The 115,343-nt window shown below is 44.7% G+C and carries 96 protein-coding genes; 43 read left to right on the top strand and 53 right to left on the bottom strand.

Features of this window, described 5'->3' with window-relative positions:
* Nucleotides 1-618: 618 nt before the first annotated feature.
* From hisG to L2744_RS06975, 12 genes are all read left to right on the top strand, one after another.
* Complete coding sequence (hisG, locus tag L2744_RS07030; RefSeq protein WP_248991246.1) at nt 619-1,518, top strand: ATP phosphoribosyltransferase; 900 nt, start codon at nt 619-621, stop codon at nt 1,516-1,518.
* A 3-nt stretch (nt 1,519-1,521) separates the two neighbouring features.
* Nucleotides 1,522-2,823, top strand: a complete 1,302-nt coding sequence (hisD, locus tag L2744_RS07025) for a histidinol dehydrogenase (RefSeq protein ID WP_248991245.1) — start codon at nt 1,522-1,524, stop codon at nt 2,821-2,823.
* Nucleotides 2,824-2,883: 60 nt separating this feature from the next.
* Nucleotides 2,884-4,029, top strand: a complete 1,146-nt coding sequence (gene hisC, locus L2744_RS07020) for a histidinol-phosphate transaminase (protein ID WP_248991244.1) — start codon at nt 2,884-2,886, stop codon at nt 4,027-4,029.
* Between the two features lie 100 nt (nt 4,030-4,129).
* The gene (gene hisB, locus L2744_RS07015) at nt 4,130-5,221 is read left to right on the top strand and encodes a bifunctional histidinol-phosphatase/imidazoleglycerol-phosphate dehydratase HisB (protein WP_248991243.1); all 1,092 of its coding nucleotides are present in this window, start codon (nt 4,130-4,132) and stop codon (nt 5,219-5,221) included.
* Between the two features lie 31 nt (nt 5,222-5,252).
* Entirely contained in the window at nt 5,253-6,065 is an 813-nt protein-coding gene (gene hisH, locus L2744_RS07010; RefSeq protein ID WP_248991242.1) for an imidazole glycerol phosphate synthase subunit HisH, read from the top strand.
* Nucleotides 6,066-6,135: 70 nt separating this feature from the next.
* On the top strand, nt 6,136-6,873 hold the full coding sequence (hisA, locus tag L2744_RS07005; protein ID WP_248991241.1) for a 1-(5-phosphoribosyl)-5-[(5-phosphoribosylamino)methylideneamino]imidazole-4-carboxamide isomerase: 738 nt from the start codon (nt 6,136-6,138) through the stop codon (nt 6,871-6,873).
* Nucleotides 6,855-7,628, top strand: coding sequence for an imidazole glycerol phosphate synthase subunit HisF (hisF, locus tag L2744_RS07000; RefSeq protein WP_006081894.1), 774 nt, complete (start codon nt 6,855-6,857; stop codon nt 7,626-7,628). Before hisA ends, hisF begins: the two co-directional genes overlap by 19 nt.
* A gap of 96 nt (nt 7,629-7,724) precedes the next feature.
* Entirely contained in the window at nt 7,725-8,366 is a 642-nt protein-coding gene (hisIE, locus tag L2744_RS06995) for a bifunctional phosphoribosyl-AMP cyclohydrolase/phosphoribosyl-ATP diphosphatase HisIE (protein ID WP_248991240.1), read from the top strand.
* Between the two features lie 539 nt (nt 8,367-8,905).
* The gene (locus L2744_RS06990) at nt 8,906-10,093 is read left to right on the top strand and encodes an aromatic amino acid transport family protein (protein ID WP_248991239.1); all 1,188 of its coding nucleotides are present in this window, start codon (nt 8,906-8,908) and stop codon (nt 10,091-10,093) included.
* 114 nt (nt 10,094-10,207) lie between these two features.
* Nucleotides 10,208-13,417 (top strand): intermembrane phospholipid transport YdbH family protein, encoded by a 3,210-nt coding sequence (locus L2744_RS06985; RefSeq protein ID WP_248991238.1) that lies wholly within the window; start codon nt 10,208-10,210, stop codon nt 13,415-13,417.
* Between the two features lie 13 nt (nt 13,418-13,430).
* Complete coding sequence (locus L2744_RS06980; protein ID WP_248991237.1) at nt 13,431-13,649, top strand: YnbE family lipoprotein; 219 nt, start codon at nt 13,431-13,433, stop codon at nt 13,647-13,649.
* A gap of 25 nt (nt 13,650-13,674) precedes the next feature.
* Nucleotides 13,675-13,995: a YdbL family probable chaperone protein gene (locus L2744_RS06975; protein ID WP_248991236.1), complete on the top strand. Its 321-nt coding sequence runs from the start codon at nt 13,675-13,677 to the stop codon at nt 13,993-13,995.
* A gap of 407 nt (nt 13,996-14,402) precedes the next feature.
* Here the strand turns inward: L2744_RS06975 and L2744_RS06970 are convergent, their stop codons facing one another.
* The 15 genes from L2744_RS06970 to L2744_RS06900 all read right to left on the bottom strand — a co-directional run bounded on the left by L2744_RS06970 (nt 14,403) and on the right by L2744_RS06900 (nt 37,222).
* Nucleotides 14,403-14,864 carry a hypothetical protein gene (locus L2744_RS06970; RefSeq protein WP_248991235.1) on the bottom strand — a complete coding sequence of 154 codons (462 nt, stop codon included), beginning with the start codon at nt 14,862-14,864 and terminating at the stop codon, nt 14,403-14,405.
* 140 nt (nt 14,865-15,004) lie between these two features.
* Nucleotides 15,005-15,667 (bottom strand): hypothetical protein, encoded by a 663-nt coding sequence (locus tag L2744_RS06965; RefSeq protein ID WP_248991234.1) that lies wholly within the window; start codon nt 15,665-15,667, stop codon nt 15,005-15,007.
* A gap of 788 nt (nt 15,668-16,455) precedes the next feature.
* Nucleotides 16,456-16,989, bottom strand: coding sequence for a cell division protein ZapC (locus tag L2744_RS06960; RefSeq protein WP_248991233.1), 534 nt, complete (start codon nt 16,987-16,989; stop codon nt 16,456-16,458).
* A gap of 200 nt (nt 16,990-17,189) precedes the next feature.
* On the bottom strand, nt 17,190-18,209 hold the full coding sequence (pyrD, locus tag L2744_RS06955; protein ID WP_248991232.1) for a quinone-dependent dihydroorotate dehydrogenase: 1,020 nt from the start codon (nt 18,207-18,209) through the stop codon (nt 17,190-17,192).
* A gap of 62 nt (nt 18,210-18,271) precedes the next feature.
* Nucleotides 18,272-23,116 (bottom strand): NAD-glutamate dehydrogenase, encoded by a 4,845-nt coding sequence (locus tag L2744_RS06950; RefSeq protein WP_248991231.1) that lies wholly within the window; start codon nt 23,114-23,116, stop codon nt 18,272-18,274.
* A gap of 265 nt (nt 23,117-23,381) precedes the next feature.
* Nucleotides 23,382-25,697 (bottom strand): efflux RND transporter permease subunit, encoded by a 2,316-nt coding sequence (locus L2744_RS06945; RefSeq protein WP_248991230.1) that lies wholly within the window; start codon nt 25,695-25,697, stop codon nt 23,382-23,384.
* Between the two features lie 32 nt (nt 25,698-25,729).
* Nucleotides 25,730-26,743 carry a WD40/YVTN/BNR-like repeat-containing protein gene (locus tag L2744_RS06940; RefSeq protein WP_248991229.1) on the bottom strand — a complete coding sequence of 338 codons (1,014 nt, stop codon included), beginning with the start codon at nt 26,741-26,743 and terminating at the stop codon, nt 25,730-25,732.
* Between the two features lie 54 nt (nt 26,744-26,797).
* Entirely contained in the window at nt 26,798-28,162 is a 1,365-nt protein-coding gene (locus L2744_RS06935; RefSeq protein WP_248991228.1) for a DUF1329 domain-containing protein, read from the bottom strand.
* 13 nt (nt 28,163-28,175) lie between these two features.
* Complete coding sequence (locus L2744_RS06930) at nt 28,176-30,218, bottom strand: DUF1302 domain-containing protein (protein ID WP_248991227.1); 2,043 nt, start codon at nt 30,216-30,218, stop codon at nt 28,176-28,178.
* 338 nt (nt 30,219-30,556) lie between these two features.
* On the bottom strand, nt 30,557-30,772 hold the full coding sequence (locus L2744_RS06925) for a DUF2835 domain-containing protein (RefSeq protein WP_248991226.1): 216 nt from the start codon (nt 30,770-30,772) through the stop codon (nt 30,557-30,559).
* A 44-nt stretch (nt 30,773-30,816) separates the two neighbouring features.
* Entirely contained in the window at nt 30,817-33,366 is a 2,550-nt protein-coding gene (gene pepN, locus L2744_RS06920) for an aminopeptidase N (RefSeq protein ID WP_248991225.1), read from the bottom strand.
* Between the two features lie 84 nt (nt 33,367-33,450).
* Nucleotides 33,451-35,496 (bottom strand): carboxy terminal-processing peptidase, encoded by a 2,046-nt coding sequence (gene prc / locus L2744_RS06915; RefSeq protein WP_181811378.1) that lies wholly within the window; start codon nt 35,494-35,496, stop codon nt 33,451-33,453.
* A 28-nt stretch (nt 35,497-35,524) separates the two neighbouring features.
* On the bottom strand, nt 35,525-36,163 hold the full coding sequence (proQ, locus tag L2744_RS06910; RefSeq protein WP_115014501.1) for an RNA chaperone ProQ: 639 nt from the start codon (nt 36,161-36,163) through the stop codon (nt 35,525-35,527).
* 282 nt (nt 36,164-36,445) lie between these two features.
* Nucleotides 36,446-36,904: a free L-methionine (R)-S-oxide reductase MsrC gene (gene msrC, locus L2744_RS06905; RefSeq protein ID WP_248991224.1), complete on the bottom strand. Its 459-nt coding sequence runs from the start codon at nt 36,902-36,904 to the stop codon at nt 36,446-36,448.
* An 18-nt stretch (nt 36,905-36,922) separates the two neighbouring features.
* Nucleotides 36,923-37,222, bottom strand: a complete 300-nt coding sequence (locus L2744_RS06900) for a YebG family protein (protein ID WP_115014497.1) — start codon at nt 37,220-37,222, stop codon at nt 36,923-36,925.
* Nucleotides 37,223-37,427: 205 nt separating this feature from the next.
* Between L2744_RS06900 and L2744_RS06895 the strand changes: the two genes are divergently transcribed.
* From L2744_RS06895 to L2744_RS06885, 3 genes are read left to right on the top strand one after another with little or no spacing between them, the layout of a single operon-like run.
* Nucleotides 37,428-38,060: a paraquat-inducible protein A gene (locus L2744_RS06895; protein ID WP_248991223.1), complete on the top strand. Its 633-nt coding sequence runs from the start codon at nt 37,428-37,430 to the stop codon at nt 38,058-38,060.
* A 1-nt stretch (nt 38,061) separates the two neighbouring features.
* A complete protein-coding gene (locus L2744_RS06890; RefSeq protein WP_248991222.1) occupies nt 38,062-38,679 on the top strand; it encodes a paraquat-inducible protein A in 618 nt (205 codons plus the stop codon).
* On the top strand, nt 38,666-41,311 hold the full coding sequence (locus L2744_RS06885; RefSeq protein ID WP_248991221.1) for an MlaD family protein: 2,646 nt from the start codon (nt 38,666-38,668) through the stop codon (nt 41,309-41,311). Before L2744_RS06890 ends, L2744_RS06885 begins: the two co-directional genes overlap by 14 nt.
* 90 nt (nt 41,312-41,401) lie before the next feature.
* Here L2744_RS06885 and L2744_RS06880 read toward each other — a convergent pair whose 3' ends face one another.
* Nucleotides 41,402-42,628, bottom strand: a complete 1,227-nt coding sequence (locus tag L2744_RS06880; protein WP_248991220.1) for a spore maturation protein — start codon at nt 42,626-42,628, stop codon at nt 41,402-41,404.
* Between the two features lie 220 nt (nt 42,629-42,848).
* Here L2744_RS06880 and rsmF point away from each other — a divergent pair, with 220 nt between their 5' ends.
* Complete coding sequence (gene rsmF, locus L2744_RS06875; protein ID WP_248991249.1) at nt 42,849-44,294, top strand: 16S rRNA (cytosine(1407)-C(5))-methyltransferase RsmF; 1,446 nt, start codon at nt 42,849-42,851, stop codon at nt 44,292-44,294.
* Nucleotides 44,295-44,622: 328 nt separating this feature from the next.
* Here rsmF and L2744_RS06870 read toward each other — a convergent pair whose 3' ends face one another.
* The 9 genes from L2744_RS06870 to apbC all read right to left on the bottom strand — a co-directional run bounded on the left by L2744_RS06870 (nt 44,623) and on the right by apbC (nt 51,763).
* A complete protein-coding gene (locus L2744_RS06870; RefSeq protein WP_248991248.1) occupies nt 44,623-45,411 on the bottom strand; it encodes a TatD family hydrolase in 789 nt (262 codons plus the stop codon).
* Between the two features lie 192 nt (nt 45,412-45,603).
* Complete coding sequence (locus L2744_RS06865; protein ID WP_248991219.1) at nt 45,604-45,930, bottom strand: PilZ domain-containing protein; 327 nt, start codon at nt 45,928-45,930, stop codon at nt 45,604-45,606.
* A 6-nt stretch (nt 45,931-45,936) separates the two neighbouring features.
* A complete protein-coding gene (gene holB, locus L2744_RS06860; protein ID WP_248991218.1) occupies nt 45,937-46,893 on the bottom strand; it encodes a DNA polymerase III subunit delta' in 957 nt (318 codons plus the stop codon).
* The gene (gene tmk / locus L2744_RS06855; protein ID WP_248991217.1) at nt 46,887-47,513 is read right to left on the bottom strand and encodes a dTMP kinase; all 627 of its coding nucleotides are present in this window, start codon (nt 47,511-47,513) and stop codon (nt 46,887-46,889) included. Before tmk ends, holB begins: the two co-directional genes overlap by 7 nt.
* Before the next feature lie 22 nt (nt 47,514-47,535).
* Nucleotides 47,536-48,573: an endolytic transglycosylase MltG gene (gene mltG / locus L2744_RS06850; protein ID WP_248991216.1), complete on the bottom strand. Its 1,038-nt coding sequence runs from the start codon at nt 48,571-48,573 to the stop codon at nt 47,536-47,538.
* Nucleotides 48,570-49,379, bottom strand: coding sequence for an aminodeoxychorismate lyase (pabC, locus tag L2744_RS06845; protein WP_248991215.1), 810 nt, complete (start codon nt 49,377-49,379; stop codon nt 48,570-48,572). The genes mltG and pabC overlap by 4 nt, the downstream gene beginning before the upstream one ends.
* Nucleotides 49,380-49,384: 5 nt before the next feature.
* Entirely contained in the window at nt 49,385-49,966 is a 582-nt protein-coding gene (gene dcd, locus L2744_RS06840) for a dCTP deaminase (RefSeq protein ID WP_248991214.1), read from the bottom strand.
* Between the two features lie 31 nt (nt 49,967-49,997).
* On the bottom strand, nt 49,998-50,636 hold the full coding sequence (gene udk / locus L2744_RS06835) for a uridine kinase (RefSeq protein ID WP_248991213.1): 639 nt from the start codon (nt 50,634-50,636) through the stop codon (nt 49,998-50,000).
* Nucleotides 50,637-50,647: 11 nt separating this feature from the next.
* On the bottom strand, nt 50,648-51,763 hold the full coding sequence (gene apbC / locus L2744_RS06830; RefSeq protein ID WP_248991212.1) for an iron-sulfur cluster carrier protein ApbC: 1,116 nt from the start codon (nt 51,761-51,763) through the stop codon (nt 50,648-50,650).
* Nucleotides 51,764-51,923: 160 nt separating this feature from the next.
* Between apbC and metG the strand changes: the two genes are divergently transcribed.
* Complete coding sequence (metG, locus tag L2744_RS06825; protein WP_248991211.1) at nt 51,924-53,993, top strand: methionine--tRNA ligase; 2,070 nt, start codon at nt 51,924-51,926, stop codon at nt 53,991-53,993.
* A 230-nt stretch (nt 53,994-54,223) separates the two neighbouring features.
* Nucleotides 54,224-55,180, top strand: a complete 957-nt coding sequence (locus tag L2744_RS06820; protein ID WP_248991210.1) for an AEC family transporter — start codon at nt 54,224-54,226, stop codon at nt 55,178-55,180.
* A gap of 129 nt (nt 55,181-55,309) precedes the next feature.
* Here the strand turns inward: L2744_RS06820 and L2744_RS06815 are convergent, their stop codons facing one another.
* Together L2744_RS06815 and L2744_RS06810 are read right to left on the bottom strand one after the other, a co-directional pair.
* The gene (locus tag L2744_RS06815; RefSeq protein ID WP_248991209.1) at nt 55,310-56,062 is read right to left on the bottom strand and encodes a Nif3-like dinuclear metal center hexameric protein; all 753 of its coding nucleotides are present in this window, start codon (nt 56,060-56,062) and stop codon (nt 55,310-55,312) included.
* Between the two features lie 43 nt (nt 56,063-56,105).
* On the bottom strand, nt 56,106-56,576 hold the full coding sequence (locus tag L2744_RS06810) for an outer membrane lipoprotein (RefSeq protein WP_248991208.1): 471 nt from the start codon (nt 56,574-56,576) through the stop codon (nt 56,106-56,108).
* Nucleotides 56,577-56,630: 54 nt separating this feature from the next.
* Between L2744_RS06810 and aat the strand changes: the two genes are divergently transcribed.
* From aat to infA, 3 genes are all read left to right on the top strand, one after another.
* Nucleotides 56,631-57,341, top strand: a complete 711-nt coding sequence (aat, locus tag L2744_RS06805) for a leucyl/phenylalanyl-tRNA--protein transferase (protein WP_248991207.1) — start codon at nt 56,631-56,633, stop codon at nt 57,339-57,341.
* Complete coding sequence (locus L2744_RS06800) at nt 57,331-58,047, top strand: arginyltransferase (RefSeq protein ID WP_248991206.1); 717 nt, start codon at nt 57,331-57,333, stop codon at nt 58,045-58,047. The genes aat and L2744_RS06800 overlap by 11 nt, the downstream gene beginning before the upstream one ends.
* Nucleotides 58,048-58,129: 82 nt before the next feature.
* A complete protein-coding gene (infA, locus tag L2744_RS06795) occupies nt 58,130-58,348 on the top strand; it encodes a translation initiation factor IF-1 (protein WP_006081934.1) in 219 nt (72 codons plus the stop codon).
* A 115-nt stretch (nt 58,349-58,463) separates the two neighbouring features.
* On the opposite strand, the gene clpA is transcribed toward infA, so the two are convergent.
* Complete coding sequence (clpA, locus tag L2744_RS06790; RefSeq protein ID WP_248991205.1) at nt 58,464-60,731, bottom strand: ATP-dependent Clp protease ATP-binding subunit ClpA; 2,268 nt, start codon at nt 60,729-60,731, stop codon at nt 58,464-58,466.
* Between the two features lie 43 nt (nt 60,732-60,774).
* Nucleotides 60,775-61,083, bottom strand: a complete 309-nt coding sequence (gene clpS, locus L2744_RS06785; RefSeq protein ID WP_006081936.1) for an ATP-dependent Clp protease adapter ClpS — start codon at nt 61,081-61,083, stop codon at nt 60,775-60,777.
* A gap of 194 nt (nt 61,084-61,277) precedes the next feature.
* Between clpS and cspD the strand changes: the two genes are divergently transcribed.
* Nucleotides 61,278-61,484: a cold shock domain-containing protein CspD gene (gene cspD, locus L2744_RS06780; protein ID WP_006081937.1), complete on the top strand. Its 207-nt coding sequence runs from the start codon at nt 61,278-61,280 to the stop codon at nt 61,482-61,484.
* 322 nt (nt 61,485-61,806) lie between these two features.
* On the opposite strand, the gene L2744_RS06775 is transcribed toward cspD, so the two are convergent.
* On the bottom strand, nt 61,807-64,032 hold the full coding sequence (locus L2744_RS06775; protein ID WP_248991204.1) for an NADP-dependent isocitrate dehydrogenase: 2,226 nt from the start codon (nt 64,030-64,032) through the stop codon (nt 61,807-61,809).
* A 332-nt stretch (nt 64,033-64,364) separates the two neighbouring features.
* Here L2744_RS06775 and rluE point away from each other — a divergent pair, with 332 nt between their 5' ends.
* From rluE to L2744_RS06745, 6 genes are all read left to right on the top strand, one after another.
* Nucleotides 64,365-65,150: a 23S rRNA pseudouridine(2457) synthase RluE gene (gene rluE / locus L2744_RS06770; RefSeq protein ID WP_248991203.1), complete on the top strand. Its 786-nt coding sequence runs from the start codon at nt 64,365-64,367 to the stop codon at nt 65,148-65,150.
* 46 nt (nt 65,151-65,196) lie between these two features.
* Nucleotides 65,197-65,691 (top strand): NUDIX hydrolase, encoded by a 495-nt coding sequence (locus L2744_RS06765; protein WP_248991202.1) that lies wholly within the window; start codon nt 65,197-65,199, stop codon nt 65,689-65,691.
* A gap of 350 nt (nt 65,692-66,041) precedes the next feature.
* The gene (gene mnmA, locus L2744_RS06760) at nt 66,042-67,160 is read left to right on the top strand and encodes a tRNA 2-thiouridine(34) synthase MnmA (protein ID WP_248991201.1); all 1,119 of its coding nucleotides are present in this window, start codon (nt 66,042-66,044) and stop codon (nt 67,158-67,160) included.
* Nucleotides 67,161-67,163: 3 nt separating this feature from the next.
* Nucleotides 67,164-67,781, top strand: a complete 618-nt coding sequence (gene hflD / locus L2744_RS06755; RefSeq protein WP_248991200.1) for a high frequency lysogenization protein HflD — start codon at nt 67,164-67,166, stop codon at nt 67,779-67,781.
* Nucleotides 67,782-67,810: 29 nt separating this feature from the next.
* Nucleotides 67,811-69,181, top strand: coding sequence for an adenylosuccinate lyase (purB, locus tag L2744_RS06750; protein WP_248991199.1), 1,371 nt, complete (start codon nt 67,811-67,813; stop codon nt 69,179-69,181).
* Between the two features lie 134 nt (nt 69,182-69,315).
* Nucleotides 69,316-70,455, top strand: a complete 1,140-nt coding sequence (locus L2744_RS06745) for a ribosomal protein uL16 3-hydroxylase (protein ID WP_248991198.1) — start codon at nt 69,316-69,318, stop codon at nt 70,453-70,455.
* A 152-nt stretch (nt 70,456-70,607) separates the two neighbouring features.
* Here L2744_RS06745 and L2744_RS06740 read toward each other — a convergent pair whose 3' ends face one another.
* Nucleotides 70,608-71,057: a DUF4826 family protein gene (locus L2744_RS06740; RefSeq protein ID WP_011789106.1), complete on the bottom strand. Its 450-nt coding sequence runs from the start codon at nt 71,055-71,057 to the stop codon at nt 70,608-70,610.
* A gap of 279 nt (nt 71,058-71,336) precedes the next feature.
* Here L2744_RS06740 and L2744_RS06735 point away from each other — a divergent pair, with 279 nt between their 5' ends.
* Both L2744_RS06735 and L2744_RS06730 read left to right on the top strand, forming a co-directional pair.
* On the top strand, nt 71,337-72,371 hold the full coding sequence (locus L2744_RS06735) for a Glu/Leu/Phe/Val dehydrogenase dimerization domain-containing protein (protein WP_248991197.1): 1,035 nt from the start codon (nt 71,337-71,339) through the stop codon (nt 72,369-72,371).
* Between the two features lie 205 nt (nt 72,372-72,576).
* Nucleotides 72,577-72,921 (top strand): hypothetical protein, encoded by a 345-nt coding sequence (locus L2744_RS06730; RefSeq protein ID WP_248991196.1) that lies wholly within the window; start codon nt 72,577-72,579, stop codon nt 72,919-72,921.
* A gap of 133 nt (nt 72,922-73,054) precedes the next feature.
* Here the strand turns inward: L2744_RS06730 and L2744_RS06725 are convergent, their stop codons facing one another.
* The 4 genes from L2744_RS06725 to ppsA form a co-directional block, all read right to left on the bottom strand.
* A complete protein-coding gene (locus L2744_RS06725; protein WP_248991195.1) occupies nt 73,055-73,471 on the bottom strand; it encodes a MarR family winged helix-turn-helix transcriptional regulator in 417 nt (138 codons plus the stop codon).
* Nucleotides 73,472-73,616: 145 nt separating this feature from the next.
* Nucleotides 73,617-74,090: a DUF1285 domain-containing protein gene (locus L2744_RS06720; protein ID WP_248991194.1), complete on the bottom strand. Its 474-nt coding sequence runs from the start codon at nt 74,088-74,090 to the stop codon at nt 73,617-73,619.
* Nucleotides 74,091-74,201: 111 nt separating this feature from the next.
* Nucleotides 74,202-77,243: a D-2-hydroxyglutarate dehydrogenase YdiJ gene (ydiJ, locus tag L2744_RS06715; RefSeq protein ID WP_248991193.1), complete on the bottom strand. Its 3,042-nt coding sequence runs from the start codon at nt 77,241-77,243 to the stop codon at nt 74,202-74,204.
* 97 nt (nt 77,244-77,340) lie between these two features.
* A complete protein-coding gene (ppsA, locus tag L2744_RS06710; protein ID WP_248991192.1) occupies nt 77,341-79,710 on the bottom strand; it encodes a phosphoenolpyruvate synthase in 2,370 nt (789 codons plus the stop codon).
* Nucleotides 79,711-79,834: 124 nt separating this feature from the next.
* On the opposite strand from ppsA, the gene ppsR reads away from it, so the two are divergent.
* The 4 genes from ppsR to L2744_RS06690 all read left to right on the top strand — a co-directional run bounded on the left by ppsR (nt 79,835) and on the right by L2744_RS06690 (nt 83,363).
* Complete coding sequence (gene ppsR, locus L2744_RS06705) at nt 79,835-80,647, top strand: posphoenolpyruvate synthetase regulatory kinase/phosphorylase PpsR (RefSeq protein WP_248991191.1); 813 nt, start codon at nt 79,835-79,837, stop codon at nt 80,645-80,647.
* A 172-nt stretch (nt 80,648-80,819) separates the two neighbouring features.
* Nucleotides 80,820-81,893: a 3-deoxy-7-phosphoheptulonate synthase gene (locus L2744_RS06700; protein WP_248991190.1), complete on the top strand. Its 1,074-nt coding sequence runs from the start codon at nt 80,820-80,822 to the stop codon at nt 81,891-81,893.
* Nucleotides 81,894-82,048: 155 nt separating this feature from the next.
* A complete protein-coding gene (locus L2744_RS06695; RefSeq protein ID WP_248991189.1) occupies nt 82,049-82,480 on the top strand; it encodes an acyl-CoA thioesterase in 432 nt (143 codons plus the stop codon).
* A gap of 220 nt (nt 82,481-82,700) precedes the next feature.
* Nucleotides 82,701-83,363: a response regulator transcription factor gene (locus tag L2744_RS06690; protein WP_248991188.1), complete on the top strand. Its 663-nt coding sequence runs from the start codon at nt 82,701-82,703 to the stop codon at nt 83,361-83,363.
* Nucleotides 83,364-83,447: 84 nt separating this feature from the next.
* Here L2744_RS06690 and cysB read toward each other — a convergent pair whose 3' ends face one another.
* Nucleotides 83,448-84,425 carry an HTH-type transcriptional regulator CysB gene (cysB, locus tag L2744_RS06685; RefSeq protein ID WP_248991187.1) on the bottom strand — a complete coding sequence of 326 codons (978 nt, stop codon included), beginning with the start codon at nt 84,423-84,425 and terminating at the stop codon, nt 83,448-83,450.
* A 228-nt stretch (nt 84,426-84,653) separates the two neighbouring features.
* On the opposite strand from cysB, the gene zomB reads away from it, so the two are divergent.
* On the top strand, nt 84,654-85,433 hold the full coding sequence (gene zomB / locus L2744_RS06680) for a flagellar motor control protein ZomB (RefSeq protein ID WP_248991186.1): 780 nt from the start codon (nt 84,654-84,656) through the stop codon (nt 85,431-85,433).
* A 283-nt stretch (nt 85,434-85,716) separates the two neighbouring features.
* Here zomB and topA read toward each other — a convergent pair whose 3' ends face one another.
* Entirely contained in the window at nt 85,717-88,359 is a 2,643-nt protein-coding gene (gene topA / locus L2744_RS06675; RefSeq protein ID WP_248991185.1) for a type I DNA topoisomerase, read from the bottom strand.
* Nucleotides 88,360-88,689: 330 nt separating this feature from the next.
* On the opposite strand from topA, the gene astB reads away from it, so the two are divergent.
* A complete protein-coding gene (gene astB / locus L2744_RS06670) occupies nt 88,690-90,024 on the top strand; it encodes an N-succinylarginine dihydrolase (protein WP_248991184.1) in 1,335 nt (444 codons plus the stop codon).
* 104 nt (nt 90,025-90,128) lie between these two features.
* On the opposite strand, the gene L2744_RS06665 is transcribed toward astB, so the two are convergent.
* Nucleotides 90,129-92,570, bottom strand: a complete 2,442-nt coding sequence (locus tag L2744_RS06665; protein WP_248991183.1) for an Ig-like domain-containing protein — start codon at nt 92,568-92,570, stop codon at nt 90,129-90,131.
* A gap of 219 nt (nt 92,571-92,789) precedes the next feature.
* Here L2744_RS06665 and L2744_RS06660 point away from each other — a divergent pair, with 219 nt between their 5' ends.
* The 4 genes from L2744_RS06660 (at nt 92,790) to L2744_RS06645 (ending at nt 96,830) form a co-directional block, all read left to right on the top strand.
* Nucleotides 92,790-94,115 carry a dicarboxylate/amino acid:cation symporter gene (locus L2744_RS06660; RefSeq protein WP_248991182.1) on the top strand — a complete coding sequence of 442 codons (1,326 nt, stop codon included), beginning with the start codon at nt 92,790-92,792 and terminating at the stop codon, nt 94,113-94,115.
* Between the two features lie 172 nt (nt 94,116-94,287).
* Nucleotides 94,288-94,647: a hypothetical protein gene (locus L2744_RS06655; RefSeq protein WP_248991181.1), complete on the top strand. Its 360-nt coding sequence runs from the start codon at nt 94,288-94,290 to the stop codon at nt 94,645-94,647.
* Nucleotides 94,648-94,815: 168 nt separating this feature from the next.
* Nucleotides 94,816-95,490, top strand: a complete 675-nt coding sequence (locus L2744_RS06650; RefSeq protein ID WP_248991247.1) for a response regulator — start codon at nt 94,816-94,818, stop codon at nt 95,488-95,490.
* Nucleotides 95,481-96,830: an ATP-binding protein gene (locus tag L2744_RS06645; RefSeq protein WP_248991180.1), complete on the top strand. Its 1,350-nt coding sequence runs from the start codon at nt 95,481-95,483 to the stop codon at nt 96,828-96,830. Before L2744_RS06650 ends, L2744_RS06645 begins: the two co-directional genes overlap by 10 nt.
* A gap of 17 nt (nt 96,831-96,847) precedes the next feature.
* On the opposite strand, the gene L2744_RS06640 is transcribed toward L2744_RS06645, so the two are convergent.
* Complete coding sequence (locus L2744_RS06640) at nt 96,848-97,543, bottom strand: 2OG-Fe(II) oxygenase (RefSeq protein WP_248991179.1); 696 nt, start codon at nt 97,541-97,543, stop codon at nt 96,848-96,850.
* A gap of 116 nt (nt 97,544-97,659) precedes the next feature.
* Between L2744_RS06640 and L2744_RS06635 the strand changes: the two genes are divergently transcribed.
* Entirely contained in the window at nt 97,660-98,922 is a 1,263-nt protein-coding gene (locus L2744_RS06635) for an HD-GYP domain-containing protein (protein ID WP_248991178.1), read from the top strand.
* Between the two features lie 58 nt (nt 98,923-98,980).
* Here L2744_RS06635 and corA read toward each other — a convergent pair whose 3' ends face one another.
* From corA to cobB, 4 genes are all read right to left on the bottom strand, one after another.
* A complete protein-coding gene (corA, locus tag L2744_RS06630) occupies nt 98,981-99,928 on the bottom strand; it encodes a magnesium/cobalt transporter CorA (RefSeq protein ID WP_248991177.1) in 948 nt (315 codons plus the stop codon).
* Between the two features lie 126 nt (nt 99,929-100,054).
* Nucleotides 100,055-100,438 (bottom strand): hypothetical protein, encoded by a 384-nt coding sequence (locus tag L2744_RS06625; protein WP_248991176.1) that lies wholly within the window; start codon nt 100,436-100,438, stop codon nt 100,055-100,057.
* Between the two features lie 133 nt (nt 100,439-100,571).
* Entirely contained in the window at nt 100,572-101,021 is a 450-nt protein-coding gene (locus L2744_RS06620) for an ATP-binding protein (protein WP_248991175.1), read from the bottom strand.
* Nucleotides 101,018-101,752, bottom strand: coding sequence for a Sir2 family NAD+-dependent deacetylase (gene cobB, locus L2744_RS06615; RefSeq protein ID WP_248991174.1), 735 nt, complete (start codon nt 101,750-101,752; stop codon nt 101,018-101,020). Before cobB ends, L2744_RS06620 begins: the two co-directional genes overlap by 4 nt.
* Before the next feature lie 256 nt (nt 101,753-102,008).
* On the opposite strand from cobB, the gene fur reads away from it, so the two are divergent.
* Nucleotides 102,009-102,440, top strand: a complete 432-nt coding sequence (gene fur, locus L2744_RS06610) for a ferric iron uptake transcriptional regulator (protein ID WP_248991173.1) — start codon at nt 102,009-102,011, stop codon at nt 102,438-102,440.
* A 70-nt stretch (nt 102,441-102,510) separates the two neighbouring features.
* Here the strand turns inward: fur and L2744_RS06605 are convergent, their stop codons facing one another.
* From L2744_RS06605 to sdhC, 10 genes are all read right to left on the bottom strand, one after another.
* Nucleotides 102,511-103,008, bottom strand: coding sequence for a GNAT family N-acetyltransferase (locus L2744_RS06605; RefSeq protein ID WP_248991172.1), 498 nt, complete (start codon nt 103,006-103,008; stop codon nt 102,511-102,513).
* Nucleotides 103,009-103,100: 92 nt separating this feature from the next.
* The gene (gene rnk / locus L2744_RS06600; RefSeq protein WP_248991171.1) at nt 103,101-103,508 is read right to left on the bottom strand and encodes a nucleoside diphosphate kinase regulator; all 408 of its coding nucleotides are present in this window, start codon (nt 103,506-103,508) and stop codon (nt 103,101-103,103) included.
* 402 nt (nt 103,509-103,910) lie between these two features.
* Nucleotides 103,911-104,783 carry a succinate--CoA ligase subunit alpha gene (sucD, locus tag L2744_RS06595; protein ID WP_248991170.1) on the bottom strand — a complete coding sequence of 291 codons (873 nt, stop codon included), beginning with the start codon at nt 104,781-104,783 and terminating at the stop codon, nt 103,911-103,913.
* Nucleotides 104,783-105,949: an ADP-forming succinate--CoA ligase subunit beta gene (gene sucC / locus L2744_RS06590; protein WP_248991169.1), complete on the bottom strand. Its 1,167-nt coding sequence runs from the start codon at nt 105,947-105,949 to the stop codon at nt 104,783-104,785. The genes sucD and sucC overlap by 1 nt, the downstream gene beginning before the upstream one ends.
* Nucleotides 105,950-106,026: 77 nt before the next feature.
* Nucleotides 106,027-107,229, bottom strand: coding sequence for a 2-oxoglutarate dehydrogenase complex dihydrolipoyllysine-residue succinyltransferase (odhB, locus tag L2744_RS06585; RefSeq protein WP_248991168.1), 1,203 nt, complete (start codon nt 107,227-107,229; stop codon nt 106,027-106,029).
* Nucleotides 107,230-107,260: 31 nt separating this feature from the next.
* Nucleotides 107,261-110,080 (bottom strand): 2-oxoglutarate dehydrogenase E1 component, encoded by a 2,820-nt coding sequence (gene sucA / locus L2744_RS06580; protein ID WP_248991167.1) that lies wholly within the window; start codon nt 110,078-110,080, stop codon nt 107,261-107,263.
* A 215-nt stretch (nt 110,081-110,295) separates the two neighbouring features.
* The gene (locus L2744_RS06575) at nt 110,296-111,003 is read right to left on the bottom strand and encodes a succinate dehydrogenase iron-sulfur subunit (protein WP_248991166.1); all 708 of its coding nucleotides are present in this window, start codon (nt 111,001-111,003) and stop codon (nt 110,296-110,298) included.
* Between the two features lie 11 nt (nt 111,004-111,014).
* Nucleotides 111,015-112,781, bottom strand: coding sequence for a succinate dehydrogenase flavoprotein subunit (gene sdhA / locus L2744_RS06570; protein WP_248991165.1), 1,767 nt, complete (start codon nt 112,779-112,781; stop codon nt 111,015-111,017).
* On the bottom strand, nt 112,782-113,129 hold the full coding sequence (gene sdhD / locus L2744_RS06565) for a succinate dehydrogenase, hydrophobic membrane anchor protein (RefSeq protein WP_198780214.1): 348 nt from the start codon (nt 113,127-113,129) through the stop codon (nt 112,782-112,784).
* Nucleotides 113,123-113,518 (bottom strand): succinate dehydrogenase, cytochrome b556 subunit, encoded by a 396-nt coding sequence (sdhC, locus tag L2744_RS06560; RefSeq protein WP_248991164.1) that lies wholly within the window; start codon nt 113,516-113,518, stop codon nt 113,123-113,125. The genes sdhD and sdhC overlap by 7 nt, the downstream gene beginning before the upstream one ends.
* A 416-nt stretch (nt 113,519-113,934) precedes the next feature.
* Between sdhC and L2744_RS06555 the strand changes: the two genes are divergently transcribed.
* The gene (locus L2744_RS06555) at nt 113,935-115,221 is read left to right on the top strand and encodes a citrate synthase (protein WP_248991163.1); all 1,287 of its coding nucleotides are present in this window, start codon (nt 113,935-113,937) and stop codon (nt 115,219-115,221) included.
* Nucleotides 115,222-115,343 lie beyond the last annotated feature (122 nt).

Here is a 115,343-nt window from a genome sequence, read left to right as displayed (position 1 = left end):
ACAACTGAAATAACAGGTTACCCAGTACCGTTTGCCAACTTATTCTTGTCCACTTTCAACATCCACACAACAAATATGCCCAATGGCTTTGTTTAGTGATAACCACCGGCCTTTTCACAAAAACGCATAAATATTCTCATTTAATTCAAATTGGCTGTTGCAAAGGCTCATAAAAGCGGTTAGTTTAAATCCACTTATACGGATAGACGTCCGTAACAACGAATTCAACGCTTCACTGTATTTCGAGCAGTTAAGCCAATAAAGTTAAATACCGAGAGAGTAAAATGAGCCCACTACTGAATGCTATCCACCACCATCACCACCATATGCGGTAGCCTTCGGACGCTCACTGCCGGAGGACTATATCCTTCTGGCGGACTGATTCAAGATGATCATAAACCCCTGGAAGGAATTCCGGGGGTTTTTGCTTTTAGGCGTTAATTTTGGTTTTAATTTAAATAAAAAATTTTTAGATATTTAATAAATTATCAATACGTTAGCTAGAGCACTTAACTAGAGTTCTTAGCTAGAGCCCATTGAATGGCAAGGCGTATTAAACCGATTAAACAACACACTTTTGAATCTTTTAATTTTGATACTTTTGAGCGAGATAACACTATGACTGAATCGAACCGTTTACGCATCGCCATCCAAAAATCTGGCCGTCTATCGACCGAATCACAACAATTGCTAAAAAGCTGCGGTGTTAAATTTTCCATTAATGAACAACGCCTTATTGCTCACGCTGACAATATGCCCATCGATTTATTGCGCGTTCGTGATGACGATATCCCAGGATTGGTGATGGACGGCGTGGTCGATATGGGGATCATCGGTGAAAACGTGCTCGAAGAGGAACAAATCGAGCGTCAAACTCTGAACAAACCTGCAGATTGCCTCAAACTGCGTCAGTTAGATTTCGGCTCATGTCGCCTCTCGTTAGCCGTACCAACAGAGTTCAGTTACGCCGATGCCTCCTCTTTAGAGGGGTTGCGCATCGCTACCTCTTACCCGAATCTGCTGCGCCGTTTTATGCAACAAAAAGGCATAACTTATCGCGACTGTATGTTAAAAGGCTCGGTTGAAGTCGCCCCGCGTGCCGGCCTTGCCGATGGGATTTGTGATCTCGTATCGACGGGTGCCACCTTAGAGGCCAACGGTTTATACGAAACCGAAGTGATTTACCGCTCTACGGCCTGCATCATTCAATCGACCCAAACCCAATCGCCGACTAAGCAAGCACTCATCGACAAAATTCTGTCCCGCGTCAATGGCGTTATCCGAGCGCGCGAGAGCAAATACATTCTGCTGCACGCGCCAACTGAAACCTTAGATCAAATCGTGGCCCTGCTGCCCGGCGCTGAAAACCCAACCGTATTGCCATTAAATGATGATACTAATCGCGTTGCTATCCACGCCGTCAGTACCGAAGATTTGTTCTGGGATACCATGGAACAGTTGACCGCACTCGGTGCCAGCTCGATTCTGGTGATGCCAATCGAAAAAATGATGGGGTAATGTATGGAAATCCTAACTTGGTCAACCTTATCAACCGCCGAGCAGAAAACGGCGCTGAAACGCTCGCCCTTAATTGGTGATAGCGGCTTAGAGCAAAGCGTTCGCGCCATTCTCGATGCAGTGGCGACGCATGGTGATGCCGCCATTGCCGAATTTAATCAAAAGTTTGATGGCTTTGATAGCGCTAAGATTGGTGAACTGCGCATGGGCGAAACCGAAATTGCCGCGGCAAGCGCACGGGTATCGCCTGAGCTAAAAGCGGCGATAGCCAAAGCCATGGCGAACATAGACGTGTTTCACAGCGCCCAGCAATTTCGCCCGATTGATATGGAGACCGAGGCGGGAGTGCGCTGCGAACTACGTAGCGAACCAATTGAAAAAGTAGGTTTATATATTCCAGGTGGCAGCGCGCCATTAATTTCAACCGTTATGATGCTCGCCCTGCCCGCCAAGATCGCAGGCTGTGAGCAAAGAGTATTGGTTAGCCCACCGCCCATCAACGATGCCATTATCTATGCAGCTAATGCCTGCGGGATCACTGAAATCTATCAAGTGGGCGGTGCGCAGGCCATTGCGGCGTTGGCATTTGGCACGGAAACGATCCCCGCGGTCGATAAGATTTTTGGCCCAGGTAATCGTTATGTCACTGAGGCTAAACGCCTTGTATCGCAGGATGGTCGCTGCACTGTGTGTATCGATATGCCCGCTGGACCTTCTGAGGTATTAGTGATTGCCGATAGCGACGCCAATTGTGAATTTATTGCCGCCGATTTGCTTTCGCAAGCGGAGCATGGCCCTGATTCACAAGTGATTTTAGTGACAGATTCGCAAGATATCGCCGATGGCGTGAATGACGCGCTAACAAGACAGCTCGCTGCCCTGCCGCGTTGTGATATCGCGGCAACGGCGCTACTGAGCAGTCGCACTTTTGTTGTGGACGATATGATGCAAGCCGCGCAGGTTTCCAATCAATACGGGCCTGAACACTTGATCATTCAAACGCGCTTTCCCCGTGAGGTGCTAAAAAACATTCGCGCCGCGGGCTCAGTATTTTTAGGCGCTTATACACCTGAATCAGTTGGCGATTATGCCAGTGGCACCAATCACGTACTACCAACTTACGGTTACAGCCGCGCCGTGTCGAGCTTATCATTAGCCGATTTTAGCCGCCGCTTTACCGTGCAGGAACTCAGCGCTAAGGGCTTAATCGGATTGGGGCAAGCGGTCATGACGTTAGCCAGTAACGAATTGCTCGATGCGCACAAAAATGCCGTCGCCATTCGTCTAGCTAGCCTAGAGAAATGATCCGCTAAAACCTTAAGTGAGTGAACCTTAAGTGAATGAAAATAGAGCTGAGTGAATAAAATGAGCCAAGTGAGCAGCATGGAAAAAACAGCAGAACCCATAGCATCGACATTAGCCGAGCGCCTAGCGCGCCCTGAGTTACTGGATTTAACGCCCTACCAAAGTGCCCGCAGATTGGGCGGTCGTGGTGATATTTGGATCAATGCCAACGAATCACCCTTCAATAATGTCGATACCGCAGCGCTCGATTTATCGAAATTAAATCGTTACCCAGAATGCCAACCGCCGCAGCTTATCAGTGCCTACAGCAACTACAGCGGCGTGAGCGAGCGTAAGATAGTCGCCAGCCGCGGCGCCGATGAAGCGATTGAGCTATTAATTCGCGCCTTTTGCGTACCGGGCATCGACAGCATTGCTTGCTTTGGCCCAACTTACGGCATGTATGCCATCAGCGCGAACACCTTTAATGTGGGCGTTAAAGCGTTAAATCTCAGCGCGGAATATGGCTTGCCGTCAAGCTATGCCGAGGACGTTCGCGGCGCAAAACTGGTGTTTATCTGCAATCCCAATAACCCGACGGGGACTGTGATCGACAAAGCCATTATCGAGCAAGCGATCAAAGTCCTGCCCGACGCGCTTGTAGTCATCGACGAGGCCTATATTGAGTTTTGCCCTGAATACAGCGTGGCGGATTTGCTGGAAAGCTATCCGAATCTGGTGGTACTGCGCACCCTGTCAAAAGCCTTTGCACTCGCCGGCGCACGCTGTGGTTTTATGCTGGCAAACGAGGCCGTAGTCGAAATCATTATGCGCGTGATTGCGCCCTATCCTGTGCCGCTACCCGTGAGTGAAGTCGCCACACAGGCGCTATCAAGCGCTGGCGTTGCGCGGATGAAAGTACAAGTCGCACAATTGAATGAACAAGGCGCCAGACTCACAGCGGCGATCAGCGCTTATTGTTCAAAGTCGAATAGCTCATCCAGCGCCCGCGTGCTTAAGCCTAACGGCAATTATGTGCTGGCTGAATTTGATGATGTCGCCAAGGTCGCGGCTTTACTGCAAGGCAGCGGTGTTGTCGCCCGCGCCTACAAAGACCCAAGACTTGCCAAGGCCATCCGCTTTAGCTTTAGTTCAAAGGCGGATACCGATGTGTTAGTGAATTTATTTGAATCGCAACGCGCTGAGCTGTCATCAGAAAACGAATAATAAGTCACTGATAATAAGACACTAATAAAAAGATAATGCAGTGCTGAAAGTTAAATCAGGTTAAGCATTAGCTAAACGAATTGAATTTGAAGGTAGAGCCATGAACCCACAATTTATCCCGAACGTTGCACAAAAAATTCTGTTTATCGACCGCGATGGCACCTTGATTGAAGAGCCAGTCACCGACAAACAGGTCGATAGCCTAGCGAAATTAGTGTTCGAGCCACAGGTGATCCCCGCTTTGCTACGTCTGCAAAAGGCAGGGTTTCGCTTAGTCATGGTCAGCAATCAAGACGGCCTTGGCACACCGTCTTTCCCGCAGGAAGATTTCGACGCGCCCCACAATATGATGATGCAAATCCTCAAAAGCCAAGGGGTTAACTTTGAAGATGTGGTGATTTGCCCACACTTTTTTGATGAAAATTGCAGCTGCCGTAAACCTAAGCTGGGGCTAGTGAAAGACTATCTCACCCAAGGCTGCATCGATTTTACCCAATCGGCGGTGATTGGCGATCGCGAGACCGATGTGGAGCTGGGCAATGCCATGGGCATTAAAAGCCTGAAATATCAACGCGACACTTTGGGCTGGAACGCCATCGCCGATGCACTGCTCAATAAAGGCCGCACCGCCACGGTCGTGCGTACCACCAAAGAAACGGACATTCGCGTAACCGTGGATCTCGACAGTTCAGTTAAAGGTAACATCAACACTGGCATTGGCTTTTTCGACCACATGCTCGATCAAATTGCCACCCACGGTAATTTTAGAATGGATGTGAAAGTCGATGGCGATCTGGAAATCGACGATCACCACAGCATCGAAGACACGGCGCTGGCAATAGGGGATGCCCTGCGCCAAGCGCTCGGTGACAAACGCGGCATTGCCCGTTTCGGCTTTAGTCTGCCGATGGACGAAGCCAAGGGCGAATGCCTGCTGGATATCTCTGGCCGCCCTTTTATCAAATTCTCGGCCGATTTTGAGCGCGAGCATGTGGGCGAAATGGCCACTGAAATGGTGCCGCACTTCTTCCGCTCCTTTGCCGATGGCCTGCGCTGTACGCTGCATGTGTCGACCGAAGGCGATAACGATCACCACAAGGTTGAAGCCCTGTTTAAAGTGCTCGGCCGCGCGCTACGCCAAGCGGTTAAAGTCGAAGGCGATATTCTGCCATCGAGCAAAGGCGTGCTTTAAGGCATCAGCATAAATCGTTTAAGAGGTTAGGATGCAACAAGACTCTCAATTAACAGCTGGCCAGCAATTAATAGCTAGTCGGCAATTAACAGCAAATGCATCACCAGATGCTGAAACCGTTATCATAGATACGGGCTGTGCCAATTTAAGTTCAGTACGTTTTGCCTTCGAGCGTTTAGGCGCTAAGGTATTGGTCACAGACGATAAAGCCAAAATCAAAGCGGCAAAACGCGTGGTACTGCCGGGTGTAGGTACGGCGGGAGCCGCAATGGCATCCTTGCATGAAAAAGGCTTGGTCGAACTCATTCAAGGCCTGACTCAACCTGTGCTGGGCGTGTGCCTTGGCATGCAAATGTTGGCGGCGATTTCTAAGGAGCGCGGCGGCAAAGGTCAAGACTGCGAATGCTTAGGCATAATCCCAACCGACATTAGCGAATTAGATACTGAGTTACTCAAAGCTGAAGGCTTACCTTTACCGCATATGGGCTGGAATCAACTTAAGCTAACGACAAACTCACAAGGAGCCAAAATCCCTAGCGTTCACCCGCTATTTGCGGGCATTGAAGATGGCAGTTATGTGTATTTCGTCCACAGTTACCGCGCACCTTTAAGCGAATTTACCTTAGCCGAATGTTCCTATGGTGAGGGCTTTAGCGCCGCCATTGGCAAGGGTAACTTTATGGGCGTACAGTTCCACCCAGAAAAAAGTGCCGCAGTGGGCGCGCAAATTCTGCGTAACTTTTTACAGATGGACGAGTTACAGATGAACGAAGCGCTGATGAACGAAGCGCTGCGAAGCAACTCTGCTGATGGCCAAGCTGGTGTAAATAAGGCTGACCAATGAATAAATTACTCATAAAAAAAATAGCTATTAATGAATTGCTTACAAAAAAATCAATCGAGGATATGAACTTATGATCATTCCTGCAATTGATTTAATTGATGGCAATGTCGTCCGACTTTATCAAGGCGATTACGGCCAGCAGACCACCTTTGATTTAAGTCCTTTGGCGCAGCTGCAATCATACGAGGCACAAGGCGCTAAGTGGTTGCATATCGTTGATTTAACGGGCGCGAAAGATCCCGCGAAACGCCAAACTCGCCTTATCAGTGAATTAGTGGCGGGACTAAACGCCAATATTCAAGTGGGCGGCGGTATTCGTACTGAAGAACAAGTCACTGAATTATTAGCTATCGGTGTAAAACGCGTGGTAATTGGCTCACTGGCGGTGAAAGAACCTGAGTTAGTCAAACAATGGTTTATCAAATACGGCAGCGAAGCAATTTGCCTCGCGCTCGATGTCAATATCAACCAGAGCGGCGAGAAAATTGTCGCCGTTTCCGGTTGGCAAAGTGGCGGCGGTAAGAGTTTAGAATCCCTTGTAGAAACCTTTAGCGCGGTCGGCTTAACGCATGCGCTAGTGACTGACATTAGCCGTGATGGCACCTTAACTGGCGCCAATACCGCGCTTTATCAAGAAATTGCAACAAGCTTCCCCGACATCGCTTGGCAAGCCTCTGGCGGTATTGCGACCCTTGATGATGTGAGCGCCGTGCGAGACAGCGGCGCTGCGGGCATCATTATCGGTAAAGCCTTGCTTATCAATCAGTTTAACGTGGCGGAGGCAATCCAATGCTGGCCAAACGACTAGTCCCCTGTTTAGATGTGAAAGACGGTAAAGTAGTGAAAGGCGTGCAGTTCCGTAACCACGAAATTGTCGGCGATATCGTCCCCTTAGCCGCGCGTTATGCCGAAGAAGGCGCCGATGAACTAGTGTTTTATGACATTACCGCCAGCGCCCACGAACGTGTGGTCGATAAGTCGTGGGTGAGCCGCGTGGCGGAGCAGATTGATATTCCCTTCTGTGTGGCAGGTGGTATTAAAACCATTAGCCAAGCCCGTGAGTTATTAGCCTTTGGTGCGGATAAGATTTCGATTAACTCGCCCGCGTTAACCGATCCAAGTTTGATCTCACGCCTGCAGGACGAGTTCGGCCGCCAATGTATCGTGATTGGTATCGACTCCTTTTTCGATGCCACCAGCAACAGCTATAAAGTAAAGCAATTTACTGGCGATGAGGCTGCGACTAAGGATACGCAGTGGTTTACCCAAGACTGGGTTGAAGAAGTGCAAAAACGAGGTTGTGGTGAAATCGTGCTCAATGTGATGAACCAAGACGGCGTGCGCGGTGGCTACGATATCAAGCAGTTAAGTCTTGTTCGCGCCATCTGCGACGTGCCGTTAATTGCCTCGGGCGGTGCTGGAACTATGGCGCATTTTCGCGATGTATTTATTGAGGCTAAAGTCGATGCGGCGCTGGCAGCGAGCGTATTCCACAAGGCGATTATCAACATAGGTGAATTAAAAGCCTATTTAGCGGCCGAAGGGATCGCGATTAGACGCTAGTGCGGTTCTAGGTTCTAGGTTCTAGGTTCTAGGTTCTAGGTTCTAGGTTCTAGGTTCTAGGTTCTAGGTTCTACAAACAGATTAAGAGTGAATACTATGTCAACGCAAACAAACACTAAGTCGGATTTTAGCGAGCTGGATTGGAATAAACAGGATGGGCTTATTCCTGCCGTTATCCAAAACCATTTATCGGGCAAGGTATTAATGCTCGGTTATATGGATAAGGCCGCGCTGGAAAAAACCTTAAGCACAGGTGATGTCACCTTTTTCAGCCGCTCAAAACAGCGTTTGTGGACCAAGGGTGAAACCTCAGGCAATACCCTAAAGTTGATCGCCATCGATAAGGACTGCGATAACGACAGCCTGTTAGTGCAAGTGATCCCCAACGGCCCAACCTGCCACAAAGGCACCGAAAGTTGCTGGTTAGATGACAATGCGCACCCCTTTTTGAACAACCTCGCCAGCCTTATCACCTCGCGTAAAGGACAAAGTGCCGATTCCAGTTACACGGCGTCTTTGTTTGCGCACGGCACGAAACGTATCGCCCAAAAGGTCGGTGAAGAAGGCCTTGAAACCGCCCTTGCCGCCGCGACCCACGATAAGGAAGAGCTGGTTAACGAAGCCTCAGATCTTATCTATCACTTGCTGGTATTACTTGAAGATCAACACTTAAGCCTTAGCGACATCACAGCAAACTTGCTGGCAAGACATGAAAAGGCGCTACAGAGTAAAGCATAATCTGCCTACTGCACCTGATGTCTTGCTATTGATTTTACCGCTAAAAATGTCGCCCACTTAAATCAAGTGCGCGGCATTTTTTATCGCGCTATTCCCTCAAGTGCCTTGCCGCAGTGTGATCAATAAATATCTTGCACCGAATCCTATGACAAAAAGCCACCAAAATACTGTTGTAATGGTTGACAAGTACAACTCAGTTCCCTATGGTAGCCTCCGTTGCCGTCACGTTACTAAGGCAATAAATCAAGGCATCAAAACACTTATCCGTTTTTACTCCACACACGCTAAGGCAAGTTTTATGTGTTTCACAGCACTTTATACTCCCTATCTGTAGCCGCAATGGCATAGATAGGCACCACGCCTGACCTTCCATTGTGGCCATATCCTTTCGGATCCGCTGAGCGCCACTGTCTCATTTGCTTAAATCATTTTGTGCTTGAATCATTTCATCATTGAATCGCATCAAAATCCTTTAAGACAGTTGCTTTAGGATCAAGTCTTTATCTCTTTTTCTTGCGACACGCTTTTGAGATCATGTTATGACACAGAATAAAATTTTCGGCAGTTTACTGCTTATCGCAGGCACCACAATCGGCGCGGGTATGCTGGCTTTGCCTATCGCATCGGCTGGACTTGGCTTTGGCACTTCCTCCGCTATTATGCTCATCCTATGGGCGCTGATGGCCTACACGGCGCTGCTAATGGTGGAGATCCACCAATTCGCTCCCAGCGATGCCAGCCTTAATCACTTAGCGCAGCGCTTATTGGGTCGTAAGGGCCAGTTGATCGCCAATAGCGCCTTGATGTTTTTACTGTACGCCCTCTGCGCCGCCTATATTGCTGGCGGCGGCGAGCAAGTGAACCAAAAACTGAGCACTTGGCTAGGGTTAAGTTTGCCCCCACAGGCGGGCGCAATCCTATTTACCCTGCTGGTTGGCGCCATTGTGGGCATGGGAACCCACTGTGTGGATCTGATCAACCGGGGTCTTTTTGCCCTTAAATTATTGGCATTATTGTTGATGCTGGTCTTGTTACTGCCGCAGGTCGACGGTCCACATTTACTCGAACTTCCGCTTAACCAAGGGCTGATTATCACGGCTATCCCGGTGATTTTTACCTCCTTTGGTTTCCACGGTTCGATTCCCTCAGTGGTGCGCTACTTGGGCGTTGAAATCAAAGCCCTGCGCAGGATCATGCTGTTCGGCTCCGCTTTGCCACTGGTCATTTATCTTTTGTGGCAACTGGGCAGTCAAGGCGTATTGAGCCAAAGTCAATTGCTCGAAAACCAGAGTTTATCGAGCTTTATCAATCAACTGGCGAGCGTACTGCACAGTGAATACTTAAGTAGCGCTATTAGTCTATTTGCCGATCTCGCCCTTGCGACCTCGTTTTTAGGGGTGAGTTTAGGTTTGTTCGATTTTATGGCCTCAAGCTTAAGGCAAGAAGATAATGCAACAGGTCGCAGCTTAACCGCGGCTATCACCTTTTTGCCACCCTTAGGTTTTGCCCTCTTCTACCCACAAGGTTTTATCACCGCCCTAGGTTACGCAGCGATTGCGCTGGTGATCCTCGCGATCTTTTTACCTGTGGCCATGGTGTGGACACAGCGCCAAACGCGAGACGGCGCAAATTTAGCGACTGGTTATCGCGTCGCTGGCGGCAGGTTTGCCCTTGTGCTTGCAACGCTATGTGGAATTGGGGTTATCACAGCGCAGCTTTTTAGCTAGTTGAGTGTTAAACTGCCGCAGAGATGACGGTACGATAATGCGTGTACAAAGAGTGCGATAGGACATTTTTACAACCCCAAGGCACGATTTTGATAAGGATGATGTTAAAGCCAGATGCCAATCCACAAAAAACCAAAACTCGCCACTGCTGTAAAAAGTGAGACTAGCCAAGAGATATCCCATGGTGAGTCCCATAATAAAAATACGGCCAGTAGTAAAATGGTACGAAGATTTCCCCTAAAAAAGACCTTAGTGGCAACGGCTTTGACGGGCGTCTTGGCATGTGTGGCTTTAAGTATTTGGATTATCAATACTCAAACCGAAAAATTGATCATACGAGCGGCCAATTATGTCCTTAGTGGCATGGACAGCGAGCTTATTGATATTCGTTTAGGTGAAAGTCAGTTAGAGCATTGGCATATCACCTCTGCCAAACTTAGGATACATGACAGCCAAATCATGCTTAAGGATCTGAATATCGTACTAGAGCTCGATTGGCCGCAAAGCCTAGACGAGCTAAAACAGCTTAGCCAAATACCCCACCTAACCAGAAAAATCAAACAGATAAAGACAGGTGACATTGAAGTGGAGTTAGGCCAGTCGATCTTTTTGCCTGACCGCAACGCCATCGATGAACAAGGTCCAGCATTAGCCTTAGATATCAAATCATTACCTCAAATTGATATAGGCAAAACTAAGCTGTTCCTAAGGTCGCAAGCCAATTTGCCCGCCTATCATCTAGTGATGGATAAACTCAGTTTAAATAACGCAGGAGAAATCAGCAGTGCGTTTAGCCATGATGGCGAAAGCATAGCAGTACTCAAAGCAATACTCGCCGCGGAGGGATGGCAACTGGAAAGTGAACTCGCGCTCGCACCACTGCTCGCGAGTCTGCACCAGATAAGCCTTAGGCAAAGCCCTGGCAGCATGCTGAACACACTCACTGAGTTTGATAAGCAATGGCAGGAATTAGCAATTGATCTACAAGGACAATTAGTTTCCCATAGCCAGCTAGGGCTAACGTCGGGGGAGCTAATCAGTCGGCATAAGTTAATCGACCCGAAAGTGACTTTTAATCAGTTTGCGGCGCTGCAACTCGAGCCCAAACCTGCTCTTGAATTTAGTATTGCGGGACATTTAGCAGAACTAGAATTAAGTCTAAAACCCTTTACCTTGGCACTGAATCCAAATGATAAACAGCAACAACAGCTATTAGCCTTATTAGATAGCCCACTTAACGACTCCATATCAACGTTGCTGTCAGGGCTAAAAAATACCGCGGCACCAGTGGGTATTCAACTCACCCTAGGTGAAACATTGACTTACCCACTGAATCAAACGCAAACTCACAATGGGCAGCAAGCGATTACATTGGTTAACCTTCCCCAAATTAGCCTAAAAACCCTAGACAGCAAAATCGATATCCAAGTTGATGTTTCTGATATTGAAATCGCAAAATCGGCCGATACACTTGCGCTCAAGGCCGATTGGCATCTTAACGCCAAACAAGAAACCCCCGTGCAATTAGCCGATATCTGGATTGATGCGACGCAGGCTCTGGGCTGGAAGAGTAGTCAATTAGTCACTACAGGGGAATTTAGTTTAGCTCAGTCGCCACAATCAACCGATTGGCAATTGATGACCAAGCCTGTCACTGCGAAGGTAGAAAGCTTAAAGAAAACAGCACCAACGTTGCTATTTAGCTTGGGCGAAATTACCTATAACAGCCCGTTAGATAAACAGGCACCTAGGCAGACCGAGTTTAATCTTGGTCATATTAACCTTAATACCCTAGGGCTAATCCAACTCAGTTCGCATACGGATCATTTACAGCAAGGCCTGCATCCCTCAAGCATGGCTAACCAAACAGCACTACAAATATCATTGCCCCCGTTAGACTTAACACTCGATCAACTTCGTTTGTTACAAACAACCCAAACTTCGGTAGTCGGGTCCGATAATATCATAAGCTCTCAGAGCGATATGAGTGCGGCGGCGTTTTCGATCACTTTACAAAAAGCTATGCATTTCGAGCTAAAACCAGACACTCCAATGAATTCGCTATTAGCGTCTGACTGGCAGAATCATCTTTTATGGCATGCAAACCAACTCAATATCGAAAAACAGCTCAGTAGTAAAGGCCGTACTCGTAAAGAGACTGTGCTAAAACTCGACTCATTAGCCCTTAAACAAAGTTTGGATTGGAAAAAAGGCACTCTTTTAGGGGAAGAAAACTGGCAGCTTGGCACGGTCGAACTGCAAAGCCATCATCAATTAAACCTAGCCACAGCCAATAAACCCCTCGTATTGACTGGTCAATGGGTTGTTGACACCAGCATGACCGAAGCGTTATCGCTGCTCAATCAAACCCAGCCTTTGCCCTCTGAGCTTAATGTCACGGGTAATAACCAATTTCAGGCACAGTTTAATCTGACACAGCAACGCGATCAGACTCAATTTGTCATGCAAATTACCCAATCGATGACAGATCTCGAAGGTTTTTATAACGACACCATTTTTGAAGGCGGCAAACTTCAAGCGCAATGTGAGTTCACTTGGGAGCTATCCCATAGAGAACTGTCCCATAAAAAACCACAGGATAAAGACTATTTTAGTAGTTTGAGTCGGCTCAATTGTCCACAGACATTGATGACCTTTAACTTGTTCGATCCTGGTTTTCCGCTCACAGATATCGAAGTCGAAGCCGATATTGCGCTCGGCAAAGATGCCGAGAAACTGCCCGATAATTGGTTGCAGCAACTCACAGGATTAAGTGATACCGATATTTCCATGACGGCCAAAGGTAAAGTGCTTAGCGGCCAGTTCCTGTTGCCAGAATTTAATCTTAAGTTACAAGAAAAGTCCCATGCCTATCTTCTATTACAAGGCATGAGTCTTGAGGAAGTATTGCGCATTCAGCCGCAAACGGGCATTAATGCCGATGGGATATTTGATGGTGTGCTCCCCGTTGATTTAGTTAACGGCAAAGTCTCCATTACGGGAGGACAACTCGCCGCGAGGGCACCTGGAGGGCTTATTGCTATATCGGGCAATCCTTCGGTGGATGGTATGCGTCAATCCCAGCCGTACCTCGACTTTGTCTTTTCTACCCTAGAGCACTTACAATACAGTCAATTATCGAGTAGCTTTGATATGGATCAAGAAGGTGACGCGACCCTGATTGTCGAAGTCAAAGGACGTACTCAAGGGATTGAACGCCCAATTCACTTGAATTACTCCCATGAAGAGAACATGCTGCAATTATTTAGAAGTCTGCAAATTGGTAATGATTTGCAGAACAAAATCGAAAAATCCGTGAAGTAACAAGGAAACCTCAGTGAAGATAATTCAATTACAGCAAGTTAGCATAGGTACCCGAAGCGCTCTTGCCGCATTGGTCACACTAGCCATGTTGCAAGGCTGCACGCCCACAGTCAAAATAGAGCCACCCGATAAACCTATCGTCATCAATCTCAATGTGAAAATTGAACACGAGATAAAAATCAAAGTGGATAAGGAGTTAGATCAACTCCTATCTGATGAGAAATTGTTCTAAATTACACAAGAATTGAGGAATCACCATGAAATCAAAGTTACTATTATTATTAACCCTCAGCTTCTTGAGCCTCAGCGCCTTCGCTATGTCACTTCAAGAAGCCAAATCCCAAGGCTATTTAGGCGAACAACCCAATGGTTACCTAGGATTAGTACAAGCCAATCCCGAAGCCAAAGCTGTGATGGACGATGTCAATAATAAACGCCGCGCCCACTACGAAACCATAGCGAAAAAGAACAATATCTCCGCCACCGATGTCGCAAAACTGGCCGGTGAAAAAGCCATAACCGCCACAGATAAAGGCAACTATGTGCAAGATGCCAGCGGAAAATGGATTAAAAAGTAATCCATTATTTGAGAAGCTAAGGCATAAAAGCAAAACAAATAGACTTAAACAACAACGCCTGCAATTGCAGGCGTTGTTGTTGGCGGTGACCCGTCCTAAATAGCGTTGAGCGAAGATCTAGATTTTAGATTGTTTGATGGAGTTTGATTAAGCACACTTATTCCAGTGACACGCCGTCCTGTTACCTAGTAAGAAGTATCCCTATAGGCTCGACCGTGACATCCCTGTCACGGACGGTCACTTCCATGACAGTGCTTAATCTCGTCAAGCCCTGCGTATACTGGTAACCAAATTTAACAATGGGTGTATCATTAAATTTTGGTGATACTCTTTTACTTTAGCGAGATAAAGTGTACCACTTCTCAGCAGTTGGCTTCTTCTACACCTCAATTAGAGTGTCGCAGTTATTATCTGAATTCTGGGGCTACATTCCAATAAGCCGAAGAAAATTGGTGAGGATTACAGGCAACGCGATCTCCGCTGACCATACGTTCTTGCCATTCTTGAACCTTTTGCTCAGTTGTGCTGTACGCACCAGACAAACCAAGCAGTATATTTTGACATTCTGTAAGGCCATCAGGTGTCAATCTGTAACCACCCAGCACCTCAATTAGCCGCCGCTTTTCAATCCAATACTTTAAAGCTGTATCGCTATTAGCCAGCAAAAATAGTAAGAGGTCACGATTCATAATCACTGTGGAAAGTTGTGAGTTATTCTGCGCAACGCGAAATGCGGCAATTGTTAATGCCCGAACCTCCTTATTCTTGGTTCCTGTTAAGCCCATTTCCTCCGCATGTGCGTTGCTCGTGGGGTAAGAATTCGAACGGTGTAAAGTAACGTCATTTTGCAATGGGAAGATTGCTGTCATTTGTTTGTCCTGTTCTTGCCTAACGCCCGCTTAAGTGGTGAGCAACGCTACCACGATACTCAATTATTACACCGTAAACACAAAAACCAAATCAAAGGCCGAGCGTTGCGAATCCGTCTTGAAGCATTTGTTAGTTTTATTTATTGCTCGAATCTAAACATTGCCTTAAATCCAGTGTCGATTCTATGCTGAGCCACCTTATATGCTGATCTTTGTAGTTCATCAAATCTTTCCTTATGTCGAATAACTTCGTTCATATTACTTGAGTCTTTACATATAAAATGATGAAGCTGACTATTTAGTGCAGAGGAAACAACACTGATATTGTCGAGCGATTGATTTAAGAAATCGTAGTTTTGTTTAGCATCAGGAGCCAATTCCACATTCCAAAATGCCAACTCACGATTGGCTTTATATAGATTTCTTCTGGATTGGTATAAGTTGCCCCATACATTATGTAAATGTTCAATCCGTTTGATTGAAACGTCTTTGTCTTCAATTAGCAAACCCGGAGTTGGACATATATGATTGTAATGAAATGCGAGTTCATGAAGATTTTCTTCGACTTCATCTATTGCCGAAAGGTATCTCTTAGCAGAAATATATGAGTCTTCTTTCCGTTTATTACCTAACCATTGGAAATAAGTATAGAAACCAAAAGCAAACCCCAAAAATGTAACAAGTAAGGTTCCAACATCAGTCCATTTAACATCATTGAACATTGTTTTATGTTCAGTGACACCAATAAAGAATCCAACTGTGATCGAGTAAAGTACAACAATAGCTAAGATTACTTTTTTCAACTGCCTAATGTCCCAAATTCTCATGACTTCAATATAAAACTAACCTTTATATAGTGCGCATGCGCGTTTATCTCATTAGACCAGTAAAAACGCGCATGGTTAACTACCTGTAATAAAAGGAACTTACCAGCTTTTGTTTAGATATGCCATCCGGAAAAACACGCATGCGCGTTTTCCAAACCTATTATCTCAAGCTGTCAAAAAATAAGTTATTGATTATAAATGCTATATACATGAAGATCTTATGTAAACGCGCACAAATATTTTCAATCTAGTCCTTGAAATCGGCACAAACCAGATAACACTGTGTAAACAATCAGTATTAAGGGCGGCGAAAAAACCGGACACCCACAACTCTTTTTGCTTTTAGCGCTGCGCAAACAACACAGAAAACAGTGCCAACCATAGTTAAATAAAAACTCCCCCCCTCTTGAACCTCCAGACTACGCAAATACTGAAAGGTGCGCCATGGTGATTGGCGAGACGACCGTCCGCCCCATGGACGGGGCGGTCGAGCATCCACGGATGGACTAGCTGCGAGTCGACGAGTGAATACCATGGCAAACCAAACTGCGTAGTGAGTTTGATACTAAAAGCAGAGTCAAATAGAGAGTAATCAGACTCACAAATTATCATTGGATAGCATTAAATAAAAAGGTGTTGAAGATCCACGTGACTAATTTTAGAAAAAGCTTTCTTAGCAGAAAAGAGTATGGATAGCTCAATAACACCATGGGGATTTAAGCTAATTATCGGTTAATAGCGGCTATCCAAAACCAAGAGTGATGCTATGCCGCAACCACATGGCGCTGCGCACGTAGGGGGTGTAAGCGATTATGCATCACTTTAATGGTTTCAAACTGGATCATCGTTTTGCCGCCAGCTAATACACACTCCGGCGATAATAACATCACGAGCGCAGCTTGAAGAGTGTTCTCAACAACAAGCACAAGTACTCTTTGCCTTTGGGATTTAAGCTCAAATACTTTACCCACATCGCTATAAACACACACATCGCTGGTATCAAAAAACCAAGACTTAGGCATCTGTGGCGTCAGCATAAAATGGGCAGCAGTAGCATTGAGGGCTATTTGAACAATAGCGGCATCAGTTAAGGATAAACTTTTAGGCAACCTTTCGAGTAAATTTATATAGAATTTGGCGTGCGCAATACTAAATTCCATGCTTGATAAAGCATCTGGAATGAGTGATTTTGCTTTATAAGCCGTCAGAAATTCTATTTCGGAACCTAACGATACGCCTAGAACACCATACGAATCGTTATATTTCCATTGCCAATCCTTTTGCGGCATTAATAACATAACGTTTACCCACTATTTGAACACTCGGACATAATAGTAGATATTTTATTCAATATCAAAATAAAAATAATAAAATACAAATTATTTAACAGTTACTTAGTCGATCTGTTATAGGATCTTAACTGCGATCTAATGATCCTTTTAGATCGCAGTTATTAAAAAAGATCTTATTTTAGATCTATTTATTGATCTTAAGATCATTATTTTAAGCGATAAGCTTCAACAATCTCTTTAATTAACTTCGGTCCTTGATAAATAAAGCCAGAATAAATCTGTACCATAGTCGCTCCAGCATCAAATTTCGCCAAAGCATCTTCAGCACTATTAATACCACCCACACCAATAATTGGGATCTGCCCTTTTAAACAGATAGCGAGCTGCTTTATCACTTTTGTTGAAAGCTCAGTTAAAGGTTTACCACTCAAACCACCGCTTTCATTGGCGTTGGCAAGGCCGCTTACGCCATCACGAGTTAATGTCGTATTAGTTGCAATCGCACCATCGAATTTATTTTTAACCAGAGCGTCTGCGATATTTTCAATTTCTTCAATGGTTAAATCTGGAGCAATTTTAAGTGCGATTGGCACGTATTTTTTATGTTTTTCGGCAAGTTCAAGTTGCTTAGTTTTTATCGCGCTCAATAATTCATCTAATAGATCGCCATATTGTAGCGATCGTAAGCCTGGGGTATTAGGTGAGGAAATATTCACCGCAATATAGGCTGCGTAGGGATAAACCTTATCCATGCAGATCAAATAATCATCTTTGCCTTGCTCCACTGGCGTGTCTTTATTTTTACCAATATTGACACCCACCATGATATCGGACTTTTTCGCGATCAAATTTTTAACTAAATTATCGACCCCTTTATTATTAAATCCCATACGATTAATGATCGCTTTAGCAGGCTTTAATCTAAATAAACGGGGTAAATCATTACCGGGTTGTGGTCTTGGAGTAACAGTGCCCACCTCAATGTGTCCAAATCCCATCGCATGAAAGGCATCAATCGACTCGCCGTCTTTATCCATTCCCGCAGCAAGACCTACTGGATTTGGAAAAGTCAGCCCCATAAATGTTACAGGAGCAGGCGCGATATTTTGGCTATAAAAGCAGTTTAATGGACTGTTGCCTGTCATTTTCAGGCTACCGATAGCCAGATTATGCGCTCGCTCAGGATCCATCTGGAACATGACTTTCTGTGCGATTTTATAGAACATGTACTTTCCTCGACCTAAAAAAAGCCCCGGCGATCGCCAGGGCTTCTGATTATTATAAAAGTTTACTTTTGGCCTTCACAATGAAGGATCAGAAGATTAAGTTCACGTAGGGCGACGGAGAACTTAGCAAACTCATGGATTTGCGATGTTTTGAAGTCAGCTAGCATGTGGAACCATCTTTCCAGTAAGCCTTGATTTATCTCAATCCACTGAGAAATCACGCTTTCTGCATCACAGGTTTCACTGCAGGTTCTTAGGACCACTGAACTCAATGCGCGTTGTTGCCAATCTAACTCTTCCCTAAAGGCTGCACGGGCAAGTGCTTGCCAATGGTTCGCCACAGGTTGAGCACTGATCTGTTCTAAGAACCAGTGCAACTCAACACGGGCACCGAGTTTAAAGTAAGTTTCAGCAACCAATGCCACTGTCTTATCTTCTGCTTGGGCAATTTGAGCGATATCTAACGCTGAGAATAAGGTACTCATGTTAGCTACTACGATCGCGACATCCTGCGGTACATTTTCTTTGATCAAGGCGTTGATCTCAGCTTGGATGCCAGCCGCTTCTTCTTCTACCAGATATAAATGAACATTGGCTTTAATCTGCTCAAATACAGGTTTGAAGAAGGCAACGTTTTGTTCAATGCTCCAAGTGCGATTGCGATGACGCAGGAACCAACGACACACGCGACGCATATTACGACGCAGTTGGTGCAACATTTCACCCTGAACCACAGCAGGTACGATACCGTTTAAGTCAGTGATCGATTTAGTTAATTCAGCTAAACCAAATACTTCGCGGGCCATAGTGTAACAAATAGCCGCATCGGCAACTGAGGCACCTGTCTCATCTTGCATACGTTGAACAAAGTTTAAGCCCATATCGTTGACAAGCTCATTGGCGAGTGAGGTCGCAATGATTTCGCCACGTAGTGGGTGTGTCACCATTCTATCGCTATATTTTTCCTGAAGTTTTTTAGGGAAATAAGCAATAAGCAACTGGCTTAACAACGCATCTTCAGTAATTTCTGGTGTAACTAGCTGCTCTTTCAATACCATTTTTGCGTAGGCAACGAGTACGGAAAGTTCAGGACGAGTTAAGGCACGACCACTTGCTAAACGCTCGGCAAGTTCATCGTCAGAAGGTAAGAATTCTAATGCTCTATCTAACTTACCTTCTTTTTCCAGATATTGGATAAAGCGGATCTGCTCTTTAAGCTGCTCGGCACCACGGACTTGGGTAACAGAAATAGTGCGGGTTTGATCTTTACAGTCTTGCAGTACGATCTGGCCGACTTCTTCAGTCATTTCTTCCAGTAGGCGGTTACGCTGTTTTAACGTCAGTTCACCTTCAGTTACCATAGCGTTCAGCAAAATCTTGATGTTCACTTCGTTGTCAGAACAATCAACACCACCGACGTTATCCACAAAGTCGGTGTTAATACGGCCGCCGTTAGAGGCATATTCAATACGACCTAACTGGGTACAACCTAAGTTACCGCCCTCGCCGACTATCTTGGCCCGCAGTTCACCGCCGTTAACACGCAATGCATCGTTGGCACGATCGCCCACTTCAGCATGGGTTTCACGGGATGACTTAACATAAGTACCGATACCGCCGTTCCAAATTAGATCGACTGGCATTTTCAGCAGTTCTTTCATCAGCTCTGTTGGGGTCATAGAGGCTTTCTCTGTACCCAACATTTGCTTGATTTCTGCCGATAAGGGGATCGATTTAGATGAACGTAGGAAAATACCGCCACCCTTTGAAATCAGCTTGCTGTTGTAATCTTCCCAGCTAGAACGTGGTAGAGCGAATAAACGCGCCCGTTCATCATAACTTAATGCCGTATCTGGGTTTGGATCGATAAAGATATGCATGTGGTTAAAGGCAGCAACTAATTTGGTGTGCTTAGACAACAACATACCATTACCAAATACGTCGCCCGCCATGTCACCAATACCTAAACAGGTAAAGTCAGTGGTTTGACAATCGATACCCACTTCGCGGAAATGACGTTTAACCGATTCCCAGCCACCTTTGGCCGTGATCCCCATTTTCTTATGATCGTAACCGTTACTGCCACCCGATGCGAATGCATCACCCAGCCAGAAGCGGTATTCGAGGGAAATGGAGTTCGCGATATCAGAGAATGTCGCAGTGCCTTTATCGGCTGCAACCACAAGATATGGATCATCTTCATCGTGACGCACCACATCCAATGGATGGACTATCTCACCATTGATTATGTTATCGGTGATATCGAGCAATGCGCGGATAAACAGACGGTAACATTCTTGACCTTCGGTAAAGAGTGCTTCACGGCCACCTTCTGTTGGTAGCTGTTTACAAACGAAACCACCTTTAGCACCTACAGGCACAATCACAGTGTTTTTCACTTGCTGTGCTTTTACCAAACCTAATACTTCGGTACGGAAGTCTTCACGGCGATCTGACCAGCGTAAACCACCTCGGGCCACTTTACCGTAACGTAAATGCACACCTTCTACACGCGGCGAATAGACGAAAATTTCGAATTTCGGCAACGGACGTGGCATTTCAGGGATCATTGAAGGCATGAATTTAAACGAGATATAACTCTTAGATTCACCTTTAGCATCTAACTGATAGAAGTTGGTTCGTAGAGTGGCGTTAATTAGGTCTAAATAACGACGAATAATACGGTCATCATCGAGGCTAGAGACGTCATCTAAGCGTAAATTGATCTGCTCTAAAAACTTGCCCAGTGTACGGGTCTTAAGTTTAGGATTAAATTTACGGATGAACATTTTAACCAGCAAATCAGCGATTTGAGGATAACGGCCAAAGGTCTCTTCGATATACGCTTGGCTAAATGTTGCATCAATTTGGCGCATGTATTTTGCATAGGCACGCAATACCGATACTTCACGGCCAGTCAAACCCGAAGCCAGAATGATACGGTTAAAGCCGTCATCCTCTAGTTTCTTTTGCCACACTTGCGACAATGCGGTTTGGAATCTGTCTTGGCTGTCGGCGATATTGTCAGTGTTGACCACTTTAACCGTCATTAGGAAGTCTAAGATCCAGAAGGTGGAACCATCACAAGTGGTGACTTCATAGGGACGTTCGTTGATCACGCGCAAACCGAAGTTTTCCAGCATGGGCAACACATCAGACAAATGAATTGGCTCATCTTTATGGAATAACTTAAGACGGACTTTGTTGTCGTTCAGCGCAGCTTCCTGCGGTTGATAGAACAACATACCCAATTTATGCTCATCGTCCAAGGCTTCCAGATGCTGCATATCCACTACTGCAGAACTTGGTAATACATCTTCTTTATAGCTTTGTTCAAACGCATTGAGATAGCGCTTAGTGAGATGAGTACCGGCTTCTTCACCTAAGGCGTTGTTAAGCGCTGAGCTTAACTTATCTTCCCAAGAACGTGCCGCTTCAATTAAATTATTCTCTATGGCCGCCACATCTACATCCATATTATTGTTATCAACTTTGACAATGTAGTGAGTGCGAGCAAGCGATGACTCGGAGAAATAAGTCGTAAACTCTACATCTTCTTTGCTGTTAAAATGCTGAGCCAAAATACGCTGAGTATCTTGGCGAAGTTTAGTGTTGTAACGATCCTTAGATACATACACTAAACAGGATAAGAAACGACCAAAACCATCTTTACGCACAAAGAGTTTTAGTTTGTCTCTGTCTTGCATTTCAAGCACACCGTGAGCTGTGTGCGCTAAATCCTCAACATTGGCTTGAATTAGCTCATCACGGGGCAGGTTTTCAAGAATATTGAGCAGTGCTTTATAGTCGTGAGAACGCGGTGTTAAGCCTGAACGATCTAACACTCGTTGCACTTTTTCATTCAGCAGCGGGATTTCACGTGGACTGCGGTTATACACGTTAGAGGCATATAAACCGATAAATCTGTCCTCACCGACCACATTGCCTTTCTTATCGAAACGTTTGATACCGATATAATCAACATAAGCAGGGCGGTGGACGCGGCTCTTAGCGCTGCTCTTAGTCAGGATAAGCAAGCTGTGATCTAAGGCTTCTTTACGGGCGCTATCGGAGAAGCTAGATAACAACAAACCCTGCTCCGGCTGTGCTTTAGTGTGCTTATTCATCAACCCCAAACTAGAGGCGATATTGGGCACTAGCTCAACGTCACCCTCAACACGTTTCAAATCGTATTGGCGATAACCTAGCAAAGTAAAATGATGATTATTCAAGTAAGTCAAGAAGTTAATTGCTTCTTCTAACTCTTGTTTATCACCAGGGAATGGACGCTTTGGCAAGTCTTTAATGGTTTCAGTTAATTTAGCTGACATTGCGCTCCAGTCATTTACTGAAGCAGCAACATCGGCAAGCACTGACTTAATTTCGCGCTCTAGTGCCTTGATGTCATCGGTACTACTTTGACGATCAATTTCAATTAAGAAAACCGCAACAGACTCAGTACTTTCAGGATTTTGATTCAGATAGGTCACTTTAGAGACTTCTGACCCTGAGCGCTCAATCGCCAGCGGAGTATGTAGCACCATGTGAGCGGTAATACCAATACGATTCAATGCCATACCCACTGAATCTACCAAGAATGGCATGTCAGGTTGGATGACCTCAATAATCGAATGGGTAGATTGCCAGCCGTGTTTTGACTGACTTGGATTGAATACTCTGAGATGAGTGTGACCTTTTGGGGTCTTGTTGAGGGCGTTCCATAAACTCAGAACAGCACCATAAAGATCGCTATCGTTGCGCGCATTGAGATCATCTTTCGACATACGGGCGTAAAGGCAGGTCGCGAACTGTTCAACTTGCTTGGCTTGTGAATTAGGGACTTTAGCGTGAATTAAACTGACTACATTTTCAAGTAGTACTGAAGGCATTGCATCTTTCAAGGCCATGTTGCTGTTTCCTTAAGCGTCTATGGCAGCGCTTTTTTTCATTATTTGGATGCTTCGGCTTAACGATCGCAGAAAAATTAGTGTGATCTGGATCATCGCGCGAAGTTTATTACTAAATCCTCTGTATTTCGAGGAAAATTTTAGTGGTACATCCTCTTGAAATCGAGTAATGGCAGGAATGCAGAACGGATAATGACCAAACAATCGCAAAAACAGACTAACTATTCAAACATAAATGGGGAGTTAAACTCCCCATTGCTAGACTCTACTTAGGTTGTCGCCAAAATACAGCGGCTAACGCGGGTAGGATAATTATTGCACCGAGCATATTTACCACAAACATGAAGGTGAGCAATATTCCCATATCCATTTGGAACTTAAGTGCCGAGAAAAACCAAGTGCTCACACCAATCGCCAAAGTCAAACCAGTGAAAATCACCGCACTGCCCCGTTCGACTAAGGCTTCATAATAAGCCTGCTGCACTGGCATACCATTTGATAGCTTAGACGACATAGTGGATAAAATATAAATCCCATAGTCCACACCAATACCTACACCTAGAGCAATGACAGGTAAGGTACTGACTGCTAAGCCAATATCGAGTTGCGTCATCAAGGCTTGCGCTAATGTTGAAACCACATACAAAGGAATAATCACCGCGACTGTCGCTTTAAAGGATTTAAAGCTAATTAAACACAGTACAAACACGGCACCATAGACGTACAACATCATAGGCAATTGCGCGGCGGCAACGGCTTCATTGGTTGCAGCCATAACACCCACAGGCCCGGACGCAAGCTTAAACTGCAACTGTTCGTTATCCATTTTGGCAGCAACCGCTTTAACCTTAGCCACCACAGTTTCAATGGTTTCAGCCTTATGATCTTTCATAAACAAATACACAGGCATGACGGAACAATCGCCATTTAACAGCCCTGAAGTCGTTGGAATTTGACCAATGGCTTGTACTAAACTTGCCGTCGTGCGAGGTAGCACTTCCCACTTTGGATTGCCTTCGTTAAAGCCCGCATTCACTTTTTTTGCAACTGAGGCTAAACTCACGGTCGATTCAATCCCAGGGGTGTTGCGAACTAACCACTCAAATTCATCTATTTGGATAAGCATATCGTGGTAAGTACATGCCTCGGGGGAAGCTTCAACAATGACAGCCATCACATCTGTAGTGATAGAGAAATGGTCGGTGATAAAGAAGGTATCTAAGTTATAGCGTGAGTCTTGATGTAAAGCGGGAGCCCCGCCCTGCAAGTCACCAATTTTCATCTGATTAGCCTGCTGTAACCCGACAAAATATAACGCAATCGTCGCCACAATAACCACTATCGCATATTTAGGCGTTGCAAACTTTGCCAAGAAACGCCAAATCGCCTCTGCGCGCACTTCCTCCGCCGTAGGCTGTGCATGTTTAACGGCCTTCAATTCGGTGAAAGAAATCACTAATGGCAACAGGATAAGGTTAGTGAAAATAATCACACCCACACCTAAAGACGCAGAAATGGCTAGCTCACGGATAATGCCAATATCTATAGACAAAAGCGTAATAAAACCAACAGTATCAGAGAGTAATGCAACCCCTCCCGGCACTAATAAATTACGGAATGCCGAGGCAGCTGCGGCTTTAGTGGTTTGCCCATCCATCACACGGCGCCTGACCGCATTGATCATTTGTACACCGTGACTGACCCCAATCGCAAACACGAGGAATGGCACTAAAATCGACATAGGATCAAGACCAAAACCGATCACAGTCAATAGTCCAAGTTGCCACACCACAGCCATTAAACTACAGACTAAGGGCAGAACGGTCAGAATGATGGATTTAGAGAAGAGATAAACCATAACAGCCGTGATCAAAATGGCTATCAAGAAAAACAGTAATACGCCCTTGGCACCATCGGCGACATCACCCGCCATTTTAGCAAAACCTATAATGTGAATTTTAACCTTATCGGTTTCGAATTTTCCCCTCAGTTCATTTTCAAGTTGAGCCGCAAAAGCGATGGTATCCAGAGGCTTACCCGTTTGCGGATCAAAGTCCATTAATTGAGCCGACACCATAGCAGCACTGTAATCATTCGCGATTAATCGACCAACAATCCCCGCTTTTTCGATGTTATCGCGAACCGTATCCAGCCCAGTTTGGGTCGTTGAAAAATCAGCGGGGATCACTGGCCCCCCCGCAAAACCATCTTCTACGACTTCAGTAAAACGCGTCGAAGGGGAAAAAATGGATTTCACCTGTGAACGTTCGACCCCTGGGATAAAGAAGAGTTGGTCATGGACGTTTTTTAAGGTGTCAAAATAATTTGCATTGAAAATATTGCCACTCGTATCTTCGACCGCCACCATGATACTGTTCGCCCCCCCAAAATCCTTCTGATGTTTGAGGTACGTCTGCATATAACTGTGGTTTAGTGGAATATTTTTGATAAACGCCGCATCCATTTTCAGCTGACTGGCTTGGTATCCCAAAAACAGCGTTAATAACGCAAAAATGCCCACTACCCATGTGCGATTGCGAAATAAAAATAACTCAAATCCGTTGACCAGTTTTTCTAACATCTTCTCGGCCCTATTATTGTTGTTTTAGAATTTTATGGCTTAAGAATAAACAGCCCTTGGCTGCCTGATAACCACATATTCCCTTGATTATCTTTCGCGATAGAGACTAAATTTTCCCCTTGGCGACGGGTGACTATGCTACTGGTATCATCGCTATTTAGCTGTATCACAACCCCCGCATTCCCCACTAAATATAGCGTTTCATCCGACATAGCCATGACACCATTGATTGAAGATTGCACAGGCATTTCAATTTCATGCCATTGGCTCAAACTCAAATCAGCCTTAAATATATTCCCCCTAAGCCCCATTACATAGACGGCATCTTGCATTTCAATGGCATTGAACATAGAACCATCATAATCAAAACCAGTTCGGGTGAAAGTTATTCCCTTATCATTTGAAGCGGCCACTAAACCCAGTTCTCCAACGAGGACTAAGCGACCATCTTTTAAGGCGATAATACGGTTGAAATGGGGTAATAAAGAGGCTCGTTCATTCAAATAGGCGGCTTCATCGCTACCCTTTAACTCTGCCAAATAAGATACATCTTCTTCAACAAGTAATTCTTCATGGAACTCTGCGCTCCAATTCGCGCCACCATCATTAGTACGATAAAACAACCCATAAGCACCTATCGCCATGCCTTCTCGTTCATTTAAAAACAGGATATCGAGGAAAGGCTTTTCAATCTCACGGGATTGCATTTGCAACTGCCATGTTTGACCGCCATCCTGTGTATGCAAGATAGTCGCGTCATGGCCGACTGCCCAACCTAAAGTTTCATTGATAAAAAACACTTTGGTTAGCTGAACCGATGTAGGCGTAGTCACTTGCTGCCAATTGCCATCATAAACCAGCACATGCCCACGCTCACCCACCGCGACTAAGCGTTGACCCGTATCGGCAATATCTAATATTAATGATGATATAGCCAAAGGTTGAATTTGGGATGAAGGAGCCTCTGATGTCGCAGAAAACGAAGGGGAAATAAATAAACAACTGATACTCAACGCAGCAACACAATGAAGGATGCGAAACGACATACAAACTTCCTTAAACTAATGAGGGGCGCTTAGCGCCCCTTTAATATATGGCGGTTAACGAATACCTTCACGACGTAAGGCGTCTGGGGTAAAGTTGGCTTCGCTCAGTTGGGCATCAAAGTTATACATACCACTTTGGTTGTCTAACCCCATCACCAAATAACGACGAGACTGTAAATCATGGAAAACCTCTAAGGTATTCCATTGCGTCGGCACTTCGTAATAGTTCAAACCATGGGCAACGGCGACACGATATAACTCATCACGGTTATCATATAAATCTGCAACCGACACTTGCCATGAGTCTTCGTCTAGGTACATCACGCGGGTTTTATAAATATGGCGCATCCCCGATTTCAATGTCGCCTTCACTTCCCAAACACGGTGTTTTTCCCAACGAACATACTCAGGATTAATATGACCCGCTTTTAAAATTTGGTCATATTTCAGCTTATCTGAGTGCAATTTATAGTCGTTATACGGAATATAAATTTCTTTCTTGCCAATCAACTCCCAGTTATAACGCACTGGAGAGCCGTTAAACATATCGAAATCGTCCGTAGTACGTAGACCGTCAGAAACGGTACCCGGTGTGTCAAAGGCTACGTTTGGTGCCTTACGTACACGACGCTGACCCGTATTATAAGTCCAAGCTTGACGCGGCAATGCCTCTTGATCCATGGTTTCTTTAACCAAGAGTGCCGTTCCAGCCAAACGAGCAGGTTGAGTCACCACTTGCTTGAAATAGAATAAAGTATTGCTGGCTTTTAGCTGTTCTAAGGTGATCTCAGGCCGCGAGTATTCAAAACGCAGCTCTTCTGCCATTTCAACCAATGTAAAGTTACCATCTACGGTCGGTGCAGCTTGACTACGAGTGGTTTCAACCCCCACGCCACGGAAGCGTAAAATATGGTTCCAAATAGCCTCTAACCCATTGGTTGGAATTGGAAATGGAATACCGATCGATGCACCTGATAAGCCATTTCCTTGCGAGACTAACTCAGCGCGAGTCGCGTTTGCTTTAGTGGCATCATAGACAAACTGTGGCACGGAGGCGCTACGGCGAGTCTTATAAACATTCATTTTGTAAGTGTCAGGGTAAAGTTCAAACAACCTTAGCTGACCTGGGGTCAGAAAATCTTTATATTCGGCTTTGTTAGCACTAGTAATAGTAAATTCTATTTTATCCTCAGGGAAAGGATCGGGGTGATGCATACCTTTGGTATAACCCGCAACAGGCTTAGTTATACCTCCATCCCATGCAGGGATAGAACCATCGGCATTACCGGCTTTTTGTGCGCCCAATGGCGTTAATTCATTACCCAGTTTTGCCGCATCAGCCTCAGAGACCTTCGCCATTACAACGGGCGCTGCAAGTGCCATTATGACTGCACTCGCCAATATCGTCAGTTTCTTCATTGTTATAGTCCTTTTAGATCGAATACTTGATATTGAATGAAACATAATCACGATCTGCCATCGCATTCGTCGTACCGACACCACCAAAGAAGTTGTTATAGGACAGATCTGCGCCCCAACGGTTTTGATAGTCGAAGTTAAGACCTAATGCGACAGATTTGCGTCCTTCAGTAAAAAGGAACATAGGATCTGGTGTGATACCGTCTACATCATGGGAGAAAATCACCCGTGGATACATATTCACACCCGCAAACAGGTTGTTAAATTCAGCTTTAGCGACGATGCGGTAGCCCCAAGCAGAATCCGTTGGGAATGGATTTGTCTCTGGGCCATTGTGCAATGCTTGGATAATTCCCGGCATATCGGGGTTACCACCTGAGCGTGAAGTGCCAGGACCATTGAGACGCAGTTCATCAAAACCAGGCATATCATGGATCCATACACCACCCACTTCAGCCAGCATTGTTAAGTTATCTAAACCTAAGGTTGGGCCAAATAAATGTGTTAAGGTCATTTGTGCTTGGGTTGTGTCTAAGCGAATAAACCCATCAACGGTTTCTCCGGGTTGCACGTCTTTTATCTGTGAAATCCCATCAAGATCAGGGCGTATTCCCGCATTTGCAAGCTGTTGAGGCATACCTGCAAACAGTAATTCCACATCATCGATTTGCAACGGCTCATCTTGACGATGGGCAATTTCCGCCGCCACAGAAGTATCACCAATTAAGGTGTTAAAGCTAAAGCCATAAAGCTTGATATCTTCAGGGTAGACAATTTGAGCCTTGGAAAAGCTCTTCAAACTGAGTAAAAGTTCGCGGTTAATGTTGCCCGAGTTCTGGCCAATTGTTGCCAGATCGGATAGGATTGCCCCCGTGCTAAAATCAGCCGCTGTGCCACTGATTAATGGTCTACGACTATGGTAATTCATAAAATAGAAACCAAATTCGGTTTCACCGAGTGAAGGCGCATAATAACCGAACTTGACACCGTATTGACCACCGTCGCTTGGTTCTTCTTCATCCTGCACTAACGTCACTTTGGTCGGATAAGCCAATCCCATAGACACCAATTGTGCTGTTGGGATAGTCTGACCGCTGGCAATCATTCCCGCTAAAAGCTCATACTCTTGCATCACAAAATCTAAATTGATATCTGGGTTTGCGTTGAAACCCAGTTGCGCATTTTGGTTATAGCCACCAAAACCCGCAAAATCGTTGGTTGCAAAAATAGAACCTGGCGTTGGAACCCAAATAGGTTGCCAATCATATTGATAGAAAGCTTCAACCGATAGTGAATCTGTGATCCCAAGAGATAGCCACACCATCCCCTGAGGTCTAAAAGCTTCTTTGAGTTCAGCACCAGGAGCGTTAAGGATGTTTAAATCGACAGCGTTGATTTCACTAATCCCGTGGGCGATTAAGGTGCTTTCCCCCCATGAAACCACTTGGTCACCCAAACGAATGGATAAAGGGTTTGCGCCATCGTTTAAATCGAAATTACCATAAACGAATGCATCAAGTAGGCGAATATCCTTACACTGCACTTCAGAAGCTCGGCTATCTCTGCAAGGATCAAATTCTTCACCTGTTATAGGATCATTAAAATCATAACTACCATCGTTTAATTTACGATCATAAAAATACATACCGCGGGCGAATAGGCCATAGTTTTCATACTTAAGCGATAACTCATGTAAACCTTTAAATATCTCAGAAGTGGTATCACCTTGAGAGTAAAGCAAATTACTTAAATCATTGTTGCTAGAATAGGAGCCGGGTTGGGCCCAGATCTCTGTAGAAGTGTATTTCGTATTACCAAATGCACTGTAGTTAGACCAATCAAATTGAGGTTGGTTAACTTTACCAATTTGATTTCCCCAATCACGCTCTCCAACACGCCAACTCGCGCCAGCTGTCCAAGTTGAGTCAAATGTCCCCTTAACCTCACCCCAATCAAATGAGACCGCATTAACACTTGGCATTATTAATAAACTCAATGCCGACGCTACCCCCAAAGCAAGCGCCGACTTGTTAAAACTATTTTTAACAATTTTCATTTTAGCTCTCCGTACCCTGCTGGATTCTTTGTTTTAGGAATTACAACCAACATCTTGTTAGCTCACAGGTAACATCATTGTTACAGTAATTAATCCCCTTGGGCAAGGCGCAGTTAGAGAAAATTTTCCAAAGAATTAAGCACGTAGACACATTTCTGTCATAGATTCGTTAGGGTGAATTTAAATTAGAAAAGGATAAGATAGAAGGTAGGAGTAAAAACACACTAAAAAATCATATAATTCATTAACATAATTACAAACAAATTGTCACTTGATAAAATCCGTATTCATCCGACCGTTTAAAGTAATTACTCTAAGTAAAAATAAACAAATGCGAATTAAACACGATTTAATGAAACAAATTGTCCCTTATCATCGAGAACTAATTTGAAATAGCCATGGATCCCATCTTCAGTTAAAAAGCGCCGAAAATGGCGTCCATTAATCCATAGTATTCGACCTTGGCTTTCGCGGACTTCCACCTTATCAGCAACGCCCTGATAGTACGGTAAAAAATCCCTATAACTGATCGTTAATTTGAAATAAAATTCCATCAATGAATGGGCGACATACGCTGTCGCCCTCCTCCGGCTCAATCCTAATTTGCCAACGCTTTAGATACTTTCTCATACATATCTTTAGACAGATCGGGCAACGCTAAGAGCTGTGCTAGGCAAGACTTGATATGTGTTTGACGCGCTAAATCAAATTTACTGAATTGGATCAATGGCGTCACCAGTCGAGCGGCGACCTGAGGATTGAGTTGATTTAATGTAATTAAACATTCAGTTAAGAAAGCATAGCCCTTTCCATCGGCTCGGTGAAATTGGTAAATATTGCCAGCGGCAAAACTGCCAATTAAGGAACGTACCCGGTTAGGGTTGCCCATGCTAAAACTACTGTGTTGTTGCAACTGGCGTAGACTATCAATGACATCATCTACGTTGTGCGTTGCTTGCAACATGAACCACTTATCCATCACCAGAGGTGTATCACGCCAACGTAGTTCAAATGTCGACATTAATTCACTTCGGCAAGGTAAATCACCAACATTAGCGGCCATTAAGGCACCGAGGGAATCAGTCATATTAGTCGCGTTTTCAAACTGGGATATTACAAAATCTTCTGCTCCAACACAGACTCGGCTCATCCAATTTAGACATTGATTTTTAAGAGCGCGAGCCTGAGTACTTTCCACTGCTAATAGCGAACGATAAAGCGCAATTAACTCATCTTCACAATATGAGGCCAGTTCAGTTAACACAAATTCCCGAGCGCGGGCTAACGCGTCTAAATCGACGGTTTCAACCTGCTCAATCAAGGCTGATGCGGATGGAATTGCTAAAATCTCAGCAATTAAAGCCTGATCTAACTCAGTATTAAGCAACACACCCTTAAAGCTATCGCGCACCCTTTCGTCCAGAGTCATGGCTTGCTGCTGTTGCAGATGGGCCACATTCTGCCAAATAGCTTGGCTCACCAAAGTCACCGAGGCTTCCCAACGTGCGACTTCACTGCTAGCAAAACGCATCAAATGGACTAAGTGATCGACACCAAAGTTGTAATGCAGTTTTACTGGCGCTGAAAAATCCTGCAATAAAGAGACAAGGGGTTTATGGCTTAATCCTTCGAAACTAAAAACCTGATCTGCCTCTGTAAAATCAAGTACTTCATTAACTAATGACACCCCTCTGGTATCTAACAGTTCAATGCTGAAGGGAATATGCAATGGGGATTTACAGCCCGCTAAGGTCTGTTTGAGGCTAAGCTGATAAGTGCCTGAAGTTGCATCAAAACGATCTGTTACCGTCACTATCGGGGTGCCTGCTTGGCTATACCACAGACGGAATTGCGTTAAATCAACTCCGCTTGCATCCTCCATCGCAGCGACAAAGTCATCACAGGTCACGGCTTGACCGTCGTGGCGTTTAAAATACAATTTCATTCCTGCCTGAAACTTAGCTTCGCCGAGCAAAGTGTGCATCATGCGAATCACTTCGGCACCTTTGTTATACACTGTGACAGTGTAAAAATTATTCATTTCAATCACTGATCCAGGACGGATCGGATGGGACATTGGCCCCGAATCTTCGGCAAATTGCTGATTTTTGATCACTTTAATTGCGTGAATTCGATTCACCGCCCGTGAACCTAAATCGGAACTAAATTCCTGATCACGAAATACGGTTAAGCCTTCTTTTAAGCTTAACTGAAACCAATCACGGCATGTCACCCGATTTCCTGTCCAATTATGGAAATACTCATGCCCAACGACAGATTCAATACCGTGGTAATCTTCATCCGTGGCAGTCAAGGTATCCGCAAGCACATATTTGGTATTGAAGATATTTAAGCCTTTGTTTTCCATCGCGCCCATATTGAAAAAATCGACTGCAACAATCATATAAATATTTAAGTCATACTCTAGGTCAAAGCGCGATTCATCCCAAGCCATCGACTTTTTAAGTGATGCCATAGCATGCTCAGCTTTATGTAGATTACCTTTATCAACAAATACTTGGAGTATCACTTTGCGATGACTACGGGTGATAAATTCATCCTGTAGCATATCGAAATTCCCCGCGACCAAGGCAAATAGATAAGCGGGTTTCGGAAACGGATCTTGCCAGCACACATAGTGACGACCACCATCTAAGGACCCTTGGTCCATTAAGTTACCGTTGCTCAGTAAAAATGGAAATGCCGCACTATCTGCTTCTATTCGCACACTATATTTGGCGAGTACATCGGGACGGTCGAGAAAATAGGTAATACGCCTAAAACCTTCTGCTTCACATTGAGTGCAGTAGGCACCGTCGGACATATACAAACCTTCGAGGCTTGAGTTCGCCTCTGGATCAAGCTTAGTCACTATCGTCAACTCAAACTCATCGAGGGTGGTCTCAAGAGTTAAGTATCCAGCACCGACTTGGTAAGGCACAGCTTCGCCATTGATAGCAACCGATTCAAGAACAAGATCATCACCATCGAGCATTAGGGCTTGTGTATGTGATGACGTGCGTCTTACTGTGCTTATCGCTTTAACACGCGTATTTTTACCCGCTAAGTCAAAGACTAAATCAATGGTATCAATAGTGAATAGCGGGGCCTGATAATCTTTGAGGTACTTTGCTTGTGCTTGTGTCATTTCGATCCCTTTAACGCTGGTCTTAATAAGAAAAAACGCGCCATAAGCGCGTTTTAATATGGGGTACATCGATCCTTCTACAGCCTATTGCGCGCTAGTTTTAGCAAGCTTTTTAGCATCAATCATATCTAAGGTGATATAGGCGGTTTCATCTAGAAATGGATCCGGTGCTTCAGTAGTATCTTTAATGTCTTCCATGGATTTAACCACAGCTAAACCTTGAGCAACTCGGCGCTCATTGGTTCTATCTAGCAATTTTTTCTCATCAGCCTCACGAGAAGCAATTCGCTCGCTTTCGACTAAAGAAATTGTTTTCTCTTTATGATGCTTTTTAAATTCAGCAATATCTTGATTAATATAGTTAAACTCTACACTGTCCTTGATACGACCTAAGTGTTTTTTCTCTAAGTTGACAACCAGCTCAGGCGTCACTTCATTTAACGTATTGTATTGCGCTACTGGAACTTTATCCCATGGCAACGCATTTTTCTCTTCAGCTTCACCATACTCACCGGGCTCTAATGCACTTGGATAAGCAATATTAGGGGTTACCCCTTTAAGTTGGGTGCTGCCGCCATTAATACGGTAGAACTTTTGTATCGTGTACTGCACATGACCAATAGGCTTATCATACATATCGTAAATACGACCTAAGCTCTTATGTTGCTGTACAGTGCCCTTACCAAAACTTGACTCACCGACAATTAATGCTCGGTCATAGTCTTGCAATGCTGCGGCAAAAATCTCAGAAGCGGAGGCGCTATAACGATCAACCATTACCGTCAATGGACCTGAATAGCTCGTTTTGCCATCGTTATCACGGTGTGCAGACACACGGCCATCGGCATCACGAATTTGCACTACAGGGCCCATATCAATAAAGAGACCTGTCAGCAGTACCGCCTCTGTTAAGGCACCACCACCGTTTCCTCTTAAATCGATAACAATACCTTCTACTTTCGCATCGTTGAGTTTAACGAGTTCTTTTTCAACGTCCTGGGTCAAATTCATGTAAAAGCCAGGAATATGGATAACACCGACTTTACGATTTGCGTACTCACCTTCTTTAGGTTCAATCACTTTCGATGTTGCTGCACGATCTTCAAGGCGAATTTTGTCGCGTACTAAGGTCAAATTGAATGGTTTTGCGTTTGAGCCACCCTTCTTAGGTAGAATTTGCAGAACCACTTTACTGCCCTTTGGCCCCTTAATGAGGTCAACAACATCGTCTAAACGCCAACCAATGACATCGACAATTTCGCCACCTTCCTGACCAACACCGACAATTTTATCTTCAGGTGAAAGCTTCTCGCTACCTGCCGCTGGGCCACCCGCGATTAAGCTCTTAATCACAGTGTAGTCATCTTCAAGCTGCAACTGAGCACCGATACCCTCAAGGCTTAGATTCATTTCCATTTGGAAACGCTCAGCATTACGTGGCGATAGATAACTAGTATGTGGTTCTATGCTGCGGGAAAAGGCGTTCATCACACCTTGAAACACATCTTCACTGTTCGTTTGAGTGAGACGTTTAATCGCGTTGTTATAACGCTTTTGTAGAATATCAACTATTTCAGGCCACTTTTTGCCTGTCAGCTTAAGATTTAACGCATCATATTTAACACGTTGACGCCACAGTTCATTGATCTCTGCTTGGTCTTTAGGCCAAGCAGCATCTTCCCTATCGTATTCGTACACGTCAGCAGGAACAGTAAAATCTATTTCCTGATCCAATAATGACAAGGCATAAACAAACCCTTCATAACGGCGCTTTTGCACTATGTCAAACATCTTGTATGCAGGCTCAAGCTCACCGGAACTCAACATGTTATCGAATTGATTTGCATAAGGTTTAAAACTATCTACATCCGCTTGGGTCAATACATTGCGGCGGTAATCCAATTGTTGGAGATAGCGATCGAAGATTTGCGCTGAAAACGCATCGTCTAAGTTGAATCTGTGGTAATGCGAACGAGTATATAAGTCCGTCACTCTCTTACTGGCAACCTTATGTTGCGCCTCTTGCTTGAGAGTGGGTAACTCGCTGATTTGAATCGTGGGTGGTACGGCCCAAGCCGAAAATCCGACAAAAACAGTGGCAATCGAGATAGCCAAAGTGAGTTTTCGCATCAACAAGTTACTCCGTCTTAATAAATGATTACAGCAGGATATGTTCCGCTCTAACTTTAATCGTTAGACCGCTATCAAGCTGAACATGAATGTCCTCTTTATTAATGTCAGTGATCACGCCGGCTACGGGTGTCATACCTAACTTAACATTAACACGTTGTTTTTTCGCTAAATCGGTCAACTGTGCTTGCACTAAATTGACCACTGGCGCAGCAACTTTTGGTGCTGGTTTAGCAGGACGCTCAGTTTTAGGACGTTGAGGAACGGCCACTTTCTTAGGCGGTCTCTTGGCGGCAGCTTTAGGCGTGCTTGGTGCTTGTGCAGCACGTTTCGCCTTCGCTTTTTCCTGACTTTCTTTCAACATGGCTTGAGCATGATCAATATGCTCTTGCTCTAACTCACCACAGGGTTCGCCATCGAGGTTAACCCGTTGTGCGCCTGTTTTTACACATTTCAGGTAACGCCAGCTGCTGGTATAACGTCTTAAGGCAACTCGTAGTTGAGTTTTACTGACCTTAGAATCATCAGCCAACCTTTCAGCCAAATCTTGAAACAGTCCGATTTTTAATGGCTTGGTTTCACCTTCAGCAATAAAGCACAAAGGAAATGTTTCATACAAATACGCCAAAATTGCATTGGTGTCGGTCAACTTATCTGTTGATTCCATCATTACTTCCACAGTCAAAAAGGGACATCGAATTCGAGGCGATAAAAATCAGCTTCTTACGTGTCGTTTGTCTTCGTTAAGCCCAATATTGAGCCAAGGTACAAATTAGCATTCTCGCCGCATTTTCTAAAGTTAAAAAAATATAACTTAACAATTTTTTACGGCTCAACACATCAAGCTTATTGATGACATTGGTGTCAAACCGGCTTAATCGGTGCTGGCGCATATTATAAGGCGCACGCTAGCGATTGCGACTATGAATTATGTGTTATTGCACGCAAATTAATCAAATAGGCAGTTTTCAAAGCTTTTAACTAACAATTCCAGCCCTTTTTGGTCATCTTCATCAAAACGATCGAAGATTGGACTGTCAATATCGAGTACAGCAACCACTTTTCCATTTGCACGAACTGGCACAACAATTTCAGAATTACTGGCAGAATCGCAGGCTATGTGTCCATCAAACTGGTGCACATCCGCAACACGTTGCGTCTGATTTGTGTATGCGGCAGTCCCACAAACGCCTTTCCCTAAGGGAATACGGGTACAAGCTACCTTACCTTGGAACGGGCCTAAAACTAATTGCTCGCCACGCATCACATAAAATCCAACCCAGTTAAGTTCGGTTAAATTGTCATTGAGTAATGCGGAAAAGTTTGCCATTGCCGCCACTAAATCATCTTCACCTTCCAGCAAAGCTAAAGCTTGACGATTTAGTGACTCATAAAATTTAGATTTCATTATATTTCCTAACCATATTTATTCTGTCACTTCAGCCTTTTTCGCTGCTTTCTTGGTTGTCGTTGAATTCGTTGGCGTACTATTAACCTGAACGGCACCTTTAAGCAAGTTCGTCAGCTCATCTTTATTGTTGGCAAAATAGAATGCGAGCCGTTCGCTCAGACTTTCATCAATGCCTAATTCCGCTTTTTGAATGAAGGGGATCAGGTTATCGGCGATATCGAGCATCTTATCGTAGGCATCGGCCTCCTTTTTCGATGTGAATGTCATCTTTTCAACCCCTTCTCTTACCACGACAAACTGTGTAATAACTGCCATGACTGCCCTCGCACTGTTTTTATATACAGTAAGCAGAATGACATAGATTGAACTTGTGATGCAAGTGTTCTGATTAATCTGGTATTATCAATCGGCTTTGGTTAACGAGATAAGCGAGTTTTTCTAACGTCCTAGTGTTCGACAATACATCCTGATTGGTGAACACGTATTCTTAGTCATTTTGGGGCTAATTAAATATTTTTATATGCATGAAAATACTGTAGAAAACTCTGTAACCCTTTGTCGTTCCTGCGACTTGGTTATTCGAAAACGCGCCTTACCCTCAGGCGTTAGAGCCCTATGTCCGCGCTGTAGCACAGCGCTTTATGACACACCATATTGCTCCGTAAATGGCATGTTGGCCCTATGTATTACTGCATTAGTATTTTATTTTCCTGCTAATTTTTTGCCTGTGCTTGAGATCCATTTCCTCGGCAGCGTGCGTACTACTACCGTATTTCAAGGTGCATTTGCAGTATTTAACCAAGGGTATTGGGTTGTAGGTTTAGCCGTATTAGCTGCCGCCGTACTAGGCCCAGGGTTACTAATTTTATCAATACTGGCGCAAATATTGATCGTGAAATGGGGACTTTCAATTCCCTTTTGGCGTGATAGTTTAAAGCAATTATTGAAATTTCAAGGCCTACTCTCTCAACTGACAATGCTAGAAATCTACGTGATTAGTTTTTTAGTTTCATCATTTCAATTATCTGACTTTTCAGACATTTACTTTGGAATGGGCACATTTTGCTTCACAATGCTGTTTCTCGTGACCTTATTTCTGCAACGGGAATACGATCTAGAGCATATGTGGACCCTATTGGATGGTCATCACTAGTATGAAACAACAAGGTAAGGATATTGGCCTTTGTCTATGCCGTGTATGCCAACAACTCAACACTACTGGTCGCACTCACTGCCTGCGCTGTGAGACTGAGCTAAAGGTTCGTGATTATGGTAGCTTGCAAAAAAGTTGGGCGTTACTTATCACTGCCGCAATCTTATTGGTACCCGCCAACCTTTACCCGATCACTATATTGACTAATCAGGGACAAGTGCGCCACGATACGATTTTTTCAGGCATCGTCCATTTAGTGCACTCGGATATGATCCCCATCGCCATTATCGTGTTTATCGCCAGTATATTAGTGCCTTGGGTAAAAATCATTGGACTATCAATTTACCTGTGCGCGATCAGTTTTAATCTTCCCATTTCAAAAAAGAAGTTAATGGTGGGATTTCATGTTATTGAGTGGATTGGCCGTTGGTCTATGCTTGATTTGTTCGTTATTTCACTCACTGTTGCGCTCGTTAATATGGGGCAACTATTAGACGCAAAACCCGCGCCTGCGGCCACAGCATTTGCATTGGTTATTTTGTTAACTCAGCTCGCTGCAAAAATATTAGACACTCGTTTACTCTGGGATCGATTGGAAAATCAAGATGACACAAATTGAATCGCCAAAAGTTGTGAAGAAAAAGCTCTTTTCGCCCATTTGGCTGCTCCCTATTGTCGCGTTGGCATTAGGTGCTTGGCTGGGCATTAAGAGCATTAAAGAATCGGGTGTTGAAATTGAAATTCACTTTCCGAGCGCCACGGGGATTGATGTAGGTAAAACCTTAGTCAAATACCAAGGCCTTACTGTCGGTAAAGTAAAAGACATTGGTATAGATGAAGCTCTCAAGGGCGTGAATGTCAAGGTGGTAATGGATTACCGCGCTAAACCATTCTTAAATAACGAAACCTTGTTCTGGTTAGTCACGCCTAAAGCCAGTATCACTGGGGTTGAAGGTTTAGATGCGCTGTTTTCAGGTAACTACATCGGTATTCAGCCTGGAAAAGGTAATCCGTCAACCTTCTTTGAGGCCGAGCGACAAGCACCTCCAATGCAAATAGGTACTGAAGGCGTAATGATTGAACTAACATCAGATAAACTCGGTTCACTGGATGTGGGTTCACCTATTTTCTTTCGCCAAATTCCAGTAGGAAGCGTGGTTAGCTATCGATTAGCAGGTAACACTAATGTCGTTATCAGTGCCTTCATTCAAGAGCAATATGCACAATTAGTGAAGAAAAACTCCCTATTTTGGAATGTCTCAGGCGTTAAAGTTGATGCATCACTCACGGGCATCAAGGTCAGCTCTGAAAGCTTAGCTTCTATCCTTGCAGGCGGCGTCACTTTTAGCTCAGATGATAATGCTCCTAAAGCGCAAAATGGGGATAGATTCTCACTCTATGATTCAGAGGCTAACGCTATTGGCGGTATTGATATTAATCTAGCAATGGAGGATGGAAATGGTGTTGAGAAAGGCACTCGCATTATCTATCGCGGTATTCATGTTGGTACCATTGTCAGTAAGCAATTAACCACAAACGGCGTGACTGCAATTGCAAAGTTTGAATACCAATACACCCATTTATTGACTAATGATGGGGTATTTTGGTTAGAAGGGGCTGAAATCTCCCTTGCCGGCATAAAAAACCCAGGGCGTTTGCTCACTGGTAGCGTGATCAACTTTTTACCAGGTACAGATCCCCAAACAGTTACGCCGAGCAATTTTGTCCTGCAATCTAAAGCGCCTGATTTGCTGAAGTCGAAAAAACGTTTTTTAACCATCACCTCTACAGAAAATATGGGAATTGCTGCGGGTGCAGAGATCCGTTACAAGCAACTTCCTATTGGCACTGTACTAAGCGTTAAATTGACCCAAGATTTATCTGCAGTTGAATACCAACTCGAATTACAACCCGAGTTTGCAAGTCTAGTACGAAGTGATAGCTACTTTGTACCCGAATCCGCCCTCGCAATTGAAGCTTCACTTGACGGCGTATCAGTCAAGTCGAGGGATTTTACCACGCTCACCAAAGGAGCCGTCAGTCTTATCCTAGGTAAGAGTAAAACCCCTCTGGCAGCCAACACCAGCCTACCCTTATTTAGCTCAATCGATGCGGCAACCGCCTTTTTTGATCGCCAACATAAAGTTCATTTGACCTTAATAAGTCAAGATGGCGCCGATGTTAGCCAAGGTTCACCGATTTATTATAAAAAAATGCAAATTGGTATGGTCGAATCCATTAATTGGCAAAACAAAACTGAAGACTTTGCCATTAAACTCGCGATCGACAAACAGTTCCAACCCCTGCTGCAAAAACCTAAGGTGTTTTGGCGTAATAGCGCGATAGAAGTGAATGCGAGTCTTGCTGGTATCGATGTTGCTGTTGCGCCGTTGCAAGGTGCATTGAAAGGAAGTATCAGTTTAGGATTACTTGATAGCGTAAATATAAAGCCCAATAAAGCCTCTACAACCTTAAAACTCTATGAGAACAAACAACTTGCATTAGCACAGGCACAGCCTATCCGACTCACTTTGCCCGCTTCAGCCAAACTTGACGCTAAAGCAGCCATCCGCTACCAAGGCCATCAAGTAGGCGAAGTCTCACAGGTCAAACTCAATGCTGACCTAAATACATTAACGGCCACAGCTTACCTCTATGGAGAATATGCCGATCATTTCAGTCGAAGTGATTCTGAATACCACTTAGTGGATGCGCAGATTTCCCTCATTGGGATCAAAGCGCCAGAAACCCTGATCACAGGCCCGTATATCGGTGTACTACCGGGTAAAAGCAGCCAAACAGCAGCCCACTTTATTGCCAACGTTGTCGCCAGCAGTTACGCCAATGTGCCCGAAGATGCACTTAAGTTCACCCTAGAAGATGCCAATTTGGGTTCGATGAAAGTGGGAACGCCGATCTTCTTCCGAGGGATTAAAATCGGTCAAATCGACGGTTATAGCCTATCAACACAGGGCAACAGCGTGCTGATGCAAGCCCATATTGAATCCCAGTATAGCCATTTAGTGAATCAAAGCAGCCAATTCTGGGATGCTTCAGGTATCAAAGTGGATGTGGGAATATTCTCTGGTGCAAAAATTGAAGCGGGTTCGCTAGAAACCTTACTGGCGGGAGGGATCAACGTGGCAACAAAGGCAACAACCCAAGACAGCAATCGACTCGCCAATGGCACCATAATTACATTGCAGCATAAGGTTCAAAATGAATGGCAGGAATGGGCTCCAATTCAGTAGCCCGTTTATTATCACTGTTTGAACTCACTAACACAAAAATCAGGCGTATTATGCGCCTGATTTTCTTATCCCTTTACATACCCCATAAAACTAACCATAAAACCAATAGCACACCGCAATGGCAGCGCTAATTCCCGCAAAATCGGCACTTAAACCACAGGCTAAGGCATGGCGGCCATGGCGAATACCCACTGAACCAAAGTACACGGCTAAAACATAAAATGTAGTTTCGGTACTGCCCTGAAAAATCGCCGCTAATCGGCCCGCAAAAGAATCGACCCCGTGGTGTTCCATTGTCTCTAACATCATAGCTCTGGCACCTGAACCACTAAAAGGTTTCATCAATGCCGTCGGCATGGCATCCACAAAGCGAGTATCAAAACCTAATATCTGCACACCACTGGTAATTAAGTGTAATAGATAGTCCAAAGCGCCAGATGCGCGCAATAAGCCTATCGCTAATAGCATGGCGAGCAAATAAGGGATCAGCTGGATAGATTGGGCAAATCCCGCCTTGGCACCTTCGATAAACTCATCATAAACCGCCACTTTGCGGATCCCTGCAACAATCACAAAGGTAAAAACGAGTAACAGCAGTACACCATTACCCATTGCAGTCGATACTGACCCTATCGCCTCGGCACTTAAGGTCATAAGATAAAAACCGCTCGCCACTAAACCCGAAAGCATCAACGCCCCATAACCAAGCACAACTGAGTTAAACAACGAAATCCGCTGTACTAATGCCACAATGAGCAACCCAGCCAGTGTCGATGCAGATGTTGCCAATAAAATCGGCAGGAAAATATCCGCAGGCGCTGCCGCCCCCTGTTGGGCGCGATAAAGAAATACCGTTACAGGCACTAAGGTAACTGAGGAAGTATTCAGCACTAAAAATAAAATTTGCGCATTAGTTGCCACGGTTTTTAGCGGATTTAAACTTTGCAAATCCTGCATCGCTTTTAACCCCAGTGGCGTGGCGGCATTATCCAGACCAAAGATATTCGCAGTTAAATTCATGGTAATACTGCCAAAGGCGGGATGCCCCTTGGGCACTTCTGGCATCAAACGACGCAACAGTGGCTCAAACACAAAGGCGATAGCACCGACAACGCCAGCCTTTTCCCCCACCTGCATTAATCCCATCCACAGGGAAAGTACACCAATCAGACCTAGGGATATTTCTGCGGCGAGTTTCGCACTTGCAAATAATGCTTCGACTGATGTGGAAAGCACATCGGTATGTCCATTGAATAGCTGCACCGCTATTGCAAGCAGTGCCGTGATAAAAAAAACTAACCACACGCGATTTAGCACGCCAATCCCCTCATTTTCTTGTTTTTATTCTATTAGCTTACAGCAATTGAGTACTAGCCCTACGCGACTCAATACAATATCAATGAAATAGTCAGAGTATAAACATCAAACCACAATAGCGACTTAGGCACTCGGGAGAAAATCTCAGACCCAATAAGGGATTATGATATACTCGCGCCAGTTGATACACAGTCTATTTTCCTATGGTTCAATGAAATCAATGGTTCAATTAAATCAAAATTTTATCAATACAATAACCCAAGAACTGCCCGCCCATTTATCTATGGACGATTTTATCGCCGCCTGTGCTCGTCCGCTTAGGCGTTCAATTAGGGTCAACACTTTAAAGATCAGCAGCGATGATTTTAAAACCCTGATGCAACCTAAGGGCTGGACATTCGAACCGATCCCTTGGTGTAAAGATGGTTTTTGGATAAGTTACGATGAAGAAGAACAGCTCGGGAACGCTTTGGAGCATATTCAGGGTCTCTTCTATATTCAAGAAGCCAGTTCAATGTTACCACCAACAGCTCTATTTACGCCCAATAGTAACTGGCAATGCGTACTCGATCTTGCCTCTGCTCCTGGTTCAAAAACCACTCAAATAGCCGCACTCATGTGCAATACAGGTTTACTGATCGCCAATGAGTACTCGGCAAGTCGTGTTAAAGTGCTGCACGCGAATGTACTGCGCATGGGAGCAAGTCATTGTGCACTCACCCACTTTGATGGCCGTGTTTTTGGTGAATATTTGTATGAAAGTTTTGATGCAGTCTTAATCGATGCGCCCTGTGGCGGCGAAGGCACAGTCCGTAAAGACGCCGATGCCCTAAAAAATTGGTGCCTCGATGATGTGCAGGCCATTGCAGAAACTCAAAAGGCCTTAATCCAATCGGCCTTTTTGGCACTAAAGCCCGGTGGCAGTTTAGTGTATTCCACCTGCACCTTAAATCGCCTCGAAAACCAAGGCGTTTGCGAGTATTTAAAGCAAGTCTACGGCGATGCGGTACAATTTGAATCCTTAAGCACCTTATTCGATGGTGCAGAAAAAGCGACAACAACCGAAGGTTTCTTGCATGTCTGGCCACAGATTTACGACAGTGAAGGTTTTTTTGTTGCTAAATTAACTAAAACAGCCTCGGTACCGCGTCTACAGCCTGAGCCTAAACTGCAGAAAAACTTTCCCTTTACGCCCGCCACAACTCAGCAAGCCCAAGGGATAAAAGACTATTTCCAGCAGGATTTAGGGATAAACTTGCCCGATGATCTCCTTATGGTGCGTGATGATGAGTTTTGGTTGTTTCCACAGGAGTTTAAGGATTTTATCGGCCGTATGCGTTTTCAGCGCATTGGCATAAAACTCGCTGATAACAGTAAACACGGCTTTAAAGTCCGCCATGAAGCCATTATTGCACTCGCAGGGAAAGGACTCAGTCCAATGGCTAAGACTATCGATCTTAGCGATGTTGAAGCCAAAGAGTATTTAATGGGGCGGGATATCTCACTTAAGATTGCAATGAAGGCCCAAGGTGAAGTCATCGTCAGTTATGGCGGCGCGCCATTAGGCATGGCGAAACATTTAGGCAATAGGTTAAAAAATAATCTACCCAGAGACTTAGTGAAAGATAAAGTATTACTGCTGCCAGAACAGACAAAATCGTTATAGTTATGCTGTTTTTTAGCAAAAAACAACCTAAAAAAGGGGAATGAGAACAGAGCTCTAGGGCAAAAGCTCAACTACACTGAGTCTATTGTAAAGCGCGCTGTATGGCGCTTTCACCTGTAGCGCACGGCTCTTCAACGAGCCATTTCCCTAGGCCCAAACAGCTAGAATCGTTTTGGGCCTTTTTTTATGGCTTTGAGAAAAATAGTACTGTTAAAAACTAAATCGTGGCTCCCAATAGTTAATTCCTAAGCCAATATCAAACACAGCGCAAAGAGTCTGCTTATTAAAATTCACTGTGGATGATAGTCGCATGAGTAAGAACGCTTACTTAGCGCCCAACCAAACGCGCTGCATCTTTGAACAGAGTAAAAAAGTTATTGCTGGTATATTCAGCCAAGTCCTCATAACGCTCGCCCCTTAGCTCAGCAACAAACTCGGCAACATCGCGTACATAGGCGGGCTGATTCTCTTGGCCTCGGTGTGGAATGGGCGCTAAATAGGGCGAATCAGTTTCAACTAATAGGCGATCCTGAGGTACTTTACGGATCACGCTTCTTAGTTCTCCGGCATTTTTAAAGGTCACTATGCCAGATACGGAAATATAAAACCCAAGATCAATCGCCGCTTTAGCCATCTCCCAATTTTCGGTAAAGCAATGCAACACGCCACCGACTTTATCCGCACCGCCCTGCTTTAGCATATTGATCGTGTCTTCACGTGCATCACGGGTATGGACGATCAAAGGTTTATTCACGTCCACCGCAAGGGTGATCTGCTGCTCAAAACATTGCTGTTGCAGCAGTTTTGTTTCATCGGCATAAAAATAATCTAAACCCGTTTCACCAATCGCAACGACTTTAGGATCGGTGGCAAAATGGCGTATTTGCCCAACATCTAACCCTTCTTTGACATCTAAGGGATGTACCCCTGATGACAAAAATACCTGTTCAAAGGCTGCCATTTTGTCACGCATCGATTCAAACCCTTGCTGGCGTACGTTAACGCACAACATATAGTCAACACCACGAGCCTTAGCGCTGGCAAGAATATGTTCGAGAGTGGGTTGATCTGGCGCCGCCTTTAGGCGATCAAGATGACAATGTGAATCGATAAGCACAGGGATTTCCAAGCAGATAAATAAAAGGACGACAAGGATACCCATCCAAGGGATCGAGGTCAAATTCATAGGAAGTGAACACCACGCTAGCATTTAATCGTAAACACGCTACAGCACAGGTTAAATCATCAATTTTCTTAGCCTAATATAAGGCCGTTCTCGACACGTAAAATAAAGCCATTTGCCTGAATGCTACATAGTGCAAGTGAGATCACCAGAGGCAAGCTCACGGGAAAGTAATTTTTCAATATGGTGTTTATGACTGTCTGGCTCGGAGATGATCTTTATCCCAATTCCAGCAGGGCGACCACCGGAGGCGCCTAAAGGATTGATCCATACAACCACACCACGAAACTCGTTGGTCGTCGTTGCACCGGGCAAACGATAGGCAATAGTTAAAGGCTGGCCTAGATAATGGCTTTCACTGGTGGTAACAAACAGTCCTGCGGGCTTGATAAAAGGCATATAAGCACGATAGAGCTGATGTAAGGTGTCAAAATTAACAATAAGATCGACCATAGCATGTTACTTTTTTGTTATTTCTCTATATTCTAAGACATAACTTTGACATAAGCCCAAATAATTGACAGTCGGCATTGTGCTTAAGCTATGACACATTCCCATGATCTTTGCCGCCAAGTTCCCTACTTGCGCCTGAATAAACGCATCTTGGTGACTGTTCTTCAATAAAATTTGTCGCAGTAGTAGATATAAAACCTTAAGTGCATCAATTATTTGCTGTTCATTCACTGTTAATAAACTAGCACACAGATGACCAGACGACAAACTTTGCGCCCAATCTTTGCGAAACTGAAGCAGGGATTGATAGCGGCTCGATTGTGTACCATCTGTTAGCAAACTCTCGGCCAATTTTAATGGTCCGCCAACCACGCTTAAGCACCAAGTCACATCCTCTTGAATATGACAATGCTGAGCTAACCAAGTTTTGATCAGCGCTTTATTGGGCGCCACAAAAGGAATGCGTTGGCAGCGACTACTGATGGTAGCCATTAAACGTGCCGGAGTATCCGACTGTAATATTAACAGCGTGTCCTTGCCCGGCTCTTCAAGGGTTTTAAGCAGTGCATTAGCCGATGCAGAGTTAAGGCGCTCACTGTGATGAATAATCGCCACACGGCGACCACTTTGCTGGGCGGTTGCCGTGAGACGCACGCACAGTTCACGAATTTGATCGACCTTAATTTGATTACCATCGGCTTCTATTTGGTAAAAGTCTGGATGATTGCCCGCAGCGAATAACTGGCACGACTTACAGAAACCGCATGCTCCCGTAGAATTAGGCTCTGAACACATGGCTGCTCGGGCCATAAACACACTAAATAGCTCACCACCGAACGCAGAATCGATGCCAACGAGTTGGGCATGGGGGATTTTCTGGCATTGCAATTGTGCTAAAAATGCTTGCCTTGCCCCTTCGAGCCAAGGCAATTGTTCCGCTGTAAAGTCGGACTCGGCTACCATGCCATTGCCTGTAGTATGGCTAAAATATCTTTATGAACTTCAGCCATGGTTTGGCTTGCATCTATGACCATAATACTGTCGTCTTCGCTGGCAAGCTTTAGATAAGTTGCGCGAGCACGTTCAAAAAACTCAATCGCTTGCTGCTCAATTCTGTCGAGTTCACCACGCTTGGCAGCACGAAGTAGACCAAGCTTGGGGTCTAAATCTAAATATAAAGTGAGGTCGGGCTTAAAGCCTTTTAGGGTCGCGGTACTCACGGCCTCCACTAAGGGCATTAAACCTCGTCCACCACCTTGGTAAGCAAGGGATGATAGATTGTGTCTATCACCCAATACCCATTGTCCTTGCGCAAGTGCAGGTTTAATCACATTAGCGACCAACTGAGCTCTGGCAGCATAAATGAGCAAGCACTCGGACTCATCGCACAAAGGATCACTCGGATCGGCAATTTTTACTAAATCACGGATCCGTTCAGCAAGTGGTGTACCACCTGGCTCGCGGGTACAAATGGGTGCTTGCCCTGTGTGCTTCTCAATAAAATCCCGAATAAGGGTAATTGCACTCGATTTACCAGCGCCTTCTAAACCTTCAATTACGATGAACTTTGCAAAAACTGACATTTGATTTTCTTTCTCTGCATTCTTACTCTGGTGATTTTTCTGGCGTTGCCGGTTTTTTCTTACGCTGATATACGTCTACAGCGTGGTTGTGTTCTTCTAATGTGGTTGAGAACACATGGGTGCCATCATTACGCGATACAAAATATAAGTAGCTCACAGTAGCAGGCTTTGACACTGCCGCAAGGGATGCTTTACTCGGTGCTGCAATAGGTGTTGGCGGCAAGCCAAAAATCCGATAGGTGTTAAACGGCGTATCCTCAACTAAGTCTTTACGGGTAATATTGCCCTTAAAGCGTTCACCCATACCATAAATGACAGTGGGATCCGTTTGCAAACGCATACCTAGGTTAAGACGATTGATAAACACACCTGCTATTTGTTCGCGCTCATGGGCTTGACCCGTTTCCTTTTCCACAATTGAGGCTAAAATCAGCATTTCATAGGGTGATTTTAGCGGTAAATTCGGCGCACGCTCAGCCCATGCTTTGGCAAGCTCCTGTTCCATCATTTTATAGCTTTGTGTTAGCAAAATTTTTGCATCCGCTTCCGCGGTGTAATGGTAGGTATCGGGGAAGAATTTACCTTCAGGCAAAGTAGAATCATCCCCCTGCTCTGTTAATACCGCAGTAAATACTTTGGGAGCCAATTGCAAATGTGGTGCGCTTGCCAGTTGCTGTTCCCACTCAACAATAGTCTTGCCTTCAACTAAGGTGATGCTGAAGATTTTTACTTTACCAGCCACTAAGTCATTGAGTAAGTCAGTCACCGTTTGTGAGGGCGACATTTCATAAAGACCAGTACGAATTCTGGCCAACTCAGGACGAAACTTGAGTAATAACTTAAGTTTCCAAGTGTCCTGAATGACACCGTCATCAGCGAGTTGCTGTGCAAGTTGGTTAACGCTCGTGCCCCGGGCAATGGTCAGCTCTTTAGGCTCAACAAGGCTCAGCGGTGTTTGGCTATAGTCGACAATGGTTTGGTAACCCCAGTAAGCAACTAAACAGGCTAATGTCAGTAAGGTAAGTAGGGTTGAACTGGCAATCAGGATCAGTTTTTTCATAGTGTTAGTGAAAGTGTCTGTCTAAGGTTGGCGGTTATAGGAGCACGCGTGAACTTAAGCGAATCTATCGCCAATATGTCCACTACGCCTAGAATGCTGTTAGTGATAAATGCCGAGTCAAACTCCACTAAACGCTCAGCACCAAATGGCAAACATTGAATATTAATCTGTTGTTCAAGCAAGGTTTGAATAACCTGCTCACGCATCACGCCCGACACACCACATTGAGCTAAAGATGGCGTAATAACCTCATTGCCTTTGACAAAAAAGATATTTGCCATCGAAGATTCAATCACCCTAGCCTCAGCATCTAGGACTAACCAATCGTCGAAGTCACTCGGTAAAAGCTGAGCTTTAATCAGTACTTGTTCAAGACGATTAAGGTGTTTAATCCCTGCCAATAATGGCTGTATACCTAGGCGAACAGGGGATGTTTTAAGGCTGATACCGTTTTTTTGCCAATGTGCATAATGGCTAGGAATCGGATGCACAGAGACCACTTCAGTAACATTAACAGCTTGTGGTGGTGTATAACCTCTCCCACCAACACCTCTTGAAACCAAAAGTTTAATACAGTGATGGGGATACTGTCTGGCCAAATCCTCAAGTTGCTGACAAAGCGCACTACCCATGCGCCATTCAAAACCGAGTCTTGCGGCGCCATCGGTTAATCGTGATTGATGTGCATTAAAAAACAAAATACCGTCATGGCTCGTTCGCATAGTTGCAAACAGACCATCACCGTAGGCAAGTCCCCGATCCGAAGGATCGATACTCCCCTGCGATACACCATTCACCCAAATCACGGGTATTAGTCCTGACTGATACGGCTAGCCACCGCTTCTTGTTGATCTTTATACTTGGCATTTTTACGGGTGTTATAGGGACGGGCAACAGGACCACTTAAACGCTCAAAATTCAGCGCACCTATGGTCATACGCGGACGCAGGGCCAAGGGTAATTTGCCACTATTATAGAACTCGAGGACAATCTTACCCTGCCAACCCGGATCGATACGGTGGGCAGTGACATGCACCATTAAGCCTAAACGGGCTAGTGATGAGCGGCCATCGAGCCAACCGACTATATCGGCGGGCAGAGTCACACTCTCATAGGTCACGGCTAGGGCCAATTCACCAGGATGCAAGAAAAATGCTTCTCCATCAGGGATTTCGATAATCTCACTCATCACCCGATCAAGCGCCGTCTGCATCTCAACGCTTGGCCCACTCAAGTCGATAAAAGGTGCGGTATGATCTTTAAAGACACGAAATTGTCCACCTAGACGCACATCAACACTCACACCAGAAATGGCATCAATACTAGGACGAGGTTCTATTACGATTGTGCCATTATCAAGGGCCTGTTCAATTTCGATATCAGTTAAGCGCATCTTACCTATTACTCCCTGAGTTTTTATGTCGTTATTTTGCCAATAAGTGCTGAATACGTGTTTTTAAAATATCGGTCGCGATACGATTTTTACCGCCGCGAGGCACGATAATATCGGCGTATTGTTTAGATGGTTCAATAAACTGTAAGAACATCGGACGCACGGTTTTTTTGTACTGTGAAATAACAGATTCCATAGTACGACCACGTTCTGCCACATCACGAGTTAAACGGCGTAGGAAACAAATGTCCAGCGGCGTGTCCATAAACACGCTCGCGTCCATCAGTTCACGTAATTTAGGATCGGTCAGCAATAAAATACCTTCTAAAATGATCACCTTTTTGGGTGTCATTTTCACCGTGTCAGCCGTGCGAGTATGTTCTGTATAGCTATAACAAGGGATATCTACAGCTTCACCAGACTTTAATAACTGTAAATGAGTACATAACAGTTGATGATCTAGCGCTTTTGGATGGTCGTAGTTGGTTAATACCCGCTCATCCATGGATAAATGACTCTGATCGCGATAATACGCATCTTCATTAATTACCCCAATTTGATCTGTGCCTAAATCGCGACGTAACTCGTCAAAAATCGTTTTGGCAATCAAACTTTTGCCCGATGCTGACGCGCCAGCAATTGCAATAATGACACACTGCTGAGAATTCATACCCTTAAACCTTACTCATCATCTGATACGCTAATAGAAACTGTTTTTTGACTCTGCTTAAGGGCTAACTCTGCGCCCACTTTACGGGCAATTTCCCGATAAAGGCCCGCGACTTCACTGTCAGGATCGGCAACCACAGTTGGAGCACCCATATCCATTGCTTCACGAATATTGATGTGCAGTGGCAGGGCGCCTAATAAAGGAACCTGATATTGCTCGGCCATTTTACTGCCGCCGTGCGTACCAAAAGGATGTTCTTTGTGACCGCACTCGGGGCACAAATGGAAACTCATATTCTCAACAATACCCAATACCGGAATATTCACTTTCTGGAACATAGTGATGCCTTTCTTGGCATCGGCCAGCGCGATATCTTGGGGTGTAGTCACAATAACGGCGCCACTGACGGGCACTTTTTGCGATAGTGTGAGTTGAATATCCCCGGTACCTGGCGGCATATCGATCACTAAGTAATCTAGCTCAGGCCATTGAGTTTCATTCAGCAGCTGCGCTAACGCGCCCGCGGCCATAGGTCCACGCCACACCGCGGCTTCATCGCCACTGAGCATAAAACCAATTGACTGGGCAGCAATCCCATGGGCACTTGCGGCCGTCATATGCTTACCATCAGGCGATACTGGTCTGAAATTTGGAATACCTAACATTAACGGTACTGACGGGCCATAAATATCGGCGTCGAGGATCCCTACCTGTGCACCTTCGGCCGCAAGTGCTAAGGCCAAGTTTACTGCTGTAGTCGATTTACCCACGCCACCCTTGCCAGATGCTATGGCAATGACTTGCTTCACATTAGCGATAGGCGCAATAGATGATAATGCAGAATAGACCTTAGGTTGAAAATCGATTTCGCACTCGACTTCATCAATGGCATCGAGTACTGCAAGTTTGTTGGTCAGTGCCATGACAGTATCGCGGTACTGTGTCATACAAGGATATGGATAGACTAAGCCAAGCTGCAAACGCTTACCTTCTATCGCTAATTTATTAACGCATCCTGCGCTGACTAACCCTTTGGACAAATACGGGTCGATAAATGCATCGAGAATGGCCAGAACTGGCCCGAGAAGATCGTCATTTAGACGATAATCAGTCTGAGTTGAAGACAAAAGAATTACCCCCACCAATAAATTTGCCCAAGTGTACCAGATAATGCTGAAAACATTAGTGCAGAATTAGCTCAATCGGCTCACGTTTTGATGAAAATCATCCTGTAATCGGTTAGTATCTCTACCAATATTTTTGGCCCACCACGATATTTGAGACAAGATGGCAACTTCACAACGTAAAATTCTCGTGACCAGCGCACTTCCCTATGCAAACGGACCGATCCATTTAGGTCACATGTTGGAATACATCCAAACGGATATCTGGTCACGCTATCAAAAACTTCGTGGACATGAGTGCCACTACATTTGTGCCGATGATGCCCATGGCACCCCCATCATGCTCAAAGCGCAGCAATTAGGCATAGCGCCAGAAGACATGATTGCCCAAGTGAACAAAGAACATCAGCAGGATTTTGCCGATTTCAATATCGCCTTCGATAACTATCACAGCACCCACAGCGATGAAAACCGCGTACTGGCGAGTGATATTTATCTCAAGCTACGTGCGAATGGCTATATCAAGAGCAAGAGTATTTCTCAGTTGTTCGATCCTGAGAAATCTATGTTCCTGCCCGATCGCTTCGTCAAAGGTACTTGCCCTAAGTGTAAATCTCCCGACCAATACGGCGATAACTGTGATGCCTGTGGCGCAACGTATAGCCCAACGGAGCTAATCAATCCAAAATCGGCGGTATCTGGCGCAACCCCAGTGATGAAAGACACTGAGCACTTTTTCTTCGATCTGCCCGCCTTCGAAGGCATGCTAAAAGAGTGGACTCGCTCTGGTGCCCTGCAAGTCGAAATGGCCAATAAACTCGACGAATGGTTCGAGCAAGGATTGCAGCAGTGGGATATCACCCGTGATGCCCCCTATTTTGGTTTTGAAATTCCCGATGCGCCTGGCAAGTATTTCTACGTTTGGCTAGATGCACCTATCGGTTATATGGGTTCGTTCAAAAACCTCTGTGACAAACGCCCAGAGCTGAGCTTCGATGAATTTTGGGCGAAGGATTCTAAGGCCGAAGTGTATCACTTCATCGGTAAAGACATCGTTTACTTCCACAGTTTGTTCTGGCCCGCCATGCTGCACGGCTCAGGCTATCGCCAACCAAACAGCGTCTATGCCCACGGCTATGTGACTGTCAATGGCGCGAAAATGTCGAAATCCAAAGGCACTTTCATCAAGGCGCGTACCTATTTAGATCATTTAGATCCTGAATATCTACGTTACTACTACGCCGCAAAACTCAGCAGCCGTATCGACGATTTAGACTTGAATCTGGAAGATTTCGCCCAGCGCGTTAACTCAGACTTAGTCGGTAAACTGGTGAATTTAGCTTCACGCACCGCAGGTTTTATCACTAAACGTTTCGATGGCAAGCTAGCGAAAATTAACGACTCCACACTGACTGAGGCGTTTTTAGCCAAACAAGAGGTGATTGCCGAATTTTACGAATCCCGCGAATACGGCAAAGCGATGCGCGAAATCATGGCGCTGGCGGATATTGCCAACGGTTTTGTGGCCGATGCAGCGCCTTGGCAAATGGTAAAACACGATGATCAACAGGAAGCGGCCCATCAAGTGTGTTCAAACGCCTTGAATCTGTTCCGTATTCTAGTGACTTATCTAAAACCTGTATTGCCACGTTTAGCCCAAGATGTGGAAGCTTTCTTCCAACTACCACTCACTTGGGATGCGTTGAATCAAGATTTAGCCGGTCATCAAATCGCGCCATTCAAAGCCATGATGCAACGGGTTGAACTGGATAAAGTCAATGCTATGGTCGCCGACTCCAAGGATAACCTGCAAGTCACAGCAGATGCGCCAAAAACTGCAACGGCCGAAAAAACCGCTGAAGCTTCTGCTGTCAACGGTGAACCGCTGGTCAGCGATCCTATCAGTGAGATCATCAATTTTGATGATTTCGCTAAAATCGACCTGCGGATCGCTCGCATCGTTAAAGCCGAGCATGTTGCAGACGCAGACAAATTACTGAAGCTACAACTCGATATCGGTGGCGAAACGCGTCAAGTCTTTGCTGGCATCAAATCGGCCTATTCGCCAGAGGATCTCGAAGGTAAGTTGACTGTGATGGTCGCTAACCTAGCGCCGCGTAAAATGCGTTTTGGCATGTCAGAAGGCATGGTTTTGGCCGCTGGCCCTGGTGGCAGTGACCTGTGGATTTTAGAACCCCATGAAGGCGCACTGCCGGGTATGCGTGTTAAATAATCCGCACTAGATGACGCTCGAAAAGTAAGGCCGCATTCAGTGCGGCCTTATTTATTAGTACGTCGTTTTCCCTTATCTTTTAAGGAACTGAGTTTAAGGGCTTAAGTTTAAGAGACTGGGTTAATCCACTCATTTGTATCGACAAGACATTTGCTGCGGTGCGACATTCACACCCGTGATAAGTCTAAAATCGCCACGGTTTTAGGCTAATAATAATTCGAGGAGAGGTTATGGAAAATATCATTGAGCAGTTGCTGTTTTCTGCCTCGATTACGGGTCCAATCTGTTTGATGTTAGCACTCGGTGTGATCCTAAAACGCACCCATGTCATCAACGAAAACTTTATTGATGTCACATCAAAATTAGTCTTTAACGTAACACTGCCAGCGTTGCTTTTTCTCAGCATCATCAGCTCCAATCACGATCTCGCTTCCAGTGCACCCTTGATTGGCTATGGTTTAGCAGCCAATCTCGTGTTTTTTATACTTTCCACCTATGCAACTCAGCGGCTATTTCCCAACCACAAGGACCAAGGTGTGATCATTCAAGGGGGATTTAGAGCCAATACCGCCATCATAGGTTTAGCTTATGTCTCCAACGCCTACGGCAGCTCGGGAGTTGCATTAGCTGCGGTATATGTCGCCTCGATGACACTGCTCTACAATATCCAAGCCGTTATTTGCCTAAGCCCTAAAAGTGAAGGATCCAGCCGTCGCGCATTTGGCGTGATTATCAAAACCATCACCAAAAATCCGCTGATCATTGCCATTATTGTCGGCATGCTGTTCTATTTCCTCTCCATTCCGGTGCCGAAAATGGTGCTCGACGCTGGCCAATATTTTGCCAATATGACCCTGCCATTAGCCCTACTGTGTACTGGCGGTTCGCTCGATATTGGTTCACTAAAACACGAAAAGTACTCAACTTGGTTCTCTACCGCATTGAAACTGATCTTTGCCCCGCTTTTTATCACTCTGGGGGCCTTGCTGTTTGGCTACCGTGGGGTTGAGTTAGCACTGGTGTTCTTAATGAGTTCAGCACCCACCGCAGCCGCAAGCTATGTGATGGCACGCGCTATGGGTGGCAATGCGCCCCTTGCAGCCAATATTATCGCCCTAACCACCGTCTGCTCGCTGATCACTTGCACCTTAGGCATCTTTATACTGTCCACTTTGGGGCTGATTTAGACCCATAGCAGGTTGAACAAACGCTCCTCCAGAGGAGCTAGTTTTGAGTGATAATGAAAAGGCGAGCCATGCTCGCCTTTCATTTAGGGATAAAACGGCAAAATACCATAAGCCGCCTTAGGAGATGGGTTAGACCGGGTTTGCGATATCCACAAAATGATGCACTAAATCAAATTCACGGGCGAGATGACGGCCCAAGGCTTCAATTCCAAAACGCTCAGTAGCATGGTGCCCCGCCGCATAATAATGTATGCCCTGCTCCACTGCGCTATGGAAAGTACGTTCGGATACTTCACCACTGATAAACGCATCCACACCAAAACTTGCCGCCACATCAATATAGTCCTGCGCGCCACCGGTACACCAAGCTAAATGTTGGATCTTGGCATCGCTATCACCAATATGCAGTGGCGCTCTGCCTAGGACATTCTCAAGGGTATTAGCAAATTCGCTGGCACTGATGGGAAGATCGAGTTTTCCACGCCACAGTAGCCCCTGAGCCACCTCTTCGATGGCTTCTGCGTCGACGAGCCCAAGCTGTCTACCCAAAGTGGCGTTATTACCGAGCATAGGATGGGCATCTAAAGGTAAATGGTAACCAAACAAGCTAATATCATGGGCAAGCAGCGCCTTAATCCGGCGTTGTTTCATCCCAGTTATCACTTCAGGCTCATTCTTCCAAAAAAAACCATGATGCACCAAAATCGCATCGGCGTTTAATCGAATCGCTTCATCGATCAAAGCTTGGCAAGCCGTGACACCCGTGACTATGGTGCGGATCTCATCCTTGCCTTCTACCTGTAATCCGTTGGGCGCGTAATCCTTAAATGCGGCTACCCGTAAAAAGTCCGCTAAATATTGACTCAATTCTGTCCGTGTCATGTCATCACCACATGCATTAATTGTTAAAGATGATTGTCTTAACCTACATGGCTAAGTCAATTCGAACACCACCTTGAAGGTACACAACTCGCACTCGATCACCCGCATTAAATACCATTCCAGGATCGTAATCTTGGATAACCATAACTTGGGTGCCATCTTCTTGATTGATCATCAGTTCCACCAGCTTCAACGATTGCACACTAGTACCACTGCCATAACGGTTACCAATACCGCCACCAATCAATGCACCTAGAATCGTTGCCACATTTTGACCAGAACCACCGCCAAACTGATGGCCAATCACCCCTCCCGCTAAGGCGCCACCAAAGGTTTTCCAACCTTGATTGCGGTCTTCGATAAGCTGGGTTTCAGTGATATTACGCACTGAGGTGATATCACCATAGAGGACTTTCTCCACCGGGACGGCTTGATTGCGGTCGTAGGCTGCATTGGCAGGAGTTAAGATAAAGGCAAAAATAAACATAAAGCTTGCTAGAGTAGGTTTCCACATATCCGAATTTCCGCTAACTTAGTAGAAGGGTTTATTACTGAATCATACGCAATTGTGAAGTCACTGTCTTTTCTGAATCACGAATTTGAAGCTTTTCCTTCACCCGAACTCGCCTTAACCGATCCCAATGGGTTACTGGCGATAGGTGGAGACTTACGTCCAGAACGTTTACTGACCGCTTATTATAACGGAATTTTTCCTTGGTTTAATGCTGATGATCCTATTCTTTGGTGGTCACCCGATCCCCGCGCGATATTTGTGCCCGGTAAAGTTCATATCAGTACAAGCCTACGTAAATATCTAAAAAAACAACCATGGTGTTTCACCATCAATCATGCCTTTGCCTATGTTATTGATGGTTGCGCTCAGCCGCGCCAAAAGCAAGATGGCACTTGGATAACCCATGATATTCAAATGGCTTACCGTGAGTTACACCAAAATGGTCATGCACATTCTATCGAAGTATGGGAAGGTGAGCATTTAATTGGGGGGCTGTATGGTTTAGCCATAGGGCAAGTGTTTTGTGGTGAATCGATGTTTCACCGCCAAACCAATGCCTCAAAAGCAGCAATAGTGGTATTGCAGCAACACTTAGTAAAAATGGGCTTTAAACTGATTGATGCTCAAGTAATGAATCCACATTTAGAAAGCCTAGGAGCACAAGCGATTAAACGTATTAACTTTATTGAATTACTGACCCAATTTAGGGATAAAAAAGTACATCCAGATGCTTGGATACCCTGTGAGGTCACCCTTGAACTCTAACGCAGCTAAAACACCGATAGCTATCGGTATCAGCCAGATTTTCCCCTGTAGCTACCTCGAAGACCAGCAGGAACAATTGCTAGTTATCCAAGAGGATACACTCGATACCATTTTATTCGAACGTTTATTAGCCATTGGTTTTCGCCGCAGTGGCAGTGCCATTTATAAACCTCGTTGTCCAAGGTGCAATGCATGCCAACCAATCCGTTTGCCCGTTCGGGAGTTTATGCCATCCAAACGACAAAAGCGTACATTGGCTAATAATCGCGATTTAACTTGGCGCATCACATCTGGTCACACCGATGAGCAATACACACTTTATGAGCGCTATATTCGTCAACGGCACTTTGATGGCCCCATGTTTCCTCCAAGTAAGGAACAATATGAGCAGTTCTTATTTTGCCATTGGTTACCCCCCACTTTTATCGAAGTCTATGCTGGCAATAAACTTATCGCGGTTGCTGTGACTGACACATTACCGAACAGCCTCTCAGCCATTTACAGTTATTTTGATCCAGATGAAGAACATCGTTCACTCGGCGTACTGCTAATTTTAATTCAATGCCGACTTGCAAAATTACAAGGGAAAGAATTCCTTTATCTCGGATATCAAATAGATGCAAACCGCAAAATGTCTTATAAGCGTTTATATCGCCCTTATCAAATTTTAACCCCCCAAGGGTGGGAGTATTCCAAAGTTTGCTAAGTACTTCCCCTTTACAGCAAGATGAATTTGGGGCATGATACGCCCGTTTTTTATATTCGAAGGCTAATGGGATTATTAATTAATGGCGAAAGAAGACAACATTGAAATGCAAGGTACTATCCTTGAAACCTTGCCAAACACAATGTTTCGTGTAGAGCTTGAAAATGGTCATGTGGTGATAGCCCACATTTCAGGCAAAATGCGCAAAAACTACATCCGGATCCTGACTGGCGATAAAGTTACCGTCCAGTTGACTCCTTATGATCTGACCAAAGGTCGTATTGTCTTCCGCGCACGCTGATATAGCCTCATAAATTTAAAAACCCGGCAAGGCCGGGTTTTTTTGTTGGCGAAAGATGAGAAAAATGGCTGCAATTGCAGCCATTTTTATGGATAAAACTAACGTTTAAGCCCAGTTAAGCCTTAGATGTGGCTTTTTCGTGACGCTCGGTGCGAATAGCAATTTCACCTTCTTTGACATCCACATAAGCCACGCCACCCGACTCTAAGGCACCAAATAAAATCTCATCCGCTAATGGACGTTTGATCAATTCGGTCACTACCCGTGCCATTGGACGCGCGCCCATGTTCTTGTCGTAGCCCTTCTCGGCGAGTAAGGTTCTGGCTTCGTCGCTGACTTCCAAAATGACGTGTTTTGCATCCAACTGGGCCTGCAATTCCACCAAGAATTTATCGACCACTTTGGCAATAATCGTCATATCCAAATGGTTGAACCAAATGATCGAATCGAGACGGTTTCTAAATTCTGGCGAAAATACTCGATTAATTTCAGATAACGCATCTTGGGTATGATCTTGCTGGGTAAAGCCAATCGACTTACGAATGGTCTCCTGCACACCCGCGTTAGTCGTCATCACTAACGTAACATGTCTAAAGTCCGCCTTACGACCATTGTTATCGGTCAAAGTGCCGTGATCCATCACCTGCAACAGCAAGTTATAGACATCGCGGTGGGCCTTCTCGATTTCGTCCAGTAACACCACACAGTGCGGATTCTTAATCACAGCATCTGTAAGTAACCCGCCTTGGTCATAACCGACATAACCTGGAGGCGCGCCAATCAAACGTGACACTGTGTGGCTTTCCATGTACTCAGACATGTCAAAGCGCACAAGTTTCATCCCTAAGCAATTGGCCAGTTGATTTGTGACTTCAGTTTTACCCACACCGGTAGGACCTGCGAATAAGAAACTACCCACGGGTTTTCTATCTGTACCTAAACCGCTGCGGGATAAACGAATGGCCGAACTCAGGCTCTCAATGGCCTTATCTTGACCAAAGACCACCATCTTAAGGTTACGCTCAAGATTGCGCAGTAAGTCCTTGTCTGTGGCTGATACTGACTTCTCAGGAATACGCGCCATTTTCGCCACAATCGACTCAATTTCGGCTTGGCCTATGGTCTTTTTGCGCTTACTCATAGGTAACATCACCATACGCGCACCCGCTTCATCAATAACATCGATGGCTTTATCGGGTAAATGCCTGTCATTGATGTGCTTAGCCGATAACACAGCCGCACTGCTGATCGCGGCCTGAGTATAACGAACCCCATGATATTCTTCGTACTTAGACTTAAGCCCCATCAAAATTTTCGTGGTTTCCTCCACTGAAGGCTCATTGATGTCTACCTTTTGGAAACGGCGAGCAAGCGCGCGGTCTTTCTCAAAAATACTTTGATATTCTTGGAAAGTCGTCGAGCCCATGCAACGCAAATTACCACTGGAGAGCAAGGGTTTCAGCAAATTGGATGCATCCATTACGCCGCCAGAGGCCGCGCCCGCACCGATAATGGTGTGGATCTCATCGATAAACAAGATTGCATGCTTATCTGCAGCTAACTCTTTTAACAGGTTCTTAAAGCGCTTCTCAAAATCACCACGGTATTTGGTGCCTGCGAGTAAAGAGCCCAAATCGAGGGAATAAACGGTTGCTTCAGCCATGACATCCGGTACTTGGTTATTCACAATCCGATACGCCAAACCTTCGGCAATCGCTGTTTTACCCACACCGGCCTCGCCCACTAACAGCGGATTATTTTTACGGCGCCGGCATAAGGTTTGAATTGCGCGCTCAATTTCTTGGTCACGACCAATGAGCGGATCGATGATCCCTTGCTTCGCGAGCTGGTTTAAGTTGGACGCAAATTGCGACAACATGCTGCGTTCTTCGCTGCCCTCACTTTGATCTTCAATACGTTCTTGATCTTGATGTGACTCAGCGTCATCATTTTTAGCAAAACCATGGGAAATAAAATTCACTACGTCTAGGCGACTAATATCGCAACGGCGCAGCAAGTACACGGCTTGGGATTCTTGTTCGCTGAAAATAGCGACTAAAACGTTAGCGCCGTTCACTTCATTACGACCCGATGACTGCACATGGAATACCGCACGTTGCAGTACTCGCTGGAACCCAAGCGTTGGCTGAGTTTCTTTGTCATCATCAATATCGGCAATGATTGGGGTTGTTTGTTGGATAAAGCTTGCCACTTCATCTCTGAGTTTATCTAGATTCGCTCCACAGGCGATTAACGCTTCTTGAGCCGCAGGATTGTCGATCAGAGCTAATAACAGATGTTCCACTGTCATATACTCGTGACGCGCGTCTCTGGCTTGCTGAAACGCCAGATTTAAGGTGACTTCCAGATCTTTGTTCAGCATAAGCACCCCCAAAATTAACAACAGACTACAGAGTAAAGCGGTTTTATGCTTTCTCTAACGAACACAGTAACGGATGTTGGTTTTGTCTTGCAAATTGATTTACCTGTATCACCTTCGTTTCTGCAATCCCAAAAGGGAAAATGCCACAAATACCTTTTCCTTGGTGATGGATAGTCAACATGATATCGGTCGCTTCCTGCTCATTCTTGCGAAAGAAAACCTGCAAAACTTCAATTACAAAATCCATTGGGGTGTAATCATCATTATTGAGTACCACCTTATACATCGAAGGCGGCATTAACTCTGATTCGACACGTTCTTCAACGTGTTCAATATTTCCTATCTTTGCCATTTTTTAATACTAGCCTCTCGTGTTGGCCTCTTCCAATTGATATGTTCAAATTAATCAGTTGTTGCCCCTTTGTTAATTTTAGCTTGACTTCCGCTTTTACTCCTTACATTCTGTAGTTCAGACGGTTGAGCGAAACCCGTCTATACAGGTTTTACTATCTTACTGGTAAGTAGACAACAGAAGGAAGTGGAAGTATGGCAAGCGGAACTGTTAAATGGTTCAACAACGCCAAAGGATTCGGGTTTATTTGCCCTGATCAAGGTGGTGAGGACGTTTTTGCACACTATTCTACCATTGAAATGGAAGGCTATAGAACTCTAAAAGCAGGCCAACCCGTTCAATTTGAAGTAGAAGCCGGTCCAAAAGGAATGCACGCCTCAGCCATTTCACCAACAAAATAACGTTTGGTGAGGCCAATGCTCTAAAAGGCAGGGATTTGTCCCTGCCTTTTTATTAACGCGTTTTTAATAAATTTCCACAGCTTAATACTGCATTGTTTCTCATCATTGCGCATGAATTTAATGCAAAATCAATTGCCACATATGACCGATTCCATCGGCGTAAAAAGGCTTAAGCATCTGTCTCGATATCGAATTAGTGACATAAAAAAAGGATCTGCAATGCAGATCCTCCTCTAAAATCAGTCTATTGACTTACACCTTTTAAGTCAGCTTTGATGACTTATGCTAACGCGCTCGCCATCCAATAGCTAAATTAGCGAGATTAAGCAATCAACAGCTTGTTTAACGTTTCGCTTGGGCGCATGGCTTTTTCAGCCTTAGCCGCATCTAAACGGTAATAACCGCCTAAATCGACTGGCGCACCCTGTGCCGTCGCTAATTCAGCCACAATCACTTGCTCATTTGCCTTTAACGCATGTGCTAAAGGAATAAAGTGTGCTTGTAACTGCTCATCATTTGTCTGCGCTGCTAAGGCTTGTGCCCAGTACATTGCTAAGTAGAAATGGCTGCCACGGTTATCCAGCTCACCGACTCTTCTTGATGGCGATTTGTTGCTATCTAAGAATTGACCAATGGCTTGATCTAAGGTATCTGCCAATACTTGTGCTTTTGGATTACCTACAGTTTGGCTTAAATGCTCAAGAGACGCAGCCAGAGCCAAGAATTCACCGAGAGAATCCCAACGTAAGTGACCTTCTTTCTCAACCTGTTGCACGTGCTTAGGTGCACTGCCACCCGCACCTGTTTCAAATAGACCGCCACCGTTCATTAACGGCACGATTGACAGCATTTTAGCACTGGTGCCCAGTTCTAGGATTGGGAACAAGTCCGTCAGGTAGTCACGTAAAACGTTACCTGTGACTGAAATAGTATCTTTGCCTTCTTTGATGCGGACCAAGGAGAAACGCGTCGCTTCTTCTGGAGACATAATGCTGATCTCTAAGCCATTAGTGTCATGCTCTGTCAGATATTGCTGCACTTTCGCAATGATTTGCGCATCGTGGGCACGCTTGCTATCTAACCAAAAGACCGCGGGTGTATTGCTTAAACGGGCACGGCGCACTGCCAGTTTGACCCAATCACGGATAGGTGCATCTTTAACTTGGCACATTCTCCAGATATCGCCCGCTTCTACGTTATGGCTCATCAATACCTTACCGCTGGCATCGACAACATTCACCACACCGTCAGCGGGAATTTCAAACGTCTTGTCGTGGCTACCATATTCTTCCGCTTTTTGCGCCATCAAGCCCACGTTTGGCACGCTGCCCATGGTTTTAGGATCGAAAGCACCGTGCTCTTTACAAAAAGCTATCGTTTCTTGGTAGATACCGGCATAGCAACGATCTGGGATCATAGCTTTAGTGTCATGCAGTTGACCGTCTGGTCCCCACATTTGGCCAGATGAACGAATCGCAGCAGGCATAGAAGCATCGATAATGATGTCGCTTGGCACGTGTAAGTTGGTAATGCCCTTGTCAGAATCAACCATAGCCAATGCTGGACGCGCTGCGTAAACCGCCGCGATATCCGCCTCTACTTCTGCACGGGCATCTGCTGGCAAAGTCGCGATTTTGGCATAAACATCCCCAAAACCGTTGTTAACATCCACACCTAACTCAGCGAATAACACTGCATGTTTGTCAAATACTGGCTTGAAGAACACCTTCACGGCGTGACCAAACATAATAGGATCAGACACTTTCATCATAGTGGCTTTCAGATGCAGCGATAACAGCACATCTTCAGCTTTAGCGTTTTCAATTTCACGTTCGTAGAAGCTCACTAGGGCTTTTTTACTCAATACTGCTGCATCGATAATTTCGCTAGCCAGCAACTTAAGACCAGATTTGAGCACCACTTCTTGACCATCTTTTTGGGTCAGCACGATATTTACGCTGCCAGCATCAGATAAAGTCACAGACTGCTCACTACCGTAGAAGTCACCTTCGGTCATATGAGCCACATGTGACTGAGAATCTTTAGCCCATTTACCCATTGAATGCGGGTTTTTCTTGGCGAAGTTTTTCACCGATAATGGGGCGCGGCGATCTGAGTTCCCCTCGCGCAGTACTGGGTTTACCGCACTGCCTTTGATCTTGTCATAACGTGTCTTAATTGACTTTTCAGCGTCTGTTTTTGGCTCATCCGGATAGTGAGGGATGTCATAACCTTTTTGCTGCAGTTCAAGGATACAGGCTTTTAATTGTGGAATCGAAGCACTGATATTCGGTAACTTGATGATGTTAGCTTCTGGCTGATTCGCTAACTCGCCAAGCTCAGTCAGATGGTCGCCAATCTTTTGCGCATCGGTCAGTTGCTCAGGGAAACTGGCAATAATACGGCCCGATAACGAGATATCACGGGTTTCAACCGCAACGCCCGCGGCGTCGGTAAACGTTCTGATGATAGGTAAGAGTGAGAGGGTGGCCAGTGCTGGCGCTTCGTCTGTTTCAGTGTAAATAATTGTTGATGAGTTATCTTTCATGGTACATCCTACATTATTGTAAAATTTAATATTTTTTATAATAATTTTATAGCATGGCGAACAAATCTGAGCACAGTGAAAATATCAATCAAGGCAATCGACCACGCCTTAACCTTTCAAATTCTCAGTGCCCTTCTGCCTTTGCGCACAAGCTAAAATTTGTTACAACGACTAATAAACCTTTAGGCACAGATCACATTTTCTGGCCGACATCATAGAGCATTCACAATAATATTCAAATTCCACTAACGGCGAATGCCAAGTACACTATGGCCACATTAACGGCTCAATCAAGTCAGGTAAGCGTGTCTCAACCTCCTGTTAGCAAAAGTATGACCAAAAACAAGTTTCCACCTAAAGGTGCCAATTCCAGCGCAAGTTCCCCAGCCAAGAGCCCGATTAAACCCGCTAAGCCCGCGAGCAGAGGCCCAGCCAACCGCGCTACCGCCGTAGATGGTAAAGTAGCCCCGGCGCGTAATGCCAATGGCAGTTTGAAGAAAGAACCCTTTAAAAATCCCAATCGACGCGCAATTGCGGCGGCAAAACCGGTGCAAAGCCAAACGCTCGCACCGATTATTGTGCTGTTTAATAAGCCTTTTGATGTACTTTGCCAGTTTACCGATGAACAAGGTCGCAAGACCCTAAAAGACTATATCCCGATTGCTGATGTGTATGCCGCAGGCCGCTTAGACAGGGACAGTGAAGGCCTGTTGCTGCTGACCAATGACGGTCAATTACAGTCAAGGCTGACTGAGCCGAAAAAGAAAACCTTTAAAACCTATTGGGTGCAAGTAGAAGGCGTCCCGACGGAAGATGCACTGACGAAACTGCGCCAAGGCGTTGAATTAAATGATGGTATAACGCTGCCTGCTAAAGTCAAAATCATGGATTCACCCGACATTTGGCCACGTAATCCGCCAGTGAGAGAACGCAAAAATATCCCGACGACTTGGCTAGAAATCCAAATTCATGAAGGTCGTAACCGCCAAGTCAGACGCATGACAGCGCATATCGGTTTTCCGACCTTAAGATTAATCCGTTATAAAATAGGCCAATGGAGTCTAGATAATTTGCCATCGGGCGAGCATAAATGCATTCGCCTCGGTGATGAAGTCTAAATTTCAGCCAAGTTTCTGCGGCTTAAATCCACTCAAAGGAGGCACCATGAGTCAACGATATAAACCCAATGTGACCGTCGCTTGTATTATTCATGCAACTTCACAGGACAAATATCTGATGGTGGAAGAGTGGATTGAAGGCGAACAGCGCTTTAATCAGCCAGCGGGCCACTTAGAAGCAAATGAAAGTTTAATCCAAGCCTGTGAGCGCGAAGTGTTTGAGGAAACGGGGCTATCACTTAACCCCCAAGGACTCGTCGGCATTTATCAATTTAGCGCCAGTGAAGATCTGGCCTTTGTGCGCTTTACCTTCTTAGTGCAGTTAGATGAGATGCCCTCACCTATTCCGCAGGACAAAGCTATCCACAGTGCGCACTGGCTGAGTTTTGCGCAGATAGAAGCTAAGTCATCTTTACTGCGCAGCCCCTTAGTGCTCGATTGCCTAAAGGACTATCTCAATCACGCACAGACTGGCCAAACTTATCCCCTTAGCTTACTCAATAGTGACCGCCTCACGATAGCCCAAGCGAGCAAGGCGTGATAGAATACCGCCCCGCGTAAACAGCTTGCTAAACTTATGCATCTGTTACTGCCTGTCAGCCTCTATGCGACTAAATAGTAGGCCGCAAATGCGAGTTAGAAATGACCGCTATAGGGCCAACTCTGTTTGATAGAGCTAACGCTCTTTGATAGGGCTATCAAAGTTTGATTTAGCAACGAGCAGCGCACTACACCCGAATTTTTTAAGTTAACTTGGATTTTTTAAGTTAGCCCATATTTTTAGGTTAACCCCAGATTTTAAGTTAGGTACGTATTTTTGTTACGCGCTCTATTTCGCGGCTTAAATTCAACCACCTAGCCAACACACATACTCAATGGTTTTTAGGATTTATGACATCAATCGAACCCACTCATACAGGAAAAAAAGTCATTGTCGGCATGTCCGGCGGTGTAGATTCATCTGTTTCAGCCTATTTGCTTATGCAGCAAGGCTATCAGGTTGAAGGCCTTTTCATGAAGAACTGGGAAGAAGATGACAACAACGAGTACTGTGCCGCCGCTGAAGATTTAAAAGATGCCCAAGCCGTGTGCGACAAGCTCGGGATCAAGCTACACACAGTCAACTTTGCTGCTGAATATTGGGACAATGTATTTGAGTATTTCCTCGCCGAATACAAAGCGGGCCGCACGCCAAATCCCGATATTATGTGCAACAAAGAAATCAAGTTTAAGGCATTTTTAGAATTTGCCGATGAAATCCTCGACGCCGATTACATCGCCATGGGCCACTATGTTCGCCGTCGCGACAATAGCGACGGCAGTACGCAAATGCTCCGCGGCGTTGATGGCAATAAAGATCAAAGTTATTTCCTCTACACCTTAAGCCACGAGCAAGTGGCACGTAGCCTGTTCCCTGTCGGTGAGCTTGAAAAACATCAAGTGCGTGAAATAGCGAAAGAAATGGGCTTAATCACCCATGATAAAAAAGACAGTACTGGCATCTGCTTTATCGGCGAGCGCAAGTTCACTGAATTCCTAGGGACTTATTTACCGGCGCAGCCTGGCAATATCGAAACCCCTGAAGGCGAAGTCATAGGCACACACCAAGGACTCATGTACCACACCTTAGGCCAACGTAAAGGGCTAGGTATTGGCGGCATGAAAAATAGCAATGACGATCCTTGGTATGTAGTCGATAAAGATCTTGAGCGCAATGTATTGATCGTAGGTCAAGGCGGACACCATCCCCGTTTGATGTCGACCGGCATGACAGTCAACCAGCTGCATTGGGTGGATAGAATCGGACCTGTCGATGGCTGTCATATCACAGTAAAAACCCGTTATCGCCAACAAGACGTGCCTTGCACTCTGACCTACACAGATGAGCACACCTTGCGGGTTATCTTCGATGAGCCAGTTGCGGCGGTGACGCCAGGGCAGTCTGCGGTATTTTATGAGGGTGAAGTCTGCCTAGGCGGTGGCATTATCGATCAACTGATCCGAGGGTAAAGCGTGAACGAGCAACTAGTTAATCGGACTATGGCGTTTGCTGGAATATTGCAAGCCATTGCCCAAGTTCAACATTTAGCCCGCCATGGCGAATTAGATAATACCGAGCTCGCGGCGAGCTTAAACACCATTCTTGTCACGGAACCTGACAATACCGCTGATGTCTATCCAGACAAAGTCGTATTGCAAAAAGGCTATATGCTGATCCTTAATCAGCTCGGTGACAACAGTCAAAAAGATGTCGAAGTTACCCGTTATTTAGTTGGCGTGTTAACCTTAGAGCGAAAACTCGTACGGTCAAATAGCGGGTTAGGCATGCTAGCCGAGCGTATTAATCAAGTGAATCGCCAGCTACATCATTTTGCGATCACCGACGAGCAAGTCGTTGCCAACCTTGCCAGCATTTACAGTGACATCATCAGTAACCTTGGGCCCAAAATCCAAATATCGGGTAATCCCGTGTGTTTGCAGCGCCCTATCGTGCAACATAAAATTCGTGCTCTATTGCTTGCCGCTATACGTAGCGCGGTACTTTGGCGTCAATTGGGCGGTAAACGTCGACACTTAGTCTTCGCCCGCAAAGCCATAGTCGATACAGCCAAGAAAAGTCTTACCCTATAATAAAATTAGCGTTCATCAAGGAGCTTCACATGGATCTTTCCGCACTAACGGCTATTTCTCCGGTAGACGGTCGTTATGGTAGTAAAACCGCGCCATTGAGAGGGATTTTCAGCGAGTTCGGTCTTACCAAGTACCGTGTTCAGGTTGAAATCAATTGGCTAAAACTGTTAGCAGACTGCCCCGACATCGCCGAAGTGCCACCATTGAGCGAAGCTGCTATCGCAGTGCTTGATGGCATTAAAGATAATTTCAACGAACAAGATGCGCTGCGTGTTAAAGCTATCGAAAGCACCACTAACCACGATGTGAAAGCGGTTGAATACTTCATCAAAGAAAAAATCGCGGGCAATGCCGAATTAGCGGCTGTGGGTGAGTTTGTTCACTTTGCCTGTACTTCCGAAGATATCAACAACTTAAGCCACGGTTTAATGTTGACTGAAGCCCGTGAGCAAGTATTACTGCCGTACTGCAACGAGTTGCTGACAGCGATTAAAAAGCTGGCGATTGAATATCGCTCTGTGCCATTAATGTCACGTACCCATGGCCAACCCGCTTCACCATCAACACTTGGTAAAGAGATGGCGAACGTGGCTATGCGCCTTGAGCGCCAAATCAAACAAATCGCCAATGTTGAAATCATGGGTAAACTGAACGGCGCCGTCGGTAACTACAATGCTCACCTATCTGCCTATCCAGAAGTCAACTGGCATGAACTGTCTGAGCGTTTTGTGACAAACCTAGGCCTACACTGGAATGCCTACACAACGCAAATCGAGCCACACGATTACATTGCCGAATTGTTTGATGCGGTTGCCCGTTTCAACACTGTGTTGATTGACTTTGACCGTGATATTTGGGGTTACATCGCCCTAGGACACTTCAAACAACGCACTATCGCCGGTGAAATCGGTTCATCGACTATGCCGCACAAAGTTAATCCCATCGATTTTGAAAACTCTGAGGGTAACTTAGGTATCGCTAACGCACTAATGCAACATTTAGCGTCTAAGCTGCCGTTATCAAGATGGCAACGTGACTTAACCGACTCGACTGTGCTGCGTAACTTAGGTGTGGGTATTGCCCATGCGTTAATCGCTTATCAAGCGACCTTAAAAGGCATCAGCAAGTTAGAAGTCAACGAAGCGCACCTGCGTGATGAGTTAGATCACAACTGGGAAGTGTTAGCAGAACCCGTACAAACGGTAATGCGTCGTTATGGCATTGAAAAGCCATACGAAAAATTAAAAGAACTGACGCGCGGTAAACGTATCGACGCGCAGCAACTGTCAGTGTTTATTGACGGACTTGAATTACCAGACTCAGTGAAAGCTGAACTGAAGAAAATGACGCCAGCCAATTACATTGGCCGCGCCGAAACGTTTGTCGACGAACTTAACTAAGTTATTAATTAAAATTGGTTATTAACTGACATTAGTTATTAACAGAAGTTGGCGACGGATAATACTCTTTCTTAAACAGAAATAAGGATTAAGGCGACCCACATCACCGCGATGTGGTCGCCTTTTTTAACACTATGTATACACTTAATCTCGATATCGCCCAGTTTCTTAGTGAATACTGGCAAAAGAAACCCCTGCTGATCAAAAAAGCGTTTCCGCAGTTTGAAGATCCAATCAGCGCCGATGAATTAGCAGGCCTTGCCTGCGAAGAAGAAATCTCTTCACGCATCGTCGTCACCAAAGACAATAATTGGGAAGTAGTGCAAGGTCCGTTTGAAGATTACGACAGCTATGGTGAAACCCATTGGCAGTTATTAGTGCAAGCGGTCAACCATTGGTATCCCGATTCGCAGCCGTTAGTTGAAGCGCTGCGCTTTTTACCTGACTGGCGCTTCGATGACTTGATGGCATCATTTGCAACCCCAAGTGGCGGTGTCGGCCCGCACGTCGATAACTACGATGTGTTTATCATTCAAGGCGAAGGTGAGCGTCGCTGGACTGTGGGCGACAATACCCCACAACAACGCCGTGGCGGCAATCCAAACTCGCCGCTGGTGGAAGACTTCACACCCATTATCGATGTAGTGTTAGAAAAAGGCGACATGCTTTATATCCCACCTGGTTTCCCACATTGCGGCGAAACCCTAACAGTGGCAATGAGTTACTCTATCGGTTTCCGTGCACCTAGCCAGCAAGAACTGGTGAGTGAAATCGCTGATTATCTGCTCGACAATAACTTAGGTCAGCAGCGTTTCACGTCGCAAACGGAACCGAGTTCAGCGGGTATTGTCAGCCAAGATCACCAAGTGGGCATAATGTCACTCTTGAGTCAACTGAGCCAAGATCCCAATAGCTACCAAATCGTGTTAGGTAAGCTGCTCAGTCAGAACCGTTTCGAACTTGATTTGTGTGAAGGTGAAGAAGCTTACAGCATTGAAGATTTGCAAGATGCCTTCGCCCAAGGTGCTGGCGTCAGCCGTATCGGCGGTTTGAAAGTATTGCGCCTCGAAAATGACTCCACGCCGCGATTATTCATTAATGGTGATGTGCATGAACTGCCCAATACACCGGCAGACGTAATCGCACAGTTAAGCGATAAAGTCAGCTTAAGCGCCGATGAAGCAACTGAAATATGTCAGCATGAAGAAGTCCAAGCCTTACTGTTGAAACTCATCAATCAAGGTTTCTACTACTTGAGCGACAGCGAAGAATAAGCCCTATCGACTTTGTTCGATAACCTTATAATTAACATAAGAAATCAACATAGAAAGTCAGTATAAAAAAGGCACTCAACGGAGTGCCTTCTTGTTATTTATGCCGTTATTTTGATAAATCAACACAAGTGACCGTATCAGCTCATTTGAGTTTAAGCATTCCACAGTTTATCGTCGTTGTGCATACGATATAAACTCTCGGCGCGCGATACCAGTAGTTGAGCAAATTTAGCCTGAGTGGCATCACGGGTAGCCCCCGAACGCACTAAGTTTTCCGCCTGCATTTGCCACATCATAGAGAAATGACGCACGGCATCACGGGCCGTTGCCGCCACTTTCACATCGACGAAATCCGACGGTAAATCACCTGACATCACCCAATAGGTTTTGTTGCTTGGACGCTTTGATTCCATCTTCCAAATCGCCATATAAGGCGCAAGATAACGGCTTTCATCGGCCAATACTTTGCTTGGAATAACACCCTTTTCAGCGAGAAAACGATTGGCTTTTTGAAATTGAGTTCTGACCCACTCTTGACGCAGCTTTTCTATTTCTTCAGCTGATAAATTTTGTTGAGTCTGGTCGACAGCTTGTTCAGTCATACTTCCGTCCTATCTTATTGTTATAACGCGAGCCTAATTCTTGGGATCAGTGCGCGATTCATTCTATTCGTTACATTAAATTCAGTACAATCCATTTTCAACCGCAAAGCTTACGTTTACGTAAAGTGGAAAGCTAAATTGCCACAAATAATGTATTTATTCGGTTATTATGCATGGTTGAGAGTATCGCTAAATGCTATGGTTCTGCAATAAATATAACAAGCAGTCGATGGGACTCACCTCGTCGGCTTTTTCATTGTGTATAGCGGAGAAATTCACGTGGCTGTATTTAATCATGTATCCTTTGACGAACATGAACAGGTCGTATTCTGTCATGATAAAGAAAGTGGCTTAAAGGCCATTGTCGCCATCCATAACACCAACCTAGGCCCTGCAGTGGGTGGATGCCGGATGTGGAATTACCAATCGGATGATGAAGCCCTGACTGACGTATTACGCCTCTCTCGTGGCATGACTTACAAAAACGCCCTCGCAGGTTTAACCATGGGCGGTGGCAAATCAGTGATCATTGCCGATCCGAAAAGACAAGATCGCGAAGCCCTATTCCGCGCCTTTGGCCGTTTTATTAATAGCCTAGGTGGACGCTACTATTCAGCGGAAGATGTTGGCACTACCACGGCTGACATCATGATAGCCCATGAAGAAACCCCTTATATGGCAGGTCTTGAAGGTAAGAGTGGCGATCCATCGCCCTTCACCGCCCTTGGTACTTATTTAGGCATCAAGGCAGCAGTAAAACATAAATTAGGTTTAGACAGCCTAAGAGGCCTTAAAATCGCCGTTCAAGGCGTAGGTCACGTAGGCTACTATCTATGTAAACATTTACATGGCGAAGGCGCAGAGCTGATTGTTACTGACATTCATCAAGCCTCGTTAGACAGAGTTGCCACCGACTTTGGCGCAATTGTCGTCGCACCTCAAGACATCTATTCGCAGGATGTGGATGTGTACGCCCCCTGCGCCCTTGGTGCGACCTTAAACGATGCGACCTTACCGCAACTGAAAGCAAAAATTGTCGCAGGTTGTGCCAACAACCAATTAGCCGAAGTTCGTCACGGTGAACACTTGAAAGAAATGGGCATACTGTATGCACCAGACTATGTGATCAACGCAGGCGGCATCATTAACGTGTCGTTCGAAAAACATTATGACGCGGCTAAATCGACCGCCAAAGTAGAAGAAATTTACAACACGCTGCTGAAGATCTTCAGCCAAGCCGATGCACAGAACCGTACAACCGGCGCTGTTGCTGATGAAATGGCTAAAGCCATAATTGAAGCCGCTAAGCAGTAATTTTTCTGCTCGTTTATTATGCCCGTCAAATATTGAAAAAAGCGACCTCTGGTCGCTTTTTTGTTATCAAGAATTTAATCTATCACTAAGCTCATGGTTTAGCCGCACTTTTAATTTCGACACAGAATATTCATTTAATCGCGCTGGAAAACGTCATATTTGTCTGCTTGAATTAACCTATCAGATCCCAGCATAGGATAGGGCTATGATCCGTTTCAAGTATGATCTCAACCAAGATGTTGTTGAACTGCAAGCCAGTAATTGGTGCGGTTTAGAGCGGGTCTTTGTCAATGGGCAGATGGTGTCACACAAACTCAACTTTAAACCTCAGAGCGAACATAATATTCAGCTCAAAGATGGCGCCCCTTGCAAATTTGAGCTACTTATCGATCCCCAAACTGATGAACTCATGTGCCGTATTTATAAGCAACATAGACTCGTCGCCAGCCTTAAACAGGGTAAACAAAATTTATTAGCCAGCCGTCGATATCTTCAGCACTGCGTAATAGCCGTCAGCCTGCTCTGCGTCTTTGCACTTTATTTCAATTGATCAATCCAGTTAATCCAACTGAGTAATGACTGACGGGATTAAACTGGAATAATAAGATTGAACTAACGCATAAGGATAGAAGTAAAAACTGCTTAACGACAGTTACCCACCATATCGACTCAATTCACAATAGCTAAGTCAACCGATTGATTTTATTTAACAGTAAGATGAACTGCTGCTGTTCCTCATCACTGAGATTAGAGAGGAATTTTTCGTTAACCCGCTCAGCTTCGCAAATAAGATCTTGCTCTAACGCTTTGGCTTCATCGGTCAAAAATATTTGAAATGCGCGCCGATTATCGGCTTCTTGATGGCGGGTAATCAGACCTTGAACCTGTAACTGATCCAGTAGCCGCGTCATAGTATAATTTGCCACATCGCAACGCTTAGAAAGTTCAGTTTGGCTTATGCCCTCTTCTTGCCACAAAGCAAACAGCACAGGCCACAGTTTTATATCGAGTTGATATCGCTTAAGTTGCAGATCAAGCTCATTTTGCAGCTCGATATTTAAGTGGGATACAAGATAGCCTAAGCTTTCATTACGATTCAAACAGCACCTCCTACAACAAAGGTTTTAACGCTTTTTCACTTCCCCCAAGCGCCATCATAGGAACACAGAGTCAGTTTTAATACTACCACTTAACCCGCAATAAACTAGCTAAGAACACTGCAAATTATGCTATTACCCCGCGGAATCATTCTTCACCTAGAGCGGATAAATTGAATTCATTCACAAAATTGTAGTAACAAGCGCGGCCTAATTTTCCCCATAAACCGCGTTCAAGCGGCAAATAAACACTGTCATCGGTGAGTTTCATTTGCTTTATATCGATATTATGGTGTTCTGTTTCAATGCTAGTTTTTACATTTAATCGCATCTGGGACTGCACCCGCTCAAAATCAACAATCAGCAGTGGTGCATCTTCAACCCACACTCGCACTTTCTCAACAGGAGTAATTAAGAAATACTCCTCATCGATGCAATGTAAAATACTGGCGAACAATTTAGCAAATTTAGCTGGCAGCGATGACCCTAAATACGTCCAATCACCCAGAGCGTTAATTTCAAACAGTGGTGCATCACTGCACAGCGGCGCAGTAGTTGTTAATGCACTATTGGCGGCGAATTTTTTGAGTGTGTGGTGAATACTGTCAGTCATCTTTTCCATCAGGACCTCCATTATCCATAAAAAAACCAGCCTTGCGGCTGGCTTTAGTGTGACATTCAAAACTTGGATATACCAGTAAGGATAATTACGGCCTTACTGTAATAAGGACCATTACGCGTTTACTAACTCGAGCAAGGCCTCCAGAGGATGTTTTGGCTTGTAACCCGCAAAGCGTTTCACTTGGCTACGGCAAGAATAGCCAGACACTAATACTTGCGGCGGCTCAATTCTCGCTAAGGTTTGCTGCCATGACATATCAAACAGCGCCTTAGAGCGCTCTAGGTTTTCCTCCTCATGACCATAAGTCCCCGCCATACCACAACAACCTAAATTGACTGTGTTTAATTTCGCGCCGAAATGGGCAAAAATTTTAGTCCATTCATTGGCAGTATTTGGCTTGGCCGTCGACTCAGTACAATGACTAAACCAGGTATATTGCTTATCTTGCGGCGAGTTAGCAGGTTTGTTCTTGATCACTGTGAGTAGCCATTCATTAGCTAGCTTAACCTCAAAATCACCGCGGTTTTCACCTAATGCCTCTTTATATTCATCCCGATAACACAGCACTAAAGCAGGATCAATCCCCACCATTGGCATACCAAGCTTTTGCACTTGATTCAAAAAATCCGCACTCGACTGCGCCGTTTTGGCAAACTTATCTAAGAAGCCTTTAATATGTGTCGGCTTGCCATTGGGTTTAAAGGGTAATAACACGGGCTTTAAACCGAGTTTTTCAATCAACTGGATAAAACGAAACACAAGACCTGAGTCATAGAAACTGTTAAACGGATCTTGTACTACCAGCACAAACTTCGATCGCTCACTTTCAGGGATAGACTGCAATGCAGCTAAGTCATAGCCACGGCTCGGATGACCATCTAACCGTTGTTTTAAGGTAGGCACAGATAACGCTGGCGCATCCACATAGCCAATAGCTTTTTTAATAATCCACTGACTTAACGGATTTTGGGCAGCAAAGTTGGTCAGTCGCGGCGCAGCAGCCATCAGGGGTAAGTTGTCTTCAATACCCGCGACAAGATAATCCTTAGCTGGGCGTAAATAGCGCTGATAGTAGATATTAAAAAACTGTGCCCTAAACTTAGGTACATCCACTTTGACCGGGCATTGTCCTGAACAGGCTTTACAAGCCAAACAGCCTTTAAGCGACTCCATGACCTCATGGGAGTAATCATAATCACGTTTAGCATTGATGGTATTTTGTATGCGCTGCAATATGCCAAAGGGTTTCGCTTTGGCGAGTGCATTAACATCAATGCCTTCGGCCTCTAATAACCTTAACCACTCACGCATAAGGCCTGCGCGCCCTTTAGGTGACTGAACTCGATCACCCGTCACTTTAAACGACGGACACATAGGCGAATAGCTGCTGTAGTTAAAACACAGGCCATTACCATTACAATTCATGACGTCGGGGAATGCATCACGCACTTCAACGGGAATTTGTCTATCAAATTTTCCGCGCTTCACGCTGTCGATGTCGTAACACAAGGCTCCCACTTTTTTAGGCGCAACCAACTTACCCGGGTTGAGTCTGTTATCGGGATCGAACAAGCCTTTGATATCTTGCAGTACACCATAAAGCTCATCACCAAATACCGACGGGCCATATTCACCGCGTACGCCTTTACCGTGCTCGCCCCACATCAAGCCGCCATATTTGAGCGTCAGTGCCGCGACTTGATCAGAAATCACCCGCAGTAACTTCTCATCTTCGACATCGCACATATCAAGCGCTGGGCGCACATGCAGCACGCCCGCGTCCACATGCCCAAACATACCGTATTGCAGATTATGACCGTCGAGTACAGCCCTAAACTCCATAATGTAATCGGCGAGTTTTTCGGGCGGTACAGCAGTATCTTCAGCAAAGGCGATGGGCTTACGGCGCCCTTTGGTGGCACCCAATAAACCAACGGCTTTTTTACGCATGCCGTAAATTTTTTCGATACTCGGCTTGTCTTGCGTCACTTGGTAACCCAATACACCGCATTCGCCCCTATTGATCTGCTCAGTTAATACCGCTTCAAGACTCGCAAGCTTTTGCTCAACTTCTACAGTGTCGCCTGCAAATTCGACCATATTGAGGCCATCAATCACTTTACCCGCCACTTCTTGGATAAGATCAGCAACCGAATGCCAGACAATATCCTCTCGGGCTAAATTCAGGACTTTAGAATCGACGGTTTCAACCACAGTCGCCCGCGCGGCGACCAAAGATGGCGCGTGACGCAGTGCCGATTGGAAGGAATCGTATTTAATATTCACCATAGCGCGCTCGGTGGGCAGCGGGGTGATATTCAGTTTTGCCTCGGTAATGACCGCAAGCGTACCTTCTGAGCCCGTTAACATTCGGGAGAGATCAAACTGAGTTAGGCCATCGTTCCACACGTGTTTTAGATCATAACCAGTTAGAAAACGATTGAGCTTGGGAAATTGATTTTCAATGAGTGCTCGCTTTTCACGGCAAACAGCCGCAATAGCGGAAATGAGTTTCTGCCCAAACGGGTTATCGCTTATGTTATCAGGGTTACATAAAAGCCCAGCATCCAAAGGCTTAGTGTCTAATACGCTGCCATCAATTAATACGCTACGTAGCCCCAACACATGATCTGAGGTTTTACCATAAACTAACGAGCCCGCCCCAGAGGCATCGGTATTAATCATGCCGCCAATAGTGGCGCGATTTGAGGTTGATAGATCAGGACTAAAAAAATAACCGTGTGGGCGCAGCGCATCGTTAAGCGCATCTTTAATCACCCCAGCCTCAACCCTCACCCACCCTTGCTCTACATTCACTTCAAGCACACGGTTCATATAACGGGATACATCTAAAATCAAGCCGTGGGTCAATGACTGACCATTAGTACCTGTACCGCCGCCGCGAGCACTAAAAGTGACGTCTAGGAAAGCTTCTTTAGCCGCCAGCGCTAGTGCTATTTGAATATCCTGCTGATTTTTAGGATAGAGCACCGCTTGAGGTAAAAATTGATAGACAGAATTATCGGTTGCTTGAACAAGCCGCGCACTGTAACGCTTGTCTATATCACCGGAATAGGCACTTTGCTCCAGTGCATCAAGATATGCCAAATACACTGGCTCTAATGTTTGTTGATGTGATAGCAGGGGTAGCATGAGTGGCTCAGTTAATTATCGTTATGGCGTCATTATAAACAAAAAAAAGCCGCTAAAAAGCGGCTTTTTTTACATGTTTACAAAATTACAACGAAGATCACCCGTGAGCTTCGGCTAAATACAGCCATGTATCAATCACAGTATCAGGATTAAGTGACACAGTATCAATACCCTGCTCCACTAACCAACCAGCGAAATCAGCGTGATCTGAAGGGCCTTGGCCGCAGATACCAATGTAAGCACCTTTAGCTTTAGCCGATTTAATGGCCATAGAAAGTAGCATCTTAACGGCTTCATCACGCTCATCGAACAGATGACTAATAATGCCTGAATCACGATCTAAACCTAGCGTTAACTGAGTTAAGTCATTTGAGCCGATAGAGAAACCATCGAAATGCTCAAGGAACTGATCTGCTAATAGGGCGTTTGAAGGCACTTCGCACATCATAATAACGCGTAAACCGTCTTTACCCCGCTCTAAACCTTGCTCAGCCAATAGGCCTACAACTTGCTCAGCTTCTTTCACGGTACGAACAAATGGGATCATGACTTCAACGTTTTTCAGTCCCATGTCATTACGGACACGTTTGATCGCTTCACACTCTAGGGCGAAACAGTCGCGGAATGATTCAGAGATATAACGGCTTGCACCGCGGAAACCCAGCATTGGGTTTTCTTCTTCTGGCTCATAACGGTCACCGCCGACTAAGTTTGCGTATTCGTTAGACTTAAAGTCAGACATGCGCACGATCACTTTCTTCGGATAGAAAGCCGAACCGATAGAGGCAATACCTTCCACCAAACGAGCAATATAGAATTCAACGGGTGATTCATAACCTGCAATCATCTCGTTGATTTCTTCCTGCAGCGCTGCATCCTGTTGATTAAACTCAAGCAGTGCCTTTGGATGAATACCAATCATACGGTTGATAATGAACTCTAAACGCGCTAGACCCACACCTTCGTTTGGTAAACGGGCAAAATCAAATGCACGATCAGGGTTACCCACGTTCATCATAATTTTCATTGGCAAAGGGGGTAAACAATCAACACGATTTGAAATCACTTCAAACTCTTGTTTACCTTCGTAGATGAAACCGGTATCACCTTCGGCGCAAGAAACCGTCACTAACTGGCCATTTTTGATACGGTCAGTCACATCACCACAACCCACAACAGCAGGTACGCCGAGCTCACGGGCAATAATCGCCGCATGGCATGTACGACCACCACGGTTAGTCACAATGGCGCTGGCGCGCTTCATGATCGGTTCCCAATCTGGGTCTGTCATATCAGTAACTAATACATCACCAGGTTGGATTTGATCCATATCGGCGATAGAGCTGAGTACCTTAGCCACACCTGAGCCCACTTTATGACCAATAGCGCGACCTTCAGAGATCACCGCGCCACGGCTTTTTAAGTGGTAACGCTCAATTAATTGAACATCTTCACGGCTACGAACCGTTTCTGGACGGGCTTGCACTATATAAAGTTTGCCATCGTTACCGTCTTTTGCCCATTCGATGTCCATTGGACGACCGTAATGTTTCTCGATAACCATGGCTTGTTTTGCTAATTCCATCACTTCATCATCATTGATAGAGAATTGGCGGCGTTTATCACCCGCAACATCTTCAATTTTGACTTGTTTGCCGTGAGAAGCATCATCGGAATACACCATTTGGATGAGCTTGCTGCCAATATTACGGCGAACAACAGCTTTGTGACCTTGGGACAAAATCGGTTTGTGAACATAGAATTCGTCAGGGTTTACCGCACCTTGAACAACCATCTCACCTAAGCCAAATGATGACGTGATAAACACCACATCATTATTGCCAGATTCAGTGTCCATTGTGAACATCACACCTGACGCTGCTTTGTCTGAACGAACCATGCGTTGTACGCCTGCAGACAGAGCAACACCGTGGTGTTCGTAACCTTGGTGAACACGGTAAGAAATCGCACGGTCGTTAAAGAGTGACGCGAACACATGCTTGACAGCCACGAGAACGGAGTCAAATCCTTTCACGTTTAAGAAGGTTTCTTGCTGACCAGCAAAAGAGGCATCTGGCATATCTTCAGCGGTAGCTGAAGAACGTACAGCAAATGATGCATCGCTAGTTTCAGCGGCAAGTTTATCGTAAGCTTCACGAATGGCTTGCTCTAGTGCTGGTTGAAATGGGGTGTCAATAACCCATTGTCTGATCTGTGCACCAGCTTTTGCCAGTGCATTGACATCATCTACATCCAGTGTGGCTAGAATGTCATAAATCTTCTGGTTTACTCCACTTTGTTCAAGGAACTCATTGAACGCATAAGAAGTAGTCGCAAATCCGCCAGGTACTTGAACACCGGCATTAGCTAGATTGCTGATCATCTCGCCAAGAGAAGCATTTTTACCGCCAACTAAGTTGACGTCACCCATGCCTAATTCCTGATACCAGAGTACGTATTGCTGCACAGTTCTATCTCCGCAAGTTTATTTCAGTGGCCCCTTCACACGAGGGCAATGGCATTTTACACTCCTGCCGAAGAAGCGTAAATCTATAATTTCATTTGTAATTTTATTACTACAAGAGGTCAGTATGGCACCAAAAGTATTCTATATCTCCGATGGGACAGCGATCACAGCTGAAGTTTTTGGACATGCAGTTCTCTCGCAATTTCCATTAGAATTTGAGTCACTTACAATTCCATTTGTCGAAACGTTAACAAAAGCAGAGCAAGTTAAGCGGCAAATAAATGATTGTTTTATTACAACAGGTGAACGACCTTTAGTGTTCCATTCCATCGTAAAAGCCGAAATTCGTGACATCATCTACTCCAGTGAAGGATTAGATTATGATTTTTTAAATACTTTTGTGGCACCACTTGAGCAACATTTAGGCGTTAGCGCCTCTCCGGTTTTACATAGAACCCATAGCAAGGCGAATCACGGCTATGAGGCCCGCATCGATGCGATCAATTTTGCCATGGATAATGATGATGGTCAGACCATGAAACACATGGATCAAGCCGATTTAATTTTGCTGGGTGTTTCTCGCTGCGGTAAAACCCCATCGAGCTTATATTTGTCGATGCAATTTGGTATTAAGGCCGCAAACTACCCTTTTACTGAAGATGATATGGACAACCTTAAATTACCCGAAGACCTTAAACGCAATAAGAAAAAACTATTTGGTTTGACAATTGACCCTGTGCGTTTACATGAAATCCGCCAGAGCCGTATGGAAAACAGCCGTTATTCATCTTTAAAGCAATGCCGCTTAGAGGTGAAAGAAGTGGAAATGATGTTTAAGCGTGAACGTATTCCTTATATAGACACGACCAATCATTCTGTGGAAGAAATAGCCACTAAGATATTAGATGTCACAGGGCTAGAACGTCATATGTTCTAAAACAATAGCGTCGTAACTCTCTGGCTCTTTTAGGCTAAATAGGCCTAACTTAAATCAAATTCATTGCACAGATGCCGAGAATTAGCACAATTGACACTGTGCAACTCGGCTCGATTCGTTATAATCCGAAACAATCCGGCGAAAAGCGCCGCCTGCAAGCTCGGTATTTTGAATGACCATTAAAACTGACGAATTACGTACAACCTTATTAGCTAAAGTCATCTCACCTGCACAACTGGCATCTGAGTATCCCTTAACCCAAGATGCAGCCGATTACCTTGTTCAACAGCGTCGTGAGGTTGAAGCGATCATCATGGGCGAAGATCAACGTCTACTGGTGATCATCGGCCCATGTTCAATCCATGATACCAAAGCCGCCCTCGACTACGCCCAACGTTTAGCGGTCCTGCATCAAGAATTAAAAGACGATTTGTGTATCTTAATGCGCGTCTATTTTGAAAAACCACGCACGATTGTCGGCTGGAAAGGGCTTATTTCAGATCCTGATCTGGACGGTACTTTTGAGCCAAACAAAGGCCTGCGTATTGCTCGCCAATTATTACAGCAAATCACAGAGCTAAAATTACCCATCGCCACTGAGTTTTTAGATATGGTGAATGGTCAATACATTGCCGATTTAATTACCTGGGGCGCCATTGGCGCACGCACCACAGAAAGCCAAGTCCACAGAGAAATGGCTTCAGCCCTGTCTTGCCCCGTTGGCTTTAAAAATGGCACCGATGGGAATATCAATATTGCCGTGGATGCCGTTCGTGCCGCTAAAGTGCCACATGTATTCTATTCACCGGACAAAGACGGCGCCATGTCGGTATATCGCACCCATGGTAATCCATTCGGACATATTATTCTTCGCGGTGGTAAAAAACCTAATTATCACGCCCAAGATATTGAAGAAGTGCGTTTAAAGCTAGAATCTGTGGATGTCACTCCGCGTATGGTTGTGGATTTTAGCCACGGAAACAGCGAGAAAAATCATCTCAAGCAATTAACCGTTGCTGAGTCGATCATGGCGCAAATGCGCGCAGGCAGCACAGCGATCGCCGGGATTATGGCCGAAAGTTTCTTACAGGAAGGTAATCAAAAAGTGGTTGACGGCCAAGCCCTATGTTACGGCAAAAGTATTACCGATGCCTGCTTACACTGGGATGACTCTGAAAAACTACTACGGGATCTGGCTAAAGCTTCCCGTGACAGACGTGAATTGCTGAAGTCTGGCGGAAAATAAATAGCCGAACGACTCAACCATAAAAGGCTTCCTTTGGGGAGCCTTTTGCTTATATCACAAGGCCATAATTGTTATGGCCTAAGTGATTCTATGATCCGAGGACAAAACTCACTATAATTTTGCCTCTTTAAAAATGCATAACCTCAGGTTGCCGTATGCCCAATTCACCCGATACTTCTAGTCCAACGTTCCCAGATGCCATAGCGCACAGAATTAATCAATCCGAAGCCCGTGTCATTAAGGCCGTTTTTCCTTCCATCACTAATCATCACAATACGTTATTTGGTGGTGAAGCATTAGCATGGATGGATGAAACCGCCTTTATTGCCGCCACCCGCTTCTGCCGAAAAGCACTAGTAACGGTCAGTTCAGACAGAATTGATTTTAAGAAACCTATTCCAGCTGGCACCTTAGCCGAGCTTATTGCTCGAGTGATCCATGTTGGTAATACCTCATTAAAAGTCGAGGTAAACATCTTCGTTGAAGATATGTACCATGATCATCGAGAGCATGCCATTCGCGGTGTATTCACCTTTGTTGCGGTAGACGAACAACGAAACCCAACACAGGTCTGGACGACAGAATAATATTTAAGCAGTAAAATAGTGTACTTGAGCCGCTAAATAAGGTTTATCTCATACTCAAGTACGCGACAGTTTTTGCGCAAAAATCTCTAAGCTAAAGTATAACAACCAGAAACATATAAAAATTTTGTCGCAGTTCTTGTATAAAGCAATAGGATCCCTGATTACTTTTCTGTTACATTGGATTTAATCTTCACGCGCCACATAGATAATCATAAAAGCCATGAAGCAAGAAAACTTAAATATTATTATCGCAGACGATCATCCATTGTTCAGAAATGCACTACGTCAAGCACTGAGCAGTGCCTTTGAGCAGGCCCAATGGTATGAAGCCGACAGTGCAGAAGCTCTACAATCGGTTTTGGACGCACACAATGTAAGCTACGACTTAGTCTTACTCGACTTACAAATGCCCGGCTCGCACGGCTATTCGACACTGATCCATTTACGTTCTCACTATCCTGAGCTTCCCGTTGTGGTGATTTCTGCCCATGAGGATATCAATACGATTAGCCGAGCAATCCATTACGGCAGCAGCGGGTTTATTCCCAAATCTGCATCGATGGAAATGCTAAAAGAAGCGCTGAGCGCAGTATTATTTGGTGATATTTGGCTACCCGCAGGTACCGAAATCATTCCCATTGAAGATGATGATATCGACAAAATGGCAAGTAAACTCTCGGATCTTACTCCCCAGCAATATAAAGTGCTGCAAATGTTTGCCGAAGGTTTACTCAATAAGCAGATTGCCTATGACTTAGGGGTATCTGAAGCCACCATTAAGGCCCATGCCACTGCTATCTTTAGAAAATTAGGCGTTCGCAACCGTACTCAGGCAGTTATTGCACTCGCCCAGCTAGAGATGGATAGAGTGGATTTATCTTAATTTCTGACATTTTGCTAGGGCTGAGAATGTTCCATAAAAATGCCGCTGAAATCAGCGGCATTTTTGTGTCCCGAAAGAAAAAAATTAACGCATCGGTAGATTTTTATCGGCAAACATCTCATCGATAAGCTGTTGATCCCTTAACGCTACGGCTTTTTCAACCACATCGCGGGTCAAATGTGGTGCAAAGTGCTGAATAAAATCATACATATAACTGCGTAAGAAACTCCCCTTTCTAAAACCTATTTTGGTCGTACTGTGAGTAAATAAATGACCCGCATCAATAGCGACTAAATCCTTATCCACATTAGGATCAATTGCCATAGATGCAATCACTCCCACACCTAACCCTAAACGCACATAGGTTTTCAGAACATCGGCACTGGTCGCGCTAAAAACCACTCGCGGCTCTAAATTGGCACGATTAAATGCCTTTTCAATTTCAGAGGCGCGGTCAAAACCAAATACATAGGTAACTAAAGGAAAACGCGCTAAATCTTCAATCGTAATTTTTTGAGTACGTGTAGCCAGAGGATGATCTTTGGGTACGACAACCGAACGATTCCAATGGTAACAAGGCAACATAATCAGATCGGAATACAAATGCATGGCTTCTGTCGCAATAGCAAAATCCGCATCGCCTCGCGCTGCTTGCTCACTTATCTGCGACGGCGTACCTTGATGCATATGCAAATTGACTTTAGGGTAACGATCAATAAATTGGCGGATTATGGTCGGTAAGGCGTAACGGGCCTGAGTATCTGTCGTCGCGATATTTAACTCACCTTGATCCGGCTTAGTGTATTCCTCGGAGACTTTTTTAATGCTTTCTACTTTGCCTAAAATATCGTTAGCAATATTAATCACCTGTTGCCCTGCTGGGGTAACATGAGTTAAATGTTTACCACTACGGCCAAAGATTTGGATCCCCAATTCGTCTTCTAACATACGAACTTGTTTACTGATCCCAGGTTGAGAGGTATACAAATTTTCAGCGGTTGCCGACACATTGAGATTGTGTTTTACGACCTCGGCAATATACCTGAGTTGTTGCAGTTTCATCTTATATCCTTGTCTCAAACACGCTGAATATTGTCGAACACTGAGTCCCAAAATCACACTCAGCTATAATCAATTGTTATAGTATATAGTAAAAATTAAAGCAAATAGGAATATAGAACACAACTCTAAAGATTCATACGACAGAAATGATAACCTAGGCTAAGATAACTATGCTAGTTTATTGATTTATTGTAGCATTAGCTCAATTGGATAAATAATGGAACATCTATGACATTCACCTTTGTTCTGATCCTCATCGGTGCACTTTTACTGCTTGTTATCGGAATTAACGTTATACAACAACAAAAAGAGCGTGCTGAGGCGGAGCGCCGCATTGAATTTGCTCGTCAACGCGCCATTATCGATGAAACAGAAACGGTATTATCCAATACGGGGATGATACCTTGCAGTACACACATTATTCTGGTTCTGTATCGTCGGGTACAAGATGCATTAGAAATTGCCACAACCTTAAGCGCAAGCCAACAACAGGCGGATTATCAACGTCGTCTTGCCGATCTCAAAAGCCAAATTGCCACATTGCAATCTAGCTCTGCTCAAGTTCCTCCCATTGAGAATTTTAGATTGCCCGATAATGACAAACAAATTTTAGTCCTAGTACAAACCTTAAAGAAATTAAAAGCAATATTACGCGCTGAACATAATAAAGGTAGAGTCGATCCGGGCGTGTTTGCCCAGGAAGAAAATCGCATCGATAGCTTACAACTTAGGATCAATGTTGACTCTATGCTGTCCCGTGCTCGTGCTGCAAGCTTTATGAAGCAATATGGCTCCTCCAAACAAATGGTCACCAAAGCCTTGGCAACGCTACATGCTATTAAAGCCCAAACCCCTAATGACCCGTTTATTGGTCGTAAAGTCGATGAGGCAAAGTTCCTATTAGATGAAATTATGGGAGCACAAAAACAATCAGAGCCAAGCGCACCAAAACCGAAAAACGAAGAAGACGATATCGATATGTTGTTTCAGCCGAAAAAGAAGTGGTAACCTTGCTTTCGTTTCGAGCTTATGTTCAATCATTACAGATAAAATCTTGATATAACAGCAATGAAAGCCAATAAAAAGCCAAGTTTTAATAACTTGGCTTTTTATTGGCGGGGAAATCTGACTATTTATATAGCTACAATCGTACTCACTATCTGTTCGTTGAGAGGCTCAGATATAGTGTGATAACAACTAATTAGCGTTAACTTGTGAGCTATACCTTAGATGGTTAAGCATACTCACAATGCAAGACTGTGAATATGCTTTATTATTTCATATCAAACAGTTAAGCCTTCTTCGCTTTTTTAACTGTCGACTCACTCACCCACTTACCATTGATATAATGCGCCGACCAACCTGTCGCTTTACCATCAACTTCAGTAGCAACATATTGCTCTTTTGTCTTACGGCTAAATTTCACAGCAGCCTTATTACCTTCATCGTCACAGATTGGTGCATCAGCAAGATACTGGTACTTAGGCCACAGCAATTCACGGTATTTCACTAATTCTTCCACTAATGGCGCTCTCGTTTCCCGTGATTTAGGGAACGTACTGGCTGCGAGGAAAATACCTGCTGCACCATCACGCAAGACAAAATGCGCATCGGATTTACTGCACTTGAGTTCAGGCAAGTAGATTGGATCTTCTTTTGGTGGTGCCGCCTCGCCATTTTTAAGTAACTTACGAGTGTTTTTACATTCTTCGTTAGTACAACCAAAATATTTACCAAAACGGCCGTTTTTCAATTCCATATCATGCCCACAACGATCGCACTCAATCAGCGGACCTTCATAACCTTTGATCTTAAACTGACCTTCTTCGACTTCATACCCTTCACAAATGGGGTTATTACCACAAACATGCAATTTACGTTTTTCATCAATCAGATAGTTATCCATGGCTGTGCCACAAATACTACAACGATGCTTAGCACGCAGTGCATCGGTTTCCGCATCTTCGCTGTTTTCGCTGATCGCCTCAACGCCAGGCGTTAAGTTCATTGTGGTTTTACAGCGCTCTTTAGGCGGTAACTCATAGCCAGAGCAACCAAGGAATACGCCTGTTGTACCGGTACGGATCCCCATTGGACGACCACAGGTTGGACATTTGATATTCGTCATCACCATTTGGTTTAGACGCATACCGCCGTCTTCAGGATCGCGCTCTGCTTTTTCTAATTGCTTGGTAAAGTCAGCGTAGAAACCATCGAGCACTTTCTTCCAATCGAGCTCACCACGGGCCACATCGTCTAAGGTCTGTTCCATGCTGGCGGTAAAATCATAGCTCATTAGATCAGCAAAATTACCGACTAACCGTTCGCTAACGATCTCACCCATTTTTTCAGCATAAAAACGACGGTTTTCCACTTTGACGTAACCACGTTCTTGAATCGTCGAAATAATGGTCGCGTAGGTAGATGGACGACCAATACCACGCTTTTCTAACTCTTTAACTAAAGACGCTTCGCTATATCGTGCAGGCGGCTTAGTAAAATGTTGTTTCGGTTGTAATTCATTTAATGAAAGCACGTCACCTTGGTTAACAAACGGTAAGGTGTTGTCCTCTTCATTTTTCTTCTTGAGCGCAGTTTGTACCCGTGTCCAACCGTCAAAGCGCAGGGTTCGACCCGTGGCTTTTAATTCGTAATCGCCCGCTTTAACGGTTAATTTGGTTGCATCATATTGGGCTGGTGTCATCTGACAAGAAACAAACTGGCGCCAAATGAGTTCATACAAGCGCTGGGCGTCACGTTCCATATCGGTTAGCGCAGCGGCCTCGACGTGGACATTTGAGGGACGAATAGCTTCATGAGCCTCCTGTGCACCTTCCTTTGAACCATAACGAATAGCTTCAGCAGGTAGATACTTGGCGCCGAACTCTTTGCCAATCATATCACGCACATTTTCTAGCGCTTCTTGACTCAAATTCGTTGAGTCGGTACGCATATAAGTGATATGGCCCGCTTCGTACAAACGCTGTGCCATCATCATCGTTTTCTTAACACCAAAACCTAAGCGTGTACTGGCAGCCTGCTGCAAAGTCGACGTAATAAAAGGCGCTGATGGCTTACTTTGTGTCGCTTTATCTTCGCGGGAAATGACTTTAAAGCTAGCTGAAGATAAGGCCTGCACTGCCGCTAAGGCTTGTTGCTCATTGATTGGTTCAAAAGCAGAATCTAAATACTTAACCACCTCCATCCGCAGCGCTTCTTGTGCGGGTGTGGTTAGCTGTGCATGTACATCCCAAAATTCTTCAGGAACAAAGGCTTTGATTTCGCTTTCACGTTCCACCACTAAACGCACGGCAACTGACTGCACTCGTCCGGCAGACAAACCGCGAGCGACTTTTTTCCATAAAAGCGGCGAAACCATAAAACCCACAACTCTGTCTAAAAAGCGACGGGCTTGTTGGGCATTGACCATGTTAGTGTCGAGTGTTGACGGCTTACTAAAAGCATCCTGAATCGCAGACTTAGTTATCTCGTTGAAAACAACTCGTTGATACCGTGAAGGATCGCCGCCAATCACCTCTTGCAAATGCCAGGCGATAGCTTCTCCCTCACGGTCTAAGTCGGTTGCGAGATAGATTTGGTCAGCAGAATCGGCTAATGCCTGTAACTCTTTAACGACCTTTTCTTTACCCGGCAAAATTTGATACTTAGCCGCCCAACCCTTTTCAGGGTTTACGCCCATACGAGACACTAGCGCTTGCTGATCTTTCACCTTTTTATATTGAGCTTTTTCTTCTGGCGACATCTTCTTAACTTCGGCAGCGGATTTAACCTTTTCATTGCCTTCTGACGTCGATGATGTAGGCAGATCACGGATGTGACCTACGCTCGATTTAACGATGAATTCTTTGCCAAGATATTTATTAATAGTCTTAGCTTTGGCCGGTGATTCGACAATAACTAGCGATTTACCCATAGTTTAATTTGCGCCAAAAAATCTCAAGAAGGTGGAAATTGGCACCATATATAGAGGGTTGTACTGATAGTTTCAAGTTAATCCCTCTTTTATATGTACCAGCGAGTCACTTTTTAATCAAAGTTGAAAAAATGTAAAAATATAATATGCGTAATTAAAAACTAATATTTCATTATTTGCCAGCAAGCAAGAAATAGTTATGCATTTATCGTCAAAAAGTCGCTTTGAGCACAAAACCGTCCGCTTGTGCACTCGAAAAGCTTCAGTATACTGAGTCCCCTCAGGGACCAGATGAACAAATAATAACTTTCCCTATCACAAGGATAAGCAATGAAGCACTTTGAAGCGAATTTTGATGGACTCGTTGGACCAACACACAATTACGCAGGGTTGTCTTTTGGCAATGTCGCCTCACTTAGCAATGCCGCCTTAGTTTCCAACCCCAAAGCTGCTGCAAAACAAGGACTCCAAAAAGCCAAAGCACTGGCCGATATGGGCATGGTTCAAGGAATATTAGCCCCTCAAGAGCGCCCAGACCTCTACACATTGCGCCGAATTGGTTTTTCAGGTTCAGATGCAAATGTAATACAACAAGCCGCTAAAGAGGTACCAGCACTACTGAACGCCTGTTGCAGTGCCTCCAGCATGTGGACGGCTAATGCCGCAACGGTTTCCCCCAGCGCAGACACCCGCGACGGCAAACTGCATTTTACCCCAGCAAATTTGGTCGATAAGCTACATCGCAGCATCGAACCCATTACAACGGGGCGCATCTTAACAGCAACTTTCAGCGATCCCCACTATTTTCATCACCATAATCACTTGCCTGAACATAATAGCTTCGGTGACGAAGGCGCAGCAAACCACACTCGCCTTTGCCAAGAATACGGGTATGCTGGCGTTGAACTGTTTGTTTATGGACAAGAAGCGACTAATCCGAACGCACCTAAACCGCAAAAATATCCTGCCAGACAAACTTTAGAAGCGTCAATGGCAATCGCGCGTTTACATCAGCTTGAAGAAGATAACTGCGTCTTCATCCAGCAAAACCCTGATGTCATTGACCAAGGTGTATTCCATAACGATGTTATCGCTGTCGGTAACCAAAATGTGCTTTTCTATCATGAGCAAGCATTTTTAAATACCCAGAGTAAAATCGATGAAATCAAACGAAAGATGGACACTGAGCTATATTTCATTGAAGTGCCAACGGCAAAAGTCGCGATTAAGGATGCAGTGAAAAGTTATTTATTCAATACGCAAATTATCACGCTACCCTCAGGCGAAATGGCCATTATTGCCCCAACCGATTGCCAAGAAAATCCTGCCGTATTTGCTTATTTAAATGAGTTATTAACGTTAAATACGCCAATCAAGCAAATCCTTTACTTTGATGTTAAGCAAAGCATGCAAAATGGGGGAGGCCCCGCCTGTTTGCGCTTACGTGTTGCCATGAATGAAACAGAAGTTACCGCGGTCAATCAACATACCCTAATGAATGATGCCTTATTCACCCGCTTAAATTCTTGGGTAGAAAAACATTACCGTGACAAATTAACCACCCAAGATTTAGCCGATCCGCAACTGATTATTGAATCACGTACCGCGCTGGATGAACTTACACAGATCATGAAACTAGGCAGTGTTTACCAGTTCCAGAGGTAGGTTTAAATGGTCCTAATGTTTAGCAGTGCGTCATAATAAACCTCGACTTTAAAATAAAAAGAGCACCCTAAGTGCTCTTTTTACGAGGATATAAACATTCAAAGTTAGTTAATTTTAATTGGAATAGAAAGCACCGAAGTAACTAACCCACCTGGTGTTTCAACCTCAACAATAAAGGTACCTGTATTAGGCTGTTCTTCACCTTTGAGTGTCACGCTAAACTCACGTCCCGCATTATAGTTACTACTTGGCCAAATATATTGAGCGGTACTTGCAACAGAACCCGCACTCGCTTTAAATCTAACAACACTACCTGCAGGCATTTGCTGGTTATGTAAGTCAGATATAGTGAAGTAAACAGTAGCAGCACCTTTGCCAACAATATCAATGCTTTGATCTTTACTTATACTGTAACTATCATCGATAAGCACATCGCTTATAGGCGTTGCATAAGCTGTACTACCTGACATGACTAAAACTAAACTACCTCTAACATAGAGAGATTTAGAATTTGTAATTCCATCAGCACAGGCTGCATGTGCAGGCTCAGAGCAAAGTACACCATTATATTTGTCATCTTTTACATCAAAAACACCATTGGAATTAAAATCGATTAACTCTTCTAATTCTCCACCAATTTGCCCACCTGCTTGCTGAGGATTAAAAAAGCCATCTTCGTTATAATCATTAAAAGCATCATCCAAATCAAATGGCTTACCGCTAACATCTTTTTGAGTTAAAAAAGCTGTCACTTCAGAAGAGTCAAAGCGGCCGTTACCATTTAGATCTGGAAAGGATTCTTCGCCAATCGCAGTAGCAGTAATAGTTGCCCTACCACCATATTTTTGGCCATAGTAATTACCTAAGTTAGGTGCGAGAGTTGCAACAGGATTGCGAATTAATGCGCCTGTAGCGTCAATAAGGGACTGTCCTGCAGGCCTAGTCAACTGACTGGTCCAAACGACACTACAAGTACCTTTAACTGTCTGACAAGCATCTTCAATTGAACCACCTTCAGTGGTAAAGGAGACTGTTGTTCCATCTGGTACAGGGTTATTGAATGCATCAGCCAAGCGTGCGGTAACAGTAACTTTAGTACCATCAACATCCCAGCCTTCTGCATTCAAGACTGTTGCCGAAAGCGAAAAGCTGTCTTGATCAGGTATCCCTGTAGAGATAATTAGCTGACTTGATTGACTTGAAATAACTGGCGAAGAACCTGCGATAGCGCCTGTAACCCTTACCGAAGTAGCAACAGTCCCCGTTCTTACAACTGTCTGAACAATACCTTGATTGTTAGTCGTCGCACTTGATGGGTCAAGCACTATGCCTCCTGTCGTGGTGTTCAAACTAAAGTTTACTAACTGGTTACTTACCGGATTACTATTTGTATCAAGTACCTTAAATTTGACTTCAGAAGATTCTGAGCCACCGGTTCCTAAAATGGCGATATTTTGCGGTGTCGCAGACATAAATATAATGCTTCCCACGCTAGCAGGAAGCACTTTAATAGTGCCTGTAGCAGAAAGATTTAATCCACCTGCGTTAGCAGTCACATTAATAGGGTCATCTCCGACACAGCCCTTTGCAAGATAAGTTGTTGTGGCAACACCATTCACAGAAGGTACGGGTGAACTTATTATTGCTTCTGGTGATGATTTAGTTGAACAAGCCGAGGAAAAATTAACATCAACAGGTTGAGTAAAGGGCTTACCTTGATCGTCCTGAATCACAACAGAAATAGTCGCGGTACCACCTGCGGTTAAATCACTAGTACTAACACTTGCTTTACCAGCAACAAAAGGACTTCCACTACCCATGACAACATTTGTAGCACCTACAACCACTACTGTACTACCTTTTTCACCACTTGCTAAAGAGGCAACAATAGTTCCTGCACCTAAAGTATTACCTGCATAGATATCAACACTTGCTGTGCCCTGACTATTTGTCACCGCAGTTTTAATTGGGAGGTCTCCAATATCATTATCAAAAGTGACTATCGTAGGTTTATTAATACCCGTAATAGTTGCAGTCAACTTACCAGGATTCAAAGACGTAATTGTTTGAATGGGCAAACCAGTTGCATCAGTTAAAGCTAAGTTAACCTGTGCTCCACCGCCAGCTTCTCCGCCATCTCCTTTCATAACAAAACCAATTTTACCGGACTCTCCGGTGTCAACTTTGCCTGTGACGGTACCAGCCCCAGCAATAGTTGCAGTATTTAAAATAATAGTCGCAACACCCTCACTATTCGTTAATGCCGTTGCTGCACTAGGATCAAAGGACCCAATGTTGGAATTGCTCAGTGTAAAGGTCACTAGTTCACCAGCCAAAGCACCTAGCTTTGAATCAACAACTTTGGCTGATACTTCTGCAGGCGCTAAAGCAGAGATGTCTGCATTAGAAATGCTAAGGGTGACAGTAACTACACCTGGCGTCGGGGTAGAACCGCCACCATCATCGGAAATACTGCCTCCACCACCACATGCGACTAAAAAAAGTGAACATAATCCTACAAGAAAAACCTTATACGCTGACTTCATTGTCAGGCTCCCTGTTACTCAGATGATAATACCAAGATTGACGCTTATAACTTATAGGACAACATTACACAATTTTCACGGAAATTACTCACCGATAAATTATTTTATTTAACAATGTGCACATAAACTTAACGTTAAATCTCATTTCATCTTGTGCATTTTCTTGTTAGGCTTGTTAACGCCAAAAATAGAAAGTACAAAAAACACACAGGAACCCCCATGGCAACCTCGCTTAAAAATAAACTCGGTCTCACAAGTAAAATTCTGCTAGGTATGGCAAGCGGTATTTTATTTGGGCTTTTACTTCGTAATTTTTTCCCAGAAAGCGCTTTCGTTAAAGATTATATAACTGAAGGTTTTTTGCATGTTGTCGGCACTATTTTTATCTCTAGCTTAAAAATGTTAGTGGTACCTTTAGTGTTTATTTCTCTGGTTTGTGGGACTTGTTCCCTCAGTGAACCATCAAAACTAGGCCGATTAGGTGGCAAAACATTAGCCTTTTATTTATTTACAACCGCAATTGCTTTAATACTGGCAATTATCAGTGCTGTGGTTGTTCATCCCGGTAGTGCATCATTAGCGACAGAAAAAATGCACTACGTTGCTAAGGATTCACCAGGACTGGCGGATGTATTAATTAGCATAGTGCCAACCAATCCGATGCAAGCTATGAGCGAAGGAAATATGCTACAAATTATTATATTTGCAGTGATTTTCGGCTTTGCCATTGCACATATTGGTGAGCGAGGTAAGCGTATTGCTGTTTTATTTGAAGACCTAAATGAAGTGATAATGCGCGTCGTTACCTTAATTATGCAGTTAGCACCTTACGGTGTATTTGCGCTGATGGGTAAACTGGCATTAACCTTAGGTCTTGAGACTTTTGGAAGCGTAGTAAAGTACTTCTTTGTGGTACTCGTTGTATTGTTAGTCCATGCCTTTGTTGTCTACCCAACTTTACTCAAAATTTTATCGGGGCTAAACCCGTTAATCTTTATTCGCAAGATGCGTGATGTGCAACTCTTTGCATTTTCAACGGCAAGTTCAAATGCAACGCTGCCTATTACAATCGAAGCTTCTGAGCACAGATTAGGTGTTGATAATAAAATAGCCTCTTTCACCCTCCCCCTAGGCGCTACCATCAATATGGATGGCACCGCGATTATGCAAGGTGTAGCGACAGTATTTATCGCCCAAGTATTTGGGATCGAATTAACGCTGACCGATTATGCAGCCGTTGTAGTAACGGCAACACTTGCATCCATTGGGACTGCTGGCGTACCCGGTGTCGGTCTTATCATGTTGGCTATGGTGCTAAATCAAGTGGGTTTACCCGTAGAAGGTATAGCATTAATTATTGGCGTTGATCGCTTACTCGATATGGTGCGTACTGCAGTTAACGTAACGGGTGACTGCGTTGCAACTGTGGTGATTGCAAAATCTGAAGGGGAATTTAACGAGGCGGTGTTTAATGACACTCAAGCGGGAAAAGTTGCCCGAAGTTTTGATGAGCAAGTACATCTACTGGATAACTCGAAAAAATAACCCCATGTTTACGACATAGTGCTTAATAAAAATGCCACAGCTGACTGTGGCGTTTTTATTTATATAACAATAAAGCGTGATGTCCATAAATGTGAACATGCGAATGGAATGAAACTTCATTTCTCGCTACATTAGCTAAAATTTTTTAGTCCCAACACTATGGAGAAATAACATGTGGTGGAGAACCATTTGGATAATTGCCGCTTATTGGCTGCTGAGCGCACATTTTCTACGTTATGATCAACTATATTTAGCTGGCGTATTTGCGCTAGCGCCACTTGGGATATTAATTAAACACAGCCTCATAATGCGGTTACTGCAAGCGGTTTTATTTGTCAGTGTTTTTGCGGTTTGGGGCGTTACCGTCATTGATGCAATACAAATACGAATAGCCCACGGCACACCTTGGATAAGATTAGCGGTGATTATGGGCGCTGTAATGCTATTTACCTTAGGCGCAATCTTCTGTTTTAACGGCATATTGCGACTAAGGAGACAGAAATCCTATTGGGGCACTTCATCCATCCATTAGCGTTAAGCACTCGAATCCCTTTTAAGACAATATATTAGTACTTATTTTAATCAGTGATTAACCTCGGTCAGCCTAGGTTAAGTTCATCTTAGATAGGATAAGACAATATTTGGCTCTAGTGGGTAATTTACGTAAACTGAGCCTAATCGACGTCGAGGCATGAGTATTATGAGAATTTTGGTTGTTGAAGATGATGTTATTCTGTCCCACCATCTAAAAGTACAATTAAGCGATTTAGGTAATCAGGTACAAGTTGCTCTCACGGCGAAAGAAGGTTTTTATCAAGCAACCAATTATCCCATCGACGTTGCTATTGTTGACTTAGGCTTGCCAGATCAAGATGGGATCAGCCTGATCCAACAACTGCGTGAGGCTGAACTCAAAGCACCCATTCTGATTTTAACCGCACGAGTAAACTGGCAAGATAAAGTCGAAGGCCTCAATGCAGGTGCCGACGATTACTTAGTAAAACCTTTTCAAAAAGAAGAGCTTGTTGCTAGGTTAGATGCTTTAGTACGCCGTAGTGCTGGATTTGTTAAACCTGTCATCACGAGTGGTGAGTTAAAACTTGATCTCGCGGCCAAACAAGTCACTCTTGCCGATGAAGTAATGGAAGTCACCGCTTTTGAATATTTAATTCTTGAATATTTAATGCGTCACTGCCATGAGGTTGTCGCCAAGCAACGACTATTAGATGTGATTTATGGAGATAAAGAAGGCGATCCCAATACGATTGAAGTCATGGTGAGTCGTCTGCGCAAAAAACTCACCCGAGATGGCATAGATAACCCTATCGTGACGATTCGTGGCCAAGGATATAAATTCAACCTGCCATGCAACTAAAATTTACATTTAAGAAACGCCTGCTCACTCGGATGTTTCTCACCTCACTATCAATAATCACTTTAGTGGGGTTTGGCTTAGCGTGGATGGTCAATATTCTGCATGCGCAAAATAGTTATAACGAAGAAACCGCCCAACTCATTGCTGAAATACCTCAAGTTGCCGCAGAGTTAAGGGAACATGATCTCATCCCTGATACCAGTGCTTGGCTGGAAGAAAATAATAAGCAAGAGCGTTATGTGATTGCCAGTTGCGATGACAAATTCAAACAAGTATGGACATCATCACTCGCAGTAGATCGTGGTTTATTTGATACCTGCGAACGTTTTAATGAGATCCGTAACGATTCCCCCCCCTATTACTTAACCATGGCCGATGAAAGAGGCTACTTTGTCTATTTACTCGCCGTAGAAATTGCAGGCGTACACTATAACCTGTTGGTGATGAAAGATGCCGCGAAACTCGAACAGGAATACAGTAAATTCAGCAAGCGAACTTATATTCGCTTAGCCATGGTGTTGGCATTGGCCTTGATCTTACTCGTGAGTGCTGCCTATTGGGGAATGCGCCCACTGGTGCTTATGAAGAATGAGTTGCAATCGATAAATCAAGGTAAAACTAAATCCCTATCAGATGGTTACCCTGTTGAGTTAGAAGGAGTAACTCAAGCACTTAACCAAATGTTGCAACAATCAAGCGCCCAGCAACAACGCTATCAAAATGCGATGAATGACTTGGCCCACAGTCTCAAAACTCGCCTTGCAGCTGTCCATGCTATCACCGACGACACTAGCTTGAGCAAGCAATCTGCTAATGAAAAAATTATGGAGCAGATAAGCCAAATGGATCAACTCGTTAAATATCAGCTCAAGCGCGCTATGCTCGGCCGTCAAGGGCTGAAACAAGAGCAGACCGCTATAGCACCAGTGGTTGATCAACTTTCGCAGATGCTATTTAAAATTTACCGCGATAAACAAGTTAAATTTACCGCAAAGATAGCCCCTAACTTACAGTTTCCGGGTAACAAAGGTGACCTAATGGAACTGTGTGGAAACTTAATGGAAAATGCTTTTCGTCTATGCATTAGCCAAGTGCAACTCAGTGCACATTTTAATGCACAGGGCGAATTTGAATTAATCGTCGAGGATGATGGGCCCGGTGTAGAAGAGACGCTGCGCCAAAAGATAATCCAACGCGGCGTACGTGCCGATACTCAATCTCCAGGCCAAGGCATTGGTTTAGCGGTATGTGATGAAATCGTTCACAGTTATGGCGGTACACTCTACATTGAGGAAAGTCATTTAGAAGGGGCTCTTTTTAGGATCCGCATTCCTGTCTAATACCTTGCCTATAATAATCAAGCGTATACCGCATATAGCTGCTCAGCGCGGTTAAACATCACCCAAGATGTTGCAATGTATTTATCATTACTGATAGGCATATTGCCACGGTGGGAATGAGTAAATCCCGCTGGCGCTATAACCATAGTGCCTTTTTTAGGACATATTTTACGCCGCTGATAGTAAAATTCCGTTTCTCCACCCTCCTCAACATCGTTAAGATAAAACATATAAAGCACCACACGATGTAAGGCCTCATTATGACCACTTTGCGGAAACTGCTCCGAATGCCAGTGAGGGTAGCCTCCCTTATTGCGCGGATAATGTTGAATATTAATACTGCCACTGCGATACAAGTACTTAACGAGTCCATCAACCCTAGGCGCACCCAACTGTTCAAAATTGGTGGGTGTTAAAGTTACAGCTTTACCCTGTTCATCGCTAACAGATACCGCCACCGCCCCCATTAACGCCATTGAATACTGTGTGAAATAATCGACAACCCCTTTTAAGGTATAACCCAAAAGCTCATTTTTTAAGGGTTGCATATCATCAAAATTATCTAAGGTTAAATCTCGGCTGATCTTCTTCTCTGGGTCAACACCATTACCCGTTTGTCCATCGACAACACCAGCATGCTGTTGAAATGCCATAATGAGACGGTCACACAGATCATCTGGCAACGCATTAGGGTATACTTCAATAAAGTCCATACGTCCTCAATGGTGTGGTTATTTTCTACGCTTACTATGCTGACATGCTAGTTAAGTAATTGTAAAGCGGCATCATTGATATAAAATAACTCCATTGACTTCACGATAACAAAAATATGAAAAAAAGCTGTAAAGTGTCTGTTCATCAATTACAGGTCGGTAACTTTGTGCGTTTGCCTGTCGCCTGGAAAGATCATCCCTTTTTATTCAGTAGCTTCCATATAAAGCAAGCTGCACAAATTGAGTTGATTAAAAATCTTGGCATTGCACATGTTATCGTCGATCTAGAACGTAGCGAAGTTGAGCCTTTGAATATTGATGCTGTTAACCCGATCAAGTTGCCCCCAGGCCCTGAGATCCATGACCTTAAAAATGACATGGAACTTTACAAGGCTGAGCAAATTGAAGTGCAAAAGAAATTGCGTAGGGATATTCATAAAACAGAACAAAATTTTACTCGCTCAGTGGCTATGATGCGTAGCCTGATCTCTAAACTACGCAATCGTCCACTTAATGCGGTTAATGATGCCAAAGATTTAGTGCACAGCATTGTTGAGCAATTACTCACTTCTGACAATTTAGTTCTGCACTTAATGAGTGATGCCAAACAAGATGAAAGTATTTATTACCATTCATTAAATGTCGCCATTCTATCGATGTTGATTGCTAAAGAGATGGAATGGAATCGCAGTGAAATTGAAGCGATTGGTTTAAGTGCCCTTTTCCATGATGTGGGTAAACTAAAAATTCCACCGCAGATCCTAAAAAAATCGACGCCTTGGTCGGCGCCTGAGCTTAATTTTATCAAGCAGCATCCATTATTCGGAATTGAACTGCTTAAACTCGCCGATAACTTTCCCCCAAGCGCACTTCCCGCAATTACTAACCACCATGAGTTTCTCGATGGTACTGGTTATCCCAAGGGACTTAAGGAGGAGAATTTGGATAAAATGTCACAGCTTCTCGCGGTGGTGAATGAATATGACTCGCTTTGCTATCCCAACCCGCAAGATAAACCAAGAACGCCCTATGCTGCTTTAGGTCATTTATACAAAGAGTATAAAATTAAGTTAAATCAAGAATATATTGGAAAGATGATCAAAATGCTAGGCGTCTATCCCCCCGGCAGTGTAGTGGAATTATCCAGTGGTCAATATGCCATGGTGATGTCGGTTAATTTACAGAAACTGCTCTGTCCTAAAATTCTAGTCTATGATGCCCAAGTTCCAAAGGATCAAGCGCCAATAGTCGATCTTGAACTGGAAGGTATTAGTATTGTGCGCTGCCTTCCTCCGGCTGCACTCCCCGAAAAAGTACACGAATATCTTAATCCCCGTGAACGCGTTAGTTACTATTTTGGTGGCGATAGCCGTAAGTAACCTGTAATAAAAAAGCCGAATTAACTATTCGGCTTTTTGTAAATAATCTGACCTAGTGTTATAGCCAGTGTTTCCGCTTAAAGAAAAAGTAAGTGCCTGCAGCACTAGCTAACATCATCAATATTGCCATTGGATAACCATACTGCCACTCAAGCTCCGGCATGCTGCTAAAGTTCATCCCATAACTGCTGGCAATAAGCGTTGGAGGCAGAAATACCACTGCCGCTACCGAGAATATTTTAATGATTTTATTTTGTTGCAACCCACTAAAGCCCATAGCCGCATCAAGCAAAAAGTTTAATTTATCGAAAATAAACTGGCTATGTGGCATCAATGACTCTATGTCTGACAACATTTCCCGCAGATCTTTAAGGTGTTCATCGGACAATTGTCCACGGTAGTAACGCTGCATATAACGCAGTGAACGCTGAGTATCGAGCAAACTTAGACGAATTTTTCCGTTGGAGTCTTCTTGCAAGGTGATAAGTTTAAACACACTATCAAGTTCATCGTTATCAAATACTTGCTCACCGACATTTTCCAGTACTGTATATACGTCTTCGATTAAGTCTGAAAGGTAATCCACCTTCAGATTAAAAAGTTCGAGAAACAGCTCCTGAGGTGTAGAGACTTCAAGCCGACCTAAGCGCAAGTAGTTACGTAATAAGCGAATAAGCCCTACATCTTCTTCACGGATCGTCAGCAAAAAATTACTACGTAGGTTAAATGAGACGTTTACACCACGAACGTCTTGGCCTACACGTTGGGGAAACAGAGAGTTGATATGCAGTCCATCGCTGTTTTGATAAAAACGCGCCGACGCTTCAATCTCGTTAATATCTTCTTCATCGGGGACTTCTTCAACGGAAAAATGACTTAACCATTCTCGCTCTGCATCATCAGGCTTATAAAGATCTAACCAAATGGTCGAGGTAGGAATACTGTCTTGTATGCTGACCTCGGCCACTGTGAGGTGACGATTTTCGTAGATATAAGCAGTAATCATTTGTCCTCCTGAAACAAAACCTAAGCGAAAAGTCCACTTAAGTGCAGGCTAAAAAATTGTCGCTAGTTTACCGCATAAGTTAGTAATGAAAAGACGCGCAGGATGATTTACTAAAATAAATGTGAGTTAATCTTCAAGGATCTCCAGCCGCTCAGCCGTAGAAAAACGAATATGGATCCCCTCCACAGTCACCATTTTTGCCTCTGAAATATCCCCCTTACGGGCTTGATAAACGCCACTATGAATCCCTGTAGGAGATACAATAGTCACAGTTACAACTTTATGTTGATCGCGCCAATACCACACACTGTAACTTAAGATGCAAATTCCAATCAGTACAAATAATCCCGTCATAAAATAACGCCGCCACAGAGGAGCATAAGACTCCATAGTTAGCCTACCTTGATTATTAATACTTTGACTTTGTGAACCAACACTTCGTCCTCGCTTTAATAGCAAAAACCAAGCACCGATAACAACCAGCAGAGTTAACAGAATTTTTGTTAGCAAGGAAAGCTCCCGTAAAGCCACATGCAGCAGTGCATTATACGCGAGTTAAAATTGATAAACTGCCTTTAAGATCAAGCTTAAAACGAATATATGACAAAAAGAAGAAACCCATCGCAGGATGACTCAATATCCGTTAAAACGCATCAAATACCTTTGCCATGCGTTGAATATGTTCAAGGGAAACATGATGACGATTACGCTCAGCACATAATCGTTGATGCTGTGCATTCAACGGCTCACCCACAAGCACAATGCGCACTTGATAGCCAAGCGCCTTTGCCACTGCATCATAGGCCATATATTCCCAGTGACAAAGATTGGTATTATCACAAATAACCATAGGCTCACTCGATACGAGTGCTTGAATAAACGCAGTTAAATTTCGTTGATGGTATTCAGACAATTTTTTCGCATCAAAACGATATTCACTACCCTGATAGAAATATGTGTCGGTCGAAAATAGACCATATTGACGCAGACGAAAAGCCGCATCCAAAGGCAAACTCGCAATATACTGCTCAACCCAATACGACTTACCGCTCCCCGGCAAGCCACGCATAATAATGGCTAATTTTTGGTTCATATTGTAGCCAAGTCGCTACCAATCACTTTGCCAGCCAAAATGGTATCAACAAGCCTAGGCACTATATCACCTGCTTTACCCGTAAGGTGGTATTGAAACTGGCTGTGCCTATCGGGAGCCATTAAATTGACTTCAACCGTCTGAGCACCATGATGATTTACGCTATCCACAAAGCCTGCGGCGGGATAAACAGTGCCAGAGGTTCCTATTGCAATGAAGAGATCGCAACTATCAAGCGCATCGTGAATTCTATCCATCCCCAAAGGCATTTCTCCAAACCAGACCACATGGGGACGTAAACGCTGAGCGGGAATACAACAGGTACAACAATTATCAGGGCCAAAGGGCTCACGTAGAAGAAAGGTTTGGCGAGAGCGAGGACAACGACCTTTAGATAATTCGCCATGCATATGTAACAAACGACGGGACCCGGCACGCTCATGCAAGTCATCAATATTCTGTGTAACAATCAATAATTGCCCCACAAACTCAGCTTCTAGTTTTGCTAAAGCCTGATGTGCAGGGTTAGGAGTAACAGTTCCGCTGTGCAATTGTTGCCAACGGCTATTATAAAACCGATCAACTAAGTCAGCATCACGCTCATAACCCTCAGGCGTCGCGACATCTTCAATATGATGTTCTTCCCATAGACCATCTTGATCGCGAAAGGTACGTAATCCCGACTCAGCAGAGATCCCCGCGCCAGTTAACACCACTATATGCTGGTACATGCCGACTCCTTTTATTCTATTTATTATACTTATTGTCACGGACTTTAATGGTCGTGAACATTATTCCTTGGTATAACCTTACAAAAACTATGCTTGAATTGCCGCAATTTATTGTAATTTAGCGTCAAGTGACACAATTTATCTGCATATAGGACCAGAAAGCTAGAACAAAGGTTTAAGTTTTCAATTTCAGCCCCTATAATGACAAGTTCTATCCACGGATGAACCTATTGGTTCTGCAATCAAGAGATTAGCAATGACAGATGGAAATCAAGCGCTAAAAAAAGCGGGTTTGAAAATTACCCTGCCACGAGTCAAGATCCTAGAACTGATGCAAGGACCTGAAAACCAACATATCAGTGCAGAAGACTTATACAAGAAACTGCTCGATATCGGTGAAGAAATTGGTCTTGCGACAGTCTACCGTGTATTAAACCAATTTGATGATGCGGGTATCGTCAGTCGTCATCATTTTGAAAGCGGTAAAGCCGTATTTGAATTGTCGACTCAACATCACCATGATCACTTAGTTTGCCTATCCTGTGGCAAAGTGATTGAGTTTTCAGATGACGTCATCGAACGTCGTCAAGATGAAATCGCCATGAAGCATAATATTAAGCTAACTAATCATAGCTTATATCTCTATGGCCATTGCACGAATGACAACTGCGAGCACAACGACGAATAGTCAGCCTTAAATGAATCAAAAAACCAGCCTAGTGGCTGGTTTTTTATTGGATAAAGTTAAGGCGTGACCGCTATAACACTTTAGCGTAGATATTGACTTTATGCCCCATAAATTCACTGTGCTCACGCCAGTGCATGCCCACACGTTTAGCCACCCCTTCCGAGCCGAGATTACCTTCCAAAATAAGTGCAATCGTCTGCTCTATTCCAAAGCGTTTAAATTCCGCTAACGCTGCAAAGGCGGCTTCAGTACCGATCCCGGTTCTCCAATACTCTGGGAAATAACGATAACCTAGCTCGACTTCGTTAAATTCTGGAATAAATTTGGGGCCACAAAAACCGATCACTTTTTTATCAACCTTATGCTCGACAGCCCAACGGCCAAAACCATATTGCTGATAATCTGCTTGGATCACCTTATGAAACAACTCAACCGCCTGCTCGCGGGAAGTAAAAGCCGCTGTGGGAATATATTTCAGCATGGCAGGATTACTGTTCATCAAATAGAGCGCTTCGCAATCTTGCTCGGTAAATGGCCGAATAATTAATCTTTCTGTTTGGGTTATCATCTCTACTCCTTCAAAAATGGATCACTTAACAAATCAGCCAATGGCTAGTGTAAATTGAACTGGCGTAACCTCGACGCTACGCCAATGCCAGCTTAACGGTGAAAATCACCACTGCGCTCAGGCTGATACAATATTTCTTCGATACGGACTTTGACCATAGAACCACCAGGACCTGGCCATTCAATCTCATCGCCTTGAGAGAGTCCTAATAATGCGCTGCCCACTGGGGCCAAAATCGAAATTGTGCCCGCGCCATTCACGCCCTTTGGATACACTAAACGTAAACAAAAGGTCTCATTACTGGATGAAACGCTAAACTTCACCTCCGAATTCATAGTCACTACGTTGGCAGGCATCTGCGCCGCAGGCACGATATCGGCCCTGTCTAACTCAGCCTCCAATGCCGCCTTGCCCGGAAATGCATTTGCCGGCAGTGACTCCAATAATCGTTCTAATCTTTCTAAATCGATTTCAGAAATAATAATTTTAGGTGCGTTCACAGTCTTTCCCTCATTAAAAAACCTGATGTATTAACCCATGACAGTGGCCAACATCAACCCGTTGCTTACCCTTCCCCTTGCGATAAGCTCCATAAAAATAACGACGCTTACAGCACTAAGCTGCAATCGTATTGCATAAAAAATTTAAGATTAATTGCTGAAACAGCATTGATGCCATAAACACTGAGCTTACGGTTATGGGCTCAACTGAGACTTATACGCGCCAAAGATAAAAGCAGCCAATATCCCAGAGGATGCTTCAATCTAACCTGTAGAAGAAAAAATATCTAGTCTTCATGGTGTTAGCTCAGTCCCATTCCCATCATTTACTGGATTTCATCACGTAAATGACCGCCAATAAAAAAGGCGCCTTAGGCGCCTTTTAGTGTTCAAACGGTTAGCTTACCAACCAGTTTTAACACGCAGCGCTTTGCCGATATCAGCTAACGAGCGGACAGTTGTCACACCCGCCGCTTCTAAAGCAGCAAACTTGTCGGCAGCAGTACCTTTACCGCCAGCGATAATCGCGCCAGCATGGCCCATACGCTTACCAGCAGGAGCTGTTACGCCAGCAATGTAAGACACTACAGGTTTAGTCACGTGAGCTTTGATATAAGCTGCCGCTTCTTCTTCAGCAGTACCACCAATTTCACCGATCATCACGATGGCTTCAGTCTGTGGATCGTTTTGGAACATTTCCAATACGTCGATGAAGTTAGTACCTGGAATTGGATCACCACCAATACCTACGCAAGTAGATTGGCCGAAACCTTCGTCAGTAGTTTGCTTAACTGCTTCGTACGTCAAAGTACCTGAACGAGAAACGATACCCACTTTGCCTTTTAAGTGGATGTGACCAGGCATAATACCGATCTTACATTCACCAGGGGTGATAACACCTGGGCAGTTAGGGCCGATCATGCGAACGCCAGTTTCTTCAAGCTTCACTTTAACTTGCAGCATGTCCAATGTTGGAATGCCTTCAGTGATACAAACGATAAGCTCGATGCCACCGTCGATAGCTTCAAGGATAGCGTCTTTACAAAATGGTGCTGGAACATAGATAACCGATGCAGTCGCACCAGTAGCTGCAACTGCGTCTTTTACTGTGTTAAAAACTGGCAGGCCTAAATGCTCAGTGCCACCTTTACCAGGAGACACACCGCCCACCATTTGCGTACCGTAATCGATAGCTTGTTGTGAATGGAATGTACCTTGACCACCGGTAAAACCTTGGCAAATTACCTTGGTATCTTTATTGATTAAGACAGACATTATTTGCCCTCCGCAGCTTTAACTACTCGTTCAGCCGCATCAGTCAGACTGGTAGCTGCAATGATATCAAGACCTGATTTAGCCAATACTTCACGGCCAAGTTCAGCGTTAGTACCTTCTAAACGAACCACAACAGGAACTTTTACGCCCACTTCTTTAACGGCGCCAATGATACCTTCTGCGATCATGTCACAACGTACGATACCGCCGAAAATGTTAACCAGGACCGCTTTCACATTGCTGTCAGACAGAATGATTTTGAATGCTTCTGCTACACGTTCTTTAGTCGCGCCGCCGCCTACGTCTAGGAAGTTTGCTGGCTTGCCACCGTGCAAGTTAACGATATCCATAGTACCCATAGCCAGACCAGCACCGTTCACCATACAGCCAACGTTACCATCTAATGCAACATAGTTCAGTTCGAACATGGCGGCGTGGGCTTCACGGGCATCATCCTGTGATGGGTCGTGCATTGCTTTGACTTTTGGTTGACGGAACAGTGCGTTGCCATCGATGCCAATTTTACCGTCTAGGCAGTGCAGGTTACCTTCAGTGGTGATAACCAGTGGGTTGATTTCAAGTAGCGCAAAATCGTGATCAACGAACATATTCGCCAGACCCATAAAGATCTTAGTGAACTGTTTCATTTGTGTTGGATTCAAACCCAGTTTGAAGCCAAGATCGCGAGCTTGATAGGGTTGTGGGCCAGTCAGTGGATCGATAATCGCTTTGTGAATGAGTTCTGGCGTTTCTTCTGCCACTTTCTCAATCTCAACACCGCCTTCGGTAGATGCCATAAACACAACGCGACGTGTGCTACGGTCAACAACTGCACCTAAGTACAATTCGTTGGCAATGTCAGTGCAGCTTTCTACTAAAATTTTAGCAACTGGCTGACCTTTCTCATCAGTTTGATAAGTCACCAGATTTTTGCCTAACCAGTGTTCGGCAAAGGCTCTGATTTCTTCTTTATCGCCAGTGACTTTAACGCCACCCGCTTTACCGCGGCCACCAGCGTGTACTTGACACTTAACAACCCATACATTTCCGCCAATATGGCCTGCCGCTTCTACAGCTTCTTGGGCTGTATCACATGCAAAACCTTCTGACACTGGTAAACCATATTCGGCAAATAGGGATTTTGCCTGATACTCATGCAAATTCATGATGATCTATCCGTATACTTCTAATCAATTCCAACTGACCCCTAAGGGCCAGTCACGAGGGTATGTCTGGCTTTTTCTTATAGATCCAGCAGCAGACGAGTTGGGTCTTCTAGGAAGTCTTTAATCGCAACCAAGAAACCAACAGACTCACGGCCATCAACAATACGATGGTCATATGAGAGTGCTAGGTACATCATGGGCAGGATTTCTACCTGACCATTGACTGCCATTGGGCGGTCTTTAATGGCATGCATGCCTAAAATCGCACTTTGTGGCAGGTTAAGAATGGGGGTAGACATCAATGAGCCAAATACACCACCGTTTGTCACAGTGAAGTTACCGCCAGTCATATCTGCTACCGTCAGCTTGCCATCACGGCCTTTAAGGGCCAGATCGCGCACTGCTTTCTCTATTTCGGCAAGGCTCATGGTATCAGTATCACGTAATACAGGTGTCACTAGGCCACGAGGTGTCGATACGGCAATGCTAATGTCGAAGTAGTTGTGATAAATAATATCATCACCGTCGATTGAAGCGTTGACTTCAGGGAAACGTTTGAGCGCTTCAGTCACGGCTTTCACATAGAAAGACATAAAACCTAAACGGATACCATGGCGCTTTTCAAAGATATCCTGATATTGCTTGCGGATATCCATGATGGGCTTCATGTTCACTTCGTTGAACGTAGTGAGCATAGCGGTAGAGTTTTTCGCTTCTAACAGACGGTTAGCGATAGTTTTGCGTAAACGTGTCATAGGTACACGTTTCTCACTACGGCCTTCTGCTAATGGCGCAACGGCAGGTGCTGCTGGCGCAGTGGCTTTAGACGCCCCTTTTGATGCAGAGCTAACAAAAGCTTCAACGTCTTCTTTCGTAATACGACCACCCACACCAGTGCCTTTTACTTTGCTCGCATCAACATTGTGCTCTGCCAGTAAACGGCGTACAGATGGGCTTAAGGCATCATTACTTTCATCGCTAGTTTCAGCGGCAGGTGTAGCGGCTTCAGCTTGGGCTTTAGTGACTTCTTGACCAGAAACCGCACCGGCGATGAACTTAGCAATCACTTGTTCACCGAGTACTGTGTCGCCTTCTTGGAACAGAAACTCACCAATGTGACCATCTTCTGGTGCAACCACTTCGAGTACAACTTTATCTGTTTCAATATCAACAAGATTTTGATCACGTGAAACTTGTTCACCCACTTTAACGTGCCAAGTGGCAATCGTAGCATCGGCAACAGATTCTGGTAGTACGGGTACCTTGATTTCGATACTCATGAAAAACGATCCTTTTATAAAATGTCTATTACTACAGTTTCAACGCACTGTTCACTAAAGATTCTTGCTGATGTGCGTGCAATTCAGGATAACCACAGGCTGGTGCAGCAGAAGCTTCACGGCCAGCATAGGTTAACTGTGCACCAGCAGGAATCGCGGCCCAGAAGTGATGTTGGCTAGAATACCAAGCACCTTGGTTTTGCGGTTCTTCCTGACACCAAACGAAATCTTTCACATGTTGGAAATCCGCCAAAGCAACGATCATTTCATCATGTGGGAACGGATATAACTGTTCGACACGGATAAGCGCTACGTTAGTGATATTTTCTCTACGACGTTTTTCCAGTAGTTCAAAGTAAACTTTACCGCTACAGAACACAACGCGATCAACCTTGCTCGCTTCCAACGTATCGATTTCACCGATCACGTTCTGGAAACTCCCATTGGCTAACTCTTCCATGCTTGAAATCGCTAATGGATGACGTAGCAATGACTTAGGTGACATCACCACCAAAGGACGACGCATAGGACGCACCACTTGGCGGCGCAACATATGGTAAACCTGTGCTGGTGTTGACGGTATACACACTTGCATATTGTGGTTAGCACACATCTGCAAGAAACGCTCTAAACGGGCGCTTGAATGCTCAGGGCCTTGACCTTCATAGCCGTGGGGTAACAACATAGTCAGACCACATAAACGGCCCCACTTCTGCTCACCGGATGACAAGAACTGATCGATAACCACTTGTGCACAGTTAGCAAAGTCACCAAACTGCGCTTCCCAAATCGTTAAACCACCGGGTTCTGCTGTGGCATAACCGTACTCAAACGCCAATACAGAGGCTTCAGATAATACTGAGTCAGTAATATCAATTGGGCCTTGTTCATCGGCAATATTGCGCAATGGCATGTAAGTCGTGCCATCGTTTTGATTGTGCAGCACAGCGTGACGATGGAAGAAAGTGCCGCGGCCAGAATCCTGACCAGTGATACGCACACGCTTGTTGTCTTCCAGAATTGAGGCATAAGCCAGCGTTTCTGCAAAACCCCAATCGAGTGGCTTCTCACCTTTGGCCATCGCTAAACGGTCACTGTAAATTTTAGCCACCCGTGATTGTAATGGATGACTTTCTGGCACATAGCTCAGCTTATCGGCAAGACTTTGTAAACGCTCCATTGACATAGAAGCTTGATACGTTTCATCCCACTCACGACCGATATACGGTGTCCAGTCAACAGAATGCAGCGTCATTGGGCGCCATTCTTTAACTACACAATCACCTTGATCTAAAGCATCGCGGTAATTGTTGACTAGGCCAGTCACATCATCAGCAGCCATCACGTTTTCAGCGATTAGCTTGTCTGCATAAATCTTACGTGGCGTTGGGTGTTTCTTGATCTTGGCATACATCAGCGGCTGAGTTGCACTTGGCTCATCGGCTTCGTTATGGCCATGACGGCGATAACACACTAATTCAACCACCACATCACGTTTGAACTCGTTACGATAATCAACAGCTAACTGCGACACAAAAGCAACGGCTTCAGGATCATCAGAGTTAACGTGGAAAATCGGTGCCTGAACCATCTTAGCGATGTCAGTACAGTATTCAGTCGAACGAGTGTCCGCATGGTTAGAGGTCGTGAAGCCCACTTGGTTGTTCACTACAATGCGAATACTGCCGCCGACTTTAAAGCCACGGGTTTGAGACATGTTGAATGTCTCTTGCACTATCCCTTGACCCGCAATTGCAGAGTCACCGTGAATAGTAATCGGCATGACCTGTAAGCCATCCTTACAACCGCGACGGTCTTGACGGGCACGTACAGAACCAATTACCACAGGGTTAACGATTTCAAGGTGCGACGGGTTAAAGGCTAGCGCTAAATGCACGTTGCCGCCCGGGGTTTCAAAATCAGAGGAGAAACCTTGATGGTACTTAACGTCACCCGAACCTAAATTATCGTTATGCTTACCCGCAAACTCGTCAAACAGATCGGCAGGACGCTTACCTAATATGTTGACTAACAGGTTTAGGCGTCCGCGGTGCGCCATACCTACGACGATTTCCTTAGTGCCGGCTTCACCTGCGCGATAAATAATTTCACGCATCATGGGCACTAACGCATCACCACCTTCTAAGGAGAAACGTTTTGCGCCTGGGAATTTAGCCCCTAAGTATTTTTCAATACCTTCAGCCGCGTTCAAACCTTCAAGGATCCGAGTTTTAACGCTCTTATCGTAGTTGGCTTTGCCTAAGGAAGGTTCGAGACGCTGTTGGATCCAACGCTTTTCATCGGTATCGGTAATGTGCATGTATTCAGCACCGATGGAACCGCAATAGGTGGCTTTCAGTGCTTTAACTAAATCCGCTAGCTTCATGGTTTCACCACCATGAGCAAAAGAACCGGTATTGAATTCGCGCTCCATGTCTTCTTTAGTCAAACCGTGAAAGGCTGGATCTAAATCGGCGACAGGTTCACGTTTCCACAGTTCAAGGGGATCAAGGTTAGCGCCTTGGTGACCACGGAAACGATGGGCGTTGATAAGTTGTAGGACTTTAACTTGTTTAGCGTCCATCTCTGGATCGGTCACGCGAGCAAAACTCTTATGACGTCCTTCGAGGGCTAGACTGCGAAAATAATCACGTACTTTTGAGTGAGCAGCTTCAGGCGCATCTTTAGAAGCACCGTTCACCGGAGGGAGATTATCAAATACCGTACGCCAATCGTCAGAGACTGACTGTGGGTCTTCTTGATAGGCTTCATACATCTCTTCTACGTAGGTCGAATTTGCACCACTTAAGTGAGATGATTCGAGCCAGGCTTTCATGATGCCTTGGTGCATTTCTATTCCTTTCAAACTTTATACACGTGCTTAGCCATAGTATTAAATATGCAGTCTGTAGAGATTACCTTCGACGCATAATTTCTGCCGCCCCTAGATATCCAGATATACGGCGCGTTGTCTTCCATTACATACGCAAAAGAGCCACCTTCTATACTCAGAAAGTGACTCTTTCAAGAGCTATATTATTATTAGTTTTAGCTCGGGTTCTCGCATTACACTGCTCGCTTCAACAGCATGGACTTAATATGACCAATTGCTTTAGTCGGATTAAGACCTTTTGGACAGACGTCAACGCAGTTCATGATGCCATGGCAACGGAACACGCTGTAGGCGTCGTCCAGCTCAGATAAACGTTCTTCTGTTGCTGTATCGCGACTGTCGATCAAGAAACGGTAAGCATGCAGCAAACCGCTAGGACCGATAAACTTATCAGGATTCCACCAGAATGATGGACAAGCCGTAGAACAACAGGCACACATGATACATTCGTACAAACCATCTAAATGAGCGCGCTCTTCAGGGGATTGTAAATGTTCACGGGCAGGCTGCTTCTCATCATTGATGAGGTAAGGCTTGATTTTCTCGTATTGCTTATAAAACTGAGTGAGATCAACCACTAGGTCACGCACAACAGGCATGCCCGGCAATGGACGGATCTCCAATTTCTTACCCTTAAAGGTCGAAATTGGCGTAATACAAGCCAAACCGTTCTTCCCATTCATGTTAAGACCGTCGGAACCGCATACACCTTCACGGCATGAACGACGGAATGCTAAGGTTGGATCGAGCTCTTTTAACTTGATCAGCGCATCGAGCACCATCATGTCTGAGCCATCGGCCACTTCTAAGCTGTAATCCTGCATGTATGGTTTAGTATCTACATCAGGATTGTAACGATAAACTGCAAATTCCAATTTCATCTTTGCAACTCCTAGTAGGTACGTTTCTTCGGCGGGAATGCTTCACGTAACTTAGGCGCCATATTCACAGCACGACGGTCCATGGTTTCTGTCACAGGATCAAACAAGCTGTGGCATAACCAGTTCTCATCATCACGCTCTAAATAGTCTTCACGTGAATGAGCGCCGCGGCTCTCAGTACGGAAGTTAGCAGCATAAGCAGTAGCAATTGCCGTTGCCATTAAGTTATCTAACTCTAAACATTCAATACGTTGAGTGTTGAATTCACGAGAGTTATCAGACAACTTAGCATTTTCTAAACGCTTACGAATCGCTTTTAACTGCTCCAAACCTTCAGCCATAGCATCACCACGACGGAATACAGAGAAGTTTAATTGCATGCAGAGTTGTAAATCCTTACGAATTTGCGCAGGGTCTTCACCGTTTTTATTACTTTCCCAACGGTTTAGACGCGCCAATGACGCTTGAATATCTGTATCGGTCGCATCTTGAGGATCCGCTGTCTCATCGAGTGCTTTACCTAAATGTTGACCCGCTGCACGACCAAATACCACTAAGTCGAGTAGTGAATTACCGCCTAAGCGGTTAGCCCCGTGAACAGATACACAGGCAATCTCACCCACAGCGAACAGACCAATAACATCATGCTCAGTACCGTCTTCATTCTTGCGAATAACTTGACCACTGACCTTAGTTGGCAGACCGCCCATCATATAGTGACACGTTGGTAATACTGGGATTGGACCATCGGCCGGATCGATATGGGCAAAGGTACGAGACAATTCACACACGCCTGGTAAACGTGCTTCTAAGGTTTCTTTACCTAAGTGATCGAGCTTGAGCAAACAATGTGGGCCTAATGGGCCGTCTAAACCACGACCTTCGCGGATCTCTGTCATCATAGAACGTGCTACCACGTCGCGTGATGCTAAATCCTTCGCGTTTGGTGCATAACGCTCCATAAAACGCTCGCCGTCTTTGTTTAGAAGATATCCACCTTCACCACGACAACCTTCAGTCACAAGTACACCCGCGCCGGCGATGCCCGTTGGGTGGAATTGCCACATTTCCATGTCTTGCATTTGCACGCCAGCACGCATTGCCATACCTACACCGTCACCAGTGTTAATATGTGCGTTTGTAGTAGACGCATAAATGCGACCAGCACCACCCGTTGCTAAAACAGTGGCTTTGGCTTTGAAATAAACGATTTCGCCGGTTTCAATTTCAATTGCAGTACAACCTACGATAGCACCATCAGCATTCTTCACTAAATCTAATGCATACCACTCAGAGAATACTTGCGTTTTGTGCTTAACGTTTTGTTGGTATAAACAATGAAGTAAGGCATGACCAGTACGGTCAGCCGCAGCCGCTGTACGTGCAGCCTGCTCGCCACCAAAGTTCTTAGATTGACCACCAAACGGACGTTGGTAAATTGTGCCATTTTCGAAACGAGAAAAAGGTAAACCCATTTGCTCTAATTCAATCACGGCTTCTGGACCGGTTTTACACATGAATTCGATCGCTTCTTGGTCACCGATAAAATCGGAACCTTTCACGGTATCGTACATGTGTTGTTCCCAATGATCTTCATGGGCATTACCTAACGCAACGGTAATACCACCCTGAGCAGATACGGTATGGGAACGTGTTGGGAAAACTTTTGATAAAAGCGCACAGCTTTTACCTTCTTTAGATATCTGCAGTGCCGCGCGCATACCCGCACCGCCCGCTCCTATCACTACAGCATCAAATTCGCGTACTGGAATACTCACTTAGACACCCCACACAATAACTATGCCAGCCGCCAGATAACAAAAGACGGTAACGACAAAGGTGAACTGTAAAACACCACGTAACGACGTACACTTAACGTAATCGGTCAACACTTGCCATACACCAATCCAAGCGTGTATTAACAATGCGACTAACGCCAGAAGTGTAAACACTTTCATCGGCAGAGCGCTAAACAAGCCATGCCAAACGTCGTAGGTGAGAGGGGAACTACATGCAATAAAGCCAACCAAGAAAATGGTGTAACAGGCGAGGATCACTGCACTAGCGCGTAGTAGAATAAAGTCATGAACACCACTGCGTCCAAAACTTGCTGCATTGGTTACCATACCCAGATCCCCGCTACAATTGAAAAGGCTACCGTTAAGACAAATACAGCTTTCGCTGAGGCGGTACCCGAAGCCAACTCTTCCCAACGACCAGTATCCATTACTAAGTGACGTAAACCACCGAATAAATGGTAGGCCAATGCGGTCATAATGCCCCATAGGATAAACTTCATAATGAAGTTATCAAACAGAGATTGCACGCCAGCAAAACTTTCAGCGGAGGCTAAAGAAGAATTTAGCAACCAAATAAGAATGCCAACACCGAATAGCATGATGACACCGGAAACACGGTGAAGAATTGACACAATCGCTGTTGCAGGAAAGCGAATGGTCTGCAGATCTAAATGGACAGGTCTTTGCTTTTTCACGTTCTGCTCACTCAGCTCCATTGAGCATTTTTTTTGTTATGTGAACCGCTTTTGTACAAACTTTAAACTGGGAGGTAAATCACGGCAAAAGTAAACACAAAAGCAAAGTTTAAACAAACAGTTAACTATTTGAACACGCACTCATTTAACATGTAAAAAAAGGGTGCTTTATAATCGTTGTTTGCAGCCCTTATTGGGCGGAGGCAAGTATACTCGTGGCAAATGTCAAATACAAACATCACAGAATGCAAATTATGTTTTTTTGACGAATTTTTCGCGTAAGTACCAGTCGTAGCAAGGAAAGTAATGGCGTTTATACCATGGTCTAACAAATTTAAACGCTTATTTAAATTGAAATGTGATCTAGAATGGCTGTAAAGTAATGGCGGTTTGACATGCCGCACTCACAGATAAAAATGAAGTAAGGAGAACGGGGTATGGCTGATTTAAGAGCCAAATTAGAATTACCAGGGAACGACTCGATAGAATTGCCAGTAAAGCAGGGAACCGCTGGTTTTGATGTAATCGATATCAGTAAACTTGGCAGCAAAGGTTACTTTACCTTTGATCCAGGTTTTCTCGCGACAGCCTCCTGTGAATCTGCAATAACCTATATCGATGGCGATCAAGGTATATTGTTACACCGTGGCTATCCGATTGAGCAACTCGCCGTTGACTCCGATTACCTAGACCTGTGTTATCTGCTGCTTTACGGTGAACTGCCGACGAAAGAGCAATATGCTGAGTTTGTACATACAGTAAAAACCCACACTATGGTCCATGAGCAACTAGCCTTCTTCTTCAGAGGCTTCCGTCGTGACGCTCATCCTATGGCGATGTTATGTGGTGTGACTGGTGCATTGTCTGCATTTTACCAAGACTCACTCGATGTCAACGATCCTCGCCACCGCGAAATCGCCGCCTATCGCCTAGTCTCCAAAATGCCAACGATTGCCGCTATGTGCTACAAGTATTCTTCAGGCCAACCATTCGTTTACCCACGTAATGACTTGAGCTATGCAGGCAACTTCTTAAGCATGATGTTTGCTGTACCGTGTGAAGAGTACAAAGTAAATCCAATCGTTGAACGTGCCATGGACAGGATCTTCATTTTACATGCGGATCATGAACAAAATGCGTCAACCTCAACCGTACGTTTAGCCGGTTCTTCAGGTGCGAATCCATTCGCCTGTATCGCAGCGGGTATTGCTTCACTGTGGGGTCCTGCACACGGCGGTGCCAACGAAGCTTGTTTACAAATGTTAGAAGAAATCGGTTCTGTAGACCGTATTCCTGAATTCATTGAACGTGCGAAAGACAAGAATGATCCATTCCGTCTGATGGGCTTTGGACACCGTGTTTACAAAAACTTTGACCCACGTGCCAAAGTGATGCGTGAAACCTGTCACGAAGTTCTCAAAGAACTAAAAGTACAAGATCCGCTATTGGATGTGGCAATGGAGCTTGAGCGCATTGCGCTTGAAGATGAATACTTCATCTCTAAGAAGTTGTATCCAAACGTCGACTTCTACTCTGGCATTATCATGAAAGCCATTGGTATTCCAACCAGTATGTTCACTGTGCTATTCGCACTGGCCCGTACTGTAGGCTGGATTGCCCACTGGAAAGAAATGTTAGATCAACCAGGTCATAAAATTAGTCGCCCACGTCAATTATACACCGGCGAAGTAGCACGTGATTTCGTTGAGATAGATAAACGCTAACGCTAAGTATTATGTCTAGTCCTGAAATAAGTTGACACTTATTTCCACCTAAAACGCCTGATGAACCTCATCGGGCGTTTTGTATTTTAAGGCCAAATGCGGCCGTCGTTGATTATATATGG

Source organism: Shewanella profunda (assembly GCF_023283765.1).
GTDB classification, from domain to species: domain Bacteria; phylum Pseudomonadota; class Gammaproteobacteria; order Enterobacterales; family Shewanellaceae; genus Shewanella; species Shewanella profunda.
Note: the sequence above shows the minus strand (reverse complement) of the source record. Positions and strands in the feature narration are given on the sequence as shown.

What these genes read in the sequence shown, in the direction of transcription:
- hisG (WP_248991246.1), top strand. Translation starts at nt 619, where the DNA reads ATGACTGAATCGAACCGTTTACGCATCGCCATCCAAAAATCTGGCCGT.
- hisD (WP_248991245.1), top strand. Translation starts at nt 1,522, where the DNA reads ATGGAAATCCTAACTTGGTCAACCTTATCAACCGCCGAGCAGAAAACG.
- hisC (WP_248991244.1), top strand. Translation starts at nt 2,884, where the DNA reads ATGAGCCAAGTGAGCAGCATGGAAAAAACAGCAGAACCCATAGCATCG.
- hisB (WP_248991243.1), top strand. Translation starts at nt 4,130, where the DNA reads ATGAACCCACAATTTATCCCGAACGTTGCACAAAAAATTCTGTTTATC.
- hisH (WP_248991242.1), top strand. Translation starts at nt 5,253, where the DNA reads ATGCAACAAGACTCTCAATTAACAGCTGGCCAGCAATTAATAGCTAGT.
- hisA (WP_248991241.1), top strand. Translation starts at nt 6,136, where the DNA reads ATGATCATTCCTGCAATTGATTTAATTGATGGCAATGTCGTCCGACTT.
- hisF (WP_006081894.1), top strand. Translation starts at nt 6,855, where the DNA reads ATGCTGGCCAAACGACTAGTCCCCTGTTTAGATGTGAAAGACGGTAAA.
- hisIE (WP_248991240.1), top strand. Translation starts at nt 7,725, where the DNA reads ATGTCAACGCAAACAAACACTAAGTCGGATTTTAGCGAGCTGGATTGG.
- L2744_RS06990 (WP_248991239.1), top strand. Translation starts at nt 8,906, where the DNA reads ATGACACAGAATAAAATTTTCGGCAGTTTACTGCTTATCGCAGGCACC.
- L2744_RS06985 (WP_248991238.1), top strand. Translation starts at nt 10,208, where the DNA reads ATGCCAATCCACAAAAAACCAAAACTCGCCACTGCTGTAAAAAGTGAG.
- L2744_RS06975 (WP_248991236.1), top strand. Translation starts at nt 13,675, where the DNA reads ATGAAATCAAAGTTACTATTATTATTAACCCTCAGCTTCTTGAGCCTC.
- L2744_RS06970 (WP_248991235.1), bottom strand. Translation starts at nt 14,864, where the DNA reads ATGACAGCAATCTTCCCATTGCAAAATGACGTTACTTTACACCGTTCG.
- L2744_RS06960 (WP_248991233.1), bottom strand. Translation starts at nt 16,989, where the DNA reads ATGTTATTAATGCCGCAAAAGGATTGGCAATGGAAATATAACGATTCG.
- pyrD (WP_248991232.1), bottom strand. Translation starts at nt 18,209, where the DNA reads ATGTTCTATAAAATCGCACAGAAAGTCATGTTCCAGATGGATCCTGAG.
- L2744_RS06950 (WP_248991231.1), bottom strand. Translation starts at nt 23,116, where the DNA reads ATGGCCTTGAAAGATGCAATGCCTTCAGTACTACTTGAAAATGTAGTC.
- L2744_RS06945 (WP_248991230.1), bottom strand. Translation starts at nt 25,697, where the DNA reads ATGTTAGAAAAACTGGTCAACGGATTTGAGTTATTTTTATTTCGCAAT.
- L2744_RS06940 (WP_248991229.1), bottom strand. Translation starts at nt 26,743, where the DNA reads ATGTCGTTTCGCATCCTTCATTGTGTTGCTGCGTTGAGTATCAGTTGT.
- L2744_RS06935 (WP_248991228.1), bottom strand. Translation starts at nt 28,162, where the DNA reads ATGAAGAAACTGACGATATTGGCGAGTGCAGTCATAATGGCACTTGCA.
- L2744_RS06930 (WP_248991227.1), bottom strand. Translation starts at nt 30,218, where the DNA reads ATGAAAATTGTTAAAAATAGTTTTAACAAGTCGGCGCTTGCTTTGGGG.
- L2744_RS06925 (WP_248991226.1), bottom strand. Translation starts at nt 30,772, where the DNA reads ATGGAATTTTATTTCAAATTAACGATCAGTTATAGGGATTTTTTACCG.
- pepN (WP_248991225.1), bottom strand. Translation starts at nt 33,366, where the DNA reads ATGACACAAGCACAAGCAAAGTACCTCAAAGATTATCAGGCCCCGCTA.
- prc (WP_181811378.1), bottom strand. Translation starts at nt 35,496, where the DNA reads ATGCGAAAACTCACTTTGGCTATCTCGATTGCCACTGTTTTTGTCGGA.
- proQ (WP_115014501.1), bottom strand. Translation starts at nt 36,163, where the DNA reads ATGGAATCAACAGATAAGTTGACCGACACCAATGCAATTTTGGCGTAT.
- msrC (WP_248991224.1), bottom strand. Translation starts at nt 36,904, where the DNA reads ATGAAATCTAAATTTTATGAGTCACTAAATCGTCAAGCTTTAGCTTTG.
- L2744_RS06900 (WP_115014497.1), bottom strand. Translation starts at nt 37,222, where the DNA reads ATGGCAGTTATTACACAGTTTGTCGTGGTAAGAGAAGGGGTTGAAAAG.
- L2744_RS06895 (WP_248991223.1), top strand. Translation starts at nt 37,428, where the DNA reads ATGCATGAAAATACTGTAGAAAACTCTGTAACCCTTTGTCGTTCCTGC.
- L2744_RS06890 (WP_248991222.1), top strand. Translation starts at nt 38,062, where the DNA reads ATGAAACAACAAGGTAAGGATATTGGCCTTTGTCTATGCCGTGTATGC.
- L2744_RS06885 (WP_248991221.1), top strand. Translation starts at nt 38,666, where the DNA reads ATGACACAAATTGAATCGCCAAAAGTTGTGAAGAAAAAGCTCTTTTCG.
- rsmF (WP_248991249.1), top strand. Translation starts at nt 42,849, where the DNA reads ATGGTTCAATTAAATCAAAATTTTATCAATACAATAACCCAAGAACTG.
- L2744_RS06865 (WP_248991219.1), bottom strand. Translation starts at nt 45,930, where the DNA reads ATGGTCGATCTTATTGTTAATTTTGACACCTTACATCAGCTCTATCGT.
- holB (WP_248991218.1), bottom strand. Translation starts at nt 46,893, where the DNA reads ATGGTAGCCGAGTCCGACTTTACAGCGGAACAATTGCCTTGGCTCGAA.
- tmk (WP_248991217.1), bottom strand. Translation starts at nt 47,513, where the DNA reads ATGTCAGTTTTTGCAAAGTTCATCGTAATTGAAGGTTTAGAAGGCGCT.
- mltG (WP_248991216.1), bottom strand. Translation starts at nt 48,573, where the DNA reads ATGAAAAAACTGATCCTGATTGCCAGTTCAACCCTACTTACCTTACTG.
- dcd (WP_248991214.1), bottom strand. Translation starts at nt 49,966, where the DNA reads ATGCGCTTAACTGATATCGAAATTGAACAGGCCCTTGATAATGGCACA.
- udk (WP_248991213.1), bottom strand. Translation starts at nt 50,636, where the DNA reads ATGAATTCTCAGCAGTGTGTCATTATTGCAATTGCTGGCGCGTCAGCA.
- metG (WP_248991211.1), top strand. Translation starts at nt 51,924, where the DNA reads ATGGCAACTTCACAACGTAAAATTCTCGTGACCAGCGCACTTCCCTAT.
- L2744_RS06820 (WP_248991210.1), top strand. Translation starts at nt 54,224, where the DNA reads ATGGAAAATATCATTGAGCAGTTGCTGTTTTCTGCCTCGATTACGGGT.
- L2744_RS06815 (WP_248991209.1), bottom strand. Translation starts at nt 56,062, where the DNA reads ATGACACGGACAGAATTGAGTCAATATTTAGCGGACTTTTTACGGGTA.
- L2744_RS06810 (WP_248991208.1), bottom strand. Translation starts at nt 56,576, where the DNA reads ATGTGGAAACCTACTCTAGCAAGCTTTATGTTTATTTTTGCCTTTATC.
- infA (WP_006081934.1), top strand. Translation starts at nt 58,130, where the DNA reads ATGGCGAAAGAAGACAACATTGAAATGCAAGGTACTATCCTTGAAACC.
- clpA (WP_248991205.1), bottom strand. Translation starts at nt 60,731, where the DNA reads ATGCTGAACAAAGATCTGGAAGTCACCTTAAATCTGGCGTTTCAGCAA.
- clpS (WP_006081936.1), bottom strand. Translation starts at nt 61,083, where the DNA reads ATGGCAAAGATAGGAAATATTGAACACGTTGAAGAACGTGTCGAATCA.
- cspD (WP_006081937.1), top strand. Translation starts at nt 61,278, where the DNA reads ATGGCAAGCGGAACTGTTAAATGGTTCAACAACGCCAAAGGATTCGGG.
- L2744_RS06775 (WP_248991204.1), bottom strand. Translation starts at nt 64,032, where the DNA reads ATGAAAGATAACTCATCAACAATTATTTACACTGAAACAGACGAAGCG.
- rluE (WP_248991203.1), top strand. Translation starts at nt 64,365, where the DNA reads ATGACCAAAAACAAGTTTCCACCTAAAGGTGCCAATTCCAGCGCAAGT.
- L2744_RS06765 (WP_248991202.1), top strand. Translation starts at nt 65,197, where the DNA reads ATGAGTCAACGATATAAACCCAATGTGACCGTCGCTTGTATTATTCAT.
- mnmA (WP_248991201.1), top strand. Translation starts at nt 66,042, where the DNA reads ATGACATCAATCGAACCCACTCATACAGGAAAAAAAGTCATTGTCGGC.
- purB (WP_248991199.1), top strand. Translation starts at nt 67,811, where the DNA reads ATGGATCTTTCCGCACTAACGGCTATTTCTCCGGTAGACGGTCGTTAT.
- L2744_RS06745 (WP_248991198.1), top strand. Translation starts at nt 69,316, where the DNA reads ATGTATACACTTAATCTCGATATCGCCCAGTTTCTTAGTGAATACTGG.
- L2744_RS06740 (WP_011789106.1), bottom strand. Translation starts at nt 71,057, where the DNA reads ATGACTGAACAAGCTGTCGACCAGACTCAACAAAATTTATCAGCTGAA.
- L2744_RS06730 (WP_248991196.1), top strand. Translation starts at nt 72,577, where the DNA reads ATGATCCGTTTCAAGTATGATCTCAACCAAGATGTTGTTGAACTGCAA.
- L2744_RS06720 (WP_248991194.1), bottom strand. Translation starts at nt 74,090, where the DNA reads ATGGAAAAGATGACTGACAGTATTCACCACACACTCAAAAAATTCGCC.
- ydiJ (WP_248991193.1), bottom strand. Translation starts at nt 77,243, where the DNA reads ATGCTACCCCTGCTATCACATCAACAAACATTAGAGCCAGTGTATTTG.
- ppsR (WP_248991191.1), top strand. Translation starts at nt 79,835, where the DNA reads ATGGCACCAAAAGTATTCTATATCTCCGATGGGACAGCGATCACAGCT.
- L2744_RS06700 (WP_248991190.1), top strand. Translation starts at nt 80,820, where the DNA reads ATGACCATTAAAACTGACGAATTACGTACAACCTTATTAGCTAAAGTC.
- L2744_RS06695 (WP_248991189.1), top strand. Translation starts at nt 82,049, where the DNA reads ATGCCCAATTCACCCGATACTTCTAGTCCAACGTTCCCAGATGCCATA.
- L2744_RS06690 (WP_248991188.1), top strand. Translation starts at nt 82,701, where the DNA reads ATGAAGCAAGAAAACTTAAATATTATTATCGCAGACGATCATCCATTG.
- cysB (WP_248991187.1), bottom strand. Translation starts at nt 84,425, where the DNA reads ATGAAACTGCAACAACTCAGGTATATTGCCGAGGTCGTAAAACACAAT.
- zomB (WP_248991186.1), top strand. Translation starts at nt 84,654, where the DNA reads ATGACATTCACCTTTGTTCTGATCCTCATCGGTGCACTTTTACTGCTT.
- topA (WP_248991185.1), bottom strand. Translation starts at nt 88,359, where the DNA reads ATGGGTAAATCGCTAGTTATTGTCGAATCACCGGCCAAAGCTAAGACT.
- astB (WP_248991184.1), top strand. Translation starts at nt 88,690, where the DNA reads ATGAAGCACTTTGAAGCGAATTTTGATGGACTCGTTGGACCAACACAC.
- L2744_RS06665 (WP_248991183.1), bottom strand. Translation starts at nt 92,570, where the DNA reads ATGAAGTCAGCGTATAAGGTTTTTCTTGTAGGATTATGTTCACTTTTT.
- L2744_RS06660 (WP_248991182.1), top strand. Translation starts at nt 92,790, where the DNA reads ATGGCAACCTCGCTTAAAAATAAACTCGGTCTCACAAGTAAAATTCTG.
- L2744_RS06655 (WP_248991181.1), top strand. Translation starts at nt 94,288, where the DNA reads ATGTGGTGGAGAACCATTTGGATAATTGCCGCTTATTGGCTGCTGAGC.
- L2744_RS06650 (WP_248991247.1), top strand. Translation starts at nt 94,816, where the DNA reads ATGAGAATTTTGGTTGTTGAAGATGATGTTATTCTGTCCCACCATCTA.
- L2744_RS06645 (WP_248991180.1), top strand. Translation starts at nt 95,481, where the DNA reads ATGCAACTAAAATTTACATTTAAGAAACGCCTGCTCACTCGGATGTTT.
- L2744_RS06640 (WP_248991179.1), bottom strand. Translation starts at nt 97,543, where the DNA reads ATGGACTTTATTGAAGTATACCCTAATGCGTTGCCAGATGATCTGTGT.
- L2744_RS06635 (WP_248991178.1), top strand. Translation starts at nt 97,660, where the DNA reads ATGAAAAAAAGCTGTAAAGTGTCTGTTCATCAATTACAGGTCGGTAAC.
- corA (WP_248991177.1), bottom strand. Translation starts at nt 99,928, where the DNA reads ATGATTACTGCTTATATCTACGAAAATCGTCACCTCACAGTGGCCGAG.
- L2744_RS06620 (WP_248991175.1), bottom strand. Translation starts at nt 101,021, where the DNA reads ATGAACCAAAAATTAGCCATTATTATGCGTGGCTTGCCGGGGAGCGGT.
- cobB (WP_248991174.1), bottom strand. Translation starts at nt 101,752, where the DNA reads ATGTACCAGCATATAGTGGTGTTAACTGGCGCGGGGATCTCTGCTGAG.
- fur (WP_248991173.1), top strand. Translation starts at nt 102,009, where the DNA reads ATGACAGATGGAAATCAAGCGCTAAAAAAAGCGGGTTTGAAAATTACC.
- L2744_RS06605 (WP_248991172.1), bottom strand. Translation starts at nt 103,008, where the DNA reads ATGATAACCCAAACAGAAAGATTAATTATTCGGCCATTTACCGAGCAA.
- sucD (WP_248991170.1), bottom strand. Translation starts at nt 104,783, where the DNA reads ATGTCTGTCTTAATCAATAAAGATACCAAGGTAATTTGCCAAGGTTTT.
- sucC (WP_248991169.1), bottom strand. Translation starts at nt 105,949, where the DNA reads ATGAATTTGCATGAGTATCAGGCAAAATCCCTATTTGCCGAATATGGT.
- odhB (WP_248991168.1), bottom strand. Translation starts at nt 107,229, where the DNA reads ATGAGTATCGAAATCAAGGTACCCGTACTACCAGAATCTGTTGCCGAT.
- sucA (WP_248991167.1), bottom strand. Translation starts at nt 110,080, where the DNA reads ATGCACCAAGGCATCATGAAAGCCTGGCTCGAATCATCTCACTTAAGT.
- L2744_RS06575 (WP_248991166.1), bottom strand. Translation starts at nt 111,003, where the DNA reads ATGAAATTGGAATTTGCAGTTTATCGTTACAATCCTGATGTAGATACT.
- sdhD (WP_198780214.1), bottom strand. Translation starts at nt 113,129, where the DNA reads ATGGTAACCAATGCAGCAAGTTTTGGACGCAGTGGTGTTCATGACTTT.
- sdhC (WP_248991164.1), bottom strand. Translation starts at nt 113,518, where the DNA reads ATGGAGCTGAGTGAGCAGAACGTGAAAAAGCAAAGACCTGTCCATTTA.
- L2744_RS06555 (WP_248991163.1), top strand. Translation starts at nt 113,935, where the DNA reads ATGGCTGATTTAAGAGCCAAATTAGAATTACCAGGGAACGACTCGATA.